Raw genomic sequence first — 113,516 nt, 5'->3', positions numbered from 1 at the left:
TCAGCACGAGGAGGTCGGCCCGGACGAGCTGGTCGGCGATGACCTCGCGCAGCGTGGCGCGGTCGTCGCCGACCGGACCCACCCGCACCGCCGTCGCGCCCGCGTCCTTCGCGGCGGCGGCCAGGGCGTGCGAGTCGGCGTCGTACACGGCACCCGGACGCCACGGGCGCCCCGGCTCGACCAGCTCGTCACCGATCGTCACGACCACGACCCGCGGCGAGGGGTGCACCCGCACGCGCGACCGCCCGACCGCCGCGGCCACCGCCAGGTGCCGCGCCGCGAGGCGACGCCCGGCAGAGAGGACCACCTGCCCCGCGGCCGCGTCCTGACCGGCGGGGCGCAGGTGCTCACCGGCCCGCGCACCTCCCCGGACCACGACACGGGCCCGCCCCCGGTCCGTGCGCTCGATCGGGACCACGGCGTCCGCGCCGTGCGGGACCAGCGCACCGGCGGCGACCAGCACGGTGGTCCCCGGCACGAGCCGGATGCCCGCCTGGGCCCCCACGGCCACGTCGTCGACGACCGGGAGCATGACCTCCGCCGTTCCTGCCGACCACGAGCCGGCGTCACCCACGTCCTGGACCCGCACGGCGTACCCGTCACAGCCCGCGACCAGCGCAGCCGGCACGTCTCGTGGGGCGGTGACGTCCTCGGCCAGGATGCATCCCGCGGCGTCGCCGAGGACGACATCGAGCGGGGTGACCGGGCGGGCCGCTGCCAGCACGGCCGCGAGGTGGTCGTGGACGGATCTCATGGGGTGCTCATCATCGCAGCGGCCGACCGGTGCCGCCCGCCGCCACGCCCGCCCGGCGCCGGGACGACGCACCCAGGAGGTGAACTTCGACCGCCCGCGACGTGGAACCGCGTGGAGGATTTCTTTGCACGGCTATTGCTTGGCACACTGGGGTCATGAGCAGCGCCGTTCAGCCCTACCCGGCAAGCCTCAGCGCGATGGAGATCGTGGACGCGAAGGACGAGCTCCGTCGAGCGATCCGGGCCGAGCGGGAGAAGCGGTCCCCACGGGTGCGCTCGACGGCCGCGGAGGTCCTCGCACGGGTCGTCGGGGACCTCCCCCAGGTGCGCGACGCGCAGGTCGTCGCCGCCTACGTCTCGCGACCCACCGAACCGGGGACGGTGCCCCTGCTCGAACGCCTGGCCGCCCGGGGGACCCGCGTCCTGCTGCCGGTGCTGGGCACCGGGCTCGCCCGCGAGTGGGCCTGGTACACGACCTCGCAGGACCTTCAGGTGCGCGCACCGGGCCGCCCGCCCGAGCCCCCCGGCCCCACTCTCGGGCCTGACGCGCTGTCCCAGGCAGAGGCGATCATCGCCCCGGCACTCGCGGTCGACACCGCCGGAGGCCGTCTGGGTCAGGGTGGCGGCTGGTACGACCGGGTGCTGGCCCACGCCCGTGAGGGCACCTGCGTGATCGCGACCGTGTACGACGAGGAGATCTACGACGCGGCCTCCCGGCCGCTGCCCCGCGAGGAGCACGACCGCACCGTGGACATCGTCGCGACCCCCGGCGGCTGGCAGTGGGTCAGGACCCCGGACGCAGGGTGATCTCGCGGACAGCCGCGTCGGCGACCGCCTCCTGCCCGAACGGCCACGGGAAGGTCTCGCCGTCGGCCCACGCGCCGAACTGGTCGGTGTAGTGCACGCTCCCCGGGTGGCCCGAGGTCCCGGTCAGGGTGACCCAGGTCGAGGCGTCCAGGTCGCCCAGGTCGACGACCATCCTCATCGACGGGGCAGCGGTGACCGCGAACGAGCCGGTCGAGGCGTCCCAGGCGGTGGCGTTGACGATCGAGGACCCTCCCGGGACCGCGAGCGGCCCGGGGTTGACCAGCTGACGCACCGGACCGGGAAGGCCCTCGCCGCCCAGGACGGGATGCTCGGGGGCAGCGGTGTGGACCCGACCCCACTGCCAGTCCGTGGGCTCCTTGCCGAGCCGCTCGGTCAGCTCGAGCCGCGCGGTGGACATCGCGCGACGCAGGATCTCGTCGCGGTTCTCGACCACGTTCACCGTGCGACGGTCGTCCCACCACGGGCTGTCGGGCTGCTCGATGAGCTCGGAGACGACCTCGAGCCACCGGCTGCCGCCGCTCGGCCACTGGTCCTGCGGGAGGTCGTCGTGGAAGGTGATGTCCAGCAGGGTCGACCACACCGCGGCGAAGTAGGCGGCCGCGGAGGAGTCGGTGCCCTGCACGTAGTCCCAGTCACGCAGCAGCGCGACCCCGCCCTCGGTGAAGTCGTCCTCGATCGGCGCTGCGAGCAGCACGGGGACAAGCAGCTCGGCGAACGGGTTCCACGCGTCGTTCTGGAGGGCGTTCGTCATCTCCACGGTCACCGGGGTGCCGTCCTGGATGTGCTGCTCGAGCTGGTCGCGGATGCGCTGCGCCCGGTAGCCGTAGTCCCAGTCGGAGGTCAGGAACGGGCCGACCCCTGAGGGGGTGACGGCCTGGTTGGCCGCGACGATGAATCCCTCGGCGGGGTTCAGGCCGGCCGGCATCTGCTCCGGCTCGACGTAGCCCTGCCAGTCGTAGCGCGAGTCCCACCCCGGTCGGGGCCAGGTGCCGTCGGACGGCACGGGGTCACCCACGATGCGCTGGCGCACCGGGATGAGGCCCGGCGCCTGGTAGCCGATGTCGCCGGCGACGGTCGCGAACACGATGTTCTGCGAGGGCACCGCGAACAGCGCGGCCGCGGCAGCCACGTCTGCAGCGTCCTTCGCGGCGGCGAGCAGGAAGACCGCGTCCGCGGTGCGACCCGGTTCGAGGGCCGTCCAGGCCAACGACACCTCGGTCGAGGGCGCTCGGCGCCCGTCGGCCGTCGGCGCCCCGGCGATACGTCCGATGTCCAGCACCCCCGAGACGATCGGCCCGTGCACGGTCGACCGGATCTCCAGCTCGACCGGCTCGCCACCGTTGACCTCGATGACCTCGGTGCGGATCTCGAGCGGGACCTGCTCGGCGTCACGCAGGTAGGTGTCGCCGTCGGTGCGCTCGAGGAAGAAGTCGGTCACGTCGGCGCCGAGGTTCGTCAGCCCCCACGCGAGGTCGGCGTTGTGCCCGATGATCACCCCGGGGAACCCCGAGAAGGTGAAGCCGGAGACCTCGAACGGGCACTGCGGGCTCACGTCCCGGCAGTACAGGCCCTGCTGCGCCCAGATGCCGGGAGCCGAGATCGACAGGTGCGGGTCGTTGGCGAGCAGTGGCGCTCCCGACGCGGTGTGCTCGCCCGCGACGACCCAGGAGTTCGAGCCGATCCCGTCCCCCTCCCCCACGAGGTGCGGGACGGCCGAGAGCGCGAGGTGGGCCGAGGTGAGCGCCTCCTGGACCCCGGCGCCGGCCAGCACCCCGTCGAGGGTCTCGGCGGGGATCGTCGCCGCGTCGGTCCCCTGGACGCCGAGCGTGCGCGCCACCGGCTCGGCGGGTGTGACCGACTGGAGGATCGGGGCGTTCTCCTCCTGCGGGTAGCGGGGGAAGAGGTCGTTGACCAGGCCGACGTCACGCACCGTCGTGTAGGTCATCGCCCGGGCGAGCTCGTCGTCGTAGTTGCCCTTGAGGTCCCAGGCCATCGCCTTGAGCCACGCGAGGGAGTCGATCGGGTCCCACGGCTCGGGGTCCCGGACCTCGACCTGGAGGCCGAGGATCGTGTACTCGACCCCCAGGGCGTCGGTGCTGCGCCCCTCGAGATAGGCGTTGACGCCGGCGGCGTAGGCCTCGAGGTACTCCTGGGTGGACGGTTCGAGGAGGTCCCACTCCTGCTCGGCGACCAGACGCCAGCCGAAGGTCCGGATGACCCTGTCGGCCGAGAGCGCGTCGGCGTTCTGCCCGACCAGCTCGGAGAGACGACCGGCCGTGACGTGGCGCCGGTAGTCCATCTCGAAGAAGCGGTCCTGGGCGTGGACGAAGCCCTGGGCGTGGAAGAGGTCGGTGGCCGTGTCGGCGTAGATGCTGGGCACGCCCCGTGCGTCGCGCAGGACGGTGACCTCGCCCTCGAGCCCGGCCACCGTCACACCTCCGGCGTGGGACGGGAGCGGACGGCGGATCATCGTCGCGACCAGGGCGACGCCTGCGACGAGAACCAGGACCAGCACGGCGGCGACGCCGATGACGGAGAAGCGCAGGACACGACGACGGGGCACGGAGCGAGACTATCCGCTCACCCGTCGTGGCCGACCGCACGGCCGCTCCTCGGCGGCTGCGCGCGAGGGTCGGGCACACCCCGTACGATTGGCACTCGGATCCAAGGAGTGCCAGGACCCAGCGACGGCGTGCGCGGGTCGGTGGTCCTCGGCGTCGCTCTGAGCCTGGAGGAAGGTATGCCCACCTACGCCTACGTCTGCACCGCGTGCGAGCACCGCTTCGACGCGCAGCAGGCCTTCACCGACGACGCCCTGACCGAGTGCCCGCAGTGCACGGGTCGGCTCCGCAAGCTCTTCTCGAGCGTCGGCGTGGTCTTCAAGGGATCAGGCTTCTACCGCAACGACTCACGTGCCGGTGCGGTGAACGGGAAGGGCTCGGGCACCGCAGCGGGGTCGAAGAGCGAGGGGTCGTCCGGGTCGGGTTCGGGCTCCGACCAGGCGACCTCGAAGGGCTCGGGCACGGGTGACTCCTCGACCGGGACGAGCAAGACCCCCGCGACCGCCGCCCCCGCGACCTCGACCGGTTCCTCGTCGGGCTCGAGCGGCGGCTCTGGCGCGGGCGCCGCGGGCTCGGCCGCCGCTCGCTGACGGCCGCGAGCCGCCGCACCCGCACTCCACAGGTCAGCTCACCCGGGGCGCACCCACACGTCCCGGTGGCCCTGCCCTGGTGACCCGACGCCCCACTCCTACCGTCGGGCGATGACCCCGGCCGCCGCGCACCCTCACCGTTGGCTTCGCTGGCGCGTCCTGGCCTGGCGCACCCGCCCGCTCCAGGTGCTCCTGGGGCTGGCCGTGGCCGGCGCCGTCGTGCTGCACCAGCTCGCTCCGCCCGCGCCCTCCACCACGGCCGTCGTGGTCGCTGCCCGGGACCTCGCGGCGGGGACGGACCTGGCCCGCGCCGACCTGCGCACCGTGCACCTGCCCGACGGCGTGGTGCCCGACGGCGCAGCGCGCCGCACCGAGGACCTGACCGGACGACGCACCGTCGTACCGCTGACCCGCGGCCTCCCGGTCGTCGACTCCTTGCTCGCGGGGTCCCGCTTCGGGCTGGACCAGCCCCCCGGCACGGTGGTGGTCCCGCTGCGGCTGGCCGACGCCGCGGTCGCCGCGCTGCTGCGCCCCGGCGACCGGGTCGACCTCGTGACACCGGTCGCGACCACCGGTGCCGACGGTGACAGCACCGGGGCCGAGGTCGTCGCACACCGGGCCCTGGTGCTCGACGTCAGCAGACCGGCCACCGGACCCGTCTCGATGCTGGGCACCCCCGGGGAGGACGACGCATCGGTCACCGTCGTGGCCGTCGCACCCGAGGAGGGGGCCCGCCTCGCCGCCCTGACCGGGTGGTCCACCGTCAACGCCGTCCTGGTGGGATGATCTCGCGGTCCGGTCGACCCTTCGGTGGAGGAGTACTCGTGCTCAGCGGTTTCAAGACCTTCGTCATGCGCGGCAACGTCGTGGACCTCGCGGTCGCGGTGGTCATCGGCGCGGCGTTCTCCCGCGTGGTCGATGCCCTGGTCCAGGGCCTGATCAACCCGCTCATCGCGGCGCTCTTCGGACAGGCCGACCTGTCCGAGGTCTGGGCCGTGCAGCTGGGCTCCGAGCCCGAGCCGACGCTCCGCTTCGGTCTGCTGCTCGACGCCGCGCTGCAGTTCCTGCTCGTCGCAGCGGCGATCTACTTCCTGATCGTGCTGCCGCTGAACACGCTGGCAGCCCGGCGCAAGGCAGGGGTCGAGCCCGAGCCGGCCGCACCGGCCGAGGACGTCCTGCTGCTCACCGAGATCCGTGACCTGCTGGCTGCCCGCCGCGAGCCCTGAGCCGCGCGCCCACGCGCCGGTCCGCCCCCGGTGCGGGACCCTCACCAGTGCGGCGGCACCTCACGCACGAAGCGCTCGTCGTCGTCCGTCCCCGGGTCCCGGCCCGGTTCACCCCAGCCCTCGTCGGAGTCGTCCGCGCTGCGGGAGGGCACGACCGGGCTGCTCGACCCGGAGTCGCCTGTCCCAGCCGCCCCCTCGGCCGGCCGGGGCGTGCCACCGGTGGCCCGGCGGTGCCGGCGGCGACCCGGCCGGGGGTCGTCACCAGGCACCGTGGTGCCCTGCGTCATGGTGCCCGTCGGACCGCTGCACGCACGGTGGCATCCACCCGGGAACCGCGTCGGGTGATCCCGAGCTCGGCGCGCAGGTCGGCAGCGAGTCGATCGGCGTCGCGACGGACCCCGTCCGACGTGATCCAGGCGATGAGGTCGTCGAGCTGGTCGTCGCTGTAGGCGCCGATCGGCAGCCCGGCCTCGACGGGCGGGCGCGGTCCACGTCCCGGCGGCGTCGGTGGGTCGAAGAGCGCGGGCATCGAGGGCCGACGACGTGCCGACGAGGGACGCGCCACCGACGCTGGTGATCTGCTCGGGGTGCCGGACGCGGTGGGGCGCAGGTCGGCGGGCACCGGCCGGTCCCCGCCGGACAGCGGCTCACGGACCTCCGCGGTCACCTCAGGACCGTCTGTCGAGCGACCAGGTGGGAAGGCCGGGTCGGCGTCATCCGTCACGGACCCGTCGTCGACCCCTGCACGCTCGAGGGTGCTCACGGCCTGGGAGGCGCTGACGTCCTGGGAGGCACTGATGTCGTGGGAGGCGCTGACGTCCTGGGAGGTGCCCACGTGCGGGCCGCCGTCGCGCGGGACGTCCTGCTCAGCCTCGTCGTCGTCCGGACCCTCGTCCGTCACCTCAGGCACGGTCGGCACAGGGCGCGGCGCGGGACGGCTCGCGACCCGGTCCTGCCAGGCCTCGACCGTGACCGCGCAGATCGCCTCGGCCTCGGCCTGCGGCTCGCCGAAGGCCGCGGCCGACCAGACCTGGACCACGGTCCAGCCCAGCCGCTCGAGGCGCTCGGCGACCTGGCGGTCACGCACCCGGATGCTCGGCTCACCGACGTACGTCGCGTCGTCGGTGAGCACCGCGACGAGCATCTCGCCCGGCAGGTCGGGGTGTCCCACGACCAGGGGGATGTGGGCACCGCCAGGGATCCCGTGGTCGACGTCGACGACGAGTCCGAGACGCCACAGCCGCTCGGCCAGGTCCAGGACCAGCCGGTCGGGCTCGGGACCGTCGAGGTCGGGGGCGGACGAACGCACGGTGTCGGGTGCCCCGGTCCGTTCGGCGGCAAGGGCGAGGAGGTCCGCGAGGAGCCGCGCTCCGGGGGCGCGGAGCCGCTCGGGGTCGAGGTCGTCAGCGGTGAAACAGCTCACCACGGTCAACCGGTGCCGGGTCGAGCCCAGCGCCTCGAGCAGCATCCCGTCGCCGCCTGGCTCGCTCAGGGCACCGAAGCGGTGCAGCACGCGACCGTGCGGCGTGCGACCGAAGCCGACCGAGATGATGACGGCCTCACGGGAGAGCCCCGACGTGGCGCCCATCTCGGCGACGACGAACGGCTCAGGCTGATCGGTACGGAAGAACGTCCCGAGCGACGGGTTGTCGCGGACCTCTGCCAGCACGGCGTCACGCACGCGCTCGGCGTGCACAGCCGAAGCGGTGACCACCGCGAGCGACTCCTCGGGCCGCCGCAGGGCGTGCTCGACGACGAGCTCGACGACGTGGGCGACCTCGGCCTGGGTGCCCTCGACCGCACCGTCCGGCGTCGGCATCCCCGACCCGTCCACGACGTGCAGGCCGAGCAGCGGACGGGTCTGGGGCAGCGGGGTGGCCGTGAGCCGTCCGGAGTACCCGTGGTCGGAGAGGAAGGCCGTCAGGTACGGGTCGCGGCGCGAGGTGTCGGCGTGCAGGGCGATCGCGGGAAGCACCTCGGCCAGGCGTTGCAGGGCCGTGCCCGAGGCCGAGCGGGTGTCGCCCACGACGAGGACCTGCCGTCCCCGGGCCAGCGCGCTGACGACCGTCTCGAGCGGCAGGTGACCCGCCGCGTCGAGGATCACCAGGTCCTCGCTGCGCGTCGGTGGCAGCAGCTGCGGGACGAGCATCGGCGCAGCCACCAGGCACGGACGCAGGTGCCGAGCCACCTCGGGGTAGGCCTCGGCGGTCTGCCGCAGGCTGGTGAACCTGTCCTCGACGAGCTCACCGAACAGGAGCTGGGTCTGCTCGTCGGCAGCGCGCAGCCGCGTGCGCAGGGCCTCGCGGGTCGAGTCGCGCACGAGAGCCGCACGGTCGGTGAGGAACCGGCGGTCCAGCGTGCGGAACTCCGCGACCAGTCGGCCCAGCGCGGCGCCGTCGTAGCCGGCCAGGGCGGGGTCGGCGGCAAGCAGCTGCTCGAGCACGGTGCTCCACCAGGTCAGGTCGAGCTCGGCCGCCACCAACCCGGTCGGGACCCGCCGGTCGGCGAGGTCGGCAAGCAGATCGGCCAGCCCGCGGCGCTCGAGGTTGCGCACCAAGGTGGTGCGCTCGGGCAGGGCGTCGAGAGCCGAGCGGTCCTGGCGCAGCCGGTGGAGCCGGTCGACCAGGTCGGCCCACGGCAGGGTCGAGAGCTCGCCGCCTCCGACCGTGCCGACCAGCACGGCCTCCAGGGCCCGCAGGTCGGCGTCGACGTCACCGAAGTCGTGCTCGATGTGGGCGAGACCCTCGGGGATGCGGGGCCAGCCGCCGGCCGGGCAGTGCGCCCGCCACACCTCGCGCTGGGCCTGGACGTCGACGAGGGCGCCGTGGAGGTCGGCGACCGGTCGGCCGGGGCGCAGGAGGTCCTTGGCCTGGCGACGCAGACGCTGCCGGAGCACCCTGCTCATCGTGATCCCGCGCTCGGCCCGCCACTGGCGGCTCGCGGTCGCGGCGATGAGGTCGGCCGCCGACCGCTCGAAGATGATCGGCTGGAACACGTCCAGGGCACCACGCACACCCGCCAGCATCCGGAGCTGCTCGGACCACTGCGCCGGGGTCGCCGCGGGGGTCAGGCCGGTGGTGCCCGCCACGGCCGCCACCTGCTCCTGCAGGGTCGGCAGCGACGTGTCCAGGAGTCGGTCGATCCGCTGCAGCGCAGCGTCGGCCAGGTCCTGCGTGAGCAGGACGGCCCCGAACCAGCCACTGGCCCGGACAGCGGGCGCGAAGGCACCCAGGCCCGCGGCCCGCACCAGGTCGGCCGCGGCCCGCGACCGGTTCTCGCTGTCCAGGGCCTCGGCGACCGGTGCGGTCAGCCGCACCCTGGTCTGGGGTGAGGGACGGGTCGAGGTGAGCCGGGCGAGCGCCTGGAGCGCGTCGTAGGGCGAGACCCCCCACGGCTCACGACGGGTGTGGAGCCCCTCGATGTAGGAGTGCAGGCGCCCGCGCCGGTCCAGCAGCTCACGACGGACGACATCGACCTTCGAGGCGTCCACGGGTGCTGCCTCGATGGTCATCGCGCCGAGCAGCCGTCGGGCTGCCGCCGATCGCCATCCCGAGTCGGGCGCGACGTCCAGGACGAGGTCACCCAGTCCCAGTGCGGTCAGCCGGTCCACCACCGCGGTGGCCGAGCGACGGTGCCCCGCCACGTAGAGCACGGTGCGACCGCTCGCCGCGGCGTCGGCCACGACAGCGGCCAGGGTGCCGGCGACGTCGCTGCCGGCCGGCGCGTCGACCAGCAGGTGGTGCCCCGCGGCCACCGCGTCCAGCACGTGCGCCTGGGCGGTGTCGAGGTCGCCGACCCCGCGCTCGTCGTCCGGGTCGCGGTCCCCGCGCACCGGCAGCGGCAACGGGTAGGACAGCGCGTCGATCGACCGCTGGTCACCGGCGAGGGCCGTGACGACCTCGTGGCGCGCCAGGTCTGCGGACTGGGCGTCCAGGTCGTCGACGAGCACCTGCTCGGGGTGCACGAAGGTCCCGACCAGGAGCCTGTCCTCGAGGTGGAACTCGTCCAGGACGGCGGCGCCGAGGGCTCGCAGGCGCTCGAGCGCGGGCCGCGGGTCGAAGCCTCCTGCGGTGAAGGCGCCTCGGGCCAGTGCGGCGGGGTCGAGCAGGGCGCCGCGCGCGCGCAGCGCCCCGGCGAGCAGCGGGTTGATCTCGAGCGAGGGGTCCAGCGCGAGGTCGTAGTCGCTCTCGCCACGCCCCCGTGGGTGCACCGCGACGGGTCGCAGGAGTACCGGTGCGTGCAGCGTGCGACGGCGCGGACCCTCGCCGTCGCGGTCGGTGTCGTCGGTGGTCGAGGAGGGACGCAACGCATGGGCCAGGGCGCCGACGTCGTCGCGACCCGTGCCGGGTGCACCGCCGTCGACCACCTCTTCGGTCCAGGTGGCGATCCCGATCGCGAGGAACGCGGACGCCAGCCCGTACCGCTGCGCGTGGTCGTCGGCACGCAGGCCGACGGCTCGGGCGCGACGCTTCGCCACGGACAGGGCGCCGCCCTCGCGGACCAGGTTGGACAGGTGCGTCGGCCGGCCGGCGAACAGCTGTGCGATACCGGAGGGGTGGGCGGCCGACAGGTCCAGCACGGCGTCGCCGAGACGCTGGACGTCAGCCAGGGCGGACTCCCCGGCGCGCTCGACCAGCGACTCGCGCCAGGTGTGCACGGCAGCGCTCACCCGCTCGGCGGCGGTGGGCTGGACGATCCCGACAGGGCGATCGGCGGTGGCAGGGCGGTCGGGACGGTCAGGACCGTCCGGCGTGCGGTCGTCCCTGCCGTCAGGTCCCGGCCCGGAGATGCGAGCGGGAGCAGTCACCCTGGCACGCTAACCGGGTCGCGCGGGTTCATCCCGCACGCCGCGCCGAGCCGGGCCCAAGTGCACCCGGGGACGGGGCTCTCTGGCCCGGGAACGACCTCGGGAGGCCACCGCCGAAGCGGCGACCTCCCGAGGTCGAAGTCAGAACAGTGCGCACCGCGCAGGGGGCAGGCGATGCGCACTGTCAGGGTCAAGTGTGCCCCCGGGACCGGCATCTGGTCAAACACTGAACGACGCCTGGGCGACCACTGGGAGGACACCGGACGGCCGCCGACCGAACAACGGGCCCGAACGAGATCCGTTGACCTGCGCATCTACTGCCGCGCAGGTCGCGCGAGGTGATCGCTCACACGACGGAAACCGCGGGAGATCATCGCCCGAACGGGTGAACGCCTCGCCGGCGTCCGCGCGCCGCCCGGCGCCGGGCGTCCGGCCGGCGGTCAGGCCCTGGGTCGGGCGGGGAGCCCACCGAGGTCGGAGCGCGGCGCACCACGGATGGGCAGCCCGGCCACGACGCGCTGCTCGTTCTCGCGGAACCGCGGCTCGAAGTGCGCGAAGAACACCGTCCCCACCAGGTCCCGCCGGGACCTGACACCCGTCTTGTCGAAGATGCTCTTGAGGTGCTGCTGCACGGTGTGCGGCGAGCAGAAGAGCTCGCGCGCGATGGCCGAGGTGGAGTCGCCGCGCAGGACCAGTCGGGTGACCTCCTTCTCGCGAGGGGTCAGGTGGTAGGCGGCCATCAGCAGCGGTGAGATCCGGTCGGGTGCGGCAGGCTCGACGATGACCGCGACCCGGCGGCTGCCGTCCTCGACCAGGCACGCCCCGTGCAGCACCACCCAGGCACCGTTCCTCGCGCGGACCCGGGACAGGACCGCGCCGCTCGGCCGCGTCGGGTCCTGCGCGGCCGCTCGCGCCTGCGCGGCGACCGCCAGGACCGCCGAGGGCAGACGGCCCGCGTCCATGTCGCCGTCCGGCAGCTCACGGAGCCAGCCGTCGACCCCGGGGGTGGTGGACCTCACCTGCCACGTCTCGTCCAGGATCACCAGGCCCGGGGCCTGGGGATGGTCCGGCTCGGCCGCCTCGCCGATGAGCAGGGCACGCCGCGCGCCCTCGGCCAGGTGCGGACCGGCAGCCCTCAGGAACCGCTTGTCCTCCTCGTCGAAGGCCGGCGCACCCGGCTCGCGGTACACACCGACCAGGCCCCAGTCCTCGCCGGTCGAGGTGCGCAGCCTCGCGAGCATCTCCTGGTCGCCACCCAGGGTCATGTTCAGGTGCCAGCGCCGGGTGGTGGACGGCACACCCCCGGTGACCTCGTGCAGGGTGGAGACCCCCGACGGGGACCCGATCACGTCGACGATGCGGTGCACCTCCTCGCCGTAGTACTCGTTGACCAGCCACTCGTCGGGCATCCGGTCCATCCCCTCGTGGACGTGACTCGTCACGAGCAGCGAGGCGGGATCGACGGTGAACCAGCACGGCGTCCAGTAGTGGGGCAGCACGTCGCCGAGCACCTCGGTGCAGCCCCGCCAGAGCTCAGCCAGGTGGGTCGGCTCGCCCACCATCCGGGCGAGCTTGTCGAGCGCCCTCTCGCGGGCATCCGTGGCCACCTCCCCCACGGTACGAGGCACGGACCGCGCAGGAAATACCAGGAATGTGGGATGCCCCGGACGGTGCGGGCTCCGTAGCGTCGTCGACGTCAGGAGGGGTACCGGCGCGATCGAGGAGGAGACCATGGAGCTCGCGGTGTTCGGTGCGACCGGGACGGTGGGCAGGGCTGTCGTGGCCCGGGCGCTCCTCGAGGGTCACCACGTCAAGGCCCTGGTGCGGCCCCGACCACGACCACGGCAGCACCTCCTGGACCCGTCGGTCGAGGTGGTGCCCGGCGACGCCAAGGACCCGGCCGCCGTGCTCACGACCCTCGAGGGGGCGGACGCCGTCCTGTCGAGCCTCGGCGGGTTCGACGACCCCGCCAGCATGGGTGCGGGGACGGTCAACGTCCTCGCGGGGATGAGCGCCCTCGGCATCCGCCGGCTGGTGGTCATGCAGGGGTTCCACCTGGACTTCCCCGGCGACCCCGACAACCTCGGCCGCCGGGTCATCCTTCCCCTGCTGTGGTTGGGCAACCGGCGCCTGCTCCCCGAGTCCCGTGCCATGGCCGACGCCGTACGGAGCAGCGACGTCGACTGGACGGTCGTGCGCGCGCCCCGGGTGGTCGAGGGACCCGTGACGTCGCAGCCACGCACCGGGCACCTGCGCCTCGGCCCGTGGAGCAGCGTGACCCGCGGCGACGTCGCCCGGCTCATGCTCACCTGCCTGACCGACCCCACGACGATCCGGACCGCGCCGATGATCGCGACCACCCGGCGCAGCAGGCAGCTCCAGAACACCGAGGTGTCCGCCCCCGCGAGCCGGAGGCGGCCATGACCACGCGCACCGCAGAGTCGCCCTCCTCCCGCGGGGCGACCCTGCGGCGCCTGGGACCCGCCGGTCTGCACCTGCCCGGCGACCCCGGATACGCAGCGCTCAGCACACCCTGGAACACCACGGTCGAGCAACGGCCCGCCGCGGTCGTCGACGCCACGTGCACCCACGACGTGGTCGCCGCCGTGCGGGCGGCCACCGCTGCCGGGCTGCGTGTCGCGCCCCAGGCCACAGGCCACAACGCAGGTCCCCTGGGATCGCTGGCCGACGTGCTGCTGCTGCGGACGGCGGGCATGACCGGTGTCAGCCTCTCCGAGGACGGCAGGTCGGCGACCGTGGGGGCCGGGACGCTGTGGCTCGACGTCGTGGACGCGGCATCCGGCGCACGGGTCTCGGTCCGCCACGGCTCGTCTCCCGACGTCGGCGTGGTGGGCTACTCCGTGGGCGGAGGTATCGGCTGGTACGCGCGACGGCACGGCCTGCAGTCGAGCCACCTCACGGCCGCCGAGATGGTCCTGGCCGACGGCTCGGTGGCGAGGGTGGACAGCAGGGAGCCTGAGCTGCTGTGGGCCCTGCGCGGGGGCGGGGGCAACCTGGGCGTGATCACCGAGCTGACCTTCGACACCCTTCCCTTCACGACGTGCGTCGCCGGGATGCTCGCCTGGGACGTCACCCATGCCGCCACGGTGATCCCCGCCTGGCTCGAGTGGACCCAGGACGCGCCCGAGCTCGCGAGCACCTCGCTCCAGCTGCTGCAGCTCCCCCCGTTCCCCGAGGTACCCGCTCCGCTGCGTGGCCGTCGCCTCGTCGCGGTGATCGGGGCCCTGCTGACCGACGACGACGCCGCCGCGGGCCTGCTCGCAGCGCTGCGCGCCCACTCCCCCGAGCTCGACACGTTCACGCGCACACCGACCCCGGCGCTGGTGCGCCTCAGCATGGACCCCGAGGGACCGACCCCCGTGGTGACCGGGAGCTCGCTGGTCACCACACCGACGCAGGAGGGCATCGACCGGTTGCTGGCCGTGGCCGGGCCCGACGCCGACTGCTCGCTCCCGGCCGTCGAGCTGGTCCACCTGGGCGGGGCGTTGGCCCGACCGGCCGACGGTGCCCTGAGCACCGTCCCGGGGGAGCTCGCCGTGCTGGCCGTCGGCATCGCGGCCGACGCGGAGACGGCTGCGCGGTGCCATCAGGACGTGGACCGCGTGACCGGGGCCCTCGCGCCCTGGGCGACGGGTGGGCAGTACCTCAACTTCGTCGGCGGTCACGTGGACGTGTCCAGCGCCTACACCCCCGAGGCGTGGGACCGGCTCCGCAGGATCCGCACGGCCCTGGACCCGACGGGGGTCCTCCGGGCCAACCACGAGGTGCCGACCCTGACCTGAGGGCTCGCCGCGACGGTCGGCGCGGCGAGCCCTCACGCGCTGACCGCCGCACCGCCTCCACCGGCGTGCGTCGCACCGCCGGGCGCCAGATGCAGGTCGTGCAGCCCGTAGCTCACGTAGGCCAGACCCAGCGGGTTGCCCAGGCCGAGCATCTCGACCCGGCCCGCTCGCATCGACTCGGCCAGAGGAGACCCCGCGGCGAACCGGCGCAGGAAGGCCTCACCGAAGCGTGCGGCGAGGTCGACGAACACGGTGACCTCGGTGCCCACCGCTGCGCTCGCCCCGTGGGCCAGGAACCGGTCGACGAGCCCGAGCACCCGTTCGGGGCTGACCCCGGCGGACTCGCACGCGTTGAGGAAGACCAGTGGGCGGGCCCGCAGCCGCAGCCCGGAGTCCTGCAGGACCCCCGCGTCGATCCCCCCGACGGTCCCCACCCGGAGGTAGGGGTGCTGGTCGACGTGCACGAGATGAGTCAGGAAGTAGGCGATGGTCGGCTGCTCCTCCCCCATCGCCGTGAGCACCTCCGCGGCGTTCGTGCCGAGCGGCCGGGCGATGTCGACCCACTGGCGCAGCGCCACCTCGTGCGGACCCCACGACGCCACGACGGCGGGATCGGTCGCCACGGCGGCCACCGTGCGCGGCGGCCGAGCGCTCGGGACCGTCGCGAGGTCGCTCGTCGAGCCCGAGGGGTTCGACAGGCCAAGGCTCACCTGGTGCCGGTACCCCCAGAAGCCCGCAGCGCATACGACGAGAGGCGCGTCCTCCTGGGGGCACTCTCCGTCGGCGCACGGGAGGGTCGCGGTGGGCTGCTCGAGCCAGGACCGGCTCGCCTCGCACAGGGTGAGGTCGTCGCGCCGGGTGGTGTCCAGCCGCCGGTCGTACAGCATCTGAAGGGGTACCACGTGGCTCGGGTTCTCCTTGACCGCGAGCTGGACGCTGCCCGGTCGTCGCATGCCCTCACGCAGCTGGTCGACGAAGTCCGGGTCGCGGTCCAGCGCCTGGGCGAAGGCCGACCACAGCAGCCGACCCGCGTAGGCCAGGTCGACGAGCTGGCGCGCCGCCACCTCGGGCGACGCGAACCGGCTGCCGCTCCACGCGTTGGCGTTGGGCGACCCCGGGGCGTACGGCCCGGGGCTGCCCCAGCTGACCTGGCCGAGGGCCCGCCGGGCCAGACCGGTCAGGGTGATGACGTCCTGCGCGTCGAGGCTCGCCTGGGCGGTCCGCAACGGCTCGGTGGCCCCGGCCAGGAGGAAGGAGAAGTCGTGGGTGCCCGGACCGTTGTTCGCGTAGACGGACAGGGTCGGCGCGCGCAGGGTCCGGTAGGCGGCGCTCGCACCCAGGTCCGTGACCACGCGGTAGGTCGTGCGTGCCCGGTTGCTGCGACGCGAGGGCCCGACGACCACCGTGAGCTGCTCGACGTGCAGCAGCACCCCGTGCGCCATCAGCGCGCACCGGATCCGCCACGTGCCGCGGTCAGGGGGCGTACGCAGCATGAAGTACAGCCGAGGCGGGTGGTCGCCCGCCCCCGGCGGAGGCTCCTCGGCCGGGCGGTCCACCTCGAACGGGCCGCCCGGCACCACCCGCAGCCGACCGGAGTGCGACTCCCCCAGGCCGAGGCCGGCGTCGGGCAGCAGCACCACGTCGATCGGCTCGCCGTCGGCGAGTGACGACGGGCGGACGGGCTCTCGTTCCCCGCCCAGCGCACCAGGGTCCTGTGGACCGACGCCGACCCACACCCAGTAGGTCGTGTCGCGCTCGAGCCGGTCGAGGGTGGGGGCCAGGGGCCCTTCGACCGGCGAGAAGCCGGCGTTGACGTAGGCCCGGGAGGGGCGTCGTCGCGCCGTCCTGGGTGCGCGGCGCGGTGTCCAGAGCAGCCCGTCCGCGCCGCCGATGCGTCGGTACGTCCTGCGGTCGGCCGGGAGGAGACCCACCGAGTCCAGGACGGACCCGTCGATGACCCCGATGCGCTCACCGACCGTGTCGGACCATCGCGGGGCGCGTACGGGGGGTGCGGCCGGGGGGCGCTCGTCGACGAACCGCAGCAGAGCGGTACGGGTCGTCGCGCTCAGGTCAGCCGGGTCGAGCCCGGCCGCGCGCCCCACCTCGAGCAGGTCGCGGGTCATCGCGCGATAGCGCTGCGCCCCCGCAGGCGTGCCCACGGGCGCGGTCGCCGCGGCCACGACGTCCAACCCGCGCCGCCACACCACGCGACGGACCGTGGGGTCGTAGTCGTCCAGGCGGACCAGCCGACGAGCAAGGCCGGGGAATCCGCGGCGGGGCGCCGCCGAACCGCTCGAGGACACGACTGCTGCCACCCGCCGGGCGAAGCGGACGGCGTCGGACGGCGCCTGCGTCCCGCCGCCGTCAGGCACCTCCACCTCGTCCAGACCGAGCCCCGACCACGCGGGTCCGAGCCGTTCGCGCACCGTCGCGAGCTCGGCCTCCCAGGCAAGGACCGTCGGCCCGACGCTGCGGCGGGCCCGGTCCAGGGCACGCACGGCAGCAGAGGCGAGGAGGCCGACGGCACGGTTCGAGATGTCCATTTCGTCCTGTTCCTCCCGCTCCCCTCCCGGTACGGTACCGGGAGGAGTGGTGCGAGGGACCAGGGCGACGGAGCCGAGGATGAACCTGACCGTGACGTACCGCCTGCCGGTGAGCCGGATCGTCGTCCGAGGACGGATCAGACGCAGCACGGACACGCTCTACCCGACCACGGACTCGAGGCACGGTGTCGCCGAGCTCACGGGCACGACCGTCTCGGTGGTGACCGAGGCCGATGACCGGGCACTGACGGTCACGCCCCCCACGAAGGGGTGGCTGAGCGCGTACCAGAGCTCCTTCACCACGACGAGCGACGGACGGCTCACGAGCGCGGCGTCGGAGTCCACGGGTGCGCTGGGCAGGGTCATCACGTCGGTGGTGACGGTCGCCGGCAGCCTCGTCGGCTGGGCTGCGCTGGGTTCGGACCAGGCCGACCTCGAGGACGCCACCCGGGCGCTGGGCGCCGCGACCCCGTTCGAGGCGACCAAGTTCGCCGAGGTCAAGAAGGAAGAGTACGACCGTGCGATCGATCTGCTTCGCAGGCGCCGCAGGATCCGCGAGCAGACGGACCAGGTGATCGACCAGGCGATCGGGCAGCCGGGGGCCTCGCGCGGCCGGCTCGCCGAGCTGACCGCGATGTCCAGGGACGTGACCGAGGAGCTCGGTCGGCTCCAGGCCGTCTACGCCGCCTGGCGCGCCTCGACACGGACGGTCACCGAGGAGCCCTTCGAGCTCCGGATCACCCCCTCGGCACTGCCCGCGACCAGCCACGCGTCCGGCACCTTCAGCCCCGGCCCTGCCGAGACGCCCGCGCCCACGACGCTCGGAGCCCTCGCCCGGGACTTCGGCATCGGGGTCCATGGCACGTGGGTGCGACCGGCGAGCGGCCGCACGACGACGACCGAGCCACCCTCGCCCAGGTCTGACCAGATCCTGGTCCGACGACCGGACGTGCTCGAGGTCACGGTCACGCAGCACAAGGACTCGCGGGTGCTGCTCCTGGCCCGGTCGCGGCACCTGGTGGTCGACGAGCACAGCACCCACGAGGCGTTCACCCTGACCCGGTCCCGGTGGGGACGACGCAGCCTCAGCCTGGCCTTCGACGGCGACGGCCTGCTGACCACCATCGGCACCGAGGGTGACGCCGTGCTGGCGACCGCAGCCGAGGCGCTCGCCGGCGTCCCCGCCGCCTTCGCCGGTGGCATCGAGGGCGCGACCTCGGTCGACGCGGCACTGCGGGCTGCCCGCTCGGCGGCCGCGGAGGCCGACCTGGCCACGCTCACCCGCGAGATCGACCTGCGCGAGAAGCGTCTGCTCTCGGCGGGGCTCGACGCGACCGAGGGTGACGCCGTCGGGCTCCAGCGTCTGCAGCAGCTCCAGCAGCTGCTCCAGGCCCAGAAGGAGATCCGGGCGATCGACCCGACCCTCGTCGAGGCGCTGCGGCCGAGCGCCGGCGGCGACCTCGACTGGTACACCCGCCCACCGGCCGGCGGACCGCCCGACCCCCAGGTCGTGCGACTGATCGTGGAGCAGGCAGGACCCTCGACGAACGGGACCCCTGCGGGACCGACCCCACCGGTGGCCCTCAACCAGCCCTGACCTCGGTGACGCGCGCCCTTGTCAGGGTCGAGCCGTGCGCGTAACGTACAATCACATGGTTGTAGATTGGATCGGCCAGGACGAGGCGGACCAGATCTTCGCGGCACTGGCCGACGCGACCCGCCGAGACATCCTCACGCGGGTGCTGCGGCAGGAGGCCTCGGTCTCGAGGCTCGCGGAGCGCTACCCGATGAGCTTCGCCGCGGTGCAGAAGCACGTGGCGGTGCTCGAGCGCGCCACCCTGGTCACCAAGGAGCGTCGCGGTCGCGAGCAGATCGTCCGCGGCGACGTCGGCACCATCCAGGCGGCCGCACGGCTGCTCGACGAGTACGAGGAGATCTGGCGCGGACGCATCGGCCGCATCGAGGACCTCCTCGCCGAACCCCTCCCAGGAGATGTGTCATGAGTGTTGTCAGCACCCACCAGGACGTCGAGGCCCTCACCTTCAGCATCGTGTCCGAGCTCGCCGCGCCACCCGCCCGCGTCTGGCAGGTCTGGGCAGACGTACGCCAGCTCGAACGCTGGTGGGGCCCGCCGACCTGGCCGGCCACCTTCGTCACGCACGACCTGACGGTCGGCTCACGCACGCACTACTTCATGACCGGCCCCGACGGCGAGCGGGCGCACGGCTGGTGGCACATCCTCTCGGTCGAGGAACCCGTCGCGGTGGAGTTCGAGGACGGCTTCGCCGACGAGACCGGCGCGCCCGACGAGTCGATGCCGACCACCCGGGCCCGGGTGGAGCTCACGGCCATCCCCCAGGGCACCCGGATGTCACTGACCACCCGGTTCGCCGACGCGCAGCAGATGGCCCAGCTGGTCGAGATGGGCATGGTCGAGGGCATCACCGGCGCCATGTCCCAGATCGACGCCCTCGTCACCCAGGACGCACACACCCCCGCCTGAACCCACTCGCCGCTCGCTCGCTCGCGCACAGCCTCGAGATCGGGCTTTCCGTCGCTATCCGCGGCGGGAAAGCAGCGGAAAGCCCGATCTCGAGGGGAGGGGCTGGGGCTGGGGCTGGGGCTGGGGCTGGGGCTGGGGCTGGGGCTGGGGCTGGGGCTGTCAATGAGGGTTGACGAGTGGGGCGGGGAGTCAATTAGGGTTGACGGATGGATGTCGATCAGCTGAGCCTCCTGGCGGCACGGGCCGCGGTGCCGGACCCATTGCTGGCCCTGGATGCGGTGGGCCGGCTCCGTGCCGAGGTCGAACGGACCGAGGCCGTGCTCGTGCGTCGGGCGCGCACCAGCGGGGCGACCTGGCTGCAGATCGCCACCGCCCTGGGGGTCTCCAAGCAGGCCGTCCACAAGAAGCACGGCGGCCGTCGCCTGTTCGGCACGCAGCCGTGAGCCCGACCACGCACGGCGACCAGCAGCTCGCCACCAGGCTCGGCGAGCTGCTGGGACCGCGTCGTCCCGTCGCCGCCGCCGCCGTCGTGACGTCCCGGGGCGTGAGGGTCGCGGGTCGCGGCGCCGGGCTCGACGCGGACCTGGAGATCGGCTCGATCTCCAAGGGTTTCACCGGCCTGCTCTACGCCGATGCGATCGCCCGCGGCGAGGTGGACCCCGGCTCGACGTTGGGCGAGCTGCTCCCGCTGGGCGACGTCCCCGCGGCGGCCGTACGGCTCGACGCTCTCAGCACCCACCGCTCGGGCCTGCCCCGGCTGCCCCGCTCCGCGCAACCCCTGCGCCGCAGCATCGCCCTGTGGTGGCAAGGGACCAACCCCTACGGAGAGGACCTGCCAGGGCTGCTCGACCAGGTGCGAGACGTCAGGCTGGGCAGGCCGACGGCGGTCTACTCCAACCTCGGGTTCGAGCTGCTCGGCCACGCCCTCGCCAGCGCGGCTCACCTGCCCTACGCCGACATGGTGCGCGAGCGCATCACCACCCCGCTGGGCATGGACCACACGTACGTGCCGACCAGGCCGGAGGAGCTACAGGAGGGTGCGCTGGCCGGGACGAGCAGGTCGGGTCGGCCCCGCGAGCCGTGGACCGGTGAGGCCATCGGACCCGCGGGCGGGATCCGCTCCTCGATCACCGACATGGCCCGTCTCACCGCGGCGCTGCTCGACGGATCATGCCCCGGCACGGCGGCGCTCGAGCCGGTCGCACCGCTGGGCAGGGGTGCCCGGATCGGCGCCGCCTGGATCACCATCGAGGTCAAGGGTCGGTCGGTCGTCTGGCACAACGGGGGCACCGGGGGCTTCCGGTCCTGGATCGGCCTGGACCGGGAGGCGAGCACCGGGGTGGTCATCCTGTCCGCGACCTCCGCCTCGGTCGACCGGCACGGTTTCGCCCTGCTCGCCGAGCACGCCGTCAACCACGACGCCTGACCCGCACGCACCCAGACCCGACGAGGTCGGGATTTCCGTCGCTTTCCGCTGTCGGAAAGCAACGGAAAGGCCCATCTCGGGTGTGCGGGGCTCGGCTGTGCGGGCGGGGTGCGGGGCTCGGCTGTGCGGGCCTGGTGCGGGGCTGGGCTGTGCGGGCGGGGCTGTGCGGGCGGGGGTGGGGTGGTGCGCGGGCTCGGTGGGGGGGGTCAGCCGGTGATGTAGGCGGTGAGCTGGTCGCGCTCGGTCTGGACCTCGGCCAGGCGGTGCTTGACCACGTCACCGATGCTCACGAGCCCCGCGAGCCGGCCGTCCACGAGGACGGGGACGTGCCGCACCCGGTGCTCGGTCATGACCTCCATGAGGTGGTCGACGGTGTCCTGAGGACCGCAGGTCTGCACATCAGCGGTCATGATCTGCCCGACCGTCGCGTCCAGGGCCCGGTCGCCGTCCTCGTGCAGCCGCCGGACGACGTCCCGCTCGCTGACCATGCCGTCGACGTGCTGGCCGTCGTCCGACACCACGAGCGCACCGATGCGGTGCTCCGCGAGCAGGCTGAGCAGCTCTCTCACCCCCACCTGCGGCGAGATGGTGACGACCTCGTCGCCCTTGCGTCTCAGCACCTCGGTGATCCTCATGATCGGTGGCCTCCGTCGCACGCCCGGGTCGGTGCCGCGTCGTCGCGGCCCCACCGATGACGCTACGTGATGCGGCAGGCCGGGGGTAGGCCCGGGTCACGCCGTCGGCATCCAGAGTCGAGCACCTGCTCTCGTGCGGCAGAGGACGGATCGCGGCACCACGCCTCTTCGCGTTGATCGCGGAGACCCCTCGGTCGGGGTCGAGCAGCTCGCCGGCCGGGTGGTCACCCGTGCCTCGACCGGATCCCTCGACTGGCCCACGCGCCGCTGACCGCGGACGAGCGGGGAGCGACCCACGGTCTCCCGTGGCGCTCCCCGCTCGTCCACGGCGATGCCCTAGCTGCCCGCGTTGAACTCCTCGATGCCCAGCAGCGGCCGGATGACGCGCTTGACGTCACCACGGACCACGTAGGACTTCACGCGGTCGTTCTTGAGCTCGTTCCCCAGCGCGGCCATGATCATCCCCTGGTCGAGGGAGAGGTACCGCTCGGCGACCGTCCCGCTGCCGACCGCGACCGCGTCGTAGAAGCCACCGGGGCCGTACGCGTCGAAGTCGTCACGGATGTTCGCGAGGTTGGTCAGCGCCGCGCCCTTGTCGTACGGCAGCGCGAGGAAGGACGCGTGCGGCGTCACCACGCCGTCGCCGTACCCCTCGGGCTCGCTGGCCTCGCGGAAGCACTCCGGGTCGTCCCAGCCGGACTCCACGACGGTGCGCTCCTGGTCGGAGGAGTACCCGTTGGGCTCCATGCCGATCGGGTCGACACCGTACTCGCGGTAGCCACCGGCCGGGTCGCTCGACGGCGAGAAGCCCCAGTACCCGTAGCCGGCCTCGTCCATGCCGTGCTCGATGTGGGCCCGGACGGTCAGCGGGTGGTTGACACCCCAGCTGCGCGGACCCCAGTCGGACTCGGGGATGAACAGGTCGACCATGAGCGCCTCGAACATCGAGCCGCCCCAGGTCGGCACGATCTGCATGTCGCGGTAGCGGTAGGCCCCCTGGAAGACGTCGACACCCAGGTGCTGCTCCCACTCGCCGACCGGCTTCTGCTCGGGCCAGCTCCAGTCGCAGGTGTCGGGGAAGGTGCGGAACATGTGGAAGTAGTGCTCGGGCGGGATCTGGCCCCACGCGATGCCCAGGTAGCTCGCGATGCGCGGCTCGGTGTTGAGCGTGCCGTAGTGGTGGCCGGTGTACCAGACGTCGGGACCCCGGTCACGGTAGTTGTCGAGCACCGCGGCGGGGTCGGCCGGCGGCTCGTCCCAGAACCCGCCGCGGATCTGACCGACCGGCGGGTCGTAGTAGAAGCCGAAGTCCATGGTCGAGCGGATCGCCTCGGCCTGCGCCGCGAGGCGCGGCTCGGCGTTCTTGACCAGGACGAGCGCGGTGGCCAGCCACCCGTTGTCGACGCTCGACAGGAAGGGGTACACCTGGTTGCCGTCGTCCGGCCAGACGTAGAGCTTCTCCCCGGTGGCCTCGTCGTACCAGTTGTAGAACATGCCCGAGTCCTCGTGGCGCTCGAGCTCGGCGACGCTCGCGAGGGTCTGGGCCATCCGCTGCTTGGCCTCGCCCCGCTTGATGATCCCCAGGTCACGGGCGACCACGGTGCTCCAGAGGTAGGCGCCGATGTTGGTCGGCGACGTGTAGCCGCTCCGCGAGCCCGGGTCGAGGTCGCCGTCGATGTTGTCGGCCGGCAGGCCCGTGTCCGGGTGGGCCATCGCCTCGAACGAGGCCCAGGTGTCCTCGGCGTACTCGGTCAGGACGGCGCGGTCGCCGCGCTTGCCCCCGTCATGGGGCCCTCGGTCCTGGTGCTTGCCGCCGCGGTCCTGGTGCGGTCCGGAGACCGCGGGGGCCGCCGTGGTCACCAGACCTGTTGTGGCCAGTGCTGCGACCGCGATCGCGGCCGTGCGTCTGCGCATCCCACTCATCTGTCTCGAGTCCTTTCGTCGAACGTCATCGGTCGATGGGGTCGAGCCGGGCGCCACCTCCCTCCCCGGTGGTGCCGGTGCGTGCAGGCGAGGAGACGACGTCGAGCCGTGCCGTCACCCCGGCCCCCGCGTACGGGGCGATCCGGAGGGTGAACGGGCCCGGCTCACGACGTTCTCGGCCGAGGGCGTCCCGATGGGAGAGCACGTGCTGGTCGATCTCGAACCCGACCTCCTGCTGCTCGCCCGGGGCGAGCACCACCCGGCGCACCCCGACCAGCTCGCTGACCGGCCGGGAGATGGTCGAGACGTGCGCCCGCGCGTAGAGCTGGACGGTCTCCACGACGGGGCGGGTCCCCACGTTGGTCACCCGCACGCTGGCCCGGACCACCTCACCCGGACCGAGCACGGTCGCCGAGAGCACGAGGTCGGTGTACGTCACCGGCGAGTAGCCCAGACCGAAGCCGAACGGGTACTGCGCGGTGTCGCGGTGGTCGCGATAGCGGCCCTCGGGACCGTCGGGGTGCAGCGGCCTGCCGGTCGGCAGGTGGTCGTGGTGCAGCGGGACCTGACCGGTGGTCCAGGGCAGCGAGGAGGGCAGTCGACCGCTCGCCGGGGCGTCACCGCTGAGCACGTCGACCACACCGTGGCCACCCTCGACGCCGGGGTGGAAGACCAGCACGAGCGCCGAGCCGAGGTGCGCGAGCCGCTCGAGGGCGAGCGGTCGCCCGGTCAGCACCACCACAACCAGCCGGCGGCTCACCCGGGCCAGGGCCTCGAGGTGCTCGACCTGCCCGGGCGGGAGGTCGAGGGAGGCCACCGAGTTGGCCTCGCCGCTGCGCAGGGGGTGCTCCCCCACGCAGGCGATCACCACGTCGGCCTCCCGCGCCCGCAGGTGGGACTCGTCGGGGAACCGGCCGTCGTCGACCGTCACGCGGGTGGGCCTGTCCTGGTGCGCCGTCCCCTCGAAGCGCTCGGAGACGGCGGCAGCGATGCTCACGACGTCCTCGGCGCGACCGTCGAGGGTCCAGGTCCCGAAGAGCTCGCCGGTGGCGGTCGCGAACGGCCCGGTGACGTGCACGTGGCGGGGCGGTGCCTCGAGAGGCAGGACGCCGTCGTTGCGCAGCACCACGACCGCCGAGGCCGCCGCGCGCCGGGCCAGCCCGCGGTGCTCGGGGGTGAGGTGGACGGCGGCTGCCCGGGACGGGTCGGTGTACGGGTCCTCGAAGAGGCCGAGCCGCAGCTTGAGGGTCAGCACGCGCAGCACCGCCTCGTCCACGAGGGCCTCGTCGACCACGCCGTCGCCGACCAGCCTCGCCAGGTGCCCGCTGTAGGCACCGGTGACCATGTCGATGTCGACTCCCGCACGCAGGGCGAGCACGGCCGCACCTCCGTCGTCAGCAGCCATCCCGTGGTGCCGCAGCTCTCCCACGGCCCCCCAGTCGCTGACGACCGGTCCGGTGAAGCCGAGGTCGTCGCGCAGGTGCTCGCGCAGCAGCGCGACGTGCGCCGTGACCGGTACCGCGTCCAGGGTGTGGAAGGCGCTCATGACCGTGGCCACCCCCGCGTCGATGACCGCCCGGAACGGGCGCAGGTGCCGGTTGTGCAGGGTGATCGGGCCGATGTCGACCTCGGCGTAGTCGCGCCCGCCCTGGACCAGGCCGTAGCCCACGTAGTGCTTGGCGCACGCGGCCATCGCCTCGGGGGCGGCGAGGTCGCCGCCGTCCGGGCCGCCCTGGAACCCCTCGACCGCGGCCACGCCCAGGTGCGAGGCGAGCCAGACGTCCTCGCCCCACCCCTCGGCGACCCGTCCCCACCGAGGGTCCTGCGCGACGTCGAGCATGGGGGCGAAGGTCCACCGCACCCCGTCGGCCGTGGCCTCACGCGCGGCGACCCGTGCGCAGTCACGCACCAGCTCGGCGTCGAAGGACGCCGCCTGCCCGAGCGGCACGGGGAACACGGTGCGGTGCCCGTGGATGACGTCCCGGGCGATGATCAGCGGGATGCCCAGCCGCGAGGTCTGGACCGCCGCACGCTGCAGGTCGTTGACCGCCGTGGCCTGGGTCCCGGTGTCGCGGACGTTCCCGGCGTGCTGCCCGCTCGCGACGATGCAGGTGCCGAAGGTCCCCGCCGCGAGCGCCGCGGCGTCCCGCTCCGGGTCGGGGTTGGCGACCTGGTGGAGCTGGCCGACCTTCTCCTGGAGGGTCATCGCCGCGAGCAGCGCAGCGGCCCGCCGGGCGACCGGGAGGTCGGGGTCGGACCACGGACGTACCCGCGATGTCACGTCGTGGGCCGTCACGGCAGGTGCACCTCGAGCTCGGGCGCGTCCCCGCGCAGCGTGGCCGCGAGATCGGCCAGGTCCAGGACCGTCCCGCCCGCGCGGTACGGGTTGGCCGTGCGCGGACCGGTGAGCACCCGGTCGCCGAGCCGCAGCGAGGTCACCCCGCTGCCACCAGGACCCACCCGGTAGCGCAGCCGCAGGTGACCGCCGGCCAACGGGACGCTCGCCGTCAGCCCGTCCAGGGCGCGGGGCAGCACCGGGTCGATCTCGACCTGACCTCCACGCCGGCGCACGCCGAGCAGGGACTGGGTGAGGATCCGCACGAGCACCCCAGGGCCCGAGGAGTAGACCCGCCACCCACCCTCGAGACCGGTCGCCCCGGTCAGGACCTCGGCGTACCGCGCGCTGAAGTCGTCCCGGTCGAGCACCGCGGCGTCCGAGCTCGAGGCGTAGGTGTTCGCCTGCCGGCGCCTCGCGCCGGGCACCACGTCGAGCACCCCGGGGGCGAGGACCTGCCGGACGCCGAGCCACAGCGCCTCGGGGTCGCCCCAGCGGGCCATCGCCTCGCACCACCGCAGGTGGGCGTGCACGTACATCAGCCCGATCTCGCGCCCGACGAAGGTCGCGGTCTCGGCCCGCTGGAAGTGGCGGGTCTCCCCGCCGTGGTAGCCGGGAGGCCGGTCGAAGAGCCGTACGCCATCCACGCCCATGAGGTGCTCGCGCACCAGGGCCACGTGGTGACGGGCCTGCTCGGGGCTGAGCAGGTCGTCGCCCAGCGCGTGCACGATCTGCAGCGCACCGTGCCGCAGTCCGGTCGCCGAGTCACGGGGGTGCACGAGGTGCCGGAGCACGGGCACGTGCGCGCCCTCGGGCTCCCCGAGCTGGACGTAGCCCGCGAGCTCGCCGTCGACCAGGAGGTGGCGGTGCAGGTCCCCGGCGATCGCCTCGGCCTCGGTACGCAACGCCTCGACGTGCAGAGTGGCCGGTGCGCCGGCCGGGCGTCCCGCGGCGGTCAGACCCTCGGCGAGGGTGCGCAGGGACTGGTGGTGGAGGGTGACGGTCCACGCGCTGGCCATGGTCCGCGCCATGGCGGGGTCGGCGGGCTGCAGGGAGTCGTTCCAGTCACCGTGCCCGTAGGCGACCAGGTGCGTCCCGGGGAGCATCCCCGCCCGGGCGCAGGCCAGCGCACGGTCGACGTGGTCGGCGAGCGTGGTCGCGCCACCGGCGGTCGGCTCGCCGCTGGCGGCGGGCGTGTACCAGGGCACCTGCTCGTCCAGGACCGTGCCGTCGGCCGAGGCGAGCAGGTAGCGCCCGAGGGCCAGGACGGGCCAGTGCACGACGTCGCCGTGCGGCGGCTCGTGGCGGAAGTGCTCGTCGCCGGGCAGGAAGCCGAAGGCCTGGGGCCACGAGCCGTCGAGGTTCTGCGCCGCGAAGACCGAGAGCAGCAGCCGTCGGGCGTCCTCGAGCCGGTCGAGGGCGAGCAGCAGCTCGAGCGGCCCCTGGGTGACGTCTCGGGTGCCCCACGCGCCGCCGGTGTACTGCTCGAGGCCGCGCGGCGCGAGGTGGTGGACGAAGGCGTCGCGGACCAGCCACGGAAGGCTCACCGCGAGCGTGTCGACCCCTTCGCCGTCGCCCGCGACCCGGATCGAGGTGACCTCGCGCCACCACTGCGAGTCCATGTCGCCGTCAGGCGCTGCGCCCAGGCTCAGGCGGAGGCCGAGGGCCTGGACCGGTGGGGTCAGGAGGGTGACCACCGCGTCGGTCCGGTGCACGCCGTCGTCGAAGAGCGGGCTGTCGTCACCGACCTCGACGGGGGCCGTGGCCCGCACCTCCAGGGCCTGCTCGAGGTCGCCCGGGCCACGCACGTGCACCACGACCCCCTCGGTGGTCGGCGAGGTGCGCACCGCGTCCGCCGCCGCGGGGAGCGGGTCCTGCTCAGTGGCCAGGTGGAGGGCCACCAGCACCCTGCGAGGCGGCCCGACGACGTCCACCTGCAGCTCGGCGTGGTGCCCACCCGCCGGCAGCACCGTCCTCATCTCGACGGTGCCTCCCACGTCACCACCGCTCGGGGCGACCACGTGGACCCAGCGGGCGGAGTCCGGGGTCATCGCGAAGGCCGAGGGCAGGTCGAGCAGCCGCCAGCGCCCGTCGACCTCGACCAGGACCCGCAGCCCGTAGGCGCGGTGCATCCCGAGGTAGCCACGCACCGTGGTCAGCACCCGACCGGTGGTGGCGTGACCGCGGGTCAGGTACGACAACGGTGACCCGGCCATCCATGCGGTGACCGTCAGGCTGTGGGCGTCGGGCGCAGCGCGGTCCCCCGTGCGCAGCAGGGTGCCGTGCGGCCGGAGCACGTCGAGCTCCTTGGCCTGGGTCACCACGTGCTCGTCCCCGGCGAAGAAGGACAGCAGCTCGCCGCCCTCGTCGCGCTCGACCACCTGCCACGGCTCGGGCCAGCGGTCGCGCAGCTCGTCCGGGCCGAGCGGACCGGATCGCAGCTCACGGCCCTGGTCGTACGGGCCGCTGGGGGCGGGGGCCGCGGAGCGCGCCGCAGGGTCGCCCCCGTCACGGCTCGCGGAGCGCGTCTCACGGGCGAGGGCGAGGGCCCGCTCGACCAGCGCGACGTCGTCGGGCGAGGTCGCACCGGGGTGGTCCTCGAGGAGCAGCCCGGCGAACGTGACGTCCAGCAGGTCGCCCCGCGCGAGCGTCGCGGTGCGGGTCTGGAGGGTGGCCAGGGTGTGCTCGTGCTGCCACCGGCGACCGGGCAGGTCACCGACCGGACCGGTCCCACGGCCTGAACGGCCGGTCCGGCCGTGCACGTCGAGCGCGTCGGTGGCCCACGAGGTCACCGCGGGGTCGGCCGCCAGCACGCACCAGGGGTGCGTGCCGGCCTGCGGGAGGTTCTGCCGCACGGCGAGCGCCGTCCCCGTGGGACCGTCCAGCGGGGACACGTCGAGGTACTGGCTGATGTAGAGCTCGTTGGCGTGCAGGGCACCGGGTGCTGCCAGGGCGACGTCGTGCGCGTGCACCACGTCGATCTCGCGGGGGCCCGGGCCGTCGTTCGACACCTCGACGTGCCAGGCCCACGCGAGCTGCTCGGGGTGCAGCGCGAGGGTCGCCCGCCAGCGCAGGCCGCCGCCATCGACCCCCTGCTCCCCGCCGGTGACGGTGAGCTCGCCGTCTCCCGCCGTGGCCAGGGAGCCCGACCCCGCACCGAGCAGCGGGTGGCACGTCCCGGCGGCTCGGTCGCGGACCCACAGCTGGAGCAGCCCCGGCTCGAGGGCCGACGCGGCGTGCTGCACCAGCTCGATCGACCCGGTCCCGAGCGAGGCCAGCCCGCCGCCGTCGACCACGACCGCGCGCAGCCCCGAGCCCGAGCCGACCTGCTGCGCCGTCACTTGATGCCCGTCATCGCGACGCCCTGCACGAAGTACCGCTGGAGGATCAGGAAGACGACCAGCACGGGCACGACGACCACCACGGCGCCGGCGAGCAGCAGCCCGTAGTCGGTCTGGTTCTGGCCGGTGGAGTACAGGGCCAGGGCCACCGGGAGGGTGTACTTGTCCTCGGTGGTCGCCACGACCAGCGGCCACAGGAAGTTGTTCCACGACCCCAGGAAGGTCAGGATCGCGAGCGTCGCGAGGGCAGGCTTGGCCAGCGGCATGACGATCTGCAGGAAGATCCGCAGCTCGCTCGCCCCGTCCACGCGCGCCGCGTCGATCAGCTCGTCGGGGATGCCGAGGAAGAACTGCCGCATGAGGAACACGCCGAACGGTGCAGCCAGGAACGGCAGGATCAGCCCCATGTAGGTGTTGACCAGGCCCATGTTCGCGACCATCACGAACAGCGGGACCAGGGTGACCATCCCGGGGATCATCAGCGTGCCGAGCACGAGCCGGAACAGCAGCTTCTTGCCGGCGAACTCCGACTTGGCCAGGACGTAGCCGAGCATCGAGCAGAACACCAGGTTCCCCAGGGTCACCGCGGTGGCCACGATGGTCGAGTTGGCGAAGAACTGCGGGAAGTCCAGCCGCTCGAACAGCGCGGTGAAGTTGTCCAGGGTCGGCGCCTCCGGCCACCAGGTCGGCGGGACCTGGCGGATCTCTCCGGCGCTCTTGACCGAGCTGAGCGCCATCCACGCGAACGGGCTCATCACCACGATCAGGCCCACGCCGAGGATCAGGTAGGCGAAGGGGTTGGGCCGGGCCTCGCCGATCGGCCGCTCCTTGGTGCGGTGCTGCACGGGGGCGTCGGTCGTCGGCTCGGTGGGTGGCGGCTGGGTGCGTCCGGTCGTGGTGCTCATCGTCCGATCTCCTGCCTGGCGACGGCGGTCGGTGCGGGGCGACGACGCCACAGGCGTCGGCGTCGCGGGGTGTCGCGCTCCCCGAGGAACCGGAACTGGATGACGGTCAGGATGACGACCGCGAGGAACAGCACGTAGCTCATCGCGGCGGCGTAGCCGTAGTTCCCGAACCCGAACTGGTTGTACGTCTGGTAGGCGACGGACAGGGTGCTGTTGAGGGGACCGCCCTGGGTCATGACGAAGGGCTCCTCGAAGAACTGCACGTAGCCGATCCCGGTGATCACCGCGCCGAACAGCAGCGTCGGGCGCATCGTGGGCAGGGTGATGTTCCGGAACCGCTGCCAGGCGTTGGCGCCGTCGAGGGCTGCGGCCTCGTGCAGCGAGGTGGGCACCCCCTGCAGGCCGGCCAGGAAGATGATGATGAGGGTCCCGATCGACCGCCAGGTGGCCATCGCGATCATCGAGGGCATGGCCCAGGTGGTGCTCGCGAGCCAGTGCGGCCCGTCGATGCCGACCCAGCCGAGCACCTCGTTGATCAGCCCGGCGTCGGGGTGGAGCAGGAACCGCCACACCACGGCCACCGCGACGATGCTGGTGACCACGGGCATGTAGTAGCCCACCCGGAACAGGGTCTTGAACCGGGTGATGCCCGCGTTGAGGATCACCGCGATGCCCAGCGAGAGCCCCAGGGTCAACGGCACGCCGACCAGGACGAAGTAGGCGGTGTTGCCGGCGGCCTTGAGGAACAGCGGGTCCTGCAGCACGGTCACGAAGTTGTCCAGGCCGACGAACTCGACCGCGAAGGGGTTGCGCAGGTCCCGGCTCCTGATGTCGGTGACGGCCATCCCCAGCGACATCAGCACCGGCCCGGCGGTGAACGTGACGAAGAGCAGCACGAACGGGAGCGCGAAGCCCCAGGCCGCACGGGTGCGGCGGCGGTAGAGCGGGGGGTGCTTGCGCAGCGTCTGGGAGCCGGTCCGGCCCGACGCCTGCGCGCCGGACCGGACCACGGTCGGGGTGGACATGTCAGAGTCCGGTCCCGATGGAGGCCGCCTGCTGCTGGATGGCGGTCGCGACCTCCTGCGGGTCGGCACCGGTCTTGGTGAGCCGCTCGAGCTCGTTGTCGATCACGCTCGCGACCTCTTCCCAGGTCGGGATCGAGGGCGGGGCGACGGCAGTCTCGAGCTGCTGTCCGAAGACGGCGAGGTTCTCGTCGTCGGTGATCGCGGGGTCGTCCCAGGCGGAGGCCACCGAGGGCAGGTCGTTGACGGTCTCGAACCAGTCGACCTGGACCTCGGGCCGGCTCAGCCACTCGACGAACTTCCAGGCGGCGTCACGGTTGTCCGTGTCCTCGAAGACGGCGAGGTTGGCGCCGCCGATGAACGAGGCCTGCTGGGCACCCGCGGGGAGCGGTGCCAGGGCGACGTTCTCCATTCCTGCGGCGTCCAGGTCGTTCAGGATGCCGACGTGCCAGGGGCCCGAGACGAAGGCGCCGATGCGACCGGCCATGAAGTCGGGCTCGAGCGAGCCCTGCGGCAGCTCGGTGGGGGCCAGGTCGTCGGTGAAGACCGACTGGTAGTAGGCCAGCGCCTCGACGAACTCCGGGGAGTCGATCGTGAACTCGGTGGCGTCCTCGGTGAGGATCTCCGCACCGGCCTGCCAGGCGAACGGCATGAAGGTCTGCCAGGCACCTGTCTGCCCGGCCTGCAGGGTGATACCCCAGTCGGCGCCTGCCTCCTGCGCCTGCACGGCCATGGCGGTCAGTCCGTCCCAGTCGCCGGGAGGCTCGGTCACCAGGTCGCTGCGGTAGTACAGGACCCGGGTCTCGACGTACCACGGCACGCCGTAGTGGGTGCCGCCGACGTCGGTGCTGCCCCAGGCGCCCTCGAAGAAGATCGACGGGTCGATGAGCTCGGGGGTGGGGTCCAGGGCGCCGGTCGCGGCGAACTCACCCATCCAGGTGGTGCCGATCATGGAGACGTCGGGGGTCTGCCCGCCGGCGATCGCTGTCGCGATCTTGTCGTGCGCGGCGTCCCACGGGATCGCCGTGACGTTGACCTGGACCTCGGGGTTCTCGGCGACGAAGGCCTCGGCGAACGCTCCGAGCGCCTCACCCTCGGTTCCCATGGCCCAGACCTCGATCGACCCGCTGGCCTCACCCTCGGCGACCTCCTGGGCGGGCTCGGGTGCCGCGCCGCCGTCGGTGTCCGCGTCACCGCGCCCGCAGCCCGCGAGTCCGAGAGCGGCGATCGCGAGCGCCGCAGCGCCTACCCGCACAGTTCTGTTCATGGCATGTCCTCCTCGTTGAGTCCCCTGCTCGGGAGCAGTCGCATCTATGCGCTTAACGTGCACCCACGGTCGACTCTAAGCGCTTAGAACGTGATGCGCAACACATCCCAGGACCCTGCTGGGTCGATCGGCGCGAGACACAGCGCGTCTCCCCAGGTCAGCAGCCTCCTGAGGCAGGAGCGGCCCACGGGCCGCAGATCGCGTCAACGCCTCGCAGGACACCCGCAGGACTCGCGGAACAGCGGACGGACAGGGAGCGTGCGGTCCACCGGCGGCGCGTCCGGGTCGGCGATCGAGTCCATCAGGATGTCCACCGCGAGCCTGCCCATCGCCTCCATCGGCTGCCGGGCGGTGGTCAAGGACGGAGCGAACAGGCGCCCCGCGGCGACACCGTCGAAGCCCGTGACGGCGACGTCGCCCGGCACGTCGCACCCCCGGTCGCGCAGCAGGGCCATCAGGTCGAGCGCGTGCTGGTCGCTCGCGCAGACCAGACCGCGCGGGACCTCTCCCCGGTCGAGCAGGTCACGGATCACCGGGAACGGGGACTCGGCGGCGATCGGCGTCGGGTCGAGCACCTCCCGGGGCACCGGCAGCCCGAGGTCGCGCAGCGCGGCGCGCATCCCCTCGAACCGCTCGGCGTAGTCGCTCATCTCGGGCGACCCGACGAACTCGATCCGGGTGATGCCGTGCTCGCGCACCAGGTGCTCGGTCAGGATCCGCACCCCGCCCGCGTTGTCGACCCGCACGTGGTGCAACGCACCCGCCCCGTAGGGCATCGCGAACGCCACCACCGGCAGGCGGTGGGCGAGCTGGTCGAGCACGTCCTCGGACCGGGCCCAGGGGAACACCGCGAGCCCGTCCACCCGGCTGGCGATGTCGATCACCCCGGCACCGTCGCCGCTGGGGCCGCGACCGATCATCAGCGCCCTGCCGCGCCGGGCGCACTCGAGCTCGAAGCCGCGCTGGACCTCGTCCACGTACAGCGGGAAGACGCGGAAGTCCTCGTCGTCCGCGTCGTCGGAGAAGGCCCGCTCGGTGACGTCACCCGCGAAGAAGGCCCCCGGGTCCTCGCGCACCGGCCGGGTCGCCCCGGTCTCTCCCGACTCGAGCAGCATGTCGAACGAGTACAGCCCGAGCGCCCCCGTGCGGCTCTCGGCCAGGCCACGGGCGCTTGCGCTCGGCACGTAGTTGAGGGTCCGGGCAGCCTCGAGGACCGCTTCGCGCGTGCTGGCACGCACCCGTTCGGGCTGCCGGAAGGTGAAGGAGACCGTCGCGATCGAGACGCCGGCCGCGTGGGCGACGTCGTACACGGTGGGCCGCTTGGCCATCGGTCCTCCCCTCTGACGGCACTCACCCTAAGCGCTTCACAGCAGACCCGCCCGGATCGCCACCCGTGCCCGTGCCCGCGCACGGGGCCGACCCTGGCACTCGAACAGGTGTTCGACTAACGTGGCGTCATGCCCACCCCAGGCGCAGCCATCCTGCACGCGGACCTGGACGCGTTCTACGCGTCGGTCGAGCAGCTGCTGGACCCGAGCCTGCGCGGCCGGCCGATCGCCGTCGGCGGTGGGCCCCGAGGAGGCGTGGTGCTCGCCGCGTCGTACGAGGCCAAACGGTTCGGCGTGCAGGGAGGCATGCCAGGGTGGCGCGCGGCGAACCTGTGCCCCGCACTGACCTTCGTCCGCGGGCACCTCGAGGAGTACCCACGCCTCGCCGATGCGGTGATGACCGTGCTGCGCGGCCTGACGCCCGTGGTCGAGCGCATCTCGATCGACGAGGCGTTCCTGGACGTCTCAGGATCGATCCACCTGTTCGGTCCGCCGGCCACGATCGGCGCGCTGATCCGCCACCGGGTCCGGGACGAGGTCGGGCTGCCCATCTCGGTGGGCGCCGCCCGGACCAAGCACCTCGCCAAGATCGCGTCCCAGGTCGCCAAGCCCGACGGGCTGGTGGTCGTGGAGCCTGGACGCGAGCGTGAGTTCCTCGACCCGCTGCCGGTCGGTCTGGTCTGGGGTGTCGGACCGGTCAACGAGCAGCGGCTCGCGGGGCTGGGCATCCGCACGATCGGCGAGCTCGCGCGCACCCCCTCGGGGGCCGTGGAGCGCATCCTCGGCCGTGGTGTCGGGCACCGGCTCACCGCCATGGCGCACGACGACGACCCCCGCCGGGTCAGCACGGCGCACCACGCCCGGTCCGTGGGTGCGCAGTCCGCGATGGGTCGACGCCACCCCGACCCCGACGAGGTCCGCGCGGTTCTGTCCCACCTCGCTGACCGGGTGTCGCGACGGCTCCGAGCCCGCGGTCAGGCCGGGCGGACGGTCGTGGTCCGGGTGCGCTTCACCGGGCAGCGGTCGGTGACCCGCTCCCGCACGCTGCCCGAGCCGGTCGCGGCGACACTGACGGTGACCGAGGTCGCCGAGCGCCTCGTCTGGTCGGCGATCGACGACGAGCCCCCGCCGCGGGAGATCACCCTGCTGGCGATCTCGATGTCGGGACTGGTCGAGCAGCGCTGCGTCCAGCTCGAGCTCGAGCTGCCGCCGCCCGACCCGTGGCGACCCGGATCGGCACCCGGAGCGGCCCGGCGGGCCGTCGACGGCTCGGTCGACGCGATCCGCACGCGCTTCGGCAACGACACCGTCGGCTACCTGCCCGCGGTGATGCGTCGGGGGTCAGCGGTACCCGATGCGTTCCGGGAGCTCGCCGAGCACGACGGATGAGCCGGCGCGGGTGGCACGCGGGGGTCCCGTGGTGCTCGGCGCGTGGCCGTCCGGCTCAGAGCACGTCGTCGACCCACTGCCGCACCTGATCGACCCCCGAGGTGTCCCCCGAGGACATGACCGAGACGACGACCAGGGCGAGGACGGCCAGGACCACCAGGGTCAGGACGAGGCGGAACAGGCCCGAGAGGAACCCGCCGCGGCGGGCCGAGCGGTGCGGCTGGGCGTAGCGGTCTGCCATGGCGCCATGCTTACGCGAGGAGTGCCCCTGCCTGGCCTGGTCCGCCAGCTGCTGGGACTGCTGCGCGGCCTGCTGGGCCTGGGCCGCCGCGCGTGCGTGCGCCGCCTGGGCCGCCTGGTGGTGGGACTGGTGCGAGAAGCCCGGCTGCGACATGTCGACTCCCTCCCCGACGCTGATGCCCGAACCGGGCGTCCTTCCCAGTGTTCACGTCCGTGCGTCCCGCGAACCGGGTAGGGGCCTACTCGACCGGCGACCCACGTGCCGACCGGGAACCACGTAGGTGCGCAGCGGGGGGCGCGGCGCGGAGCTTGAGGCCGGCGCGGTAGCGATGACCCTCCACGGTGCGCACGGACAGCCCGAGCCGACCGGCGATCTCCCGGCTGCTCAGCCCGGCCGCGGCCAGCGCGGTCACGTCACGCTCCCTCGGGCTCAGACCCTTCACCGCACGCACCGCCCGCACCGCCGGTGTCGCGATGCCGTACCGCTCGGCGATCTCGACGGCACGGTCGCGGGCCACGGCCGCCGTGCCCGTCAGGCCGAGGCGGTGCGCCCGGTCGGCGGCGAGCGCCATGACGTCCGCGGCCGAGGCCGCGTCACCCAGCTCGGTGTAGGTGACCGAGGCGGCCTCGAGCCCCGCCACGTCGCGGCCGGCGAGCGCGGCAGCGGCCTGCGCAGCGGCTCGCGCCCTGGGCACGTCCACCTCGAGGGCGATCCGGCGCAGGGGCGCGTCCGCGGTCGGGTCACCCCACCGCATCACGCACTCCCACGCGAGGAGCGCTTGCGCCGGGGCATGGTGCGAGATCGCGACCGCGGCGGCGTGCCGTGCCGTCCGCAGCGCCGCCGCGGTGTCCCCCAGCGCGGCCGAGCGCCAGGCGTGGGTCAGCAGACGGTCCGGCTCACGCAGGACGAGACCCGGGTGACGCCGGCGTTCGGCATCACCCAGGGCCGCGTCCGCAGCCTCGACCTCGCCCCGCTGGGAGTAGCACCGGCTGAGCGCCAACGACGTCGTGTACGCCCAGCCCGAGCGGTCCTTCGCGCGCAGAGCGGCGGACGCGGACGCGAGGAGCTCGACGGCCTGGGAGAGGTGACCGCGGGCGAGGAGGGCGACACCGTGCAGCGCCCGCCCTCGGTGGTCGAAGAACCTGGCCCCACCGGTGTCCAGGGGCAGGAGCGCGAGCACCGCGTCGATCTCGTGCAGCGCCCCGGCCTGCTGCAGGCCGACGACCTCGGCCTCCGCGACCGCGTACCGCAGCAGCATCCCGACTATCGAACCTGCTCCACCGGCACCGAGGGAACCGTCGGCACCACGTGAACCACCGGAACGGTCGGCGTCGCCCAGCATCGCGATGGTCAGCGGGTGGACCTCCGCCCGACCGCCGGCCCCCGTCGTGACCACCAGGCAGATGGCCGCGGCGCGGGCTCCGAACGACCCGGTGACCGCCTCGGCGAGGGCCCGCTCCGCGTCGGCGACCGCGCCCGCACGGGTGACCAGGGCCCGTAGCCACGCCCGCACGCCTAGGGCCTCGGCGCGGGCGGTGGGCGAACGAGAGGACTCCACGGCACGGTCGAGCACGGCCAACGCGTCATCCGGGCGGGCCAGGACGAAGAAGAGGTTCGCCGCGCGCAGCTGAGCGACCCGCACCCGGGCCAGGTCGTCGGGGGCGAGGTCGACCAGCGAGCGGGCGGTCAGCTCCGCCTCCGCACCCTGTGACGCCCACGACTGCGCACCGGCCAGCACGAGCCCGGCGTCGAACCGCGGACCGTCGGCCATCGCCTCACCTGCCAGCAGGATCGCCCGGTCGAGGTCGAACCGCCGCACGGCGACCTCGGCAGCCCTGACGAAGAGGTCGGCCGAAGGACTCTGCCCCGAGCCGAGCTCGTGCTCGCTGAGCCGCAGCGGGTCGACGTCCCGCCGGCCTCGAAGCTGCGCGGCGACCTCCGTATGGATCCGTCGGGTCCGGAGCACTCCGGCCCGCGCCCGCAGCAGCTCACCGATGAGTGGGTGCCCGCAGCGCACCCACAGGTCGCGCGACTCGCCACCGACGGCCACGAGACCCGCACGCTCGAGATCGTCGAGCTCCTCGAGGCGGCACCCGACGGCGAGCAGCACGTCGACCTCGACCGGCTCGGCGATCGCCACGACGTCGGCCACGAACCGGGCCGTCGTCGTGGCGCCCGCGAGTATCCGTCGCAGGTGGTCCTCGAGCACCAGCTCGAGGGACGGGGTGAGCACCGTCGCCGAGCTCAGCACCCACGGCCGGTCCCGCTGCTGCCGCCCATGCCGGTCGAGGCTCCCCTGCACCAGCAGGCGTAGGTAGAGAGGGTTCCCCTCGGTGAGCCGCCACAGGTGCTGCTGGACCTCACGGTCCACGGGGGCGCCGAGGGCGGCGTGGACAAGGTCGGCCGCGTCCTGCTTGGACAGGGGCGGCACGACGCGATGCTGCAGCGCACCCTCGGTGAGGAGGCCCGCGACCTCGGACGGCAGCGGCTCGCCATGGCGGGCCGTGAGGACCACACCGACGTCCCCACCGCGGACCAGGCGGTCGACGAGGGCCGCAGAGGCGGGGTCGAGCCGGTGCACGTCGTCCACGGTGACCACGGTCCGGGGACCCAGCGCGACGATCGACGACGCGACCTCCACCACCGACACGAACGGGTCTGGGGCGACGCGCCCGACGAGCTCCGCGAAAGGACCGAGCGGCCGGTCCTGGCCTGCATGGAGGCCAGTGAACCATCGCAGCTTCCACCCCCGTGGGCCGAGCACCTGGGTGACCGCCCGGGCGAGGGTGGTCTTGCCGACCCCTGCCGGGCCGGTGAGCAGGGCGCACCGGGGGGCGCCGTCCGGGAGCACGTCCCGAGCCACGGCGCGCACCAGGTCCTCACGACCGATGAAGGGCCACTGCGCCATGGCCCATGGTGAACCGTGAACGGTCGAACGGGAACCTTCAGCCCGTCGAGGGAGTCCGACTCAGTCCACCGGCAGGTACTCGAGCCGGTGCACCTGGACGACCGTGGACGTCGGACGTCCGTTGCTCGTGCCATAGACGCCGACCCACAGCCCCAGGAAGCCACCTGTGGCGACGCTGTCGAGCGTGCGGCCGTCTGCGTGCGCGACGGTCACGAGCTCCTCACCCGCGGTGCCCGCGAGCAGTGCGTACTCCTGTCCCCTCGCGCGAACGGCCACCGTCACCGGCGCCTGAGCGTCCGCCGGGATCAGCACCGTGCCGAGCACGGTCTCGACACCCTTGCTGCGGTGCACGGCCGTCGCCCGCAGCCCGGTGCCGCCCTCGGCGCCCGTGACCGCCATCCGCACGTGGTCGTCCTCCGACTGTCGCACGGCCAGGCCGATCTCCTCCCCGAGGAGCAGCTCGGCCTGGAGGGTCGCCCGCACCTCGAGGTCCTGGTGCTGCTGGCGGACACCGAGGAAGGCAGGAGTGACCGGCTCGGACAGTGTTCCGGGTGTCATCCGCAGGTCCCAGCCCTCGCCCCGCGGGGTCGCGAACGCCGAGGCCGGTCCGCGCAACGACGTCCAGCGCAGGTCGTCGGGCCGGACGACGCCGGACGTGCGGCCCTGTGCGAGACCCGGTCGCTGCGGTCCGGCGAACGGGACCTCGACCTCGGGGGAGAGTCTCCCGACACCGGGGGCGAGGACCGGCCACCCGTCCTCCCACCCGACGGGCACGAGGAAGGTCTCGCGTCCCAGGTTGTAGTGGTAGCCGCCGTACGGGCGCATCCCCAGCAGGACGGCCCACCAGCTGCCGTCCGGGGCCTGGACGAGGTCGGCGTGACCGACGCCGACGATCTCGCTGCCACGGCCGAGGTGGCGGTGGGTGAGCACGGGGTTGCCCCTGCTGCCCACGTACGGTCCGGTGACCGAGTCCGCCCGGGCGACCGAGACCGCGTGGTGGAACTCGGTGCCGCCCTCGGCCGCGAGGAGGTAGTAGGTGCCGTCGACCTTGTACAGGTGCGGCGCCTCGGCCCACACCACGTCACGCAGCGCGCCGTTCCACACGACGTGCTCGGGTCCCACGAGCCTCATCGCCTGCGGGTCGAGCTCGCGCACCCACACCTCGGTCTGGTGGTACCACTCGGGCTCCTCGACCAGTCGGGTGCCGTGCAGCCACACGCGCCCGTCGTCGTCGAAGAAGATCGACGGGTCGATGCCGTCCACGCCGAGCCAGACGGGGTCCGACCACGGCCCGGACGGGTCCGTCGCGGTCATCACGAAGTTGCCGCTGCGCGTGCCCTCACGATGGTCGACGAGGGTGCAGACCAGCCAGAACACCCCCTCGTGGTGCCGCAGGGTCGGCGCGTAGAGACCACCTGAGGACGCGACGCCGTCGAGCTCGAGCTGGCCGGGCCGATCGACCACGTGACCGATCTGCTCCCAGCTCACCAGGTCGCTGCTGCGGAACACGGGCAGGCCCGGGAAGTACTCGAAGGTCGACGTCACGAGGTAGTAGTGCTCACCGACCCGGCAGATCGAGGGGTCGGGGTAGCAACCCGGGAGCAAGGGGTTGCCCACCGTGCTCACGCGTCCACCACCTTGACCTCCACGACGCGGGCGTCAGCCCCGGTGACCTCGTGCACGTCGCCCGTGACGGCCACGACCGCACGCTCGGTCGCCGAGCCGGGCACACCTCGCCGCTCACCGGACGCACCGGCAGGGATCGCCCCTCCGGTGATCGCCGCGGGAGCGGCACCCTCGCCCGAGGCGGCGGCGTGCGAGCCGACCCAGACCTCGACCGGTCCGGGCTCGACGATCCGCACCATCCGGCGGTCGGAGAACGCGAGGCGTGCGGCCGGGACCGAGAACACGACCCTGCGGGACTCCCCCGGGGCGAGCTCGACCCGCCCGTAGCCCAGCAGCTGCACCACCGGGCGCGGGATGCTGCCCAGCACGTCACGCCCGTAGAGCTGGACGACGTCGACCCCGGCCAGCGGGCCCGTGTTGGTCACCGTGACCGCGGCCGTGAAGGTGCCGAACGAGGCCACCTCCGGGTCGACCACGAGGTCGCTGTAGGCGAACGACGTGTAGGACAGGCCGAAGCCGAAGGGGCGCGGGGGGGTCGAGTCGGTCGAGGTGACGTCCGAGGGCCCACCCAGCACGGGGTGCAGGTAGGAGTAGGGCTGGGCACCGGCCGAGCGCGGGATCGACACCGGGAGCCTGCCGGACGGGTTGACCCGGCCGGTGAGGACGTCGGCGATCGCCGTGCCCCCGCACTCGCCCGGGAAGAACGCCTGGAGCACGGCGCCCGGCACCGGACCCTGCTCGGCCTCGAGCGCCCAGCCGATCGCGTAGGGACGACCCGTCACGAGAACCAGGACCACGGGGGTCCCGGTCGCCAGCATCGTCTCGACGAACCGACGCTGGACACCCGGGAGCTCGAGCGACTCGGAGTCGTTGCCCTCACCCACCGTGCCCCGACCGAACAGCCCGGCCTGGTCGCCCACCACGACGACGGCCACGTCGGCGCTCTCGACCGCGGCCCGCGCCTCGGCGAAGCCGTCGGTGCTCTCGTCCTGGACCGTGCAGCCCTCGGCGAAGACGATCTCCGGCCGCGGAGCCGCTCCCGCGTCGAAGGCCGTGCCGAGGGCCTCGAGGATCGTCGGCACCTCGATCCCCATCGCGTGGTCGGGGTGATGGGCGAGCACGTGGTTGACGAACGAGTAGCAGCCCATGAGCGCCTCGGCGCGGTCGGCGTTGGGTCCGACCACAGCCACCCGCGCCGGCGCGGACACCCCGCCGGACAGCGGCAGCACACCGTCGTTGGACAGCAGCACCACCGACTCCTCGGCGAGCCGACGGGCCAGGTCACGGTGCCGCGGGGAGTCGAGGTCGATCACCGTCGGGGGTTCGTCCTCGAAGGCCCCGGGCTCGAGCAGGCCCAGCTCCTCCTTCTGCGCCAGCGCGCGCAGCACCGCGCGGTCCACGAACGCCTCGTCGAGATCGCCCGCGCGCACCCGGTCGATCAACGGCTGCAGGTAGGCGTCGCCCGTGGGCAGCTCGACGTCGATCCCGGCCTCGAGCGCGAGGGCGGCCGCGTGACCGCGGTCGGCCGCGACGCCGTGCATGACCTCGAGGAAGGCGACCGCGAAGTAGTCGGCGACCACCACGCCGTCGAACCCCCACTGCTCACGGAGCAGGTCGGTCAGGTGCTCGACGCTCGACGCGATCGGGAGGCCGTCGACGTCGGCGTAGCTGTTCATCACCGACCGCGCGCCGCCGTCGCGTACCGCCATCTCGAACGGCGGAAGGTAGACGTCGGCGAGCTCGCGCGGCCCGGCACCCACCGGCGCGTGGTTGCGACCCGCGCGGGAGCCCGAGTACCCCACGAAGTGCTTGAGGGTGGCGTGGACGCCGCCCTCCTGCAGGCCGCGCACGTAGGCGGTGCCGACGGTCCCGACGAGGTACGGGTCCTCCCCGATGCACTCGTCCACCCGGCCCCAGCGGGCGTCGCGCACGACGTCGAGCACGGGCGCCAGCCCCTGGTGGATGCCCAGGCTCCTCATCGAGTCGCCGATCGCGAGCCCGACCTCGTGCACGAGCTCGGGGTCGAAGGACGCACCCCACGCGAGCGGCGTGGGGAAGGTCGCTGCCTTCCACGCGGCGAGCCCGGTGAGGCACTCGTCGTGGACCAGGGCCGGGATGCCCAGCCTCGTCTCGCGCTTGAGCCGGCGCTGCTCGTCCCACAGCCAGGCAGCGCGCTCGGCCGGCTCGACCGGGCGGGTGCCGTAGACCCTGGTGTAGTGCCCGATGCCGTTCCGGGTGACCTCGGCGAGCGCGCCCGAGGGCTTCTGGCCGGCGGCCATCTCGGACTGCATCGGCGCGACCGTGCCGTTCTGGTCGAGCCAGTAGCCCACGATCTGCGCCACCTTCTCCTCGAGCGTCATCCGGGCGTGCAGGGCACGCACACGATCGGACACGACGGGCGAGGCCTTCAGGGCGTGCTGAGTACGTACGACGTCGGACACAGGGTCCTTCTCCTCAGGGTTGTGAACAGGGTTCCGTCCGGTGGTGGGGCACTCAGCCCTTGACGGCGCCGGTGAGTCCGCCGACGATCCGCCGCTCGAACAGCGAGAAGAAGATCAGTGCCGGGATCATCGACAGCGAGGTGAAGGCGAGCACCCGCGCCGTGTCCACCGAGTACTGCGCGGCGAACGCCTGGACACCGAGCGGCAGCGTGTACGACATCTCGTTGTTGAGGATGAAGAGCGGGAGCATGTAGCTGTTCCAGCTCGCGATGAACGCGAGGATCCCCACGGTGATGACACCGGGCAGGGACAGCGGGACGACCATCCGGAAGAAGAACCCGAGCCGGCCCGCGCCGTCGATCGCGGCGGCCTCCTCGAGCTCCTTGGGGATCGCCCGAAGGAACGGCACGAGGATGATGATCGTCACCGGCAGCGCGAAGGCGATCTGCGGAAGGATGATGCCGGCGAGGCTGTTCATCAGCCCGAGCTCCCGGATGAGGATGTACAGCGGCGTGATGGCGACCGTCATGGGGAACATGAGCCCTGCCGCGAACAGCGAGTACAGGGCCGTCCGCCCCCGGAAGTCGTACCGGGCGAGCACGTAGCTCGCCATGACGCCGAGGACGACGACGCCGAGGGTCGTGAAGACCGCGCTGATCGCCGAGTTCGACATCTGCCGCCAGAAGATCTCGCTCTGCAGCACGCTGCTGTAGTTCCCGATGTTCCACGGGTCGGGGAGCCCGGCGGGGCTCCTGATGATCTGCGAGTTGTCCCGGAATCCGCCCAGGATGATGTAGCCGACCGGGCCGATGCAGAGTCCGACGAAGAAGAACGCGATGACGTACGTCATCGGCCCGCTGCGGCCGAGCCGGGCACCGTCACGCTTCCTGCGCGACGGGCGGTCCGCCGGGAGCGGCGGTGCGGCGACTGCGCTCGCGCTCATCGCTTCTTCCCTTCCGTGATGGCGCCCTCGGTGTCACGACGGAGGACGTAGCGCTGGTAGATGAGGGCGATGACCAGGGAGATGAGGAACAGGACGACGGCGACGGCGTTGCCGAAGCCGTAGTTCCCGGCGAGCCGCCCGTTGAGGACCATGTAGGTCGCCATCGTCGACGTACCCGCGGTCGCGGAGACGTACTGACCCCAGATGATGTAGACGAGGTCGAAGAGCTGGAGCGAGCCGATGATCGACAGGAATGCCCAGATCCTGATGGTCGGACCAAGCAGCGGCAGGGTGATCCGGCGTTGCATCTGCCAGTAGGAGGCACCGTCGATGGCCGCGGCCTCGAACAGCTCCGAAGGGATGCTCTGGAGGCCGGCAAGGATCAGGATGACCGCGAACCCGATGTACTTCCAGGTGATGATCATCATGAGGGTCCAGATGGCGAAGTCCGGATCGGCGAGCCAGTCCACCGACAGGCCGCCGAGACCGATCCGTTCGAGGATGGCGTCGAACGCGCCCCCCGAGCGGAGCATCAGGGACCAACCGGTCCCGACGATGACCTCCGACACGACGTACGGCACGAAGATGAGCACCCGGACGAGGGAGCGGCCGCGCATCCTCTGGTTGAGCAGGAGCGCGATCGCGATGGCCGCGGGCCCCTGCAGGACGAGCGACATGACAAGGATGAAGCCGTTGTGCATGAGCGCGTCGTGGAACGTGGTGTCCCTGAAGATCGCGAGGTAGTTGTCCAGGCCGACGAAGTCGGTCGGCGGACCGAAGCCCTTCCACCGGAAGAACCCGTAGTACGCCGCCATGACCACCGGGAAGATGACGAAGGTGACGAAGATGATGACGGCGGGGCCCGTGAGCAGGGCGATCTCGCCACGCTTGACCCAGTCCGGGCCGCGGCGGCGAGTCCGGCGGACCGGGGACGATGCCGTGGTGGCACCGTCCCCGGTCCTCGAGGGACCCTCGGGCGACGTCGTCGTGAGCGTGTTCTCGCCCAGGGAGTCACTCATGGGTCCGACTACTCCTTGGCGGCTGCGTCGTTGACTGCCTTGATGACACCCTCAGGGGTGCCGTTGCCCGCGAGCATCTCGACGACACCGGCGTTCAGGGCGTTGCCCACGTTCTGGCCGAACAGCGTGTCGAGCCAGACCTGCACATACGCGGCCCCGTTGTAGGCCGCGAGGACGTCGAGCAGGGCCGGGTCGGTGACGACGCCCTGAGCTTCCTGGCTCGCGGGCAGCGTGACGAACGCCTCGGCGTACGCCTCCTGACGCTCCTGCGACATGAAGAAGTTGAGGAAGTCCGCGCACTCGACCGGAGAGTCGACGTGGCATGCGTACCCGTCGACGCCACCCATCATCGCGGTGGGGTCACCGGCACCGCCGTCGACGGCCGGGAAGGCAAACCAGCCGAGGTCAGCCTTCGGCTGCTTGTCCGGCGTGAGGTCGGCGATGACGCCCGGGTTCCAGGCACCCATGAGCTCCATGGCGGCCTGGTCGTTGGCGATCATGCCGGCCGACGAGGCGGCGCTGCCCTGAGCCTCGGTGGTGAGGTAGCCCGAGTTGAACGGCTCGGTCTCGGCGAAGTCGGCGAGCTCCTGGGCCGCATCGGTCCAGCACGCGTCGTCGAACGACATCGAGGCCGCAGCCTCGGTCATGACGTCCTGCGAGCAGTGACGCAGTGCGAGGAAGTAGTACCAGTGGGCCGCCGGCCAGGCCGCCTTGCCACCGAGCGCGATCGGCTCGACGCCGATGCCCTTGAGCTTCTCGACGGCCTCGTCGAGCTCGGCCATGGTCTCGGGGGTGCCCTCGATGCCGGCCTCCTCGAACATGGTCTTGTTGTAGTAGATGCCGCCGGGGAGCACGGAGGTCGGCATGCCGTAGACCTTGCCGTCGATGCTGAACGCGTTGAGCGTGCCCTCGATCGCCGGGCGCACGTCGTCGGCGATCAGGTCGGTGATGTCCATCACCTGACCCGCCTCGACGATGTCGGCGAGCTTGCCGCCACCACGCGCCATGAAGACGTCCGGCGCGTCACCCGAGTTGAGCGCGGTCTGGAGCTTGCCATCCATGTCCTCGTTCTGGATGGTCTGGATGGTCACCGTGACGTTCTCGTTGGCCTCCATAAACTGGGCGGCCGTCTCGTCCCAGAACGCCTTGCCGGGGCCGGTGGTGGAGTTGTGCCACATCATCAGCTCGACCGAGGCGTTCCCGGAGCCTGCGCCGTCGGTGCCGCCGCTGCTGCCGCCGTTGTCGTCGCCACCGCAGGCGGTGAGCCCAACGGCGCCCATCAGCACGACGGTCGAGACCGCCAGGAGCTTCCTTGTCTTCATGTGATCTGTCCTCTTCGTTGAGCTACATGGAGGGGAACGGTCGCCCGGTGAGGGGCGGTCAGGACCGGAACCGGAGTCAGGCGCAGCGCATCCCGTGGCACGGGACCTTGCTGCCGGGCGGTCCATCGGTGGTGCTCCCGCCCCGTCGGTGGGGCGGGCAGTTCGTCATGAGGCACTCCTCGTCATCATTGACCGGGGGTCGTAGGAGTGACTCTGGCAGGGAGGAAGCGGTCAGGTCAAACGATATCGATAACGTTTTACTTACGATGCCGAGCTCCCCCACCTCAAGCGCGGGACGACGTCCCGGCACCACCCCTTGAGCCAGCGCTGAACGCGTGTATAGAATGCTGACCATGCGTTCAACCCGATCGCGCGGCGCCGAGCCCGAGGACCTCACCACGCGCGCCCGGATCCGTGACGCCGCCGTCCTGCGCTTCGGGCGTGAGGGGTTCGGGACGTCCCTGCGCGTCATCGCGGCCGACGCCGGGGTCAGCGCCGGGCTCGTCATCCACCACTTCGGGACCAAGGAGAAGCTTCGTCAGGCGTGCGACACGCACATCCTCGAGGAGATCAAGCACGCCAAGTACGAGAACCTCGTCGAGTCCACGGGTGGCCGGTTCCTGGAGTACTTCGCCACGGCCGAGCAGTTCGCGCCGATCTTCGCCTACGTGCTCCGCTCGCTCCAGCACGGTGGCCCCCTGGCCCGGTCTTTCGTGGACCACATGGTCGACGACGCGGTCGAGTACATGGCCGACGGCGTCGCGGCCGGGGTGATCGTGCCCAGCCGCGACGAGCGTGCGCGGGCCCGCTACCTCGTGCTGTCCTCGCTCGGGTCGGGACTGCTCTCGATCACGCTCGACCCGCCCGAGGACCCCTCGGACCTCGCCGCCCTGATGCGCCGTCACTTCGACGCGATCACCCTTCCGGCCCTCGAGATGTACACCGAGGGCGTGCTCACCACCCGCCGGATGCTCGACGAGTACCTCAGCTATGTCGGCGACCCCCCGGCGGCCCGCGAGGAGAGAACCGCCGGCTAGACCTCGCCCCGGGACCTCCCGGGCACCCGAACCAGACTCCGTCCCGAACGAGGGAAGTCATGACCACGAGCACCTCGGGCGCGCCCGCGCCCGCCATCGAGATCCACGACCTGCACAAGGCCTTCGGCAGCGTCAACGCCCTGGACGGCCTCGACCTGACGGTCGCCCCCGGAGAGGTCGCCGGGTTCCTCGGCCCCAACGGCGCAGGGAAGTCCACCACCATCCGTGTGCTGCTCGGCCTGCTGCGCGCGGACGCCGGCAGCGCGCGCCTGCTCGGCGGTGACCCCTGGGCCGACGCCGTCGCCCTGCACCGCCGGCTCGCCTACGTACCCGGCGACGTGAGCCTGTGGCCCAACCTCACGGGCGGCGAGGCGATCGACCTGCTGACCCGCCTGCGCGGGCCCGTCGACCCGAGGCGCAAGGCCGAGCTGCTCGAGCGCTTCGAGCTCGACCCCACGAAGAAGTCGCGCACCTACTCCAAGGGCAACCGGCAGAAGGTCGCGCTGGTCGCGGCCCTCGCCTCCGACGTCGAGCTCCTCGTCCTGGACGAGCCGACCTCGGGCCTGGACCCCCTGATGGAGGCGGTCTTCACCGAGTACCTGCGGGAGGTCAAGGCGCAGGGCCGCTCGGTGCTGCTGAGCAGCCACATCCTGCACGAGGTCGAGAAGGTCTGCGACACCGTGACGATCATCCGGGCGGGCCGTGCGGTCGAGTCCGGCACGCTCGAGGAGCTGCGCCACCTCACCCGCTCGACCGTCAACGCCGTCGTGGCCGGCGACCCGAGCCCGATCGCCGGTCTCCCCGGAGTGCACGACGTCGTCGCCGAGCGCAACGGTCAGGGGACGCGGGTCCGGTTCGACGTCGACAACGCCAGCATGTCCGCCGTCCTGCGGGAGCTTGGCTCCCTGGGTGTGCACAGCTTCACGGCCATGCCGCCCTCCCTCGAGGAGCTCTTCATGCGCCACTACGGCGAGGCACCGACGACGCGAGCCGACAACCCCGCAGCGGCAGGTGCGCGATGAGCACCACGACGCTCCCGCGTCCACGCACCGCACCGTCGGGACCCGGTTCCCGACGCGACGCGACGGTGGACCTGACCGGTACCGGTCACCTGCTGCGCTTCGTGCTGCGCCGTGATCGGGTCCGGCTCTCGGTGTGGACCGGGTCGGTCGTGCTGCTCCACGTCTACTTCGTGGGCGCCCTCACGGCCCTGTACACGACCTTCGAGGAGCGGCAGTCGCGCGCAGCCGTCATGGACACGCCCGTCAGCACGATGATGGCGGGGCCCGGCTACGGCCTGGAGGACTACACGGTCGGCGCGATGCTCTCCAACGAGCTCATCGGGTGGGTCGCGATCACCCTCGCGATCTTCAACGTGATGCAGATCGTCCGGAACACCCGCGCCGAGGAGGAGTCAGGCCGCGCCGAGCTGGTGCGCGCCGGGGTCGTCGGCCGGCACGCCCAGGGCGCGGCAGCCTTCCTCGCCGTGCTGATCGCCGACGTCGTGATCGGGCTGCTCAGCGCGCTGGTCATGATCGGCGGAGGGCTGGCGGTCGCTGACTCCCTCGCTGTCGGAGCCGCCATCACTCTGCTGGGCGTGGTGTTCGCCGCGATCGGCATCGTCGTCGCGCAGGTCACCGAGCACGCCCGTGGCGCGACCGGCCTGGGCATCGCGGTGCTCGGCGTCGTGTACATGGCCCGTGCGTTCGGTGACATGCAGCAGACCCACGGCTCGTGGCTGTCCTGGACCTCACCCATCGGCTGGGCGCAGCAGATGCGCGCCTTCGTGGACCTGCGGTGGTGGCCGCTGCTGCTGCACGTGGTGCTCGTCGTGCTGCTGCTCGCGGTCGGCGTGGTCCTGGCCTCGCGTCGCGACCTCGGGGCCGGGCTGGTCGCGGCCCGCGCGGGGCGGGCTGACGCCGCTCCCGGGCTGCGCTCCCCCTTCGCGCTCGCCTGGCGCCAGCAGCGGGTCGCCCTGATGTGGTGGACCGCGGGGCTGGGACTGATGTGGACCGCGACCGGCACCTACATCGAGGGCCTCGAGGACATGTTCGAGGAGCTGTCGGCGACCAGTCCCGAGGTGCTCGAGATGTTCGGCGGGCGGGGCCAGCTGCTGGGTGGCTTCATCTCCGTCATGGTGGTCTTCGGCATGCTCCTCGCGGCGGGCTACGGCATCGCGGCGGTGCTGCGGGCACGCGGTGAGGAGTCCGCCGGCCGGCTCGAGCCGATGCTCGGCCTGCCGGTCTCGCGGACCCGCTGGTTCGCGGCCCAGCTGGGGGTCGCGGCGCTCGGGACGCTGGTGCTCGCTGCCACGACCGGGGTGACGCTCTGGCTCGGTGCAGTGCTCGTCGGCATCACCGACCCCGACCTCGGCACGTACCTGCAGGCCGCGGCCGCGTACCTGCCGGCGCTCGGCGTGTACCTCGGCCTGACCGCGGCGCTGTACGCCTGGCTCCCGCGGGTCGCCGCACCCCTGCCGTGGGCGCTGCTCGCGTTCGGGTTCGTCGTCGGCGTGTTCGGCCCGCTGCTCGACCTGCCCGCGGCGGTCACGGCGCTCGACCCGTTCGACGCCGTGCCGCGCGTCCCCGTCGAGGCCGTGACCGCGGGCCCGTTGCTCGCGCTGACGGCGCTCGCCGCGGTGCTGTGGCTGCTGGCCTTCGTGGGCTTCCGACGCCGGGACCTGCCGGTGGTGTGAGGACCCGCGGGTCCGGTCATCCGCCTCGGCGGGACGGGTCGCGCCTCGGCCAGGGGCGCGACCCGTCCGCCCGTGCCAGGACGGTCAACCCTGTCCCGAAGAGCACCAGCTCGCCCACGGGCAGCCCGGCGACCGGGGGGAGCACCCCTTCGGTGCCGGTGACGCCGAGGCCCGCGAGCGCGGCGACGCACGCGACGACCCCGGCGCCGACCGCCACGGGGTGCGCAGTCCCCTCGCGCCGTCGGCCGGTCGAGGTCTCGAACCGGGCGAGCACCGCGACGAGCAGGGTCAGCAGCACGGCGAGCACGAGCAGCCACGGGACCCGCAGGGCGAACCACTCCCCCGAGCCCACCTCGGGCTGCGGGAACAGGCCGCTGCCCATGAGGGTCACGCCGGCGATCACCACGGGCACCATGTGCCACAGGAAGATGGTCAGGATGACGGCGTTGAGGGCCACCACCACCATCCACACCCGAAGCCGCTCGAGCCAGGGCGTGATGACGGGGCTCAGCAGCAGCACGACCCCGGTCTGGGACGCGGCGAGGGCGAGCAGCGCGAGCGTGGGCGGGTCGGCGTTGCCCAGGTCGGGTGGCGGGGCCGCCCCGACCATCGTGACGCCGTAGGGACCCCACGCGACGAGGACCGCGGCCGTGCCCAGGCCCCCGCCGGCGAGCACGGAGGCCGGCCGGCGTGTGCGGGTGAGCACCCCGTCACGCCACGCGACGCCGAGCTGGTGCACCGCCAGCCACCCCACCACGTAGCTCCCGGTGGCAGGCACGTCGGACCCGGTCACCACCCGCGCGACGTCCCCGGCTGCGACCAGGGCCACCAGGGTGAGGATCGCACCCGCGCCCCACCTCCGCTGCCAGTCGATGCACGTAGGCGCGAGGGCGACGACCGCCAGGTACACCACGAGGAACCACAGCGCGATCCCGGCCAGCCACACGGAGGTCCGGGCGACCCGGGCGTCGGCCCCCAGCGCGAGCGCCGCCGCGTAGCCGACGACGAGCACGACGACGAAGACCGCCGTCGGGCGGAGCAGCCGCAGGGCCCGGGACTGCACCCAGGCGGTCGCGGTACCACCCGAGCGACGGTGCTCGTCGAGCGAGGCGGTGTTGGCGTACCCGCCGACCAGGAAGAACACGGGCATCACCTGGAACAGCCAGGTCGCCCACTGCGCCCACGGCACCACGTAGAGGGCGTTCACACCGCCGAGCCGACCGTCGGTGACCGTGACCGCGCTGGTCACCCAGTGGCCCACGACGACGGTGAGGATCGCGACCGCGCGCAGGAGGTCGACGTAGCGGTCGCGGTGCGCGGGTGTGTCCTCGGCGAGCTGTCGCAGCCGACCCAGGGGCGACCCGAGGCCCTCGGGTCGGTCGCGGCGTCCTGCGTCCGGCACCCGCCCTCCTCGGCCCCTGCACCGAGCAGGAACGGTTGATGCCTCGACGCTAACCCGGTACCTCTGCGCGTGCAGGCGGTGCACTTCCTCAGGTGACGGTCCACCACCACGGAGTCTTCCGTCTGGCCTGCACCGCGGAGCTCCCCGACGAGGCGATCATCACGATCGGCACGCCTTCTCCGACGACTCCTCGACGGCCCCTGTCACGCTCCTCGGCGCTCCTGCACAACCGCGGGTCGCATCGGCCAGACCGTCGTGCGCTTCAGCTGCGCCCCACCCTCGACGGCCACCGCCCCGAGGTCGCGCTCCTGAGGACCGGCCCACGCACGGGTCGTCACACTACGACGGCCCTGCACGAACGCCTCGACCATCGAGTGGTCGACGAGCACCTGGAGCCGCACGTCCTGCGCGGGAGGAAGGATCACCTCTCCCGAACGCAGCACCCGGTGAGGCTCGGTCGCCCCCTGACGCACCACGGTGATCCGGCCGACTCCCTCACCCGTCCGCTCGACCACGAGCCGGACGGCCGCAGCACCCTGCTCGTCGACGCGCAGGTCCACCTGGATCACCCCGCCCACCGGCACGTCCGCCACCACCTCGAGATCGAGCATGGGCCCGGCGTCCACCGCGACGGTGCGGACCTGGCTGAGGTCGTCGGCGCCCCGTCGCACCGCCGCGGGCTCCCGCAGGGCCGTGAGCTCGCGGACCGGAGCGACCCGAAGGTCACCGTCCACGTAGCGGATCTCCATCGGTACACCCGCGTTCTGTGCCCACCCACGCCGGATGTGCTCGTCCTCCGACAGGAGGTCCTGGGTGACGGTCCACAGGAGCGTCCGTCCGTCCGGGGTGACCGAGCCGGTCACCCCGGTGAAGAAGCCGCCGAGGTCCAGCAGGCGCGGCTCCTCGTGGTCCGGGCTCCACGTCGCCGTCGAAGCATCCCACTCCCCCACCCAGTACCACTCGTAGAGGAGGGAGTGCTCGCACGGCGTCGGCCACCACGGCGTCACGAAGAGCGCGTGCTTGCGACGCCCGTCGCCGTCGCAGCCGACCGGGAGCAGCACCGGCAGCTCCCAGGCCACACCGGTCTCCGGTCGCGCCGCGTGGTCACCGACCATCAGCGGCCCGCAGAACTCCCACGCACCGTCGGTCGGCGAGGAGGTGCGGAACAGGTAGGCGGTGCCTCCACGCCCCTCGATGCCCCCGCCGACGACCTGGAACCAGCTGTCACCGTCCTGCCAGATGAAAGGGTCCCGGAACTCGCCGGGGAGTGGCTCGAGACCCGCTGCCCGCAGACGCGGCAGCGCGTCGTGCAGGGTGGTCACCGGACCTGGTCCGGGTACCCAGTCCCGCAGGTCCGGGTCCGTCGGGTCAGCTGGGCGGGCCCACCCGGTGCGCTGGTTGGGATCGTCACGGTCGTCACCGGCGGTGAAGAAGAGGAGGGGCACGCCGTCGCCGTCGGTCGTCGAGCACCCCGACCACACACCCTCCGGAGCCCATGGGACGTCCGCCGGCACCAGGCACGACCCCAGGTCCGTCCAGTGCACGAGGTCGTCGCTGACCGCGTGCCCCCAGGTGAGCGCTCCCCAGAACGGGCCGAGCTCGTTGCGCTGGTAGTAGAGGTGGTGACTCCCTCCGTGGTGCAGGATGCCGTGCGGCTCGTTCATCCACTGGGCCGGGGGGGCGAAGTGGAACCGTGGCCGGTCGCGATCCGCGGCGAACACCTCCTGGTCCGTCCGCCACTCCTCCGCCGGGTCAGCAGCAGGTGCCGTCGGCCGCGTCCCACGCGTCGCAGGCGCGCTGGTGGTGCCACCTCGGACCTCGACCTCGGCGAGCAGACCGGTGAAGAAGCCGAAACGGATGGACCGTTCCACCCAGGCGTCGGCGATGCTGCCGATGTGCACGGTCGTCGCGCCGCCCGTACCGTCGCTCTCAGGCAGCGTCGCCCGGCCCACGGTCGAACCATCGACCAGCAGCTCCATGTCGGCAGGGCCGACGCGGGCCTCCAGGTGCGTCCAGCCGAGCCTTGGGACCGGGCTCGGGGCGACGACGTCGAGGGTGCGGTCGGTGCGGTCGCCCGGCCGAGCACCGTCGAGGTGGGCGTCACCGCACGGCTCCCACCGCAGGACCGGATGTCCGCCGCGGTCCAGCCCCAGGGTCCAGGTGCCGCGGCCACCAGGCACCGGGGCCTCGGTCGGCACCCCGGCGAGCACCCCCTGCAACCGCCCGGGACCACCAGCACCGTGAGCGGCCGGCGCGACCCATGCCGTGGCCACCACCCGGTCGGGCAGGTCCAGGACGACAGGGTCCGGCACGGTGCCGCCGCCCAGCCGCAGCACGCCTGTCGGCAGCACTGGCGACTCGGACGCAGACGTCGTGCACCGGTGCCTCGAGGGGACCACGTCGGGGCTTGCGCTCACCGGGATCCTCCCGAGCCCGCGACCGTGACGAGCCGGGACGGCTCACGCTCGAGCACGAGGCGACCGTCCGGCTCGACCCGCACCGGCATGGGGTCCGAGAGGCCGCCGAGGAACGTCTCGCCACCGGAGGCCTGCAGGAAGGCGAGGAAGACCAGGGCACCGTCGGGGTCCCGCTCGAACCGGCCGGCATAGAGCTCGCCGACCGGGTCGCCGCAGAAGAACGAGTCCCCGGGCGAGACGTAGGGACCCGCCTCGGCATCCGCCACGAAGTAGTGCGTGCCGGTCTCGGCCGGCGTCATCTCGCGGCGAGAAGCGCTGTGCGCGTGTGCGTAGACCGAGTAGGAGAGGTACCAGCGACCCTCCGCCTCGAACAGCTGCGGCACCTCGAGGTGGGCGAACTCGCGCGGGGCGACCGCGGGTTCCAGGGCCTGCCAGATGAGCAGGTCCTGCGACCGGGCCTGCCCGATCACCCCACGCTCGTCGACCGCACCGCCCGGCGCGCGGGCCGTGAAGAGCATGCGGTACTCGCCGTGTGCGGTCGACCAGTAGACCCACGGGTCGCGCCAGTCCACGAAGGGCCACCCCTCGACGCCACCCTCGTAGTGCGTGACGTCCAGGACGAGGACCGGCTGCTCCTCCTTCGTCCAGGTGCTCAGGTCGTCGCTCACGGCCAGACCGATGCGCTGGTGCGCGCCCCGCTCCCGCGCGTTGATGCCGGTGTAGAACATCCACCAGCGGCCGTCGGCCCGCAGCACGGAACCCGTCCAGGTCGCGAGGTCGTCCCACGCGCCAGCCGGTCCAGGGCCCAGCGCGTCGGGCAGGACCTCCCACGAGCGCAGGTCCGTGCTCACCGCGTGACCGACTCGGGCGTTCTCATGCCGTCGCTCGGGGTCGCCGAGGCTCTTGGGGGCCTTGAGGAAGAAGAGGTGGTACTGGTCGCCGTCCTGGGCGGTCCAGAAGTCCCACGTCCAGTGGGAGTCGAGAGTGAGCATGGCGTGTCCTTGTCGAGGTGTGCGGTCGTTGGCCGGGGGTCGCCGCACCATGCGGTGCGGCGACCCCCGTCGGGCCCGATCGGCCCCGGTCGTCAGAGGTTCTCGAGGTACCGGTCGTAGGCCTGCTGGTAGAGCTCGACCATGCGGTCCAGCCCGAGCTGCTCGAGCTGGGCGACGTACGCGTCCCAGTCGTCCTCGACGCCACCGCCGGCGATCCAGTTCGCCCGGCGGGTGTCGACGAAGGTCTTGATCTCCGTCTCGATCGAGTTGATCTCCTGGATCTCCTCGTCAGAGAAGGGGACGTTGGGGTACCACTCGGGCTCGGCCCAGGGCAGGTACTTCTCCTCGAGGTCCGCCACCCGCTGCGCGGCGCGCGGCTCCGGGGCGACGACGGTCTCGAAGTCCTCACGCAGCGTCACGTGCACGCCGCCCGGTGCGACCTTCTGCCGCAGCTCACCGGCGGACACTCCCTCGGGGAGCTCCATCTGGACCAGGACGCCGTTCGCGTCCTCCTCCTGAGTGACCCCGATCGGGCCCCAGGCGACCTGGGCCGACATCACGGGATCGTAGAGGCGGTCGACCCATCGCATCGCCACCTCGGGGTACTGGTTGGCGCGGGTGATCGCGAAGGCCCCGGCGCCGAAGTCGCTGCCGTTGGCGTGCCCGACGAGACGCCCGTTCACCCCCGAGAGGGCGGGGACGAGCACGTAGTCGTCAGCGCGGTCGGGACCGACGACCTCCTCGCTCTCCCACCAGATGTAGGAGCCCAGGACGGGGTCAGGGGCCTTGCCCTTGGCGAGGTAGGTCTTGTCGTCCTGGGTCAGCGCCTCCTGGTCGATCAGACCGCGGTCGTACCAGTCGTGCAGCCGGCTCACCGCGTCGCGGTACTCCGGCTGGGCAGCGGTGTAGATGACCTGGCCGTCGCGCACGATCCGGTGGTCCAGGTTGTCCGGCATCCCGCCCAACGCCGCCATCAGGTCTCCGGCGTCGGCGCACCACCAGGCGTTGATGAAGCTCAGCGGGATCTCGTCGTTGCGCCCGTTCCCGTTCATGTCCTGCGAGGCGAAGGCCTCGAGCGCCGCCTCGTACTCCTCGATCGTCTCCGGGACGCCCAGGCCGAGCTGGTCGAGCCACGTCTTGTTGATCGACAGGAAGAACGGCACGGCCCCGATGCCGAGCTCCTCGGCGGCGGGCAGGGTGTAGATGTGGCCGTCGGACGAGGTCACTGCCGCGCGGATCTCGGGCCGCTTCTCGAAGACCGCCTGCAGGTTGGGTGCGTACTGCTCGATGAGCCCCTCGAGCGGGATCAGCGTGCCGTTGCTCCCGTACGTGGAGATGTCGGCGGGGCTGAAACCGGTGTTGTAGAACGCGTCCGGCAGGTCACCGCTGGCAAGGATGAGGTTCTTGCGCTCCTGGTAGACGCTGTCCGGCAGGTTCTCCCAGTTGATGGTGACGTTGGTGTCCTCCTGCCACTGCTGCACGAGCTCCATGGAGGAGAACTCGGGCGCGAGAGAGGACTTCTGGCCGGAGAAGGTCATCGTCACGCCGTCGGTGACGATCGGGAGCCCTTCCTCCTGGAAGCCGACCTCGCTCGAGCGGCTCTCGCCGCTGCCGTCCGAGGCTCCGCCGGAGCAGGCGCTCAGGACGAGTCCTGCCACGACGGCACCCGCGAGCGCGGTGCCTTGGTGTCGGAGAGTCATGTCTGTGCCTTTCTAGGTACGCGTCACGTCGGTGTGCGCGCGTCGATGGGTGTGCGTCAGGGGAGAGCCGGGGAAAAGGGAGCTCAGTTCTTCACGGCGCCGAGCATCGCCCCCTTCGTGAAGTGCTTCTGCAGGAAGGGGACGGCGGCGAGGATGGGGAAGGTCGAGAAGACGATCATCCCGTACTTGACCAGCTCGGCGACGCGTGCAGTCTCCGCATAGGAGGCGAGATCCCCGGACATCGCCCCGGTGGAAGAGATGTCGGACTGGATGAGGATGTTCCGCAGCACGAGCTGCAGCGGGTACTTGCTCGCGTCGTTCAGGTAGATCAGCGCGTCGAAGAACGCATTCCAGTTGGCGACCATGTGGATCATCGTCATGAGGACGATGAGCGACTTGGCGAGCGGCACGGCGACGGTGAAGAAGAACCGGAAGTCGCTCGCCCCGTCCAGCTGCGCGGCCTCCCTCAGCTCGTCCGGCATGGTCACCTGGAAGAAGGACTTGGCGATGATGAGGTTCCAGACGCCGACCGCTCCGGGCAGCACCACCGCCCACATCGTGTTCAGGAGGCCGAGCTCCTGGACCACGAGGTAGCGGGGGATCATCCCACCGTCGAAGAAGAGGGTGATGACCAGCAGGAACGTGATCGTCCGTCGGGCCGGCAGGTCCTTCCGCGAGAGCGCGTAGCCGCCGGCGACGATGATCGCCACGCTGATCGCGGTGCCCACCGCCGTGTAGAGCACCGAGTTGCCGAAGCCCTGCCAGATCGCCGGGTCGCTCATGATGCGGGCGTAGCCGTCGAAGGTCAGCCCCTCTGGGCGGAGCCAGACCCGCCCACCTGCCACGGCAGCAGGGTCGCTGACCGATGCGATCAGGATGAAGTACAGCGGATAGATGATCGCCAGGCAGGCCGCCGAGAGGAGAACCACCGACGAGAGGCTGAAGGTGGAGTCGGGGATGCGGTTGGAGAGCGGCCGCCGCCCTGCGGAAGGCGCACTGCGAGGACTCTCCGTAGATGTTCTGGACATGGGAAGCACCTCAGATCAGGGTTGCTTGCTTGAAGCGCTTGGCCACCCAGTTGAACGTCAGCAGCAGCGCGAGGTTCAAGACCGAGTTGAAAAGGCCGATCGCCGTGGAATAGCTGAACTGCGCCTCCTGCAGACCGGCCTGATAGACGTAGGTCTGAATGATCTGCGACTCCGACGCATTGAGCGGGGTCTGCAGGAGGAGCGCTTTCTCGAAACCGATGTTCAACAGGTTCCCGACCGCCAGGATGAAGAGGATCGAGATCACCGGCGCGATCCCGGGGAGATCGATGTGCCGGATGCGCTGCAGAGCACTGGCTCCGTCGATCCTGGCGGCCTCGTGCAGCGCCGGGTCGATGCCCGCCAGAGCGGCCAGGTAGATGATCATCGAGAACCCGGCCTCCTGCCACACGCTGGAGCCCACGTAGATCGGGCGGAACCACTCGGGCTCGGCCATGAAGAAGATCGGGGCACCGCCGCCGAGGGTGATGAGGTGGTTGACCAGGCCGGAGCGCGGCGAGAGCAGCACGTAGATCATCCCCACGACGATCACCGTCGAGATGAAGGCCGGCGCGTAGAGCACGGTCTGCGCGAACTGCCGGAAGCGACCGTAGGTGAGCTGGTTGACCAGCAGCGCCAGGATGATCGGCACGGGGAACATCACCGCGAGGTTGACCACCGCCAGCTGCAGGGTGTTCTGGATGAGCATCTCGAACTGGAACGAGCTGAAGAACCGCTCGAGGTGTGCGGTGCCGACCCACGGGCTTCCCAGGAAGCCGTCAACCGGGTTGAAGTTCCGGAAGGCGATCTGCACGCCGTACATCGGCCAGAACTTGAAGATCGCGAAGTGCAGCAGCGCGGGGAGCAGTAGTACGTATAACTGCCAGGCTCGCAGAACCCTTCGCAAGCGCTGGCGCGGCCGGGGCCCGGGTCGCGGTCGCGAGACGACCGGGTCGCCCTGCCCTCCGCCCGGGAGAGCCACCGCGGCGGGGGGCACCCGCCGGTCCAGGTCGATCGGGCCGGCCATCAGGCACCGCCCCTCGGGGGGGCGACCGAGTCCCGAGAGACCAGGTCGCAATGAAGGCGCATCATCGTCGATCCTCCGTTTCGCGCACCTCCCGTGAGGAGGAGGTCGGCAGCCGCCCACCCCATCTCTCGGAACGGCAGGTTCATGGTCGTCAGAGCCGGACGCAGCCACGGCGCCAGGGTCTCCTGGTTGTCGAACCCGGCGATCGAGATGTCGTCGGGGATCCTCAGCCCGCGTTCCTGGAGGGCCTGGTAGGCACCCCAGGCCGTACGGTCGTTGGCGCAGAAGATCGCCGTCGGCGGCTCGGGGCCGTCCAGCAGCGAGAGGGCGTGGATGTAGCCGTGCTCCGGCCCGCCGCCGCCGAAGCGCACCTGCGAGGGGTCCACGCGCAGGCCGACCGCCTCGATCGCCTCCACGTACCCCTGATACCGGCCGACGGCGGCAGGGAGCCCCGACTCGAGGGTCTCGATGTCGATCATCCCGATCCGACGGTGACCCGCGGCGAGCAGGTGCTCCGTCGCCTCCCGCCCGCCGGTCGCCTCGTCAGGGGAGACGGACCACGTCGAGCCGGAGGGGTCGATGGCGTTGATGATGACGACCTCGTACCCGCGCAGACCCTCGGGGATCGTGACAGGGCGGTTGTACATCGAGGCATAGACGAAACGGCGCACCTGGTGCGAGAGCATCTGCTCGACCGCGCTCGACTCGATCTCCGCCCGACCGTTGGTGTTGACGACCACCATGAGCTGACCGTCCTGCCAAGCACGCTCCTGCGCGCCCTCGACCATCTCTCCGGCGAACGGAGCCGAGGCGACCTCGTCACCGATGAAGCCGATGAGCTCGGCCACCCGCTCGCGGAGCGCCTTGGCCGTCGCGTTGGTCCGATACCCGAGCTCCCGGACGGCCTCTCGGACGCGTTGCTGCGTAGCCGCCGAGACCCGGGGAGTGCCTGCTCCGTTCAAGACGAGGGACACCGTCGCCTGTGAGACGCCAGCCACACGGGCGACGTCCCACATGGTGGGTGTCCTCCTGGCAGTCATCCTCGACTCCGATCGCGTCATACGTATAACGTGTCTCGGGACACAGTAGGCACACGGACCGGCGTCGTCAAGCGTCGGCGTCGCCCTCAGCCCCCGTGGGCGGCGATCCACCTCGTCAGGAGCTCCTCGAGCTGCTGCTGCTCGTGGGCGGTCAGGGGTGCGAGAAGACGGTGCTCGTTGGCCATGTGGGCCGTCATGGCCCGGTCGATCAGCTCCAGGCCCTGGGGGGTCAGGGCCACCACCCGCCCGCGGCCGTCGACGTCGCTGCGTCGCCGGGTGACCAGGCCGGCCTCGACCAGACGGTCGACGCGCTTGGTCATCGCGCCGGTCGTCACCATGGTGTGCTCGGCGAGCTCACCGGGCGCCCGCTCGAAGGGTGCACCGGCGCGGCGCAGGGTCGCCAGGACGTCGAACTCGCCCTCCCCGAGGCCGTGCTCGGCGTACACCGCGACCAGCTCCTCGCGCAGGACGGCCGCCAGGCGGTGCAGGCGGCCGAAGATGCCCTGCGGGCTGACGTCGAGGTCGGGCCGCTCTCGCTGCCAGGCCTGCTGGATGCGGGCCACGTGGTCGTCGGTCGTCACCCCTTGACCATACCTTCCGCGGAAGTTAGTTTGTCTTCCATGGAAGGCAATATTCGCTGGGCGCTGATCACCGCCATCGCACCGATCACCTGGGGTGCGAGCTACCTCGTGACCCGCCAGCTCCTCCCGGCCGACAGTGCACTGTGGGGGGCCGCGATCCGCGCCCTGCCCGCCGGGCTCGTCCTCCTCCTGATCACCCGGACACTGCCCCGCGGCGCCTGGTGGTGGCGGGCACCCCTGCTCGGGACGCTCAACATCGGGGCCTTCTTCGTGCTGGTCTACCTCGCAGCCCAGCTGCTGCCCTCGAGCATCGCCTCGATGCTGATGGCCTTCGCCCCTGCGGTGATGATGCTCCTGGCCTGGCCGTTGCTCTCCGAACGACCGCGCGGCCTGGCGGTGGCCGGCGCCGCGCTCGGCTTCCTCGGGGTCTGCGCGATGCTGCTCACCGGCGTCGACGGCATCTCACCGGGCGGGGTGGTCGCATCGCTGGCGGCGATGACCATGTCCTCGGTGGGCTTCGTCCTGTCCAAGCGCTGGGCCGGCGAGGTCAGCCCCCTCCCCCTGGCCTCGTGGCAGCTCATCGCCGGCGGACTCCTGGTCCTGCCCGTCGCGATCGCCGTCGAGGGCGCACCACCCGCCCTCGACCTCGTCCAGGTCGGCGGCTTCGCCTTCCTGACCCTCGTCGCGACCGCCCTCGCCTACTGGGCGTGGTTCACCGGCCTCGCCCACCTCGACGCCGGCACCGTGGGCCTCATCGGGCTGCTGAACCCCGTCACGGGCGTCCTGCTCGGCACGCTCCTGGCCGCCGAGAGGCTCAGCCTGCTGCAGGGGGCCGGGATGGCGGTCGTCCTCGTCGGGATCACGCTCGGCCAGCCGCACGCGGCGCGCCGGGTCGCTGCCGTGAGGGCCGCGCTCGCGTCGCGGCAGGACGGTGACGACGGCCCGGAGGAGCGGGGCGTGGTGGTGGCCTGAGGCCGCTGCGGTCAGGACACCTGACCCGCCCGGACGTTCTGCTCGAGCGAGCGGATCAGCGGGGCGTAGTGCTCGGCGACGGCGACGCGGAAGCCCGCGGCGTCGCCGCGCTCGGCCGCGCGCAGCATGTCCTCGTGGGCGCAGGCCGTCTGCTGGAGGTCGGTGGGCAGCGAGACGCCCAGACGCGGCATCACCGCGGTGTGCACGTCCCAGAACGCCCCGACGAGCGGGCCGACGATCGAGTTGTCGATCCGGCCCAGGAGCGCGGTGTGGAAGACCCTGTCCTGCTGGGCGAAGGTCCGCCCGTCCCCGCTGAGCCGCGTCATCTCCTGGACCAGGCGCCACAGGTCCGGGTTGGCGGTGCCGACCACGGCGGCCGCGATGCGGTCGGCCATCGCGAGGTCCAGGGCCTGGCGGATCTCGATGATCTCGCGGAGCGCACGCAGGTCGTCGCCCGGCTGGAGCGCCCCACGGAAGACGAGCACCTCGACCAGGGAGTCGAGCGACATCGCCCCCACGTAGGTGCCGTGCCCGTGGCGGACCTCCACGATGCCCAGGGTGGCCAGCGTCCGCACCGCCTCGCGCAGGCTCGATCGTGAGACCTCCAGGAGCCGGCACAGCTCGGTCTCGGTCGGCAGCAGGTCGCCCGGTCGCATCCCGTTGGTGAGGATGAGCTCCTTGATCGCTGCCCTCGTCGAGGAGATGCTGGCCTGCGCGAGCCGCGGCGAGACCTTCGAGCACCAGGACCGCGAGTTCCACACCGAGCTCCTCGCCGGGATCGACAACTCGCTCGTCGGCCAGCTCGTCGGGGCGTTCTGGGACGTGCACTCGGCCGTGCTGCCCACCCTCGGGCTCTCGGCGCCCTCGGACATCGAGGAGACCGCCCAGGCGCACGCTGCCCTGCTGCGGGCCGCCGAGGCCGGCGACGCAAAGGCCTTCCGCGACGCGGTCACGGCTCACTACGCCCCGCTCGAGCGCATGCTCGACGAGGCGACCCGTCCGCGCGAGGGCAGCGGTCCGTCCCCGGTGTAGACGGGAACGTGGCCAGCGGCACCTCGCGCGCGCCGACCCGCGGCTAGCGTGACGGGATGGCCTCGACGCTCGACCTCAGGACCAGCCACGGGACCGCGCGGGCCCACCTGCACCGGCCCACCGGTGCAGCGCGCCTCGCGGTGGTCCTGGGTCACGGGGCCGGCGGCGGGGTCGACGCACCCGACCTCGTCGCGGTGACGCAGGAGGCGACTGCACTGGGCGCCGTCGTCGTGCTCGTGGAGCAGCCGTACCGGGTGGCCGGCAAGCGCGTCGGACCGCGAGCGCCGGTGCTCGACGAGGCCTGGGTCGAGCTGGTCGCCCAGCTCGCAGCAGGACCCCTCGACGGGTTGCCCCTGGTGGCCGGTGGCCGCTCGGCCGGCGCACGCGTGGCCTGCCGCACAGCGGTCACCACAGGCGCCGCTGCCGTGCTGTGCCTGGCCTTCCCGACGCGCCCACCGGGACGGGCCGACGCCCCGTCACGCCAGCCCGAGCTCGACGGCGCCGGGGTGCCGGTGCTCGTCATCCAGGGCGCGACCGACCCCTTCGGGATGCCCGAGGCCGGCCCGGACCGCCAGGTCGTCGTCGTGCCCGGGGACCACTCGCTGCGCAAGGGCCTGGACCTCCTGCGCCCCGCGGTCCGCGCGTGGCTCAGCCCGCACGCCGGTGCGCCCGACGGGCGCCGTCTGGAGCCGTGATGACCGAACCCTCACGGGTGAGCCGTGATCAGGTGCTCGCGTTCCGTCGCCGTGTCGGTGCGCTCGACGCACGCCTGCCGCCGGGTGAGGCGTCGGTGCGCCGCGCGGCGTGGGCAGGGCTGACGGACAGCGTGCCGCGCGCCGCGCTGCTGCAGCTGCACGCGAGGGTCGCGGACACATCGAGCACGGCCCTGGACGACCCCGCACTGGTGCAGGTCTGGGGTCCGCGGTTCAGCACGTACGTCGTCCCCGCGCAGGACCGTCCCGTCTTCACGCTCGGCAGGGCGCTCGCGGACGACTCCCGCCGGCGGTTCGCGGCCGACCTCGCCGAGCGCCTGGACGTCCTGCTCGACGGACGGGAGCTGCCGATCGGCGAGGCGGGTCGGGCGCTCGGCGAGCACCCGAACCAGCTCCGCTACGCGGCGACCACCGGACGCGTGCTGATCCGGTGGGACGGGGCACGCCAACCGACCGTGCGCACCGTCCCGGCACCCGACGTCGATGCGGTCGGGGCACGGCTGGAGCTCGCCCGCAGGTACCTGCGCGTGCTCGGACCGGGGACGGCCGAGGGGTTCGGAGCATGGGCGGGACTGCGCCCCCGGTCGGCCGGTCCGGCCTTCGAGGCGCTGCTGCCCGAGCTGGTCGCGGTGCGCACGGACGTGGGCGATGCGTGGGTCCTCGCCGACGACGGCGCGGACCTGCACCAACCGCCCCGTCCGACGTCGTCCATCCGACTGCTCCCCAGCGGGGACACCTTCACCCTGTTCCACGGCACCGACCGTGGGCTGGTGGTCCCGGATGCCGCCCGGCGCGCCGAGCTGTGGACGACGCGGGTCTGGCCAGGCGCCGTCCTCGTCGGCGGTGAGGTCGTCGGCACCTGGCGCCGCGCCGACGAGAAGGTGACGGTGCGGCTCTGGCGACCCCTGCCCTCTGCGGAGAGGGAGGCGGTCGAGCGCGAGGCGACGTCGATGCCCCTGCCCGGGCTGAGAGCGCCCGTCTCGGTCCGGTGGGAGGGCTGAGCCCATGAGGGGGTCGGGTGCGGATCACCAGGCATAGGCTTCCGGTGCCTGACCTCCTGGCCCCGGCCAGACGCGGTCCAGCGCGGCGAGGACGTCAGAGCTGAGGACGAGATCGATCGCGGGGAGCAGTCCGCAGAGCTGCTCGACCGTGCGGGGACCGACGACGGGCGCGACAACAGCTGGGCGGGTCAGGAGCCACGCGAGGGCGAGCTGCGCGGTGGTCGTGCCGAGATCACCGGCGATGTCCGCCGTGGCGTCGATCTGCCCGCGGTGCTGATCCCGCCTGACCGTCTCGCCCGGATCCGTCCGGCGTCCCTGGTGACCGGTCGGCGTCCCGGCGAGCAGTCCGCCGGCCAACGGGCTCCAGGCCACCACACCGATCCCGAGATGCTCGGCGGCGGGCAGGACCTCGAGCTCCACGGTGCGTTGCGCGAGGTTGTACACGGACTGCTCCGAGACCAGTCCGAGGTTCCCGCGGTCTCGAGCAGCACCCTGGGCGACCGCAAGGTTCCAGCCGGCGAAGTTCGACGACCCCGCGTAGATGATCTTGCCCTGTCGGCGCAGGACGTCGAAGGCCTCCCAGATCTCATCCCATCGCGCTGCTCGATCGATGTGGTGCATCTGCAGCACATCGATGTGATCGGTCTGGAGGCGCAACAAGGAGGCGTCGCATGCGCGGCGGATGTTCAAGGCCGAGAGGCCGCCGTGGTTGGGCCAGTCCGCGGTCGGTTCGAAGAGCTTGGTGGCCAGGACCGTGCGCTCGCGACGATCACCCCCTCGGGCGAACCAGTCGCCGATGATGCTCTCGGCGATGCCCGGCCGCCCCGGGCTCCCGTAGGTGTTCGCGGTGTCCACGTAGTTGATGCCTGCCTCGAGGGCTGTGTCGAGGATGGCGTGGGACTCCTCGGGGGTGGCCCGGCTCCCGAGGTTCATCGTCCCAAGGCACAACCGGGAGACCTCGACCCGGGCCGCTCCCAGAGCCGCGTACTGCACGTCAGCGAACCTGCTCGTCGCTACGGATGCCCTCGCCGAGCTCGGCCATCGCCGTGGCGACGGCGTCGAGGGCCGTACTGTCCAGTGCGGTGCTGCGCCATCTGCTGACCGGGAGCATCGGGACGGCGGACCGGCGCGCGACGAGGTACTTGGCCGAGTTCGGATAGGTGTCTGCCATCTGACGCTCGGCCCCGTCCAGGGCGTCCTGGAGCACGCGCGCCTGCGGGCCGTGGAGCCCGCCCGCCAGGGAGCACAGGGAGGCGACGAGGTCCGGGTACACGTTGACCACCCAGCCCGACAGTCCTGCGACCCCGACGGCGAGGGACTCGACGAGGTTCTCGATCCCCGCGTTGAACACCTTCATCGGGGTGCCTGAGCTCGCCTGAACCCTCTCGGCCATGACGGCGACGTCGTGACTCGTCTCCTTGAAGAACAGGAACCTGCCGCTCTGTGCGATCCAGGCGACGGTGTCCGTCGTCAAGATGCGGTGGTAGGGAAGGGGGCACTCGTAGATGCCGAACATGACGCCGGGGTTCGCCTCGAGGATGTGCTCGATCGAGGTGTGCAGGGCTCCTTCGCCGGCGTCTTCTGCCAGCAGCAGGGAGGCGATGAGGACGACGGCGTCGACGCCGGTGTCGGCGAGCCGCGACGCTGCCCGGGCGTGAGAGTCCGGCGGGCCCTCCGCGACGATCGATGCGACCACAGGGACACGGCCGTCGACCTGGTCGACGACCCGTCGGACGATCGCCAGTCGCTCGTCCTCGGTCAGGTCGAACATCTCTCCCGAGAGCGCGACGGCGAACAGCCCGGCTGAACCGAGCTCCACGAGCCAGTCGGTGTACGCGTCCAGAGCTTCCCAGTCGACCGAGAGATCCTCGTGGAAGGGAGTCAGCATGACCGGCCAGGCGCCGTCGGGCAGGAGTTTCACGTTGTGCTTTCCGTCGAAGGAGCGGGTGGTGGGTCAACGACGCGCGTCGAGCGCGTCACGGGGAAGGCCGAGGTCGCGGATGTACTCCGCCAGCTGCTGCAACGGGAGGCCTTCGTGTGCGCCGATCACCTCGGGCTTCCACCGGCTGATCGGTCGGAAGGTCAGCCGTGACCCGACATCGAGGAGGTACTTCGCCGATGACGGGTAGCGGAGGTTCACGGCGTGCTCCGTGACGGTGAGCAGGCGCTGGAGAGCGACGACGGTTGCGGCGTCGCCGGACGCCGCGTGCCGGCACAACCACGAGACAAGGTCGGGATAGACATTGGCGGCGTAGCCGGACAGGCCTGATGCCCCCAGCTGGAGGGAAGGCAGGAGACTCCCGATCGCAGCGTTGTACAGCTTGAGCCGGCTACCGCGCATGACGCTCAGCCGCTCGCCCATGAGCTCGAGGGTGTGGCTGGTGTCCTTGTAGAAGGTGAACCGCCCACTCGCCGCCATCCAGCGGACGGCATCGAGGGACGGTAGGCGCTTGTAGGGGACCGGGCACTCGTAGATCCCCAGGTCCACCCCAGGACTGAGGTCGACGATCGTCCGGACGTTGGCGAGCCAGGTCTCCTCGGTCTCGTCGAGCCCCGCGACGAGCGAGGAGATCAGCACCACCGCCGACACGCCGGTCGCCGCCATCTGCCCGACGCCGACCGCCTGGTCCTCGACCAGGCCACTGTGTACCGACGACGCGACCACGGGGACGCGGCCAGCTGCCCGGTCCACCACCCGAGCCGCGAGCGCGACCCGCTCCTCGTGGGTCAGCTCATACATCTCGCTGGACAGTGCGACCGCGAAGATGCCGGCCGACCCCAGCTCGATGAGCCAGTCGGTGTACGCATCGACACCGTCCCAGTCGATCGAACGATCCTCACAGAAGGGGGTGAGCATGACGGGCCACGCGCCATCGGGGAGCACTGATGATCCGGTCATCGCTCAGCCCTTCAGCGATCCGCTGACGAGGTCCAGCCGCCAGTAGCGCTGCAGGAAGAGGAACAAGAGGATCAGCGGGATGATCGCCAGCAGACAGCCGATGATGACGAGGTTGTAGACGTTCGGCTGGTCGGTTCCTTGGTTCATCATCGAGAAGAAGCCGACGGTGAGCGGGTAGGTCTCCGTGCGGCTGAGCATGATGTACGGGAGCAGGAAGTTGTTCCAGATCCCGACGAACTGCAGGAGGAAGACAGTGATGAGCCCGGGGACCATCGGGAAGATCGCGATGGACCTGAAGATTCGCCACTCGTTCGCCCCGTCCAGCCGTCCAGCCTCCAGCAGCTCCTTGGGCACGACAGCCGAGGCATAGATCCGTGCGAGGTAGATCGAGAACGGGCTGATCATGCACGGGAGCAGGACCGACCAGTAGGTACCGGCGATGCCGATCCTCGACAGGAGCAGGTACTGCGGGATGGCCAGGATCACCCCGGGGATGAGGACGCCGATGAGCAGGAAGTTGAACACCAGCGTCTTGCCGCGGAAGCGGTACTTGGCGAGCCCGTAGCCCGCGCCCGCGGCGACCAGCGTCCCCAGGAGCGCACCTCCTCCCGAGAAGATGACGCTGTTCAGGCTCCAGCGCAGGAAGGCGCCGTCGTTGAACGCCATGAGACCGGTGAAGTTCTCCGCGAGCCCGCCGGTGAAGCTGGGGGCGAGGGTGAACGTCGTGTACAGCTCGCCGGCGCTCTTGGTCGAGGCCGCGACCAGCCAGTAGACCGGTATCAGGCAGTAGACCGCGCCCACCAGCAGGACGAGCGTGGGCCAGACGGGGGCACGTCGCCTGCGGGCCTCAACGGTGCTCATGAGTCCTCACCGAAGGCTCGCTTCTGCAGGATCTTCAGCATCCCGAGTGACGCGACCAGTGTGATCAGGGTGATGACGACGGCGGTCGCAGAGGCCCCGTACAGGTCGTTCGTCACGAATGCGTCGCGATACACGAGCATCATCGGGACCCAGTCCGACCCGATCGAGTTCGTCAAGGTCATGATGGTGTTGGGCTCGCTGAACACCTGCAGGGCTCCGATGATCGCGAAGAGACCGGTGAGAATGATGCCGGGCACGATCAGCGGCAGCTTGATCCTGAGGGCGAGCTGCCGCTCGTTGCAGCCGTCGATGCGTGCCGCCTCGAAGAGCTCCGCCGGGAGACCACGAAGGGAGGTGTAGAGAATCACCATGTTGAACCCGACCGTCCCCCAGATGGTGATGTTCGCGATCGCGAAGAAGATCGAGCCCTGACCCATCAGGTCAGGAGGTGACATCCCGAGGGCGATGAAGGCGGCGCGGATCGGGCTGACGCCTGGTAGGTACATGAATCCCCACATCAGTGCGGCGATCACCCCGGGGACTGCGTAAGGCACGAAGATCGAGATCCGGGAGAATCGCCCGAAGCGCGTGGACGCGTGGTCGAGCAGCAGGGCGAACAGCAGTGCGAGGAGCATCGTCACGGGCACCGCGATGAGGGCGTACACGAGCATCCGACCGATCCCACCCAGCAGAGCTCCGCTGGCGAGGGTGCGGGCATAGTTCTCCACCCCGACGAAGACCTGCGACGAGACGCCGAGTCCTGAGCCCGTCACGCGACGCCCCTGGAAGCTGAGCCACAGCGTGTACAGCAGGGGCGCCGCCAGGAGGCCGGCCGCCAGGAGCAGTGCCGGCGCGACGAAGAGCCAGGGCGCGAGTCTCGGCTCGAGCGAGGTGCGGCGACCGTGCGATGTGCGGCTTCGGGTGAGCGTCGACGACGGGGACGTGTCGGTCGTGTGTGGTTCGGTGATCTGTGAGGCCATCTCGTCATCTCCCTGTGGGCCCCCGCCACGCGGCGGGGGCCCCGTCGGTCTAGTCGAGGGTGTAGCCCTGCCGGGACATGTCGGCGGCCACGACCTCCTGGACTCGCGCCAGCGCGTCGGTGAAGCTCCCACCCGAGGTGATGGCTTCGCTGAAGGCGTCGTTGAACTCGCTGTACGCGTTGGCGACGTTCGGCCCCCACGTCACCACGACCGTCTCCTCGTCGATCTCGGCAGCGAGGTCGTAGTAGCCGTCCTGGTCACCCAGGACGGCGGGCGCGGCTCCCTTGAGCCCGGGCAGCTCACGACCGGCAAGGTTCGCGGGCCAGATGCTTGCGTTCTCGATGTAGGCGGTGAGCGCATCCTCGGAGTTGTTGAGCCAGATGGCGAACTCACGCGCCTCGTCCGGGTAGCGCGTCCCGGTGGTGACCACCGTCGCCGAGCCCCCGAGGACGCCTGAGACCGGTGCCCCCTCGGTCCACTGCGGGATGCGCACGGCCGCCCAGTCCCCTTCGGTACCCGGTGCGTTCTGCGCGATCAGCGGCGGCGCCCACACGGCGCTCAGCCAGCTGGCGAGGGTGCCGTCGGCGATCGCGGCCTGCCATTCGGGGGTCCACGTCTTGAAGGTGGCCACGACTCCTTCGTCGACCAGGCCTTGCCAGTACTCGGCCACCTGCGTGCTCTGCGGACCGTCGATGTCCAGCGTCCAGCCGCCATCGGACTGCGACCACCACTGCGCACCCGCCTGCTGGCTCAGGGCCGCGAAGAGCTGACCGTCGTTCGCAGGGAACGTCGCCAGGTACTTGGACGGATCGGCTGCGTTGATCACCCGAGCCGCATCGGCGTACTGGTCCCACGTCGTGGGTGCCTCGAGGCCGTGCTCGGCGAAGATGTCGGTCCGGTAGAAGAGGAACTGCGGGCTCGTTCCTTGCGGGACCGCGTAGTTCGCCCCGTCGAACGTCGTGAGGTTCCATGCTGCCGGCGCGATCTGCTCCTCATAGCTCTCGAACGCCTCGGTGATGTCCGCCGCGATGTCGTTCACGATCAGGTTCGGAAGGTTCTCGTACGTGGTGTTGGACACGTCGGGAAGGGTTCCCGCCTCCTTGGCTGCCGAGAGCTTGGCAACGATGTCCGCGGCACCCGTGGAGGTGTTGACCTCCACCTGGATGTCGGGGTTCGCCTCGTTCCACACGTCGACGATCGCGCCGATGTTCGGCGCCCAGGACCAGTACCTCAGGACGACCGGGGCTCCTGACTCGGCCTCGGCATCCTGGGGGCTGGCACACGCGGCGAGCATCGACGCGGTGACGGCTCCTGCAACCAAGAGGGCCGCCGTGCGTGGCAGGTGGATTCGCATCTGCATCACTTCCTTGTCATGGCAGGGCTGTGGTGACTCGGGATCTCGTGCGCCGCACTCTCCCGGCGAGGGCTGGCGTGGTGGGCCCTGGGTAGAGTTCCGGAACAACAGTGTTACCGGTAACAATCGGTTTGTTACCGGTAACTTAGCCGCCGCGTCCTGCCATGGCAAGGCCCCGCGTCGCTTTGTCCGGGACCGCCGCTCGAGCTAGGGGTGCACGACGAGGGCGGGTGGGGCCGTCGACTGCCGCTCGACGAGCCGGCTCTCGGGGTAAAGGGGTGGCGGCTCGTCGGGGCGCTCGATCAGACTGATCAAGCTCCGCGCGGCGACCTCCCCTCCGGCAGCGAAGTCGATGTGGACCGTCGTGAGGGGAGGGCAGAAGAACGCCGCCTCCGGGATGTCGTCGACCCCCACGACGCTGACCTCCTCGGGCACCCGTACGCCACGCTCCGCCAGGGCTCTGATCACACCGAGCGCCATCCGGTCGTTCGCCACGAAGACCGCCGTGATCCCGGCGTCGCCGGGCAGCAACCGTGCTGCACGGTGACCGGAGGCCGCCGACCAGTCACCCCGCACGACCTCCGACGACTCGAGACCGTGCTCCTCCAGAAGGGTGCGATACACCGCCTCACGGTTCGCCGCGCTGTCCCAGCCGGTAGGACCCGCGACATGGGCGATGCGTGTGTGACCGAGCTCGAGCAGGTGACGCATCGCGATCTGCGCCGCCCGACTGGTCCCCCGGTACGGACCCGGTCGCAGGTCGACCTCACCGTTCACGTCGAGGAAGACCGGCATTCGGAAGACACTTCTCTCCAGAGCCTCCCGCACGCGCGAGGTCGGCGACGTCGCCAGCAGCCCCGCGACGTCACTGCTGTTGATGGCGCTCAGCCGGCGGACGATCTCGTCGACATCTCCGAGCGGGTCGACGGTCACGATGTCGAGCACGTACCCAGCCTCGGTGGCCACACGGTTCACGCCCTTGAGGACCTTGCTCGTGCTCGACTCGAAGGTCTCGTACCCGACGACCCCGATCCTCCGCGGCCGTGGCCACGCCAGCTCACGCGCCGCAGCGTTCGGTCGGTAGTGGAGAGCTTCCAGTGCGGCCAGGACACGCTCGCGAGTCTCGGGACGCGTGCTGCCGACGCCGCGGAGCACCCGTGACACCGTCTGGTGCGACACGCCCGCGAACCGCGCGACGTCGTAGATCGTCGCTGGCTTGCCGGTGTCCGCCTTCGCAGCCATGGTCCCCTCTCCGCGAGCAACATAGCGGCTGGGTTGGAGGTCAGCGGCAGCCGGCGAGCTGGGCACCGGTCCCGACGGCAGGTGCAGACGGCAGCTGCCGGCACGAGACCAGGGCGAAGCACGGCACCAGCTCGGTGCTGGCCGCGGTCTGCACCGCCACGTCGAGGTGCGCGATCCTGCGGGCGGCGGAGATGGAGGTCAGCCCGATCCGCGTGCCGGCGACCTCGATCTCGACGTGCTCGGCCGGGCCCTCCTGCGGTGCGGCGAACACCGGCGGGAGGCCCAGCGCGGCGTAGAACCGTGCTGCGCCGGCAACGTCCTCGCAGAAGAGGTTGACCTGGACCACGGTCGGCCCGATGGTCGGTTCGTGTCCCACGGGGCCATCGTCCCCCGGTGCACCCCGCCGGTGCCAGCACCCCGGCCGTCCCGGCCACCGACCTCGAGGGCCGCCGGGGCCGCGCTAGCGTTCCGACATGGACGCGGAGATCGCGAGGTGGCGGCTGCACAGCCAGGGCCTGTCCGGTCCCCGAGCCGACTCGGCGGCGCAGGCGGTGGGGAGACTCCTGTGCGTCCAGGCGGAGAACCCCAGCCAGTCGGCGTGGGCGGTCGCCAGCCGCACCGCGGTGCCCGACGCCGACGACCTTGCCACACTCCTGACCTCCGGCGCGGTGGTGCGCACCCACGTCCTGCGCCCCACCTGGCACTACGTGCTCCGGGAGGACGCGGACTGGCTTCTCGCTCTCACCGGCCCTCGGGTGCGCGGCCTGGTCGAGCGGCAGCTGGTGAGCGACGTCGGCCTGCGCACCGGCGAGCTCGAGGCGCTGGGAGGCGCAGTGCTCGAGGCGCTGGCCGCCACCCCCGACCTCACTCGCCCCGAGGTGGCTGAGGCAGTCCGCGAACGACTGCCCGCCCTCGGGAGCCGTCTCACCGGTCAGGTCCTCATGCTCCTCATGGCGTACCTCGAGCTGGACCGGCTCGTGTGCAGCGGGCGGCCCGTGGACGGCGAGCACACGTACGCCACGTGGGCGGACCGGGTCGTCGACCGCACCGAGCTCGCCGACGGTGACCGCGAGGAGCACCTGGGCCGGCTCGCGCTGCGCTACCTGACCGGCCACGGGCCGGCGACGGTCAAGGACCTGGCCTACTGGGCGACCCTCACCCTCGGTGACGCGCGACTCGGCGTCGAGGCCGCACGTCACCGGCTCGAGTCGTTCGAGCACGACGGGCGCCTCTACTGGCACGCAGCAGGCACGCCGCGCCCGGTCGGAACGGTCGATCCCGCCGGTCACCTCCTGCAGGTCCTCGACGAGATCTACCGCGGGTACCAGGACTCGCGATGGATGATCGACGCCGAAGGGATCGTGCCGCGCACCCGTGAGGCGGCCATCGGCATGGCGCTGGTCGACGGCCAGCTCGTCGCCGGGATGAGGCGGACGCTGCACCGGACCCGGGTCCAGCTCGACATCCGCCCCTACCGGCGCCTCACGTCGGGCGAGCGGGCCGCCATCGACGCCGCCGCCGAACGGTACGGGCACTACCTCGGGCTGGAACCCGACGTCGTCGTCCCACCGAGCCCCTGACGCGATGCGTCAAGGGCGTCAGGAACCCTCGGTGACCTGGTAGATCTCGTCGGCGACGAGGCCGTGCGCCTCGCGGTGCACCGTCGCCGCCGCGCCGGCGTCGGGGGCGTCGACCAGGCAGAAGATCTTGCCCTCGGCCTCGTCGACCCAGTAGCGCAGATAGCTGACCTCATGGGGCACCTGAGCCCGCAGGTCGGCCTGGTGCGCGGTGGCGACGTCGGCCGCGCCGACCCCGCCGTCGATCGTGTGAACATCCATGAACAGGGGCATCGTCGTTCCCTTCTCCCGGTCCGCCAGACCTCCGACACGGTGTGTCAGGATGAGTCTCGTGGGCGAGGTGATCGCCGGGAATGACCGCAGCGCTGCCGCACATGACCAAGGCGCCACGCAGTACCCCGACCTGCTCGCCGAGCCCCTCGGCCCGGTCCGCCTCGAGGGCGCCGTCTTCCTGCGAGCCGAGTACCACGAGGGCTGGGCGTACTCCTCGATGCCCGGCCGCGCGACCGCGAGCCTGCTCCACCCGGGCTCGCAGCGCGTGCTGCTCTTCCACCTGGTCGCCTCGGGCGCGTGCTGGGTGGCGCTGTCCGACGGCGAACGGCACTGGGCAGGGGCCGGAGACGTCATCGTGCTGCCCTACGGGGACGAGCACACGATGGGTGGGATCCAGGATGCCGAGGTCGTGCCGATCGCCAGCTTCATCCCACCGACCCCGTGGACCGAGATGCCCGTGCTCCGCCGCGGAGTGGGTGAGGGCGAACATCGCCTACGCGCTCGCGCACACCGCGCCGACCCCCGCCCCGCTCGCCGCCAGGCTCTCCGAGCTGCTCCTGATCGAGGTGCTGCGCCTGCACCTGGCGTCCGCCCCGGCTGCCCGGACCGGTTGGGCGACGGCACTGCGTGACCCGGTGCTGGCACCCGCGCTGGCGGCGATCCATCACGACCCGGGCCATCACTGGACGGTCGCCGAGCTCGCACGGACCGGCTCGGTCTCCCGGTCCGCACTCGGCGAACGGTTCCGGCTGGTGCTGGGCCGGTCGCCGATGCGCTACGTCGCGCAGTGGCGCGTCCACCGGGCGCGGGACCTGCTCGCGACCACCGACCTCGGCGTCGCCGCGGTGGGTCGCCGGGTGGGCTACGAGGCCGAGGAGGCGTTCAGCCGCGCGTTCAAGCGCAGCACCGGCACCTCACCCCGCGACTGGCGGGCCGAGCACCGGGTGGACGTCACCGCGGTGCGGTCCGCACCCCGATGAGATCCGGGTGGCCCGCGGGTCTGCCCAGGTGACCAGGGCGACGCACCGCGCCGCCGTCGACAGGCACCATGGAGGCACTCATGACGACCACACCGATCACGACCGGCACCCCACGGCCCGGCCTCCCGCCCGTCGCCGACCTCGCCACCTGGCAGGCCGCCCGCGACGACCTCCTGGTCCAGGAGAAGGCGCACACCCGGGCGGGCGACGCCCTCGCGGCGGCGCGTCGCAGGCTGCCGATGGTCGAGCTGGACGCGACCACCGAGGTCGTGGGACCTGACGGCACGGTCCCGTTCCTGAGCCTGTTCCAGGGTCGCGACGAGCTCCTGGTCTACAAGCACATGTGGCACGACGGCGCGCCGCACCAGGGGCAGTGCGAGGGCTGCACCTACACCGCCTGGCACCTCAAGGACGCCGCCTACCTCAACGCCCGCGGCGTCTCGTTCGCCATCCTCACCACGGGTCCGTGGGACGAGGTGGCGCCCTTCGTGGAGTTCATGGGGTACACCCAGCCCTGGTACTCGGTGCGCGGGGTGGAGCCGCCGGTCGGCGACGACATGGGCTCCTTCGCGTGCTACCTGCGCGACGGCGACCGCGCGTTCCTCACGTACGCCACGACCGGGCGGGGCGTCGAGGCGGCCGTCGCGTCGTTCGGCCTGCTCGACATGACTCCCCGGGGTCGCGGCGAGGCGTGGGAGGAGACTCCCGACGGCTGGCCCGAGGGCCGCGACGCCTGCTGGTACTGGCGGTCGGACGCCGACGGGAACGCCCTGTGGGCCGAGACGACCCGTCCCGTGCCCCAGTGGACCCGCCCGGGCGCGACCCCCGTGGACACCCTCGGCCGGCACGGCGCCCACCACTGACCGGAAGGAGACCACATGGCTGCCACACCCGACATCCGGCCGGTCGGCGACCTGCCGGACGAGCCACCCCTACAGCGGGCGGGCGTGCTCGGACGCGACGGGTCGGACCGCCCCGACACCCAGGGCGCGGGTCGAGTCGCGCACGACCAGCCGTGTGGCGAGCGGGGTGTCGGTCGTCTCGTCCTGGCCCTCCTCGAGGGTCACGAGCAGCTTCTGCACCATGAGCTCACCCAGGGCCGAGAAGTTCTGCCGCACGGTCGTCAACGGCGGGTACAGGAACGCGGCCTCGGGGATGTCGTCGAAGCCGACCAGGCTGATGTCACCGGGCACGTTCAGCGAACGCTCGCGCAGCGCGGACATCACTCCCAGGGCCATGAGGTCGCTCGAGGCGAAGACCGCCATCCCGGGCTCGAGGTCCATCTCCTTGCCGAGCCGGTAGCCGGCCTCGGCCGTCCAGTCACCGTAGGCCAGGTCGACGACGGGCAGCCCGCGCTCGGCGAGCTCGTCGCGCCAGCCGCGCACCCGCTCGACGGCGTCGGCGGCACGGGCGGGTCCAGCGATGTGGGCGATCCGCGTGTGACCGAGCTCGGCGAGGTGCCGCACCGCTGCCCGCGCACCCCGGTACTGGTCGATCTGGACCAGCAGGGGGCTGCGGCGCGCCGAGGACGCCGCGGCGACCACGGGGATCGCCAGGTCGAGCTCGCGCACCATCTCGAGCACCCCGATGTCCATGACGATCAGCGCGATGCCGTCGACCCGCTGGCGCAGCAGACCCTCGATCGCGGCCCGCACCCCGCCCGGGTCGTCGTCGACGGTCGTGACCGTGTCGACGCTGTAGCGGACGGCGCGCGCAGCCATCGAGAAGTGCATCCCGATGCGCGTGGGACCGTAGTCGGAGACCGCTGGGGCGATGAGTCCGAGCGTGCGGGTGCGCCGCGAGACCAGGGAGCGGGCCGCCGGTGACGGGCTGTACCGCAGCTGGGCGATCGCGTGCTCGACCCGTTCACGCGTCGCGGGGCGGACGTTCGGCAGCCCGTTGATCACCCGGGAGACGGTCTGGTGCGACACCCCGGCGAGACGGGCGACGTCGAAGATGTTCGCGGCGCGGGCGGGCTTGTCGTCGGTCATGGTCAGCCCTCCTGCTCGTCAGGGCTCGCGACGAGCGCCAGCAGGGAGTTGACGGTCATGTCCGTCGAGTCGAGGGTCTCGACGACCCGCCCCTCACGCAGGATCGCGACCCGGTCACCGACGCGCAGCACCTCCTCGAGCTCGGCCGAGATGAACAGCACCGACAACCCGTTGTCCGCGAGCTCGCCGACGAGGTTCTGGATCTCGACCTTCGCCCCGACGTCGATGCCCCGGGTCGGCTCGTCGAGCACGAGCACACGCGGGGAGAGGGCGAGGAGCCGGGCGAGCAGCACCTTCTGCTGGTTCCCGCCCGAGAGCGTCCCCGCGGGGCGGTCGAGGTCGGCGGGCCGGACGCCGAGCGCCTCGACCCAGCTCTGGGCGAGCTCGCGCTGGCGCGCGGGCCGGATGCGCCGGAAGATGCCGCGCTGCGCCTGGACCGCGAGCGTGATGTTGTCCAGCACGGACAGCTCACCCAGGATGCCCTCGGCGAGGCGGTTCTCCGAGGAGTACACGACGCCCAGCGAGATGGCTCGCTGGGGCGAGTCGAGGCTCACGGGCTGACCCTCGATCCGGATGATGCCCGCGTCGACCCGTGAGATGCCGGTCAGCGCCCGGGCGAGCGCCGTCCGACCGGAGCCGAGCAGACCGGCGACGCCCACGACCTCACCCTCACCCAGGTCGACGTCCGCCCCGGTGATCCCCGGCGCCGAACCGAGCCCGCGCGCGCTGAGGAACACCGGGCCCGTCGGCTCGTCGACCGCGGTGCGCTGACGCGTCTTGAAGTCCGAGGCGTCCCTGCCGAGCATCTTGTGCACGAGGTCGATGCGCAGGAGCTGGCGGGTCAGGTACTCACCGACGAGCTTGCCGTCCCGCAGCACCGTCACGCGGTCGCAGATCTCGTAGACCTGGTCCAGGAAGTGCGAGACGAACAGGATGGCGACCCCGCGGTCCCGCAGCTCGCGGATGATCCGGAACAGCTCGGCGACCTCGTCGAGGTCGAGGCTCGAGGTCGGCTCGTCCAGGACGAGCACCCGGACGTCGGTCGAGATGGCCCGGGCGATCGCGACGAGCTGCTGCACGGCCACCGAGTGGGTGCCCAGCACCGAGGCCGGGTCGATGTCCAGACCGAGGTCGGCGAGGACCTCCCGGGCTCGCGCCCGCATCATCCGCTGGCTCACGACCCCCCGCGAGCGCGGCTCGCGGCCCAGCAGGATGTTCTCGGCGACCGACAGGTTCGGCAGGAGCTCGATCTCCTGGTAGACCGTGCTGAGGCCGGCGCGCTGGGCGTCCTGCGGGGTGGCGAACTCGACCTCCTGACCGTCCAGCACGAGCGTGCCCGCATCGAGTGCGAGCACGCCCGTGATGGCCTTGATCAGCGTGGACTTCCCCGCGCCGTTCTCCCCCATCAAGGAGTGCACCTCGCCGGGGAACATCCGGAAGGAGACGTCGTCGAGGGCCGCGTCGGCACCGAAGCGCACCGTCGCGCCGGTCAGCTCGAGCAACGGCTGCGCCCGCTCGGCCTGGTCCATCGCCCCATTATCGCGAGCCGCACGGTGTACGGCTGACATCGCGCTGTCCGCGGCGGCTATCTTCGGTGCTCCGAGCGGGCGACGATCACTCGCTGGACCACGATGAACAGCAGCAGCAGACCACCGACGATGATCTGCATCCACGACTGCTCGGCCCCCATGAACGAGATGATCGTCTTGATGGTGCCGAAGACGAGCACCCCGATGAGCGAGCCGAGCACGTACCCGCGACCACCGGTCAGCAGCGTGCCGCCGATGACCACCGCGGCGATCGCATCCAGCTCGGTGCCGATGCCGTTGCGCGGGTACCCCGCCCCTGAGTACGCGGTGAGCACCAGACCGGCCAGGCCCCCGCAGAACCCGCTGATGACGTACACCGTCACCTTGGTCCGTGCGACGCCCAGGCCCATCAGCCGCGCGGACTGCTCGCTGCCGCCGATCGCGTAGACCGTCCGCCCGAACCGGGTCAGGTGCAGGACGAACGCCGCCAGGGCGACGATCAGCAGGGCGAGGATCCCTGTGGGCGTGACGTACCAGTCACCGAGCCTGATCCGGTTCTGCTGCAGCCACAGGACCGCGGGCTGCTCGACCCGGATCGAGGACAGGCTCACCACGAAGGCGAGCCCACGCGCCAGGAACAGCCCTGCGAGCGAGGCGATGAACGGCTGGACGTTGAAGTACTGCACGAGCACACCGATGAGCAGCCCGATCGCTGACCCGCCCGCGAGCATCGCCGGGACGGCGACCCACACCGGTACCCCGGCGGCGAGCAGCTGCGAGCCCAGGATCCCGGTGAAGGCCATCACCGAGCCGACCGAGAGGTCGATGCCACCCGTGAGGATCACGAACGTCATGCCGACCGCGAGGATCAACAGGTACGCGTTGTCGAGCAGCAGCGCGGACAGGGTCCGTGCCGTGACGAAGTCGCCCCGCAGGAACGCCTCGGCACCCACGAGCAGCAGCGCGAGGATGACCACGGCCGCGAAGCTCGGGGTCATCGCGGCGTGCCGGCTCATGAACGTCTCGACCCGGGAGACGGGACGCTCCGCGCGCACCGTCCTGGTCGCGGTCGCCGTCGCACTCATGCCGACACCTCCGTCCGTTCCAGGTCGGCGATGTCGCGCGACCGTGCCTTCCTGCTCCTGGCGCCGAGGGCGCTGCGCACCCTCGGTGACTGCACCGTCACCACCGCGACCACGACCAGCGCGAAGACCACCGGGCTCTGTGCCGAGGGGACGCCGAGGAACAGGATCGTGGAGTCGAGCGTCTGGATGATGAGCACGCCGATCACGGTGCCGGCGATCGAGAACTTGCCGCCCGCGAGCGAGGTGCCCCCGAGTACCACCGCGAGGATCGCGTACAGCTCGATGAACAGCCCGGCCGCGTTCGCGTCAGCGGCCTTGATGTTGGAGGCGTAGATGATCCCCGCCACCCCGGCGAAGGCACCGCTGACGATGTAGGCACCCCAGATGATGCCGCGCGAGCGCACACCGGCGAGCCGGCTCGCCTCGGGGTTGATGCCGACGGCCTCGGTGAGCACCCCCAGGGCCGTGCGCCGTTCGACGACGGCGATCACTGCGATGGCGGCCACCGAGATGAAGAACGCGAACGGCAGCACCGTGAGGTAGCCGCTGGCGATGTAGGCGAACGGCGCGGAGTTGACCGTCGTGATGAACCCACCGGTGATCAGCAGCGCGACACCCCGCCCGGCGAGCATGAGCACGAGGGTCGCGATGATCGGCTGGATCTTCAGCACCGCGACCAGGAAGCCGTTCCACGCTCCCAGCACCAGGGCGACCAGGATGGCCACCCCGACGGCGACGAGCACGGTGCCGACGTTGCCCGGGTCGTTCGAGCCGTCGATCACGGTCAGCGCGACGGCGCCGGACACCGCCATGATCGCCCCGACCGACAGGTCGATCCCTCGGGTCGCGATGACGATCGTCATGCCCAGCGCCACGAGCATGAGCGGGGCGCTGTTGCGCAGGATGTTGATGAGCGCCCCGTACAGCTCGGCGTCACGCACCGTGATCATGAGGAACCGCGGCCGCACGATCGAGTTGATGGTGATCAGCGCGACCAGGGCCGCACTGGGCCAGAAGAGCCGGTGCCGCCAGATGCGCGTCATGCCGCACTCCCCTTGCCCTCGTTGGCGATGTACTCGATGAGCCCGTCGAGGTCCACCTCCGAGGAGTCGACCTCGCCGATCTTCCTGCGGTCCCGCAGCACCGCGATCCGCTGCGCCAATCGAAGCACCTCCTCGAGCTCGGAGGAGATGAAGATGACCGCGAGCCCGCGTGCGGAGAGCTCGGAGACCTTGCGCTGGATGTCGGCCTTGGCACCCACGTCGATGCCCCGGGTCGGTTCGTCCAGGACGAGCAGCTCGGGTGCGGTCGCGAGCCACCGGGCGAGCAGCACCTTCTGCTGGTTGCCGCCGGACAGGTTCCCCACGACGGCGTCGGGGTCGGCCGGTCGCACCCCGAGGGCCTGGATGTACTCGGCGACCAGGGCGTCCTGCTCGCTCCTGCGGACCTTGCGGGTCCACCCCTTGCGGGCCTGGATGCCCAGGACGATGTTCTCCGCGACGGTCAGGTCCGCCACGATGCCCTCGCCGCGACGGTCCTCGGAGGAGAACGAGATGCGATGGTCGATCGCGTGCCGCGGGGAGGTCATCCTGGTGGGCGTCCCGTGCACGCTGACCTGGCCGGTGTCGGCCCGGTCCGCCCCGTACAGCAGCCGCACGAGCTCGGTGCGGCCCGAGCCGAGCAGCCCGGCGAGCCCCACGACCTCGCCGGGGTAGACCTCGAGGTCGGCGGGTTCGAGAACACCGCGCCTGCCCAGACCCTCGGCACGCAGGACCGGCTCGGCCGAGCGGTCGATGGCGCGGTGGGCCGTCCGGGACAGCGCGTCGAGGTCTTCGAGCTCCCGACCGATCATCTTGGTCACGAGGGCGTCACGCGGCAGGGTCGCAGCGACGTACTCGCCCACGAGCGCGCCGTTGCGCAGCACGGTGATGCGGTCGGAGATCTCGTAGACCTGGTCCAGGAAGTGGGAGACGAAGAGGATCGCGACCCCGGAGTCGCGCAGGTCGCGGATCACTGCGAACAGCTGCTCGACCTCGTCGCGGTCCAGGCTCGACGTCGGCTCGTCGAGGATGAGCACCTTGGCCTCGAGCACCATCGCGCGGCTGATCGCGACGAGCTGCTGGATCGCGATCGAGTGGGTGGAGAGCAGCGATCGTGGGTCGATCCCCAGGCTCAGGCCCTGAAGGTGGCGGGCGGCCGCGGCGTGGGTGCCCCGCCAGTCGATCGCGCCGCCGCGGCGCTGCTCGTGCCCGAGCATGACGTTCTCACCGACGGTGAGGTTGGGACAGAGGTTGACCTCCTGGTAGACGGTCGAGATGCCCGCGGCCTGGGCCTCGGCCGTGGTCGCGAACGTCCGCTCGGCCCCCGCGACCGTGACCGTCCCGCTGTCCACCGCGTAGACCCCGGTGAGCGCCTTGATGAGGGTGGACTTGCCGGCCCCGTTCTCGCCCATGAGCGAGTGGACCTCGCCGGGGCGCAGCAGGAAGTCAACGTGGTCGAGCGCGAGCACCCCGGGGAACCGGATGGTGATGCCGCGCATCTCGACGATCGGGGTGGCTTCGGTGGTGGGCATGGCGGTCATGCATCTCCCTCGTCGGTGCGGGCGGTGACGACGTCGGGTCCCATCCAGGACCCGGCGTCGTCACCGCCGCGGACTACGTCTCGCGACGTGCGGCTCAGTACGTCCGGTCCGGCAGGGCGGCCTTCGCGGCCTCCTGGTCGAACGCCTGGTCCTCGACGATGGTCCGCTTGTCCACCGTCTCACCGGCGAGCACGGCCTTGACCAGCGCAGCAGCCTTGTCGCCGAGCAGCGGGTTGCACTCGACGATGTAGTTGATCTTGCCGTCGACCAGTGCCTGCATGCCGTCCCGCACCGCGTCGATCGAGACGATCTTGATGTCGACGCCGGGCTCCGCACCGGCGGCCTCGATCGCCTCGATGGCACCGAGGGCCATGTCGTCGTTGTGCGCGTAGACGAGGTCGATGCCGTCGGCGCCGAACTTCTGCAGGAACCCCTCCATAACCGACTTGCCGCCGTCACGGGTGAAGTCGCCCGTCTGGGAGTCGATCTTCTCGATCGGCGTGCCCTCGATGGCCGCGTCGAAGCCGTCCGCCCGGTTGTTCGCCGGGGCCGAGCCCGTCGTCCCCTCCAGGACGACCATCGTGGTGGGCTCGGTGAAGGTCTCCGCCGCCCACTCCCCCGCCATCTGGCCCTCGAGGGTGAAGTCGAGACCGACCCAGCTGGCGTAGAGGTCGTCCGACGCCGTGACCGTGCGGTCCTCGAGGATCACCGGGATGTCCGCGTCCTTGGCCTCCTGCAGGACGTCGTCCCACCCGTCCTCGACGATCGGCGCGATGACGATCGCGTCGACGCCCTGGTTGATGAACGAGCGCACCGCAGCGATCTGGGCCGCGGGGTCGTTGTCCGCTGCGTTGAACACCAGGTCGAACCCGTTCTCAGCGGAGAACGCCGTCTTCATGGACTCGGTGTTCGCGCTGCGCCAGCCGCTCTCCGAGCCCGTCTGGGCGAAGCCCACCGTGATGGCGTCGCCGCCACCACCACCTTCGCCGGGCGTGGCGCCGTCGCCGTCGCCGTCGCCGGACGAGCATCCGGCTGCGGTGAGGGCGATGACCCCCACCAGTGCCAGCTTGGACAAGATCTGCTTCCGCATCTCCAAGAACCTCCTCGTTCTGGACCGGCGTCATCGCCAGCGTCGGGTGCCTCCCTGCGAGCCCGCACTGCGAGCCATGTGATGAATATTAGCGTTAACATTCGGACCCAGGACAATGTGTCCGAGGTCACAGTTGGGTAACACAATCGGCCTCGACCTGGACAGAACGCGACAGCGAGGCGAGATGTGACGCACCGCCAGTCCTCACATCTGTCCAAACACCTGGCGCGAGCGTTCTGCCGCGCACGGCGCCCTCCCCGACGCCTCGGGCACCCTCCAGGACGGACTCCGGGAGATCCGGATGGTCCGCGCCGTGCAGGTCGGGGAGTCAGACTTCTCGTCATGACCGACACCGCCCCCCTCGACGTCACCGAGACCCTCGCCCTCGCGGGCACCGCACTGGGTGCCTCGCTCAGCGGGGCGGTCATCCTGGGAGGGGCGCAGCGCTCCCTGGTGCTGCGCTGCACGGCTCCCGACGGTGCGACGCTCGTGGTCAAGCGGTTCGAGGCCGACGCGGACGGCCGCGAGCGGTTCGCGCGCGAGCACGTCGGGCTGACGACCCTCACCCGGACCCCGGACCTGCTGGGCGTGGACGCGACGCACGAGGTGCTCGTGATGAGCGACCTGGGTCCGGGACCGACCCTCGCCGACCTGCTGCTCGGGTCGGACCGCGAGGCGGCGTGGGCCGGAGCCCTGGACTGGGCCGAGGCCCTCGGCACGCTCCTGGCAGGTGCCCGCGACCGGGTCCCCGAGGTCGAGTCGCGGCTGGCCGCCGCGGGCATCGAGGTGTGGGACGCCGAGCAGGTGGTGCGGGACGGGCTCGCCCGGCTCGGCGCACTGGTCCCGGGGATCGACGAACGATCGCTCGTCGAGGATCTCGTCCCGCTGAGCGAGGTCCTCGCCGTCCGCGGCAGCGACTCGGCCCGCCGGGCCCTCGCGGTCTCCCCCGGGGACACCTGCCCCGACAACGCGGTGCGGACCTCCGAGGGCTGGCGCTTCCTCGACCTCGAGGGCACCAGCACCCACCACCCCGCCCTGGACGCCGCCTATCTCGCCCTGCCGTTCGCGACCTGCTGGTGCGTCTTCGACCCGCCGGCCGGTCTGACCGACGCGATGCTCGCCCGATTCACCGCCGCGCTGGCCCCCGCCTACCCCGATGTCGTCGCCGAGCCCGGCTGGTCCCGCGCCGTGGACCTCGCCTGCGCGGGCTGGATCCTCGCGGCCACCACCTGGTTGGCCCCGGGCGCTCTCGCCGACCGCCAGAGCACCGGTCCCTCCGACCGGCCGTCACCGACCTTCCGTCAGCTGCTGACGTCCCGCTGGCGCTGGGGGGCGGCGCACCTGGCGGGCACCACACCGAGCCTCGCCGCGGCGTTCGCCCGGGCGGCCGGGTGGGCCGAGGACGAGTGGGGCACGCCCGCCACGACCCCGGCGCCGTACGCGGCGTTCACCGGGCCATGATCTGCGGAAGTCGCCCGGACCACGTACAAAGGTCAGGTGAGCACACCCCTCGAGGACTACGCCCTGCTGTCCGACCTCCACACCGGACCCCTGGTGTCCCGGGAGGGGAGCATCGACTGGCTGTGCCTGCCCCGCTTCGACTCGCCGGCCGTGTTCACCGCTCTGCTCGGCGGGCCCGACGACGGCCGGTGGAAGCTCTCCGCCGTCGACGGCGAGGTGGTCGAACGCCGCTACCTGCCCCACACCTTCGTGGTGGAGACGACGTGGCAGACGCCGACCGGCAAGGCACGGGTGACCGACTTCCTGCCTCCCAGCTCCTCGCGCGCCGACCTGGTCCGGCGCGTCGAGTGCCTCGAGGGGACGGTCCAGGTCGAGCACGACCTGCGCCTGCGGTTCGACTACGCCCGCGCGACCCCGTGGGTGCGGATCATCGAGAACGGCGAGCCTGCGCTGCTGTCGCTGGCCGGCCCGGACGGGCTGAGGGTGAGCGGGCCTCTGCTGAGGTGGTCCGGGACGGACGACGAGGGCAACGGCGCCAGGCACGACACCGCTTCTCTGCCCGGGGGATACCGACCGGCCGGTGACGAGGGGGCCGGCGCGCGTGCCCCCCGTCTGACCGGGAGGTTCGGGCTCGCCGAGGGCGAGGTGCTCGACTGGGACCTGACCTGGTTCCCGTCCTACGAGTCGACCCCGGATCCCGTCGACGCCGATCAGGCCCTCGCCGAGACCGTGCGGTTCTGGGGCGACTGGACCTCGCAGCTGACCCTGCGCACCGAGCACGACCCGATGGTCCTGCGATCCCTCATGGTGCTGCGCGCGCTGACCCACGCCGAGACCGGCGGCATCGTCGCCGCCCCCACGGCGTCCCTGCCGGAGGAGATCGGCGGCAGCCGCAACTGGGACTACCGGTACGTGTGGCTACGTGACGCCGCGCTGACGATCGAGGTCGCGGTCGCGCACGGGCTCACCGAGGGGTCCAAGCTCTGGCGCGACTGGCTGCTGCGTGCGGTGGCGGGCGACGCGCACGAGGTCAAGATCATGTACGGGGTCGGCGGGGAGCGTGAGCTCACCGAGCACGAGCTGGACCACCTGGCCGGGTACGAGGGCTCCCGGCCCGTGAGGATCGGCAACGGTGCCGCGGACCAGTACCAGGCCGACGTCGTGGGCGAGGTGATGATCGCCCTGTGCCAGCTGCGTGACGCGGGGGTCGAGGAGGACCGGTACTCGTGGGGTCTGCAGAAGAGCCTGCTTGAGTACTGCGAGGCCAACCTCGACCGCCCGGACCACGGCATCTGGGAGATGCGCGGCGACACCCACCACTTCACGCACGGCCGGGCGATGATGTGGGCGGCCTTCGACCGTGGCATCCGGGCCGTCGAGGTCCACGGGCTCGACGGCCCGGTCGACCGGTGGCGCGAGCTGCGTGAGCAGCTGCGGCAGGAGATCGACGAGCGCGGCTTCGACACCGAGGTGAACAGCTTCACCCAGACCTACGACAACGCCGAGGCCGACGCCTCGCTGCTCCAGCTCCCGCACACCGGCTTCCTCGCCTACGACGACCCTCGGATGCTCGGCACGGTGGCGCGCATCGAGCAGGAGCTCGCCGACGAGCACGGCCTGGTGCGCCGGTACCGCACCGACTCCGGCATCGACGGGCTCGAGGGTGACGAGCACCCCTTCCTCATCTGCACGTTCTGGCTGGTCGAGCAGTACGCGAGCAGCGGCCGGCTCGAGGACGCGCGCGCGCTCATGGACCGGCTGGTCGGCGTGGCCAACGACGTCGGCCTGCTCAGCGAGGAGTACGACCCCGATGCCGAGCGCCTCATCGGGAACTTCCCCCAGGCCTTCAGCCACATCGGCCTCATCCGCGCGGCGGACGCGATCGCCGCGGCGCAGGAACGGTCGCAGCGCTGAGCGTCAGGCTCGTCGCCGTGCGCCCAGGTGCCACGCAGCCGCGTACACCAGCACCCCCGCTGCCGTCGCCGCACCGCCGGCCGTCACGAGCTCGACCAGCAACGCATCGAGCGGTGCGCCGTCGACCACCCCGCCCCTCACCCCCAGCGCCCCGACCAGCAGCCCGACGGCGACCACACCCGCGATCACGCCTGCCCTGGACCGGGTGACACCGAGGCGACCACCCCTCGCACGCCACGCGGCAAGCCGCCGCCACCCCCAGACCACGAGGATCGCGCCGCCGACCAGCGTGCTCAGGTCCTGCAGGATCCGGGCGGTCGTGACGCCGGCGACCTCGGTCTGCAGGAGGGCCAGGTTCTCGACGGCGTAGCCGTCCCAGTGCGTGAACGAGTCCCATGCGACGTGGGTCAGGACACCGATGGCCAGGGAGACGACGATCCACGCCCCGGCCCGCAACGCGCGCGCGAGCCCTGCCTCGGCGAGCGGCTCGGCCGGTGCGCGGTCCGGCCTGCGGCGGACCACCAGGTCGGCGAGCGGCGAGCGCGCGAACCACCACAGCACCACCAGCACGGCCGCCGTCGGTACCGCGACCGTCAGCATCCCTGGCCAGTGGTGGGTGAGGGTGGCGTTGACGAAGGGCTCGTACCAGGCACCCGCGTGACGCGGGACGGGGACGAAGTACGGGACGTCGGGGGCGAGCGCGCCGGCCACGAGCGCAGCAGGCACCAGCGGACCACGCAGGAACGGGATCACGGCCGCAGGGTGGGCGAGGGTGAAGGGCACGGTCCATGCTCGCCGAGGCGCGGCCACCTCGGCATCCGACCTGGGGTGGTCGCGTCGCCGGCCCGATCGAGCCTCATGACCCAGGCGGTGGTGGACCCGACGGACAGCAGGAGAGGATGACGGACGTGGACCACACGACCTTCGAAGCCGATGCCGTGCCCGCCCGGCTCGTCCGGGGGCGGTCGTGAGCACCCGGCACCTGGGTTGGCGCACCGCCTACGAGGTGCTGGCCCTGCGGGTGACCCGCCCGGAGTGGGCCTTCATGAACTACGGGTACGCACCGTCGGTGGACGACGCCGGCGACCTCGACCTGCCCACCGCCGACGAGCCCGACCGGCTGTGCATCAACCTGTACGAGCGCACGATCGGCGGGGTGAGCCTGCAGGACCGTGACGTGCTCGAGGTCGGTTCCGGGCGCGGGGGCGGAAGCTCGTACGTCGCCCGCCACCATCGGCCGCGCTCGGTCGTCGGGCTCGACTTCTCCGCGGCGGCGGTGCGGCTCTGCCGTCGCCACCGGACAGACCCCGGGGTGCCCGGTCTGCGCTACGAGCACGGCGACGCCCAGGCGATGCCGTTCCCCGACGGGTCGTTCGACGCCGTCCTCAACGTCGAGTCGTCGCACTGCTACCCCTCGGTGCCGGCGTTCCTCGCGGAGGTGCGGCGCGTCCTGCGGCCCGGTGGCGTGCTCCTGCTCGCCGACTTCCGGCCGACCGACGCCGTGCCGCGCCTGATGGCTGAGCTGCAGGGGTCAGGCCTGGTGCTGCAGGACACCGACGACATCACCGCCCACGTGGTCGCCGCACTGCGACGCGACGACACCCGCAAACGAGCGCTCATCGGTGCGTGGCTGCCACGGCTCGCCCATCCGCTCATGAGACGCTTCGCCGCGCTCGAGGGTTCGCGCGGCTTCGCGGCGTTCGACTCCGGACGCACCACGTACCTGACCGCCCGGCTGCTCGCACCGACGGACTGACCCCGGCCGGTCCGCCCCGGCCGGTAGCACCGCCGCCCTAGACCCTGCGCGGAAGGGCGAACGCGTCGAGCTCGTCCTTCGGCGGCAGGTAGGGACCCGACCGACCGGGGGCATCGGGGACGAGCTCGCGGAGCAGACCGAGCAGTGTCGTCAGGTTGTCCTCCTGGGCCCGCAGATCGGCGATCCGACCCTCGAGCTCGGTGATCTTCTGGGCGATCTCACGGCGGTGGGCCGTCGCGGCGTCGACGGCCTGCTGGTAGACGTCGGTCCGTGCCGGTCGCGCCGAGGGCTGCGTCATGGTCGTTCATCCTTCGTGTCCGTGTGCGGGGCGACGACCTCGGCGCCGGGGGCGGCCCGACCCACCCGCGGCACGGGTCGGACGGACGACGACAGCCGTTCTACACCGACGGCACGGGAGGACCCAAGGCCCGTCGATCGGGACGGGCTCACGGGATCCGCCAAGATCACCCGATCGGACCACGTGCCCGTCGTCAGGTGCGCGGTGGCCGCGACGGGGGTGCGGGGTCCTGCGCCGCGAGCTCCTCGAGCAGGGCGCGCAGCCGCAGCGGCATCTCCTCGCGCAGCGCGACGGTCGTGCTGGTGCGCACGACGTCGGGCACGGCCACGAGCAGGCCGGTGATCCGGTGGAGGTCCTCGGGGCTGCGCGCCACGACCTTGAGCAGCAGGTCCGCGTCACCCGTCGTGGCGTGCATCTCCACGACCTCGGGGACGGCCATCAGCGCACCGGTCGCCCGGTGCCCGGTGGTCTGGCTGAGCTCGACGGAGATGAACGCGACCAGGGCACGCCCCAGTGCCGCGGGGTCGAGTCGACGGCTCGGCTCCCGCAACGCCCCCTGGGACCGCAGCCGTTGGAGCCGGGCGTGCAGGGTGTTGCGGGCGATGCCGAGACCACGGGCGAGGGCGAGGCTGGAGGCGTCCGGGTCGTCGTCGACGGCGAGCAGGATCCTGGCATCGAGGGCGTCCACCTGCGCATCATGGCAGCCACAGGGGGCCTACGGGTGCATCCTGCGCAGCGAGAACCTCGCCTGTTGCCCGTCTCCCCTCGTTCGGCGACGCTGACCGCCATGAGCACCTCTGCCGCCACGACACCGTCCGCCGTGGCAGCACCGTCGGCGGTGGCAGCACCGCCCGTCGCACCGCACACGCGCCGGGAGGACGTGTTCGCGCTCCTGACCGGGGCGCTGCTGATCTCCCTGGGCCTGCACCTGCTGGAGTCGGGGGGCGCCGTGACCGGCGGGACGCCTGGGCTCGGGCTCCTCCTCAGCCACGCGACACCCTTGCCCTTCGCGGTGGTCTACCTGGCCGTGAACCTGCCGTTCGTGATCCTGGGACTGGTGCAGCGGGGGTGGGCCTTCACGGTCCGCACCGCCGTCGCGGTCGCCCTGGTCGCCGCACTGACCCTGGTGCACCCGCACGCCCTCGCGATCGCCGACATCCCGCTCGCGTACGCGGCCCTGGTCGGGAACCTGCTGGCCGGCGTCGGGATCATCGTGCTGTTCCGGCACGGGGCCAGCATCGCCGGCTTCGGTGTCCTGGCCCTGGTCTGCCAGGAGCGCTACGGCTGGCGGGCCGGCTACGTGCAGCTCGCGTGCGACGCCGTGGTCCTCGCGCTCTCGGTCGCGGTGGTCCCACCCGCGACCCTGCTGGCCTCGGCGGTCGGGGCGGTCGTGCTCAACCTCGTGCTGGCGCTCAACCATCGACCGGGGCGGTACCTCGGCGCCTGAGGGGCTGAGGTCGACCGGGCCGCGAAGGTCCTCACGCGAGCCAGCGGCCGTCGCGCATGACGTCGCGCCCCGCGATCTCGTTCTCCTCGCGCCACGCCTGGAGACGCCGCGGTCTCACCTGGAGGTAGACATACCTGCCGCCGAGCTCCCGGGGATCGAAGCCGGTGCGTGCGGCGAACGCGTCCCCGGTGCCCGTCGGCAGGTCGGCGAGGTCGACCGGGATCGCGGTGCCGTCGACCATGACGACGTCGCGGGTGCGGCCCAGCGCCAGCCGCACCCGACCGTCGGCCAGGACGTTCCGCGCCGTGGCGGAGGTCCGCGCGGTCGCGAGCAGGAGCGTCGAGCCGTCCCACAGGTAGGACAGCGGCACGAGGTGAGGCCCTGCAGGTCCGGACGTGGCGACCCACAGGTCGACGCCGGACTCGAGCAGGCCACGCGCGTCCCGCACCCGCTCCTCCAGGCCGCGAGGAGGTGCGCCGTCAGGCAGGTCGGTCACGGGCTCGACTCCTGTCCGGATGGGCTCGAGTGGGACATGGTGCGGATCCATCGTGCTCCCGGGACCGGCCGGCCACCAGCCCCGTCGGCCTCGCGGTCACACCCGAGGCGTCCGGGCCGAGGGTGGGCGGCACACGAGCACCTGCAGGTCCTCGCCCTCGGCGGTCACCGGGCCGGCAGCCGCGGGCAGGACGACGGTGTCCCCACGGCGCACGGGGTGCGAGGTCCCTGCGGTGACGATCCGCCCTCGTCCGGCGACGACCACGAGCACCGCGAACCCGCCGCCTCCCGTCCGGGTGCCGGTCCACCGCTCGACCCGGAAGAACGCAGCGGCGTCCGGCAGGAGGTCACCGTGGTCCCCCGCCGTCCCGCCGCGGAGGTGAGCAACCTCCTCGGCGGCCCAGCCGCGACGGTCGACGGCTCCGAGCGCGATGTCGAACCCGAGGCCGAGGTGACCCTCCGTGGCGCCGTCGATCCCGAACCCGGACCACTCGAGAAGGATCGACAGGTCCGTCGGCTCCTGCAGCTCGACGACGAACGAGCCCTCCCCGAGTGCGTGCGGGAGACCGGCCGGGACGAGCACGGCGTCCCCGGCGGCGAGGTCGAGCACGTGCATCGCGTCGAGCATCGCGTCGGTGTCCTGCGTGCGTACCCACCCGGCGAGCTCGTCGAGGCCGACGTCACGTGCGAACCCCAGGTGGACCCTGGACGGCTCGAGCACCACCCATGCCTCGGTCTTGCCGTGGCCGAGACCCAGGTGCTCGACGGCGAAGGGGACGTCAGGGTGGGCGTGCACGGGCAGGCGTTGACCCGCGTCGAGGAGCTTGACCAGCAGCGCAGGGTCGGGGCCGAGAGCAGCGAGGTGCTCGGCCCCGAGCCACGCGACGGGGTCCTCCATGATCGCGTCGCGCAGGAGTCGACCATCGGGCAACACCGTGAGCCCGGTGGGCGAGTGGCCGTGGACCGCGGTCGTCGACGCCACCCAGTCCTCAGGCTCATGGCTCGCCCCTGGCTCATCGCTCGCCAGCCGACCCGCACCGCGGAACTGGGTGATCTGCCGACCGCCGGCGTAGAACCGGTCAGCGGGACTGTTGGCGGGCAGCAGGACCGGCCTCATGCGTCCAGCGCCGCCAGGAAGCCGCCGACGAAGGTGTCGCCCAACCCGATCGTCGTCGGCGTGGGCACGGCGCTCAGGTCGAGCGCCGGCACGACCGTCGCCCCCGCACCGAGCAGGCGCGCCACCTCGGCGCAGACCCGTGCCGCGCGGCCCCCGGGGGGCAGGGCCGCGGTCGACGCGTAGTCGTCAGCGGTGAACCCGTCACCCAAGCGGTAGCGGGTGCTCGCCATGACGATGCCCCCGCGCAGCGCAGGCCCGAGGGTCGCGCCGCGCTCCCCGACCGCCAACGCCCAGTGCTGGGTGTGCACCACGAGCGTGGGTGCGGGCACCAGCGTGCGCAGCTCCCCGACGGCCCGGGCCACCTCGAGCGGGTCGAGCAGGTCGACCCGGTGGCCGAGGTAGGCCTGCATCTCGTCCTCGTTGAGGCTGTAGACGTCGACCACGCCGGCCATCTCGTCGCGCACCCGCACGCTGAGCGCAGGCACGTGGAAGCCTGCGTCCTCGAACATGACCAGGGCGCCGGCCCGCAGCGCGAGCATGGCCTGCCGCACCCGCGCGAGGCGGTCGTCGAGCGTCGCCGGGTCCTGGATCACGTTGAACGAGGACAGCAGGAACACGTCAGCGCGGTGCAGCGCCCCAGGCAGGTCGTCGGCGATCCGCAGCTCACGGTGCGGTGGGTCGTTGGCGTAGATGATCCGGTTGGGCCGGGGGGCGACGAGCTCGACCTCGCCCAGCCGCACCGTGGCGCCGGCCGGGTACTGCACGATCAGGTGCGGGTCGAGCGAGTCCTGCGTGGCGCTCGAGATGTGGTCGACCCTCCTAGGGAGCAGCCGGCGGACGTTCTCGTCGATCGAGACGAGGTGCACCGTGCTGGGCACCCCGAGCACGTCCATCGCGATCGCCGCACGCACGCAGGTACCACCGAGGGTCACCGCCTTGTCGAAGCGGGCTGCCATCTCCTCGACGATGTCGGAGGAGGCGACGAACCGCTCTCCCCCGACACCGTCGCGGACGAAGGCCAGCAGGCTGCGCACGAGGTCGCGCACCGAGCCGACCGGGGTCGTCAGGTCGAGGTCCTCGGGCCCCACCCCGTGCTCGACGGCGAGCCGCTCGAGCACCGACGGGTCCCACCGGATCTCGTAGTCGACCGTCCCTCCCATGCCCAGCACGAACCTCATCGGCGCGCTGCCCCTCTCGTGGATCTCGACGGATCTGACCGCGTCAGTACAGGTCGGCCTTGCCGGCGGCGTCGAAGAGATGGATCTTGTGCGCCGCGACCTCCTGCATCGCCGCGATGGCCGGGGGCTGGATGAGCAGCGGCTCGCGCAGGGTGGTGTCGGCAAGGACCTCCCGCATCTTGTCGTGGTAGGCGACCTTGATGTCGCTCGAGATGTTGATCTTGTTGATCCCGAGCTTGACCGACTGACCGATCTCGTCGTCCGGGTTGCCCGAACCGCCGTGCAGCACCAGGGGGATCGGCAGGAGCGCCTTGATGTCCCGGAGCAGGTCGAGCTTCAGCTCGGGCTTCATGTGCTTGGGGTACAGGCCGTGCGCGGTGCCGATCGCGACGGCGAGGCTGTCGATCCCGGTGCGTGTCACGTACTCGACGGCCTGCTGAGGGTCGGTGAACGCGATCTCCGAGACGGCCACCCCCTCCTCGGCCTGCTCGTCGAGCTTGCCGATGGTCCCGAGCTCGCCCTCGACGGACACCCCCACCGCTCGCCCGGTCTCGGCGACCCGCGCGGTGATCGCCACGTTCTGCTCGAAGGGCAGCATCGACGCGTCGATCATCGCGGAGGTGAAGCCGTACTGGATCGCCTCCAGGACCTGCTCGTAGGTGCCGCCGTGGTCCCAGTGGATCGCGACCGGCACCGAGGAGCGGTGGGCGCGCTGGATGATCGCGGGCAAGACGTCGCGGCCCAGGTGGGCCACCTCGTCCGGGTGGATGGCGATCATGAGGGGCGCACGCAGCTTCTCGCTGATCTCGAAGATGCCCTTGCCCATCGCGTAGTCGCTGATGTTGAACGCGGGGATAGCGAAGTAGTTCTCGTTCGCGACCGCGAGCAGGTCCTTACCGTTCATCAACATGGTCAGGTCTTCCTTCTGTCAGTTCTCAGGAATGGTCTCGGTGTTCTCAGAGCTTCACGGCGCCAGCGGTCATCCCCCCGATGAAATAGCGTTGGAAGAAGAGGAACAGAAGGAGCACGGGAATGCATCCGAGAATGCTCATCGCCATCATCTCGTTCCATTCGTACGAGTGCTGGCCCATGAGCAGCTGGATGCCGATGGGCACCGTGCGCATGTCTTCCGTGCGAGTGAGGGTGAGCGCGAAGAGGAACTCGTTCCACGCGATCATGAACGTGTAGACACCGACCGAGACGAGGCCGGGCACCGAGATGGGGATGAGGATCCGCCATAGCGCGGTCATCGGACCGGCGCCATCCACCTTGACCGCCTCGTCGAGCTCGCGGGGAAGGGTGTTGAAGTAGCCCGTCATCATGATGATCGCGTAAGGCAATGTGAATACCATGTAGGTGAGGATCAGTCCCTGGTAGGTGTTGTAGAGCCGCAGGGTGACCATCAGCCCGAAGTACGGGATCAGCAGCGTGATCGGTGGCACCGCCTGGACGGTGACGACCACGATGTTGATCGTCTTCTTGCCCCAGAACTCGTACCTGCTGAACGCGTACGCGGCAAGCACCGCGACCACCAGCGACAGGACGGTCACCGAGAGCGCCACGACATAGCTGTTGAGGAAGAACCGCAGCTTCACGGGGTCGGTGAGGATCGTCGTGTACGCGTCGAACGAGAACCCGGGCGTGATCAGCCGAGGCGGGAACTCGAAGATCTCCGAGTTGCGCTTGAAGGAGCTCGAGAGCATCCACAGCACGGGCAGGGCCGAGAAGCACGCGCCCAGGACGAGCGCGGCGACCAGCGCGACCTTCTTCCCGGTGTGCTTGGGCGGCGTGCGCTGGGCAGGACGCCCCGAGACGGCGGCAGGCGTAGCCAGAACGGTCATGTCAGTCCCTCGACTTCTGGTGCCGGACGTAGAAGAACGCGAGCACCATCGACATCAGGAGCACCAGTACGGCCGAGGCCGAGGCGAGCGAGAAGTCGTAGCGGGTGAACGCGAGCTTGTAGGTGAAGGTCGACAGCATCTCGGTCGAGGTGATCGGCCCGCCTCCCGTCGTCATCCAGATGAGCGCGAACTGCTGCGTCGTCCAGATGAAGTCCAGGAGCGCCATCGAGATGATGATCGGGCGCAGCTGCGGGATCGTGACGTGGAGGAACTGCGACCAGGCCCCGGCGCCGTCTACGCGCGCCGCCTCGTACAGCTCCCGCGGGATCCCTTGGAGCCCCGCGAGCAGCGAGATCATGAAGAACGGGTAGCCGGACCAGATGTTGATGAACGTCACCGCGGCGAGCGCGGTCGAGGTGCTGGCGAGCCACTCCGTCTGACCGTCGGTGACACCGAAGGCACCGAGAAGGTAGTTGACGACACCGTTGGGGTTGAGCAGGAGCCGCCACAGCACCGCGACGATCGCCACGGTGAACAGCCACGGCAGGATGTACAGCACCCGGAACAGGCCTTTGGTGCGGTTGCCCAGCAGCGGCGAGTTCAACATCAGCGCGAACCCGAGGCCGATCGCGAAGTGCACGACCACCGAGGAGATGGTGAAGACCAGGGTGTTGCGCACCGCGGTGAAGAACACCGGGTTGGTGAGGACCTCGACGTAGTTGTCGAAGCCCACGAACGCCGGGTTCTGGTTGGTGATCACGCCGTCGAGCAGCGAGTAGGTGACCACCATGACGATCGGCGTGATCATCAGGATCACGAGCAGCACGCCGGTGGGGGTGAGGAAGCCGTAGGGCGTCAGCCGGCGCTTGAGCCGCGAGATGCTGCGCGCTCGGGCACCGACATCACGGGCGGGTGCAGGCGGTCGCACCGCGAGTGCGTCCCGCGGCGGACGAGTGGTCTGGGACATTGCTGGCTCTCTCTTCGAGGGCGGGTGGCGCCGGGTTCCGTACCCGGCGCCACCCCAGGGGGTTCAGGGCTAGGGGCCTAGAACTCCCGTTCCCACTTGGCCTGCGCGGCCGCGAGCGCGTCCTGCATCGACTGCTGGCCGTCGAGGGACCGCTGGAACTCCTCGCCGAAGTCGCGCATCAGCTGCTCGGCCACCGGAAGGCCGGTGAACTCGTTGGCCGGGAAGCCGGACTGGTAGATCTCGAAAGCGGTGCCGAACACCTCGTCCTGCTCGACGAAGTCGGGCACCGAGCCGACGTTGCCGGGGAAGGCGTTGGCGATCGACGACAGCTCGCTGTTGACGGACTCGCTCATGAGGAACTCGACGAGCTTGAACGCCTCGGCCTTGTGCTCGGAGTTCTCGGCCACGCCGATGCCCCACGAGGCGTAGGGGATCCCGCGCTCACCGTCGTACCCGTCGTCGGCGGGGATCGCCGAGATGCTGAACTCCAGGTCGGGGTTCGACTCGCGGATGAGGTTCACGTGGGCGAGCGAGTCGATCATCATGCCGACCCGGCCGTTGGTGAACTCCTCGACCTTGTCCTGCTCCTTCATCGTGAACGCCCCGGGGGCGATGACGCCGTCGTCCCAGAGCCCTTGGATGAACTCGGTGGCGCTGCTGACGTCGGCGTTGTCCACGAGAGCGGGCTGGCCGCCGTCCAGCATGGAGCCCCCGGAGGCCCACACCCACGACATGACGTCGTTCTGGATGCCGTTGGGTGCCTCGAGCGAGAGCGGGAGGATCCAGCCGTAGGCGTCGCCCTCGGTGATCGCGGCCGCGGCGTCGGCGAACTCCGACCGCGTGGTCGGCGGGGCCGCGACCCCTGCCGCGTCGAGCAGGGCGTCGTTGGTGAACATCGGGTAGACGAAGTTCACGACCGGGATCATGTACGTCGCTCCGTCGACCTGCACCTGGCTGGCAAGCTCGGAGTCGTCGTAGCCGACGTCCGCCATGACCGCCGTGAGATCCGCGATCGCCCCCTGCTGCGCGAAGTCGCTGACCCAGGCGCCGTCGAGCCCGACGACGTCCGACATGGTGCCGGCTGCGGCGCCCGCTACCACCTGCTCCTTGGTCGAGGCGTACGGACCGGACAGGAGCTCGACCGTGATCCCGGGGTTCTCGGCCTCGAACTGGTCCATCAGTGCGCGGAAGGCACCCGCGGGCAGCTCGGGCTCCCACCACTGCGAGAACTCGAGCGTGACCTCGCCCTCGGTCGTCGTGCCACCGTCCGTCGTGCTGCCCGTCTCCTGCGCACCACCCGCGCAACCCGTGAGTACGAGTGCTGCGGCACCGGCGACGGCGATGAAGCGTCCCATGTAAGCGCCCTTGCTCATGACTCTCCCTCTACTAATTCTGCCGCTTCGTGCGCTCCGATGCGCCCTCTTGCGTGTTTTTGCAACCTAAACCTCGCCTAAGGGGCATGTCAACCAGCAACTCGCTGCCAGCCCGGCAGGAACCGCCGGCAGCGGGATGCGCCAGACCTCACCGACCGCAGGTTCTCGCACAAACCCGCAGGCGTGTGCTTGACTGCCACCATGTCCACCACGACCGACGGCTCCTCGCGACGCCTGCCCGCGGGCCGCAAGGCCGAGCTCGCGGCGTACATCGCCGAGACCGGGCAGGTGACGGTCGCGAACCTGGCCGAGAGGTTCGACGTGTCAGCGGACACCATCCGCCGTGATCTCGACCAGCTCGACGCCGAGGGCGTCCTCATCCGCACCCACGGCGGCGCGATCAGCTCCCAGGCGGTTCCCCGGCCGGACACCGGCATGGACGTCAGGCTCCGCCTGCAGACCAGCGCGAAGGACCAGATCGGTGCGCTCGCCGCGGGGCTCGTGCGCGACGGAGCGACCCTGATGATCAATGCGGGCACCACGACGCTCGCCGCGGCCCGCCATCTCTCCGAGCACCGCGACCTCACGATCGCGACGAACTCCTTGCGCCTGCCGACCGAGCTGCACCCGCTGGCGTTCCGCGACCTGTACGTCTTCGGCGGGCTCGTCCGGGTCAGTGCGCAGGGAACGGTCGGCGCGGTCGCCTTCCCCTCGCAGAGCGGCGCCGATCGCGAGATCCGGTGCGACCTGGCGCTCATCGGTGTCGGCGCCGTGAACACCGACGCCGGCTACTCCACGAGCAACCTCGGCGAGGCGACGATGATCCGCGAGATGATGGACCGGTCCTCGCGCGTGGCCGTGCTCGCGGACTCCACCAAGTTCGGTCGCCGGCTGTTCGCGCAGATCGCCGAGCTAGGGCACGCGGACTACCTCGTGACCGACTCCCCGCCGCCCGATGAGCTCGCCGAGGCGCTGCGCGCCGCAGACGTGGAGATCATCCGTCCCGAGGCGTGAGCGGGGACCGGGACGAACGCAGCCAGTCGCGCGTGAGCTCCATCTGACCGTGGTGCTGGGCGAGCTCCTCGAGCACGTGGAGCAACGCGGCCCCCTGGGTGCGGATCCCGTCCTCCAGGCCGTGACCCGTCGTCGCGCGCAACGGTGCCGCGCCGTCGGCCGCGAGCGCGTCCTGGTGCAGACGGCGACGCACGGTCGCGACGCGCACGAGGAGCGGGGCGACGGGGCCCGCCGCCCGGAACTCCGCCTCCCGGTCACGGTCGAGGGCACGACCCGCCACGCGATGACCCGCCCACGCGTCGATCACGCCCAGGCAGTGGGTGAGGATCGCGTACGGCGTGTTGGCGCCCGGCAGGTCGGGGGCACGGTTGGCGAGGTCGTCGCCCAGCTCCTCGAGGATCCCCGACATCCCGTCGAGCGCCCGGTCGCAGACGTGCAGCAGCTGCAGTGCGGTGATCATGGCGACAGCCTGCCAGGGGTGGGCCGCGGTCGACCGCCGGGGCACGCCGTTGGTCCCAGCCCGCACCCGTTGCCCCTGCCTAGGGTCGAACCGGTCGGCCCCGCGGGGCGCAGCAGCCGCAGGAGGTTCACCGTGTCCGGTCGCACCAGGCTCGGGGTCGGGTCTGGGGTCCTCGCGGTGGTCACGACGGTGTACCTGCGCGTCGTGCGGCCGTGGCAGCTGACCTGGGGCGCCACCCAGGCGGAGGTCGCCGCGGCGATGCCGGGCGACGAGCTGGTCGCCCGGCCCGTGTTCGACGCGACCCGGGCGATCACCATCCAGGCCCCGCCCGCAGCGGTGTGGCCGTGGCTGGTGCAGGTCGGCGTGGGCAGGGCCGGCTGGTACAGCTACGACCTGCTGGACAACCTGGGCCGGCCGAGCGCCGACCGCATCCTGCCCGAGCACCAGGGGCTGACCGTCGGTGACGTCGTCCCGATGAGCCCCGACGGCACCCAGGGCGTCACGGTGCAGTCGATGCACGCCCCGAACTCGATGGTCTGGGGCAGCCCGGGCACCTCGTGGGCCTGGCAGCTCGAACCGCTCGGTCACGGGGCGACCCGCCTGGTCACCCGGATCAGGTCCCGTCCCCAGCCGACCCCCTTCTCGCTGGCGTTCGCCGTCCTGCTCGAGCTGGCCGACATCTGGATGCTGCGTCGGATGCTGCTCACGGTCCGCCGTCGCGCCGCGGACTGAGGTGCCTCCCCGGCACGCGCGACACGTTCGTCGCCGCGACGCCCACGGGTCACCCTGCGGTCCTCCGCCCGTCACACGGGGTGCCTACCGTCGGGGCATGAATGACCGGAGCCACGCTCGGGCCCCCTCGGGGCGGGCGGCACAGTACGTCTTCCTCGACGGCCCCCTGGCCCGCCGGATCCTCGTCTCGACCGACGTCCATCACCGCGGCGAGCGCATCGACGTCGGGGTCATCGACGTGGGTCTGGACGGCGAGGACCTCCCGAGCTTCGGGTACGCGGTCCACGCCCCCGCACGGCCCGGTCGTCGCGGACGACTGCGGTACGTCGGGCCCGCGCCGGACCCGTCCCCGGTACCCGCCTGATCGCCGACGCCGCCCAGGACCACGTGCCCCGACCCGGCGCCGGACCACGCTCATCGGGTCCGGCGGGAGCAGGATGTGACGGTGCGTGAGACGAGCAGGGGGCGGTCGACGGTCGACGTCTGGGTGGCCGCCCTCCGCGACGACGAGACCGGACCGTGGCTCGCGCACCTCGACGCCACCGAGCAGGCCCGGGCCGCCACGCTCCCTGATCAGCAGCGCTCCCGGTTCGTCCAGGCTCGCGCCCTGCTGCGGGGCGTCCTCGGGGAGCGTCTGGGCTGCTCGGCCCGGGCGGTCGAGCTGCACGTCGCCTGCTCGGCGTGCGGCGGCCCGCACGGACCCGTCACGCTCGCAGCGGACATCGACCTGTTCACGAGCATCACGAGGGCCGGAGCACGGATCGGCGTCGCGCTCACCGACGCGGGGGCCGTGGGCGTCGACATCGAGTCGTTCGCCGCCATCTCTGCTGCCCGGCTCGCCGACGTCGCCCTGTCCGGCCGCGCGCTGGCCGCACACGCTCGCCGACGCCCGAGCGCTCGCACGCGGGCCCTCGCCACGTCCTGGGTCAGCGCAGAGGCGGCCCTCAAGGCGACCGGCACCGGGCTGCGGACCAGCCCCGCGGACCTGGAGATCCACTCCCGACGCGGGCGACGTACCGCCCTCGCCCCCGACGGCACCTGGGCGCTCCTCGCGGGCCTCGACCTGGGCCCGGGTCTCGCGGGGGCGGTCGCCCTGGTGCCGGGCGGGCCGTGGTCGGCCGAGCACACCGGCCGCGACCCGGCAGCAGGACCGCACCGGCTCACGGTCCGGCTGCACGACGGCGACGCCGTCCTCACCGACCTCTCAGAGAGCCAGCGCTGAACGGACGCCCTTCCACAGATCGCCGTAGGCGACGGCGGGCACGCTGCGGGGGGCGAAGGTGGCGATCGGTGCCCGCTCGACACCCATCCGCTCGACCAGCGTGGAGGCAGGGACCACCACGTCGATCACGTGCTTGGACTCCTGGGGCAACGTCTCGGCCAGGTCGCGGTGGATCGTCTTGCGCCGGTCGACCATCGACAGGAACCCCACGATCGTGGGGCGACGGCTCTTCAGGTCCGTGACCATGCCGCAGACCTGGTCCAGTGAGCGCATGGCGAGGGGTGAGGGGACCAGAGGGACGACGACGACGTCGGCCGCCCGCAGGATCGCCTCGGAGAGCAGTGACATCCCGGGCGGGCAGTCGAGGATCACCACCTGGTGGCGCTTCCCGAGCGAGGCGAGCATCCGCTCGAGCTGTCGCTCAGGCCTCTTGGTGCCGTCCAGCTCGACGTCGAGCGCCCGGTAGGAGTCATGGGCAGGGATCACGTCGAGCCGCTTGTCGTCGGTCGTCCGCACGACGTCGGCCAGATCGGTCTTCCCGCGGACCAGGGCGTGCACGTCAGCCTTCGCCTTCTGCTTCGGCTTGACGCCCAGCAGGAAGGTCGCACCGCCCTGCGGGTCGAGGTCCCACAGCAGGGTGCGGTGCTTCTGCGACGCGCTCCACGCGAGGTTGACCGCGGCCGAGGTCTTCCCGACCCCGCCCTTCACGCTGTACACGGCAACGACCTTCATGGGTGCCTCCTGGCATCGTGGGGCGCCCCTCGCTCGGCCGACGGGGACATCAGGCCGGCACCGCGGAGAGCCGTGGCAGGCGGACGTCGACCAGCCAGGCGTCCAGGAGCTTCTCGACCGACCGCTCGAGCACCGCTCCCCCGGCATCGGCGGCGTGCTCGCGGGCGTGCGCCCGGAAGTCCTCGGTCGTCACGCTCGTGTCCGCGTGGCGCGCCGTCCAGGCGCGGACCAGCCCGAAGAACACCTCGTCCCCCAGGGCGCCGCGCAACGCGTGGACGGTCAGCGCCCCACGCTTGTACACCCGGTCGTCGAAGATGTTCGGGTAGCCGGGGTCCGACAGGACGAGGTCCTGGGGCAGCGTGGACAGCCGCTCGTGCCACAGCCGCGCCATCGCCTCAGCACTCGCACCACCGGACGCCTCGGACCAGACCCACTCGGCGTAGCACGCGAAGCCCTCGCTCAGCCAGATGTGCTGCCAGGACGCGACCGAGACGGAGTTCCCGAACCACTGGTGCGCCAGCTCGTGCGCCACGAGGCGCTCCTCACCGGTCGCCGAGGAGAGGTGGTTCGCACCGAAGATGGACAGGCCCTGGGCCTCGAGCGGGATCTCGAGGTCGTCACCGGTCACCACGAGCGTGTAGGTCTCGAAGGGGTACGGCCCGAAGCAGGTCGTGAACAGCGACATGAGGTCGCCGTGCTGGTCGAGGTGCTCGCGGGCCGGTGCCCGCAGCTCCCCCGGGACCAGCAGGAGCTGAGGTACGGGGTCCTCGGCGAGCACGTGCTCCTCGTACCGGCCGATCTGCACCGACGCCAGGTAGGTCGACGTGGGGTGACGTTCCTCGTACACCCAGGTGGTCGTGCTCGCGCGACCCTTCCTCGAGACGAGCACCCCGTGCGCGAGCACGCGGTAGGGGTTGTCGACCGTGAGCGAGGTCCGGTACGTGGCCTTGTCCGAGGGCCGGTCGTTGCACGGGAACCAGGTCGGAGCGCCGGTCGGCTGGCTCGCGACCACCACGCCGTCGGTGAGCTCCTCCCACCCGACGGGCCCCCAGGGGCTCGGGGTCGGGGTCGGGGTACCCCCGTAGCTCACGACGACGGTCAGCGCGGTCCGCGCCGGGACGCGCTCGGCGAGCCTGAGCACCAGGCGACCACCACGGTGCGTGAAGCGGGCCAGCCGGGCACCGACCAGGGCGACCTTCTCGACGCTCAGCCCCACCAGGTCGAGCGAGACCTCCTCGACGGCCTCCCGGGTGAGCAGCCTCAGCGTCGCGGTCCCCGCGAGGCGGTTGGTGCGGACGCGATAGGTCAGGTCGAGGTCGTAGTGCTCGACGGCGATCGAGGCGCTGCCGTGCTTCGACGCGTACGGGTCCACCGCACCCGGGTGGTCTCTGGCCGTCACACCGGCACCGGGTCCGGCGCGACCGGCCACGGGGCGATCGGGTTGCCGACCCACCGTGAGCCCGCCGGGACGCGCTCACCGCGCAGGACCAGCGACGCCGGTCCCACGCTGGCACCAGCGCCCAGGCTCGCGGCCGGCAGGATCACGCCGTGCGGCCCGAGGGTCGCACCGTCGTCGAGCGTCACCGTGTCCAGGCTCATCACGCGGTCGTGGAAGAGGTGGGTCTGCACCACGCACCCTGGTCCGACGCTCGCGCCGTCGCCGAGCCGGACCAGGTCCGCCTCGGGGAGCCAGTACGTCTGGCACCACACGCCACGGCCGATCCGCGCACCCATCGCCCGAAGCCACCACACCAGCGCGACAGTACCGCTCACGACGTCGGCGAAGAACCGGGCGGCGACCATCTCGGTGAAGGTGTCAGCCAGCTCACCACGCCACACCGCGGGGCTCCACAGCGGGTGATCTCCCACCCGGAACCGCCCCACGAGCGCCCACTTCGCGGCCACCGTGACCCCGGCCGCGACCACACCTGTGCCCAGGAGCACCACGCCCCCGAAGGCCGCTCCCAGGCCCCACCCGCCGGCGACGACGACGGCCTGCAGCGTGAGCAGCGTCGCGAGCGCGAGCAGACCGACGACGAGTGCCGGGACCACGCGGCACACCTCGACCAGCCCGCGGGCCACGCGCAGCCGCCGCGGCGGGTCGTAGGTGCGGCCCGGGTCATCGAGCACCGCGGCACGGGGCAGCCGGACCGGGGGGCTGCCGATGTAGCTCGAGCCCGCGCTGGTGCGCCGCGGTGTGGCCGAGAGGACGGCGACCAGACCGTTCTTGGGCACCGTGCGGCCCGGAGCGGTCATGCCGGAGTTGCCGACGAAGGCTCGCCGGCCCACCTTGGCCGAGGCCACCCGGACCCAGCCGCCGCCCAGCTCGTAGGGGGCGACCATGGTGTCGTCCGCGAGGAAGGCGCCGTCCTTGAGCCGCATCATGCTCGGCAGGCCGATCACCGTCGAGATCTCCGTGCCGCGGCCCACCTCGGCTCCGAGCAGGCGCAGCCACGACGAGGTCGCCACCGAGGAGTAGACCGGGAACAGGCTCGTGCGTGCGGCGTCCATGAGTCGCTGGACCGACCACGCCTGGAGGCCCGCGCGCGAGCGCACCGGGTGGTAGCCCGGCTCGAGCCCGCGCCCCAGCAGGCGGACGCTGCCGACGACCAGCACGGCGTACAGCGCGTAGGCGCCCAGGGTCGCCGCGGGGGCGACGAGCAGAGCGGCGCCGACCGCCTGGGTGAGCGTCGCCGTCTCCCGCACGGCCGCTCCCACGACCAGCAGCGCGGCGCCCACGGCGACCACCGGCAGGCCGGCGACCACCGTGCCGACCGACGCGTAGCCCACGACCCAGACCGCCGACCTCGCGGAGGTCGACGGACGGTCGGACGGCCACGGGTGACGGGCCTCGTGGGCCTTGGTCGCCGGCGACCCGGTCCAGTACTCCGCCTCTCCCGTCGCGCCGTGCACGGCCGATCCCGCCGCGACGTCTGTGCCTTGGCCCACGTGCGCCCCGGGGTACAGCACGCTCCGGGCACCCACGGTGGCGCGCGCGCCGACGGTGATGTGCCCGAGGTGGACGACGTCCCCGTCCACCCAGTACCCGCACAGCTCGACCTCGGGCTCGACCGCGCACTCGCGGCCCAGCGTGAGCATCCCGGTGACCGGCGGCAGCGAGTGCAGGTCGACACCGGGCCCCATCCGTACGCCCAGCGCACGCGCGTACAGACCGACCCACGGTGCACTGGCCGGGGTGATCGCCCCGAAGCCCGCCGCGAGCTGCTCGGCGGCCCAGAGCCGCAGGTGCGCCCCACCACCACGGGGGTACGAGCCCGGGGTCACCCCCAGCAGCAGCAGCCGCGCACCCAGCGCGGTGACCCCCATCCGCCCCAGGGGGCTCACCGTGACCACCCACCCGGCGAGCGCCCACCACCACGGGACAGGCACCGCCCAGGGCACCCCCCACACGCCGTCGAGCAGGGCGTTGACCGCCGCGAGCGCAGTCAGCCAGCGCAGGCCGACGAGCGTGCGCAACGGGACGAGGGCCAGCAGCTGGGCGACCTGGCTGCCGACAGGCACGGGGCGGACCAGCCGGGCGGGTCCCTCGGGGGCCGGGTCCTGGGTGGCCTGCGGCCAGCGCGCTCCCAGGTGCGCTGCGAGGTCGCCGACGGTCGGGTGGTCGTAGACCTCGGCGACCGTGACCTGGGGGTACCGGACCCGTAGTGCCGAGACCAGCTGCGCCGCGGTCAGCGAGCTCCCACCGCGGGCGAAGAAGTCGTCGGCGGCGTCGGTGGGGTGCACGCCGATGACCGCAGCCCACTGCTCGCCCACCCAGGCCTGCGTGCCGTGCAGGGTCGAGCCCGCGCCCGGGTCCCCGAGCCCGTCGATCGGCCACGGCAGGGCGTCGCGGTCGATCTTCCCCGAGGTGCGGGTCGGGATGCCCTCGACGACCGCGAGCACCGGGACCATGGTCGCCGGGAGCTCGTCGCGCAGGCGGCCCAGCAGGTCGGCCCGGTCGAGGGTGGTCGAGCCGTCGGGAACGACGTAGCCGACCAGGAGTCCCGCCCCGGTCGGTGAGTGCCGCACGGCGGCGGCAGCGGCGGCCACGCCGGGCAGCGACTGCAGTGCCGTCTCGACCTCGCCGAGCTCGATCCGGTGGCCGTTGACCTTGACCTGGTCGTCGGCCCGGCCCAGGAAGACCAGTCCCTCGGGGTGGCTCTCGACCAGGTCGCCGGTGCGGTACGCGCGGTCCCAGCCGAGCGTGGCCGACGGGCCGAACTTCACGGCGTCGAGCGCGGTGTCGAGATAGCGGGCCAGGCCGACTCCCCCGATGATCAGCTCTCCCGACCCGCCCTCGGGGACCTCCTGCCCCTCGGCGTCCACGACCGCCAGGTCCCAGCCGTCCAGGGGCAGCCCGATCCGCACGGGCTCGTCGGGCTCGAGGAGGGCGGCACAGGTCACCACGGTCGCCTCGGTCGGCCCGTAGGTGTTCCAGACCTCCCGTCCCGGCGCGTGCAGCCGGACCGCGAGCTCGGGCGGGACCGCCTCGCCACCGAAGATGAGCAGCCGCACGCCGTCCAGGGCGTCCACGGGCCACATGCCCGCCAGCGTGGGGACGGTCGACACCACGGTGATCTCGCGCTCGACGAGCCAGGGGCCGAGCTCGCTGCCGGCCCGGACCAGCGCACGCGGGGCCGGGACGAGGGCCGCACCGTGCCGCCACGCCAGCCACATCTCCTCGCACGAGGCGTCGAAGGCCACCGACAGCCCCGCGAGCACCCGGTCGCCGGGGCCGATCGGCGAACCCTGCAGGAACAGCCGTGCCTCGGCGTCGACCAGCGCGGCCGCGCTGCGGTGCGTGACAGCGACGCCCTTGGGCGTCCCGGTCGAGCCCGAGGTGAAGATGACCCAGGCGTCGTCGTCCGGACCGGGCCCGCTCGGCCGGGGCGCACCGAGAGAGGGAGCGGTGGCGGGCCGGCCGGAGCCGGGGCGCCCGTCCGGCCCGAGGACCTCGAGCCCGTCGCCCATCACCGCGGCGACGTCGGCCTCGGCGAACACCCGACGGGCCCGCTCGTCGGGGTCGTCCGCGTCGACGGGTACGTAGGCACCACCGACGCGCAGCACCGCCAGGATCGACAGGTACAGCCCTACGGTGCCCGAGGTCGCGCGCACGCCGACCCAGTCCCCGCGTCCCACCCCTGCGGCCGACAGCTGAGCGGCACGCAGCCCGACGGCCTCGGCGAGCGCCGTGTAGGTGAGCACCTCGTCACCGTCGTCGATCGCGACGGCATCGGGGTGGCGCTCCACGGTCGCGGTGAACACGTCCATCAGGGTGCGGGGGGCGGGGGCGCGATGACCGGCGCGCAGGGCCCCCTGCACGGTGACGTCCTGGTTGATCACGGTCGGCGGTGCTCCTGCTTCGGGTGCGCTCCCTCGACTCCGGGCCGTCGGGTGCTTGCGGTCCACCCCTGCCGGGCGGTGGTCGCCGGATGGTCGCACACCCGGGTGAACATCAGGCGACGCCCGACGCCCGGGCGTCCCACCGTGCAGCAGGGACCAAGATCCCGCTCCACGACAGAACTGCGTAATACATTACTTAGATGGATCGCTCCCCCGTCGAGGCCCGGCTGTTCGGTGCGCTGTTCGTGCTCGGGCAGCACCTGAACCGCTACGCCGACGACGCGCTCGAACGCTACGGCGTGACCGCCCGGCAGTGGCTGCTGCTCGCCGTGCTGGTGCGCGGGTTCCCCGGGGAACGGCCCACGCTCTCCGAGACCGCCGCGGCCTACGGCACCTCACGTCAGAACGTCAAGCAGATCGCGCTCCAGCTCGCCGCACGTGGTCTGGTCGAGCTCGAGACGGACCCCCGCGACCGCCGTGCGACCAGGCTCGCCGTCACGCCGCTGGTCTCCGGGACGTTCGACGCGCCCGAGGCCGCCCGTCACCAGCAGGAGGTCGTCGCCGGCGTGTTCGCGACCCTCGAGGACGCCGAGCTCGCGACCTTCGAGCAGCTGATCGACCGCTGTCTCGGAACTCTGAATCGGAGCGCAGCCCGATGAGCGGCTCAGCATCCGTGCCGAGGAGGCCGACGCCCGGGACGAGGGGTCCCGTGCGCCGCACCGTCCGGGTCGTCCTCGGAGCGCTCGTCGTGGCGCACGGAGGTGTGCACCTGCTGGGCGCCGCCGCCGGCCTGGGGTGGACCTCCACGAGCGAGCTCGAGGTCACGACGGTCGGCGGATGGGCCTGGCTCGCCGTCGCTGCCATCACCGTCGCAGCGGGGACGGCCCTGCTGGCCGGCCGGCCCCGCTGGTGGCAGCTCGGTGCCGTGGCGGCGGCAGGCTCACTCGCTCTGGTCGCCACCCACTGGCCCGCCCCGGCACCAGCGCTGCTCCCCGACGCCGCGCTCCTGCTCGCCGTCCTGCACGGGTGGTGGTGCGCGAGCCCACGGTCGCTGCGCGGCCGGTACCGCACCGGGGTCGCGGCGTCCCGCGACGAACCGACCCCGTCCAGCCCGGTCAGCGACGCCGACGTCGACAGGCTGCCCCCGGTGGTCGCCCGGTACGTCCGCCGCACCGGCGCGGTGGGCAGGCCGCGCGTCAGCCGCGTGCGCGTGAGGCTGCGTGGTCGGATCCGCGGCGGACCCGACGAGCCGTGGATGACCTTCACCGGGGAGCAGGTGAACACCTACGGCGAGCGACCCACGCGCCACTTCCTGCTCGACGCGACCCGTGCCGGGCTCCCGATCGACGTGCTGCACGTGCTCACCGACGGCACGGCCACCATGCAGGCGCGTCTGCTCTCGGTGATCCCGGTGGTCCGGGGCGCCGGCGCGGAGATGGACCGCGGCGAGACCGTCACCCTGTTCAACGACCTGTGCCTTCTCGCGCCCGCCGCGCTCGTCGACGCCCCCGTGACGTGGGAGGAGCTCGACGACCGGCGCGTGCGAGGCACCTACCGCACCGGCGGGCAGGAGGTCAGCGCGGTGCTCGTCGTCGATGCCGAGGGCGACCTGCGGGACTTCGTGTCCGACGACCGTCTGCGCGCCTCCCCCGACGGACGGTCCTTCACGCCGATGCGCTGGTCCACGCCGGTGGGCGGGTTCGCGCAGTCCGACGGCCGTCGCCTGGCCGGCTCGGCACGCGCGCTGTGGCACGCCCCGGAGCCCGAGGGAACGTTCGTCTACGCCGAGATGGAGCTCACCGACATCGTCACGGATCGTCCGGAGCCCACCTCGGGCAGGACCACGGCACGTCGCGCGTGACGGACTTCCCTCGACGGGCCCGGCTCCCTCACCCGGGCTCCTGCTGCGCGGGTGACAGCGACGTGCACACGCACGCCTTGTTCCCGTCCTGGTCCGCGATGACCGTGAACGACGGCGCCTGGCTGTCGTCGACGACGGTGCCACCCGCCGCGACCGCGGCGGCGATCCGCTCGGCAGCGACCTCGGGCGCCACCCAGACGTCGATGTGGAAGCGCTGACGCGGGGTCTCGTGCTCGTCGGTTCCCTGGAACCAGAGGTTCGGGACACGGCCGGTCACGTCACGGACCTCGTCGTCGACGGTGCCGTGGCCGCGCGCGTCGAGGCTGCCGGTGAGCAGCACCGCCCACACGGGTGCCAGGACGGCGGCGTGCGCGGTGTCGAGCGCCAGCTCGATCGCGGTGACCGACGTCGGCTCGGCGCGCACCGCCTGCTCCGCGGCGATCGCGGTGATCCTGCGCGCGAGGTCGACGTCCTGCTGGGTGACCCACTCGACCCGGTGCTCGGTGCCGTCCTCCCCCCGGAGGACCGCGTCCTGGCTGAGCAGCTTCAGGTCCACGCAGTCGTCGCCGATCGTCACCCGCGGGTGGTGCCCCAGCGCGTCACCCGCAGCCGCCACGGCCGCGACGAACTGCGCACCGGCGCTGAAGTCCTCCACCCGGTAGCGGGCATGGAGGCCCTGACCGAGCCTGCGCCAGTCGGCGAGGTCGACCGCCGCGATCTGGTCTGCGTCGAGCATGTCCATGAGCACGACGGTACGTCCGGACGGACGACGTGGCACGTGAGCTCACGCCGTGGCTCGTGCTCACGCCGCGACGCTGGTCAGGTCGAGGGTGGTGCCTGCGCGGCGACGCGTCCCTCGACCGTGACCGGGGGGATCTCCGGCAGCTGTTCGGAGCGCGCGAGGCGGGCGTGCCGACCGAGCGGCAGCACGAGCGGTCGGCCGGTGATCGGGTCGGGCATGACGTGGGCCTCGAGCCCGAACACCTCACGCACCGTCTCGACGGTCAGCACCTCATCGGGGGTCCCCACCCTGTGCACCCGCCCGTCGCACACCGTGACCAGCCGGTCGGCGTAGCGGGCTGCGAGGTTGAGGTCGTGCAGCACCATGAGCACCGTGGTGCCGCGGTCGCGGTTGAGGTCGGTCAGCAGGTCGAGCACCTCGACCTGGTGGGCGACGTCGAGGAAGGTGGTCGGCTCGTCGAGCAGCAGGATGTCGGTCTGCTGGGCGAGCACCATGGCCAGCCACACCCGTTGACGCTGCCCGCCGGACAGCTCGTCGACGCTGCGGTCGGCCAGGTCGGCGGTGCCGGTCACGTCGAGCGCGTCGGCCACGGCGGCGGTGTCGGCAGCCGACCACGGGGCGAGGAACCGCTGGTGCGGGTGACGACCGCGACCGACCAGGTCGGCCACGGCGATGCCCTCGGGGGCCACCGGGCTCTGCGGGAGCAGCCCGAGCGTGCGCGCCACCTCACGGGTGGGGAGCCGGTGCAGGTCCTTGCCGTCGAGCAGCACCTGCCCGGACGCGGGCGACAGGAGCCGGGCCAGGGCGCGCAGCACGGTCGACTTGCCCGAGCCGTTCGCCCCGACCACGGCCGTGACCTCGGCGGGCACGACGGCCAGGTCGAGATCACGCACCACGACGCGATCCCCGTAGGCCAGGGTCACGTCCTGGGCCCGCAGGTCGTGCCTGGGCCGCAGGTTCTCGCTCTCGTCGGTCACAGTGCTCCTCCGGTCCGGTACGTGCGCACGAGCAGGTACAGCAGGTACGGCGCGCCGAGCACGCCGGTCACGACACCGACCGGGTAGCGCGTGCCGGTCGCGAGCTGCCCGACCAGGTCGGCGGCCAGCACGAGGATCGCTCCGACCATCCCGGCAGCGAGGACGGGCGAGTCGCCCTGCCCGATCAGCCGGGCCGCGATGGGGCCGGCCATGAAGGCGACGAAGGCGATCGGTCCGGCGGCCGCGGTGGCGACCGAGAGCAGGGTCACCGCGGTGGCGATGAGCACCAGGCGGGTGAGGTCGACCGGCACGCCCACCCCGGCGGCGGCGTCGTCGCCGAGGCGGAGCTGCTGCAGGTTCCTGGCCTGGCCGGCGATCAGCGGCAGACCGACGGCGAGGGCGAGCAGGAGCGGCAGGGTGCGCGACCAGCTCGCCCCGTTGAGGCTCCCGGCCAACCACTGCATCGCCGCCTGCAGGTCCCACTGGGAGGCGCGGCTCAGCACGTAGGTGACGGTCGAGTCGAGCATCGCCGCCATCCCGATGCCGATCAGGATCAGCCGCGTCCCGGCGAACCCCTGCCGGACGGCCAGCAGGTAGATCAACGTGGCGGTGGTGAGCCCTCCGCCCAGGGCGAGCAGCGCCACCGCGGTGTCGCCGAGCGACAGCACGACGATCCCGAACACCGCGGCCGCGCTCGCGCCCGAGCTGATCCCGATGACGTCGGGGGCGGCGAGCGGGTTGCGCAGCATCGTCTGGAACACCGTGCCCGCCACGCCGAAGGCGAGCCCGACCGCGAGCCCGGTCACCGCGCGCGGCAGCCGCAGCTCACGGACGGCGAAGCTCGCCCCGGGGATGTTCTCCCCGGCCAGCGCCCTCAGCACGTCCGCCGGCGGGTGGTAGGTGGTGCCCGCGAGCAGGGACGCGGCCAGCAGGGCGAGCGCCACCACGGCGAGGACCACCAGGACGCGCCGGCGCCGCGCTCCTCGGCGCGCACGACCGGCGACCACCACGGAGGTCGTGGTCAGGACCGCGGTCACAGCTCACGCACCTTGAGCCGGCGGACCAACGCGATGAACACCGGTGCGCCGATCAGGGCGGTGATGATCCCGACCTCGATCTCCGCCGGCCGGGCCACGACCCGGCCCACGACGTCCGCCGCGGTGAGCAGCGCCGCCCCGGCCAGCGCGGAGATCGGCAGCAGCCACCGGTGGTCGGGTCCGACCAGGAGCCGGACGGCGTGCGGGACCACGAGCCCGACGAAGCCGATCGGCCCGGCGATCGCGGTCGCAGCCCCGGTCAGCACGACGGCGCCGACCGAGGCGAGCAGCCGGGTCCGCGCCACGCGCACCCCGAGCCCGACCGCCAGGTCGTCGCCGAGCGCGAGCGAGTTCATCGCGCTGGCCATCCCCACCACCAGGACCGCCCCGGCCAGGAGGAACGGCGCGACCGCCCCGATGCGCTCCCACTGGGCCCCGCCCACCCCGCCGATCTGCCAGAACCTGAAGGTGACCATCACGTCGACCCGCGGCAGCAGGATCGCGCTGACCAGAGAGGTGAAGGCGGCCGACATCGCCGCGCCCGCGAGGGCGAGCTTGAGCGGGCTCGCGCCGCCGCGGCCGAGCGAACCGATCGTGTAGACCAGGACGGCCGCGGCCGCGGCACCGCCCATCGCCATCACGATGTAGCCGACCGGTCCGGTCACGCCGAAGAAGACGATCCCGACGACCACGGCGAGCGCGGCCCCGCCGCTGACCCCGAGGATGCCCGGGTCGGCCAGGGGGTTGCGGGTCACCGCCTGCATCGCGGCGCCCGCCATCGCCAGCGAGGCACCGATGATCATCGCGAGCACGGTGCGCGGGATGCGCTGGCGCACCGCGGCCTCGGCCACGACCGAGCCCTCGCCGAGCCCACCGGTCCCGGTGAGCGCCGAGAACACCTCGGCCAGGCTGACCGGACGGGTGCCGAACGCGACCGAGGCCAGCACCGCGAGCCCGAGCAGCCCGAGCACGAGTGCCAGCACGGCCAGCCGGACGCCCACCGTCCGACCGCGGGGGGTTCCCCGACGCCCGGACGGTGGGCGTGGCAGGCCGGTGACCTCCGGCGCGTGGACCGCGACCATCGTCTAGTCGGCCAGCGGTGCCGCGAGCAGCGCGAGGTAGTCCTGGACACCCCACCCGATCGAGAGCGGCGACGGGTTGGCCGAGGCCGCCAGCGGTGTGGAGTTCTCGAGCACCGCCACCCGGCCCTCGGCGATCGCGGGGATCGTGGACAGCAGCGGGTCGGCCTGGAGCTGGGCCACGATGTCGCTGCTGGCGTCGCCGTAGGTGACGAACAGGTCGACGTCGTCGAACCGGTCGGCCTCCTCGGCCGAGACCGTCACGTAGAAGGCGTCGGTCCCGGCGGTCTCCTCCTCGACCACGGCCGGCATCGGCAGGCCCGCGTCGAGCAGGAAGCCCGGGCGGGTGTCGTGGCTGGTGTAGAAGCCGATCTGGCTGAAGTCCGAGGGGTCGATGTACGAGAACAGCACCTTCGCGCCGTCCAGCGCGGGGTTGGCGGCCAGCGCCTCGGCGACCTGGGCGTCGAGGTCGGCGACCAGGGCCTCGCCCTCCTCGGCCATCCCCAGGGCCGCGGAGCTGATCGTGATCATGTCCTGGTGCGAGGTCCCCCAGGCGACCTCGGGGTAGGCGATCGTCGGCGCGATCGACGAGAGCGTGGCGTAGTCCTCCTCGGTCAGCCCCGAGTAGGTCGCCAGGATCAGGTCGGGCTGGGTGTTGGCGACGCCCTCGAAGTCGATCCCGTCGGTCTCGTCGAACAGCACGGGGAGCTCGGCACCGAGCTCGGCGAGAGCGTCCTCGACCCAGGGCAGCACGCCGTTGTCGTCGTCGTCGCCCCAGGTCGCCGCGGCCATGCCCACCGGGACGATGCCCAGTGCGAGCGGCACCTCGTGGTTGGACCAGGCGACCGTGGCCACGCGCACCGGCTGCGCGTCGACGGTGGTCTCACCGAACGCGTGCGGGATCGTGACCGGGAACACGCCCTCCTGCGCGGCCGAGGTGGGCTCGGCCGTCGCGTCGACGTCGGCCTCCCCGGTCGAGCCGCAGGCGGCGAGGATGCTCAGGGCGGCCACGGCCGTGGCGGTCGTGAAGAGGCGCGATGCGCGCATGGGGGATCCGTTCGTCGTCGGGTGCTCCGCCTCGCCGCCGGGGCATGACCACCCGGGTCGGGCGTTAGGTGAGGCTTGCCTCATGAAGATAGAGGACCGTACGACGCGACGCAATCGCGTGATAATGACGCGCCCTGTCGCGATTCAGACATCCCGCGGTGAGTCGGGCCGGAATGCTCCCGGGGTGAGCCCCGACGCACGCTTGAACGCCGCGCCGAACGCACTCGGCGACCGGTAGCCAACCTCGGCCGCGACGTCGTCGAGCCGTTCGCCCGCGACGATCAGCTCGATCGCGCGCTGCATCCGTACCGAGGCCACCCAGTCGGTGAAACCCAGACCGGTGTGGGCACGCAGAGTGCGGCCCACGGTCCGTCCCGACACCCCGAGGCGGGCGGCCCACTCCTCGAGCGAGTGCCGGTCAGCGGGACGAGCCGTCACCGCCTCGACCATCGGCAAGAGCACAGCGGCGTCGGGCAGGTGCACGGCGACCTCGTGCTCGCTCGGCCTGAGCAGGTCGATGACCATCTGCTCGTTGAGCGACCGCGACTGCGGGCTCAGCCCGGTGTCCGAGAGTCGCACGAGCAGCAGACGGAGGAGCTCGGTGATCTCGACACCGAAGGGTCGGAGCCACTGGGGGGTCTTCGGCGTGGCCCAGACGCTGAACCGCGCGGCCCGGTACCAGGTCCCGGCGGGGAGGCGGACCGAGTGGACCGTGCCCGCAGGAACCCACAGGCCGATCCGGGCCGTGACCGTCCAGACCCGTGGGCCGACGGACGCGGTCGAGGCGCCGCGCTCGTTCCAGAGCAGCTCGTGCGCGGGGTGGCTCAACCCGGTGCGGTTGGTCTCGACCTCGACGCGCTCATCGATCCCGGTGATGACCACCGCGCGGTCCTCGCTCACTGGGCCTCCTGCCTCGCGACGAGCTCGGCACCCATCCGCGCGAGCTCGGCCCGCACGTCCTGGCCGTCCACCACGTCGACCTGAGCGCCCCACCCCGCCAGGTGACGCGCGACGTCGAGGGCCGTCGGGGCACCGACCCTCACGCGTGTCCGTCCGTCCTCGGCCTGGCTCTCAGGCACGCAGTGCCGGCCGAACTGGTCGCGGAGCACGTGGACGTCGCGGGTGTCCACGAGCACCGTCGCCCAGGTGCGCGACCGCCGCTCCTCGACCTCGTCGACCACCTGCTCCCACGCCGCCTCGAGCACGAAGCCCTCGGGTCGTCGAGCCGGCTCGTCGGTCACCTCCGCCGCGACGACGCGGTCCACCCGGAAGGTGCCCCACCGCGCCCGGTCGACGACGACGGCGTGCGCCGCGGTCTCGGCCTCGGTCCGGAAGGTCGGCGGCAGGGCCTGCACCAGCTTGCGCAACGCGGTGCGTACCTCGTCCGAGGCGGCAGCCGTTGGGCCGAGCAGCAGGAACAGCGCCCGCGCCTCGGGAGCGGTCAGCCCGGTCAGGTCGGTCCGCGCCCCACCGACCAGCGACCAGCCTCCGCCGCGACCGGGCTGCGGGTACACCGGGACCCCCGCGGCGGACAGCGCCTCGAGGTCCCGCCGAGCCGTCGGGACAGAGACCTCCGTCGCAGCAGCGACCTCGGCCGCGGTCGCTCGGCCGCGCGACTGCAGCAGGAGGAGCGTGGCGACGAGGCGGTCGGCTCGCACGGAG

The 113,516-nt window shown here is 72.1% G+C and carries 97 protein-coding genes and 1 pseudogene (1 of these 98 only partly in view); 33 read left to right on the top strand and 65 right to left on the bottom strand.

The features are described 5' to 3' along the window. Window positions 1-754, bottom strand: the 5' portion of a protein-coding gene (locus M1R94_RS09575) for a molybdopterin molybdotransferase MoeA (protein WP_249381467.1). The gene continues 608 nt to the left of window position 1, outside the view; only the first 754 of its 1,362 coding nucleotides appear in the window; the start codon lies at window positions 752-754; its stop codon lies off the left edge, out of view. Window positions 755-909: 155 nt separating this feature from the next. Between M1R94_RS09575 and M1R94_RS09570 the strand changes: the two genes are divergently transcribed. Continuing rightward, window positions 910-1,560: a 5-formyltetrahydrofolate cyclo-ligase gene (locus tag M1R94_RS09570; protein WP_249381466.1), complete on the top strand. Its 651-nt coding sequence runs from the start codon at window positions 910-912 to the stop codon at window positions 1,558-1,560. Here M1R94_RS09570 and M1R94_RS09565 read toward each other — a convergent pair. Further along, window positions 1,538-4,144 carry a penicillin acylase family protein gene (locus M1R94_RS09565; RefSeq protein ID WP_249381465.1) on the bottom strand — a complete coding sequence of 869 codons (2,607 nt, stop codon included), beginning with the start codon at window positions 4,142-4,144 and terminating at the stop codon, window positions 1,538-1,540. The two genes, M1R94_RS09570 and M1R94_RS09565, sit on opposite strands and share 23 nt — an antisense overlap. 177 nt (window positions 4,145-4,321) lie before the next feature. On the opposite strand from M1R94_RS09565, the gene M1R94_RS09560 reads away from it, so the two are divergent. The 3 genes from M1R94_RS09560 (at window position 4,322) to mscL (ending at window position 5,958) form a co-directional block, all read left to right on the top strand. Next, window positions 4,322-4,732, top strand: coding sequence for an FmdB family zinc ribbon protein (locus M1R94_RS09560; protein WP_249381464.1), 411 nt, complete (start codon window positions 4,322-4,324; stop codon window positions 4,730-4,732). A gap of 111 nt (window positions 4,733-4,843) precedes the next feature. Next, window positions 4,844-5,518 carry an RcpC/CpaB family pilus assembly protein gene (locus M1R94_RS09555; RefSeq protein ID WP_249381463.1) on the top strand — a complete coding sequence of 225 codons (675 nt, stop codon included), beginning with the start codon at window positions 4,844-4,846 and terminating at the stop codon, window positions 5,516-5,518. 38 nt (window positions 5,519-5,556) lie between these two features. Next, window positions 5,557-5,958, top strand: coding sequence for a large conductance mechanosensitive channel protein MscL (gene mscL, locus M1R94_RS09550; RefSeq protein ID WP_249381462.1), 402 nt, complete (start codon window positions 5,557-5,559; stop codon window positions 5,956-5,958). Window positions 5,959-6,241: 283 nt separating this feature from the next. On the opposite strand, the gene M1R94_RS09545 is transcribed toward mscL, so the two are convergent. Together M1R94_RS09545 and M1R94_RS20720 are read right to left on the bottom strand one after the other, a co-directional pair. Next, a complete protein-coding gene (locus tag M1R94_RS09545) occupies window positions 6,242-10,765 on the bottom strand; it encodes a hypothetical protein (protein ID WP_249381461.1) in 4,524 nt (1,507 codons plus the stop codon). 440 nt (window positions 10,766-11,205) lie between these two features. Further along, window positions 11,206-12,372 (bottom strand): helix-turn-helix transcriptional regulator, encoded by a 1,167-nt coding sequence (locus M1R94_RS20720; protein WP_249381460.1) that lies wholly within the window; start codon window positions 12,370-12,372, stop codon window positions 11,206-11,208. Window positions 12,373-12,496: 124 nt separating this feature from the next. Here M1R94_RS20720 and M1R94_RS09535 point away from each other — a divergent pair, with 124 nt between their 5' ends. Then, window positions 12,497-13,189 carry an NAD(P)-dependent oxidoreductase gene (locus tag M1R94_RS09535; protein WP_249381459.1) on the top strand — a complete coding sequence of 231 codons (693 nt, stop codon included), beginning with the start codon at window positions 12,497-12,499 and terminating at the stop codon, window positions 13,187-13,189. Further along, window positions 13,186-14,568 carry an FAD-binding oxidoreductase gene (locus M1R94_RS09530; protein WP_249381458.1) on the top strand — a complete coding sequence of 461 codons (1,383 nt, stop codon included), beginning with the start codon at window positions 13,186-13,188 and terminating at the stop codon, window positions 14,566-14,568. Before M1R94_RS09535 ends, M1R94_RS09530 begins: the two co-directional genes overlap by 4 nt. 32 nt (window positions 14,569-14,600) lie before the next feature. Here the strand turns inward: M1R94_RS09530 and M1R94_RS09525 are convergent, their stop codons facing one another. Then, window positions 14,601-17,111: a CHAT domain-containing protein gene (locus M1R94_RS09525; protein ID WP_249381457.1), complete on the bottom strand. Its 2,511-nt coding sequence runs from the start codon at window positions 17,109-17,111 to the stop codon at window positions 14,601-14,603. 79 nt (window positions 17,112-17,190) lie between these two features. Here M1R94_RS09525 and M1R94_RS09520 point away from each other — a divergent pair, with 79 nt between their 5' ends. The 5 genes from M1R94_RS09520 (at window position 17,191) to M1R94_RS09500 (ending at window position 21,040) form a co-directional block, all read left to right on the top strand. Next, window positions 17,191-18,708, top strand: coding sequence for a hypothetical protein (locus M1R94_RS09520; protein ID WP_249381456.1), 1,518 nt, complete (start codon window positions 17,191-17,193; stop codon window positions 18,706-18,708). Window positions 18,709-18,763: 55 nt separating this feature from the next. Further along, complete coding sequence (locus M1R94_RS09515; RefSeq protein WP_249381455.1) at window positions 18,764-19,114, top strand: ArsR/SmtB family transcription factor; 351 nt, start codon at window positions 18,764-18,766, stop codon at window positions 19,112-19,114. Continuing rightward, window positions 19,111-19,614, top strand: a complete 504-nt coding sequence (locus M1R94_RS09510; RefSeq protein WP_249381454.1) for an SRPBCC family protein — start codon at window positions 19,111-19,113, stop codon at window positions 19,612-19,614. The genes M1R94_RS09515 and M1R94_RS09510 overlap by 4 nt, the downstream gene beginning before the upstream one ends. A gap of 206 nt (window positions 19,615-19,820) precedes the next feature. Continuing rightward, window positions 19,821-20,057, top strand: a complete 237-nt coding sequence (locus tag M1R94_RS09505) for a hypothetical protein (RefSeq protein WP_249381453.1) — start codon at window positions 19,821-19,823, stop codon at window positions 20,055-20,057. Continuing rightward, complete coding sequence (locus tag M1R94_RS09500; protein WP_249381452.1) at window positions 20,054-21,040, top strand: serine hydrolase domain-containing protein; 987 nt, start codon at window positions 20,054-20,056, stop codon at window positions 21,038-21,040. The genes M1R94_RS09505 and M1R94_RS09500 overlap by 4 nt, the downstream gene beginning before the upstream one ends. Window positions 21,041-21,246: 206 nt before the next feature. On the opposite strand, the gene M1R94_RS09495 is transcribed toward M1R94_RS09500, so the two are convergent. The 8 genes from M1R94_RS09495 to M1R94_RS09460 form a co-directional block, all read right to left on the bottom strand. Continuing rightward, entirely contained in the window at window positions 21,247-21,675 is a 429-nt protein-coding gene (locus tag M1R94_RS09495) for a CBS domain-containing protein (RefSeq protein WP_249381451.1), read from the bottom strand. 336 nt (window positions 21,676-22,011) lie between these two features. Further along, window positions 22,012-23,589, bottom strand: coding sequence for a glucoamylase family protein (locus M1R94_RS09490; protein WP_249381450.1), 1,578 nt, complete (start codon window positions 23,587-23,589; stop codon window positions 22,012-22,014). A gap of 34 nt (window positions 23,590-23,623) precedes the next feature. After that, on the bottom strand, window positions 23,624-25,894 hold the full coding sequence (locus M1R94_RS09485) for a glycoside hydrolase family 3 N-terminal domain-containing protein (protein WP_249381449.1): 2,271 nt from the start codon (window positions 25,892-25,894) through the stop codon (window positions 23,624-23,626). Next, window positions 25,891-29,274: a cellobiose phosphorylase gene (locus tag M1R94_RS09480; RefSeq protein ID WP_249381448.1), complete on the bottom strand. Its 3,384-nt coding sequence runs from the start codon at window positions 29,272-29,274 to the stop codon at window positions 25,891-25,893. Before M1R94_RS09480 ends, M1R94_RS09485 begins: the two co-directional genes overlap by 4 nt. Next, a complete protein-coding gene (locus M1R94_RS09475) occupies window positions 29,271-30,179 on the bottom strand; it encodes a carbohydrate ABC transporter permease (RefSeq protein ID WP_249381447.1) in 909 nt (302 codons plus the stop codon). The genes M1R94_RS09480 and M1R94_RS09475 overlap by 4 nt, the downstream gene beginning before the upstream one ends. Then, a complete protein-coding gene (locus M1R94_RS09470) occupies window positions 30,176-31,204 on the bottom strand; it encodes a carbohydrate ABC transporter permease (protein WP_249381446.1) in 1,029 nt (342 codons plus the stop codon). Before M1R94_RS09470 ends, M1R94_RS09475 begins: the two co-directional genes overlap by 4 nt. Before the next feature lies 1 nt (window position 31,205). Further along, window positions 31,206-32,468 (bottom strand): sugar ABC transporter substrate-binding protein, encoded by a 1,263-nt coding sequence (locus M1R94_RS09465; RefSeq protein WP_249381445.1) that lies wholly within the window; start codon window positions 32,466-32,468, stop codon window positions 31,206-31,208. A gap of 203 nt (window positions 32,469-32,671) precedes the next feature. After that, a complete protein-coding gene (locus M1R94_RS09460; protein ID WP_249381444.1) occupies window positions 32,672-33,796 on the bottom strand; it encodes a LacI family DNA-binding transcriptional regulator in 1,125 nt (374 codons plus the stop codon). 129 nt (window positions 33,797-33,925) lie between these two features. On the opposite strand from M1R94_RS09460, the gene dinB reads away from it, so the two are divergent. Further along, the gene (gene dinB, locus M1R94_RS09455; protein WP_249381443.1) at window positions 33,926-35,185 is read left to right on the top strand and encodes a DNA polymerase IV; all 1,260 of its coding nucleotides are present in this window, start codon (window positions 33,926-33,928) and stop codon (window positions 35,183-35,185) included. A gap of 55 nt (window positions 35,186-35,240) precedes the next feature. Here the strand turns inward: dinB and M1R94_RS09450 are convergent, their stop codons facing one another. The 7 genes from M1R94_RS09450 to M1R94_RS09420 all read right to left on the bottom strand — a co-directional run bounded on the left by M1R94_RS09450 (window position 35,241) and on the right by M1R94_RS09420 (window position 45,685). Continuing rightward, the gene (locus tag M1R94_RS09450; RefSeq protein WP_249381442.1) at window positions 35,241-35,579 is read right to left on the bottom strand and encodes a hypothetical protein; all 339 of its coding nucleotides are present in this window, start codon (window positions 35,577-35,579) and stop codon (window positions 35,241-35,243) included. An 85-nt stretch (window positions 35,580-35,664) separates the two neighbouring features. Next, window positions 35,665-38,334, bottom strand: coding sequence for an AAA family ATPase (locus tag M1R94_RS09445; RefSeq protein ID WP_249381441.1), 2,670 nt, complete (start codon window positions 38,332-38,334; stop codon window positions 35,665-35,667). A gap of 60 nt (window positions 38,335-38,394) precedes the next feature. Beyond that, the gene (locus M1R94_RS09440; RefSeq protein ID WP_249381440.1) at window positions 38,395-39,960 is read right to left on the bottom strand and encodes a glycoside hydrolase family 43 protein; all 1,566 of its coding nucleotides are present in this window, start codon (window positions 39,958-39,960) and stop codon (window positions 38,395-38,397) included. Further along, on the bottom strand, window positions 39,957-42,401 hold the full coding sequence (locus M1R94_RS09435; protein WP_249381439.1) for a beta-xylosidase/alpha-l-arabinosidase: 2,445 nt from the start codon (window positions 42,399-42,401) through the stop codon (window positions 39,957-39,959). The genes M1R94_RS09440 and M1R94_RS09435 overlap by 4 nt, the downstream gene beginning before the upstream one ends. 52 nt (window positions 42,402-42,453) lie before the next feature. Continuing rightward, window positions 42,454-43,344 carry a carbohydrate ABC transporter permease gene (locus tag M1R94_RS09430; RefSeq protein ID WP_249381438.1) on the bottom strand — a complete coding sequence of 297 codons (891 nt, stop codon included), beginning with the start codon at window positions 43,342-43,344 and terminating at the stop codon, window positions 42,454-42,456. Beyond that, window positions 43,341-44,363 carry a carbohydrate ABC transporter permease gene (locus M1R94_RS09425; RefSeq protein WP_249381437.1) on the bottom strand — a complete coding sequence of 341 codons (1,023 nt, stop codon included), beginning with the start codon at window positions 44,361-44,363 and terminating at the stop codon, window positions 43,341-43,343. Before M1R94_RS09425 ends, M1R94_RS09430 begins: the two co-directional genes overlap by 4 nt. A gap of 8 nt (window positions 44,364-44,371) precedes the next feature. Next, the gene (locus M1R94_RS09420; RefSeq protein ID WP_249381436.1) at window positions 44,372-45,685 is read right to left on the bottom strand and encodes an extracellular solute-binding protein; all 1,314 of its coding nucleotides are present in this window, start codon (window positions 45,683-45,685) and stop codon (window positions 44,372-44,374) included. 353 nt (window positions 45,686-46,038) lie between these two features. Here M1R94_RS09420 and M1R94_RS09415 point away from each other — a divergent pair, with 353 nt between their 5' ends. The 3 genes from M1R94_RS09415 to M1R94_RS09405 are packed head-to-tail and all read left to right on the top strand — an operon-like array spanning window position 46,039 to window position 49,417. Further along, on the top strand, window positions 46,039-46,722 hold the full coding sequence (locus M1R94_RS09415; RefSeq protein WP_249381435.1) for a TetR/AcrR family transcriptional regulator: 684 nt from the start codon (window positions 46,039-46,041) through the stop codon (window positions 46,720-46,722). A gap of 59 nt (window positions 46,723-46,781) precedes the next feature. Continuing rightward, window positions 46,782-47,744 (top strand): ABC transporter ATP-binding protein, encoded by a 963-nt coding sequence (locus tag M1R94_RS09410; RefSeq protein WP_249381434.1) that lies wholly within the window; start codon window positions 46,782-46,784, stop codon window positions 47,742-47,744. Further along, on the top strand, window positions 47,741-49,417 hold the full coding sequence (locus M1R94_RS09405) for an ABC transporter permease (protein ID WP_249381433.1): 1,677 nt from the start codon (window positions 47,741-47,743) through the stop codon (window positions 49,415-49,417). The genes M1R94_RS09410 and M1R94_RS09405 overlap by 4 nt, the downstream gene beginning before the upstream one ends. A 16-nt stretch (window positions 49,418-49,433) precedes the next feature. Here M1R94_RS09405 and M1R94_RS09400 read toward each other — a convergent pair whose 3' ends face one another. From M1R94_RS09400 to M1R94_RS09365, 8 genes are all read right to left on the bottom strand, one after another. Next, window positions 49,434-50,819, bottom strand: coding sequence for an acyltransferase family protein (locus M1R94_RS09400; RefSeq protein ID WP_249381432.1), 1,386 nt, complete (start codon window positions 50,817-50,819; stop codon window positions 49,434-49,436). 203 nt (window positions 50,820-51,022) lie between these two features. Further along, a complete protein-coding gene (locus M1R94_RS09395) occupies window positions 51,023-53,236 on the bottom strand; it encodes a glycoside hydrolase family 32 protein (RefSeq protein WP_249381431.1) in 2,214 nt (737 codons plus the stop codon). Beyond that, a complete protein-coding gene (locus M1R94_RS09390) occupies window positions 53,233-54,228 on the bottom strand; it encodes a glycoside hydrolase family protein (protein WP_249381430.1) in 996 nt (331 codons plus the stop codon). Before M1R94_RS09390 ends, M1R94_RS09395 begins: the two co-directional genes overlap by 4 nt. Window positions 54,229-54,320: 92 nt before the next feature. After that, window positions 54,321-55,928: an ABC transporter substrate-binding protein gene (locus tag M1R94_RS09385; protein WP_249381429.1), complete on the bottom strand. Its 1,608-nt coding sequence runs from the start codon at window positions 55,926-55,928 to the stop codon at window positions 54,321-54,323. A gap of 83 nt (window positions 55,929-56,011) precedes the next feature. Next, window positions 56,012-56,857, bottom strand: a complete 846-nt coding sequence (locus tag M1R94_RS09380; RefSeq protein ID WP_249381428.1) for a carbohydrate ABC transporter permease — start codon at window positions 56,855-56,857, stop codon at window positions 56,012-56,014. A gap of 109 nt (window positions 56,858-56,966) precedes the next feature. Then, window positions 56,967-57,980, bottom strand: coding sequence for an ABC transporter permease (locus M1R94_RS09375; protein WP_249381427.1), 1,014 nt, complete (start codon window positions 57,978-57,980; stop codon window positions 56,967-56,969). After that, the gene (locus M1R94_RS09370) at window positions 57,980-59,020 is read right to left on the bottom strand and encodes a LacI family DNA-binding transcriptional regulator (protein ID WP_249381426.1); all 1,041 of its coding nucleotides are present in this window, start codon (window positions 59,018-59,020) and stop codon (window positions 57,980-57,982) included. The genes M1R94_RS09375 and M1R94_RS09370 overlap by 1 nt, the downstream gene beginning before the upstream one ends. Window positions 59,021-59,106: 86 nt before the next feature. Further along, window positions 59,107-59,601 (bottom strand): MarR family winged helix-turn-helix transcriptional regulator, encoded by a 495-nt coding sequence (locus M1R94_RS09365; RefSeq protein ID WP_249381425.1) that lies wholly within the window; start codon window positions 59,599-59,601, stop codon window positions 59,107-59,109. Window positions 59,602-59,640: 39 nt separating this feature from the next. Here M1R94_RS09365 and M1R94_RS09360 point away from each other — a divergent pair, with 39 nt between their 5' ends. Next, on the top strand, window positions 59,641-60,573 hold the full coding sequence (locus M1R94_RS09360) for an EamA family transporter (RefSeq protein WP_249381424.1): 933 nt from the start codon (window positions 59,641-59,643) through the stop codon (window positions 60,571-60,573). Between the two features lie 11 nt (window positions 60,574-60,584). Here the strand turns inward: M1R94_RS09360 and M1R94_RS09355 are convergent, their stop codons facing one another. After that, window positions 60,585-61,229: a FadR/GntR family transcriptional regulator gene (locus tag M1R94_RS09355; RefSeq protein ID WP_249381423.1), complete on the bottom strand. Its 645-nt coding sequence runs from the start codon at window positions 61,227-61,229 to the stop codon at window positions 60,585-60,587. 13 nt (window positions 61,230-61,242) lie between these two features. Here M1R94_RS09355 and M1R94_RS09350 point away from each other — a divergent pair, with 13 nt between their 5' ends. The 3 genes from M1R94_RS09350 to M1R94_RS09340 are packed head-to-tail and all read left to right on the top strand — an operon-like array spanning window position 61,243 to window position 63,319. Next, window positions 61,243-61,605 carry a FadR/GntR family transcriptional regulator gene (locus M1R94_RS09350; RefSeq protein ID WP_249381422.1) on the top strand — a complete coding sequence of 121 codons (363 nt, stop codon included), beginning with the start codon at window positions 61,243-61,245 and terminating at the stop codon, window positions 61,603-61,605. 56 nt (window positions 61,606-61,661) lie between these two features. Continuing rightward, complete coding sequence (locus tag M1R94_RS09345; RefSeq protein ID WP_249381421.1) at window positions 61,662-62,300, top strand: alpha/beta hydrolase family protein; 639 nt, start codon at window positions 61,662-61,664, stop codon at window positions 62,298-62,300. After that, on the top strand, window positions 62,300-63,319 hold the full coding sequence (locus M1R94_RS09340; RefSeq protein WP_249381420.1) for a DNA glycosylase AlkZ-like family protein: 1,020 nt from the start codon (window positions 62,300-62,302) through the stop codon (window positions 63,317-63,319). Before M1R94_RS09345 ends, M1R94_RS09340 begins: the two co-directional genes overlap by 1 nt. A gap of 24 nt (window positions 63,320-63,343) precedes the next feature. On the opposite strand, the gene M1R94_RS09335 is transcribed toward M1R94_RS09340, so the two are convergent. The 8 genes from M1R94_RS09335 to M1R94_RS09300 form a co-directional block, all read right to left on the bottom strand. Continuing rightward, window positions 63,344-64,312, bottom strand: coding sequence for an aldo/keto reductase (locus tag M1R94_RS09335; protein WP_249381419.1), 969 nt, complete (start codon window positions 64,310-64,312; stop codon window positions 63,344-63,346). Between the two features lies 1 nt (window position 64,313). Further along, entirely contained in the window at window positions 64,314-65,240 is a 927-nt protein-coding gene (locus tag M1R94_RS09330; RefSeq protein ID WP_249381418.1) for a dihydrodipicolinate synthase family protein, read from the bottom strand. Window positions 65,241-65,273: 33 nt separating this feature from the next. Continuing rightward, complete coding sequence (locus M1R94_RS09325) at window positions 65,274-66,218, bottom strand: dihydrodipicolinate synthase family protein (RefSeq protein ID WP_249381417.1); 945 nt, start codon at window positions 66,216-66,218, stop codon at window positions 65,274-65,276. 3 nt (window positions 66,219-66,221) lie between these two features. After that, on the bottom strand, window positions 66,222-67,079 hold the full coding sequence (locus M1R94_RS09320) for a carbohydrate ABC transporter permease (protein ID WP_249381416.1): 858 nt from the start codon (window positions 67,077-67,079) through the stop codon (window positions 66,222-66,224). After that, entirely contained in the window at window positions 67,076-68,059 is a 984-nt protein-coding gene (locus M1R94_RS09315) for a carbohydrate ABC transporter permease (protein ID WP_249381415.1), read from the bottom strand. Before M1R94_RS09315 ends, M1R94_RS09320 begins: the two co-directional genes overlap by 4 nt. 49 nt (window positions 68,060-68,108) lie before the next feature. Beyond that, window positions 68,109-69,413 (bottom strand): ABC transporter substrate-binding protein, encoded by a 1,305-nt coding sequence (locus M1R94_RS09310; RefSeq protein ID WP_249381414.1) that lies wholly within the window; start codon window positions 69,411-69,413, stop codon window positions 68,109-68,111. Window positions 69,414-69,620: 207 nt separating this feature from the next. Then, a complete protein-coding gene (locus M1R94_RS09305; RefSeq protein ID WP_249381413.1) occupies window positions 69,621-70,655 on the bottom strand; it encodes a LacI family DNA-binding transcriptional regulator in 1,035 nt (344 codons plus the stop codon). A 40-nt stretch (window positions 70,656-70,695) separates the two neighbouring features. Beyond that, window positions 70,696-71,031 carry a VOC family protein gene (locus M1R94_RS09300; protein ID WP_249381412.1) on the bottom strand — a complete coding sequence of 112 codons (336 nt, stop codon included), beginning with the start codon at window positions 71,029-71,031 and terminating at the stop codon, window positions 70,696-70,698. A gap of 97 nt (window positions 71,032-71,128) precedes the next feature. On the opposite strand from M1R94_RS09300, the gene M1R94_RS09295 reads away from it, so the two are divergent. Beyond that, window positions 71,129-72,235: a winged helix DNA-binding domain-containing protein gene (locus M1R94_RS09295; RefSeq protein ID WP_249381411.1), complete on the top strand. Its 1,107-nt coding sequence runs from the start codon at window positions 71,129-71,131 to the stop codon at window positions 72,233-72,235. A gap of 18 nt (window positions 72,236-72,253) precedes the next feature. Here the strand turns inward: M1R94_RS09295 and M1R94_RS09290 are convergent, their stop codons facing one another. Further along, window positions 72,254-72,493 carry a DUF4242 domain-containing protein gene (locus M1R94_RS09290; RefSeq protein ID WP_249381410.1) on the bottom strand — a complete coding sequence of 80 codons (240 nt, stop codon included), beginning with the start codon at window positions 72,491-72,493 and terminating at the stop codon, window positions 72,254-72,256. 61 nt (window positions 72,494-72,554) lie between these two features. On the opposite strand from M1R94_RS09290, the gene M1R94_RS09285 reads away from it, so the two are divergent. The 3 genes from M1R94_RS09285 (at window position 72,555) to M1R94_RS09275 (ending at window position 74,348) form a co-directional block, all read left to right on the top strand. Beyond that, window positions 72,555-73,136, top strand: a complete 582-nt coding sequence (locus M1R94_RS09285) for a cupin domain-containing protein (RefSeq protein ID WP_249381409.1) — start codon at window positions 72,555-72,557, stop codon at window positions 73,134-73,136. A gap of 4 nt (window positions 73,137-73,140) precedes the next feature. Further along, on the top strand, window positions 73,141-73,485 hold the full coding sequence (locus M1R94_RS09280) for a helix-turn-helix domain-containing protein (RefSeq protein WP_249381408.1): 345 nt from the start codon (window positions 73,141-73,143) through the stop codon (window positions 73,483-73,485). Window positions 73,486-73,565: 80 nt separating this feature from the next. Then, on the top strand, window positions 73,566-74,348 hold the full coding sequence (locus M1R94_RS09275; protein ID WP_249381407.1) for a DUF899 family protein: 783 nt from the start codon (window positions 73,566-73,568) through the stop codon (window positions 74,346-74,348). 69 nt (window positions 74,349-74,417) lie between these two features. On the opposite strand, the gene M1R94_RS09270 is transcribed toward M1R94_RS09275, so the two are convergent. The 6 genes from M1R94_RS09270 to M1R94_RS09245 all read right to left on the bottom strand — a co-directional run bounded on the left by M1R94_RS09270 (window position 74,418) and on the right by M1R94_RS09245 (window position 81,761). After that, entirely contained in the window at window positions 74,418-75,476 is a 1,059-nt protein-coding gene (locus M1R94_RS09270; protein ID WP_249381406.1) for a LacI family DNA-binding transcriptional regulator, read from the bottom strand. Between the two features lie 2 nt (window positions 75,477-75,478). Next, entirely contained in the window at window positions 75,479-77,005 is a 1,527-nt protein-coding gene (locus M1R94_RS09265; RefSeq protein WP_249381405.1) for a sugar ABC transporter ATP-binding protein, read from the bottom strand. A gap of 56 nt (window positions 77,006-77,061) precedes the next feature. Next, entirely contained in the window at window positions 77,062-78,090 is a 1,029-nt protein-coding gene (locus tag M1R94_RS09260) for an ABC transporter permease subunit (protein WP_249381404.1), read from the bottom strand. Further along, window positions 78,087-79,133 carry an ABC transporter permease gene (locus M1R94_RS09255; protein WP_249381403.1) on the bottom strand — a complete coding sequence of 349 codons (1,047 nt, stop codon included), beginning with the start codon at window positions 79,131-79,133 and terminating at the stop codon, window positions 78,087-78,089. Before M1R94_RS09255 ends, M1R94_RS09260 begins: the two co-directional genes overlap by 4 nt. Further along, window positions 79,130-80,671, bottom strand: coding sequence for a sugar ABC transporter ATP-binding protein (locus M1R94_RS09250; RefSeq protein WP_249381402.1), 1,542 nt, complete (start codon window positions 80,669-80,671; stop codon window positions 79,130-79,132). Before M1R94_RS09250 ends, M1R94_RS09255 begins: the two co-directional genes overlap by 4 nt. A gap of 94 nt (window positions 80,672-80,765) precedes the next feature. Beyond that, a complete protein-coding gene (locus M1R94_RS09245; RefSeq protein ID WP_249381401.1) occupies window positions 80,766-81,761 on the bottom strand; it encodes an ABC transporter substrate-binding protein in 996 nt (331 codons plus the stop codon). 342 nt (window positions 81,762-82,103) lie between these two features. Between M1R94_RS09245 and M1R94_RS09240 the strand changes: the two genes are divergently transcribed. Beyond that, entirely contained in the window at window positions 82,104-83,222 is a 1,119-nt protein-coding gene (locus M1R94_RS09240) for a phosphotransferase family protein (protein ID WP_249381400.1), read from the top strand. A 12-nt stretch (window positions 83,223-83,234) separates the two neighbouring features. Continuing rightward, window positions 83,235-85,136, top strand: a pseudogene (locus M1R94_RS09235) (glycoside hydrolase family 15 protein); the annotation flags it as partial. A 3-nt stretch (window positions 85,137-85,139) separates the two neighbouring features. Here M1R94_RS09235 and M1R94_RS09230 read toward each other — a convergent pair. Then, entirely contained in the window at window positions 85,140-85,919 is a 780-nt protein-coding gene (locus tag M1R94_RS09230) for a DUF4184 family protein (protein ID WP_249381398.1), read from the bottom strand. A gap of 184 nt (window positions 85,920-86,103) precedes the next feature. Between M1R94_RS09230 and M1R94_RS09225 the strand changes: the two genes are divergently transcribed. Then, complete coding sequence (locus tag M1R94_RS09225; protein ID WP_249381397.1) at window positions 86,104-86,892, top strand: class I SAM-dependent methyltransferase; 789 nt, start codon at window positions 86,104-86,106, stop codon at window positions 86,890-86,892. Between the two features lie 37 nt (window positions 86,893-86,929). Here M1R94_RS09225 and M1R94_RS09220 read toward each other — a convergent pair whose 3' ends face one another. Further along, complete coding sequence (locus tag M1R94_RS09220; protein WP_249381396.1) at window positions 86,930-87,190, bottom strand: hypothetical protein; 261 nt, start codon at window positions 87,188-87,190, stop codon at window positions 86,930-86,932. Window positions 87,191-87,383: 193 nt separating this feature from the next. Beyond that, on the bottom strand, window positions 87,384-87,878 hold the full coding sequence (locus tag M1R94_RS09215) for an Lrp/AsnC family transcriptional regulator (RefSeq protein WP_249381395.1): 495 nt from the start codon (window positions 87,876-87,878) through the stop codon (window positions 87,384-87,386). 99 nt (window positions 87,879-87,977) lie between these two features. On the opposite strand from M1R94_RS09215, the gene M1R94_RS09210 reads away from it, so the two are divergent. Beyond that, window positions 87,978-88,637, top strand: coding sequence for a YitT family protein (locus M1R94_RS09210; protein ID WP_249381394.1), 660 nt, complete (start codon window positions 87,978-87,980; stop codon window positions 88,635-88,637). A gap of 31 nt (window positions 88,638-88,668) precedes the next feature. Here M1R94_RS09210 and M1R94_RS09205 read toward each other — a convergent pair whose 3' ends face one another. The 7 genes from M1R94_RS09205 to M1R94_RS09175 form a co-directional block, all read right to left on the bottom strand. Beyond that, the gene (locus tag M1R94_RS09205; RefSeq protein WP_249381393.1) at window positions 88,669-89,133 is read right to left on the bottom strand and encodes a pyridoxamine 5'-phosphate oxidase family protein; all 465 of its coding nucleotides are present in this window, start codon (window positions 89,131-89,133) and stop codon (window positions 88,669-88,671) included. A 96-nt stretch (window positions 89,134-89,229) separates the two neighbouring features. Then, window positions 89,230-90,249, bottom strand: coding sequence for a class I mannose-6-phosphate isomerase (locus M1R94_RS09200; RefSeq protein ID WP_249381392.1), 1,020 nt, complete (start codon window positions 90,247-90,249; stop codon window positions 89,230-89,232). After that, window positions 90,246-91,427: an ADP-dependent glucokinase/phosphofructokinase gene (locus M1R94_RS09195; RefSeq protein ID WP_249381391.1), complete on the bottom strand. Its 1,182-nt coding sequence runs from the start codon at window positions 91,425-91,427 to the stop codon at window positions 90,246-90,248. The genes M1R94_RS09200 and M1R94_RS09195 overlap by 4 nt, the downstream gene beginning before the upstream one ends. A gap of 43 nt (window positions 91,428-91,470) precedes the next feature. Beyond that, entirely contained in the window at window positions 91,471-92,331 is an 861-nt protein-coding gene (locus M1R94_RS09190) for a ketose-bisphosphate aldolase (protein ID WP_249381390.1), read from the bottom strand. A gap of 52 nt (window positions 92,332-92,383) precedes the next feature. Beyond that, window positions 92,384-93,268 (bottom strand): carbohydrate ABC transporter permease, encoded by an 885-nt coding sequence (locus M1R94_RS09185; protein WP_249381389.1) that lies wholly within the window; start codon window positions 93,266-93,268, stop codon window positions 92,384-92,386. Window position 93,269: 1 nt separating this feature from the next. Further along, window positions 93,270-94,235 carry a carbohydrate ABC transporter permease gene (locus M1R94_RS09180; protein ID WP_249381388.1) on the bottom strand — a complete coding sequence of 322 codons (966 nt, stop codon included), beginning with the start codon at window positions 94,233-94,235 and terminating at the stop codon, window positions 93,270-93,272. Between the two features lie 77 nt (window positions 94,236-94,312). Next, window positions 94,313-95,608, bottom strand: a complete 1,296-nt coding sequence (locus M1R94_RS09175; RefSeq protein WP_249381387.1) for an ABC transporter substrate-binding protein — start codon at window positions 95,606-95,608, stop codon at window positions 94,313-94,315. Between the two features lie 201 nt (window positions 95,609-95,809). On the opposite strand from M1R94_RS09175, the gene M1R94_RS09170 reads away from it, so the two are divergent. Further along, window positions 95,810-96,622, top strand: a complete 813-nt coding sequence (locus M1R94_RS09170; protein WP_249381386.1) for a DeoR/GlpR family DNA-binding transcription regulator — start codon at window positions 95,810-95,812, stop codon at window positions 96,620-96,622. On the opposite strand, the gene M1R94_RS09165 is transcribed toward M1R94_RS09170, so the two are convergent. After that, a complete protein-coding gene (locus tag M1R94_RS09165; RefSeq protein ID WP_249381385.1) occupies window positions 96,603-97,082 on the bottom strand; it encodes a DinB family protein in 480 nt (159 codons plus the stop codon). The two genes, M1R94_RS09170 and M1R94_RS09165, sit on opposite strands and share 20 nt — an antisense overlap. Window positions 97,083-97,214: 132 nt before the next feature. On the opposite strand from M1R94_RS09165, the gene M1R94_RS09160 reads away from it, so the two are divergent. From M1R94_RS09160 to M1R94_RS20715, 3 genes are all read left to right on the top strand, one after another. After that, entirely contained in the window at window positions 97,215-97,814 is a 600-nt protein-coding gene (locus tag M1R94_RS09160; RefSeq protein ID WP_249381384.1) for a hypothetical protein, read from the top strand. A 97-nt stretch (window positions 97,815-97,911) separates the two neighbouring features. Beyond that, entirely contained in the window at window positions 97,912-98,178 is a 267-nt protein-coding gene (locus M1R94_RS09155) for a hypothetical protein (protein WP_249381383.1), read from the top strand. Between the two features lie 81 nt (window positions 98,179-98,259). Beyond that, a complete protein-coding gene (locus M1R94_RS20715; RefSeq protein WP_249381382.1) occupies window positions 98,260-99,036 on the top strand; it encodes a 4'-phosphopantetheinyl transferase family protein in 777 nt (258 codons plus the stop codon). Here the strand turns inward: M1R94_RS20715 and M1R94_RS09145 are convergent. From M1R94_RS09145 to M1R94_RS09135, 3 genes are read right to left on the bottom strand one after another with little or no spacing between them, the layout of a single operon-like run. Then, a complete protein-coding gene (locus tag M1R94_RS09145) occupies window positions 99,019-99,768 on the bottom strand; it encodes a ParA family protein (RefSeq protein ID WP_249381381.1) in 750 nt (249 codons plus the stop codon). The genes M1R94_RS20715 and M1R94_RS09145 overlap by 18 nt on opposite strands. A gap of 49 nt (window positions 99,769-99,817) precedes the next feature. Beyond that, complete coding sequence (locus tag M1R94_RS20710) at window positions 99,818-101,167, bottom strand: M1 family metallopeptidase (protein WP_249381380.1); 1,350 nt, start codon at window positions 101,165-101,167, stop codon at window positions 99,818-99,820. Then, complete coding sequence (locus tag M1R94_RS09135) at window positions 101,164-105,039, bottom strand: Pls/PosA family non-ribosomal peptide synthetase (RefSeq protein ID WP_283253186.1); 3,876 nt, start codon at window positions 105,037-105,039, stop codon at window positions 101,164-101,166. Before M1R94_RS09135 ends, M1R94_RS20710 begins: the two co-directional genes overlap by 4 nt. Window positions 105,040-105,311: 272 nt before the next feature. Between M1R94_RS09135 and M1R94_RS09130 the strand changes: the two genes are divergently transcribed. Together M1R94_RS09130 and M1R94_RS09125 are read left to right on the top strand one after the other, a co-directional pair. Next, window positions 105,312-105,770, top strand: coding sequence for a MarR family winged helix-turn-helix transcriptional regulator (locus tag M1R94_RS09130; protein ID WP_249381378.1), 459 nt, complete (start codon window positions 105,312-105,314; stop codon window positions 105,768-105,770). A gap of 50 nt (window positions 105,771-105,820) precedes the next feature. Further along, on the top strand, window positions 105,821-106,972 hold the full coding sequence (locus M1R94_RS09125; RefSeq protein WP_249381377.1) for a DUF6544 family protein: 1,152 nt from the start codon (window positions 105,821-105,823) through the stop codon (window positions 106,970-106,972). A 28-nt stretch (window positions 106,973-107,000) separates the two neighbouring features. Here the strand turns inward: M1R94_RS09125 and M1R94_RS09120 are convergent, their stop codons facing one another. The 7 genes from M1R94_RS09120 to M1R94_RS09090 all read right to left on the bottom strand — a co-directional run bounded on the left by M1R94_RS09120 (window position 107,001) and on the right by M1R94_RS09090 (window position 113,512). Beyond that, window positions 107,001-107,714 carry a VOC family protein gene (locus M1R94_RS09120; protein WP_249381376.1) on the bottom strand — a complete coding sequence of 238 codons (714 nt, stop codon included), beginning with the start codon at window positions 107,712-107,714 and terminating at the stop codon, window positions 107,001-107,003. A gap of 77 nt (window positions 107,715-107,791) precedes the next feature. Beyond that, on the bottom strand, window positions 107,792-108,670 hold the full coding sequence (locus M1R94_RS09115) for an ABC transporter ATP-binding protein (RefSeq protein WP_249381537.1): 879 nt from the start codon (window positions 108,668-108,670) through the stop codon (window positions 107,792-107,794). Window positions 108,671-108,687: 17 nt separating this feature from the next. Beyond that, window positions 108,688-109,728: a FecCD family ABC transporter permease gene (locus M1R94_RS09110; RefSeq protein ID WP_249381375.1), complete on the bottom strand. Its 1,041-nt coding sequence runs from the start codon at window positions 109,726-109,728 to the stop codon at window positions 108,688-108,690. Beyond that, window positions 109,725-110,810: a FecCD family ABC transporter permease gene (locus tag M1R94_RS09105; protein WP_249381374.1), complete on the bottom strand. Its 1,086-nt coding sequence runs from the start codon at window positions 110,808-110,810 to the stop codon at window positions 109,725-109,727. The genes M1R94_RS09110 and M1R94_RS09105 overlap by 4 nt, the downstream gene beginning before the upstream one ends. Before the next feature lie 3 nt (window positions 110,811-110,813). Continuing rightward, window positions 110,814-111,854, bottom strand: coding sequence for an iron-siderophore ABC transporter substrate-binding protein (locus M1R94_RS09100; protein ID WP_249381373.1), 1,041 nt, complete (start codon window positions 111,852-111,854; stop codon window positions 110,814-110,816). Window positions 111,855-111,998: 144 nt separating this feature from the next. Continuing rightward, window positions 111,999-112,754, bottom strand: coding sequence for a helix-turn-helix domain-containing protein (locus M1R94_RS20705; protein ID WP_249381372.1), 756 nt, complete (start codon window positions 112,752-112,754; stop codon window positions 111,999-112,001). Next, a complete protein-coding gene (locus M1R94_RS09090) occupies window positions 112,751-113,512 on the bottom strand; it encodes a helix-turn-helix transcriptional regulator (protein ID WP_249381371.1) in 762 nt (253 codons plus the stop codon). The genes M1R94_RS20705 and M1R94_RS09090 overlap by 4 nt, the downstream gene beginning before the upstream one ends. Window positions 113,513-113,516: the final 4 nt, after the last annotated feature.

The sequence above is a fragment of the Actinotalea alkalitolerans genome (genome assembly GCF_023369855.1).
In the GTDB taxonomy this organism is placed as follows: domain Bacteria; phylum Actinomycetota; class Actinomycetes; order Actinomycetales; family Cellulomonadaceae; genus Actinotalea.
The sequence above is the reverse complement of the archived record's forward strand: the minus strand, read 5'-3'. Positions and strand labels throughout refer to the sequence as shown.

What these genes read in the sequence shown, in the direction of transcription:
- M1R94_RS09525 (WP_249381457.1), bottom strand. Translation starts at nt 17,111, where the DNA reads ATGGACATCTCGAACCGTGCCGTCGGCCTCCTCGCCTCTGCTGCCGTG.
- M1R94_RS09130 (WP_249381378.1), top strand. Translation starts at nt 105,312, where the DNA reads ATGGATCGCTCCCCCGTCGAGGCCCGGCTGTTCGGTGCGCTGTTCGTG.
- M1R94_RS09375 (WP_249381427.1), bottom strand. Translation starts at nt 57,980, where the DNA reads ATGGCCGGCCCGATCGACCTGGACCGGCGGGTGCCCCCCGCCGCGGTG.
- M1R94_RS09210 (WP_249381394.1), top strand. Translation starts at nt 87,978, where the DNA reads ATGAGCACCTCTGCCGCCACGACACCGTCCGCCGTGGCAGCACCGTCG.
- M1R94_RS09390 (WP_249381430.1), bottom strand. Translation starts at nt 54,228, where the DNA reads ATGCTCACTCTCGACTCCCACTGGACGTGGGACTTCTGGACCGCCCAG.
- M1R94_RS09105 (WP_249381374.1), bottom strand. Translation starts at nt 110,810, where the DNA reads ATGGTCGCGGTCCACGCGCCGGAGGTCACCGGCCTGCCACGCCCACCG.
- M1R94_RS09530 (WP_249381458.1), top strand. Translation starts at nt 13,186, where the DNA reads ATGACCACGCGCACCGCAGAGTCGCCCTCCTCCCGCGGGGCGACCCTG.
- M1R94_RS09340 (WP_249381420.1), top strand. Translation starts at nt 62,300, where the DNA reads ATGACCGAACCCTCACGGGTGAGCCGTGATCAGGTGCTCGCGTTCCGT.
- M1R94_RS09290 (WP_249381410.1), bottom strand. Translation starts at nt 72,493, where the DNA reads ATGGATGTTCACACGATCGACGGCGGGGTCGGCGCGGCCGACGTCGCC.
- M1R94_RS09265 (WP_249381405.1), bottom strand. Translation starts at nt 77,005, where the DNA reads ATGGACCAGGCCGAGCGGGCGCAGCCGTTGCTCGAGCTGACCGGCGCG.
- M1R94_RS09415 (WP_249381435.1), top strand. Translation starts at nt 46,039, where the DNA reads ATGCGTTCAACCCGATCGCGCGGCGCCGAGCCCGAGGACCTCACCACG.
- M1R94_RS09470 (WP_249381446.1), bottom strand. Translation starts at nt 31,204, where the DNA reads ATGTCCACCCCGACCGTGGTCCGGTCCGGCGCGCAGGCGTCGGGCCGG.
- M1R94_RS09355 (WP_249381423.1), bottom strand. Translation starts at nt 61,229, where the DNA reads ATGCGACCGGGCGACCTGCTGCCGACCGAGACCGAGCTGTGCCGGCTC.
- M1R94_RS09570 (WP_249381466.1), top strand. Translation starts at nt 910, where the DNA reads ATGAGCAGCGCCGTTCAGCCCTACCCGGCAAGCCTCAGCGCGATGGAG.
- M1R94_RS09560 (WP_249381464.1), top strand. Translation starts at nt 4,322, where the DNA reads ATGCCCACCTACGCCTACGTCTGCACCGCGTGCGAGCACCGCTTCGAC.
- M1R94_RS09305 (WP_249381413.1), bottom strand. Translation starts at nt 70,655, where the DNA reads ATGGCTGCGAAGGCGGACACCGGCAAGCCAGCGACGATCTACGACGTC.
- M1R94_RS09510 (WP_249381454.1), top strand. Translation starts at nt 19,111, where the DNA reads ATGAGTGTTGTCAGCACCCACCAGGACGTCGAGGCCCTCACCTTCAGC.
- M1R94_RS09190 (WP_249381390.1), bottom strand. Translation starts at nt 92,331, where the DNA reads ATGAACGGTAAGGACCTGCTCGCGGTCGCGAACGAGAACTACTTCGCT.
- M1R94_RS09385 (WP_249381429.1), bottom strand. Translation starts at nt 55,928, where the DNA reads ATGACTCTCCGACACCAAGGCACCGCGCTCGCGGGTGCCGTCGTGGCA.
- M1R94_RS09260 (WP_249381404.1), bottom strand. Translation starts at nt 78,090, where the DNA reads ATGAGTGCGACGGCGACCGCGACCAGGACGGTGCGCGCGGAGCGTCCC.
- M1R94_RS09295 (WP_249381411.1), top strand. Translation starts at nt 71,129, where the DNA reads ATGGACGCGGAGATCGCGAGGTGGCGGCTGCACAGCCAGGGCCTGTCC.
- M1R94_RS09195 (WP_249381391.1), bottom strand. Translation starts at nt 91,427, where the DNA reads ATGAGGTTCGTGCTGGGCATGGGAGGGACGGTCGACTACGAGATCCGG.
- M1R94_RS09495 (WP_249381451.1), bottom strand. Translation starts at nt 21,675, where the DNA reads ATGAGGATCACCGAGGTGCTGAGACGCAAGGGCGACGAGGTCGTCACC.
- M1R94_RS09270 (WP_249381406.1), bottom strand. Translation starts at nt 75,476, where the DNA reads ATGACCGACGACAAGCCCGCCCGCGCCGCGAACATCTTCGACGTCGCC.
- M1R94_RS09170 (WP_249381386.1), top strand. Translation starts at nt 95,810, where the DNA reads ATGTCCACCACGACCGACGGCTCCTCGCGACGCCTGCCCGCGGGCCGC.
- M1R94_RS09535 (WP_249381459.1), top strand. Translation starts at nt 12,497, where the DNA reads ATGGAGCTCGCGGTGTTCGGTGCGACCGGGACGGTGGGCAGGGCTGTC.
- M1R94_RS09165 (WP_249381385.1), bottom strand. Translation starts at nt 97,082, where the DNA reads ATGATCACCGCACTGCAGCTGCTGCACGTCTGCGACCGGGCGCTCGAC.
- M1R94_RS09420 (WP_249381436.1), bottom strand. Translation starts at nt 45,685, where the DNA reads ATGAAGACAAGGAAGCTCCTGGCGGTCTCGACCGTCGTGCTGATGGGC.
- M1R94_RS09285 (WP_249381409.1), top strand. Translation starts at nt 72,555, where the DNA reads ATGAGTCTCGTGGGCGAGGTGATCGCCGGGAATGACCGCAGCGCTGCC.
- M1R94_RS09250 (WP_249381402.1), bottom strand. Translation starts at nt 80,671, where the DNA reads ATGACCGCCATGCCCACCACCGAAGCCACCCCGATCGTCGAGATGCGC.
- M1R94_RS09460 (WP_249381444.1), bottom strand. Translation starts at nt 33,796, where the DNA reads ATGGCCAAGCGGCCCACCGTGTACGACGTCGCCCACGCGGCCGGCGTC.
- dinB (WP_249381443.1), top strand. Translation starts at nt 33,926, where the DNA reads ATGCCCACCCCAGGCGCAGCCATCCTGCACGCGGACCTGGACGCGTTC.
- M1R94_RS09220 (WP_249381396.1), bottom strand. Translation starts at nt 87,190, where the DNA reads ATGACGCAGCCCTCGGCGCGACCGGCACGGACCGACGTCTACCAGCAG.
- M1R94_RS09100 (WP_249381373.1), bottom strand. Translation starts at nt 111,854, where the DNA reads ATGCGCGCATCGCGCCTCTTCACGACCGCCACGGCCGTGGCCGCCCTG.
- M1R94_RS09185 (WP_249381389.1), bottom strand. Translation starts at nt 93,268, where the DNA reads ATGACCGTTCTGGCTACGCCTGCCGCCGTCTCGGGGCGTCCTGCCCAG.
- M1R94_RS09240 (WP_249381400.1), top strand. Translation starts at nt 82,104, where the DNA reads ATGACCGACACCGCCCCCCTCGACGTCACCGAGACCCTCGCCCTCGCG.
- M1R94_RS09345 (WP_249381421.1), top strand. Translation starts at nt 61,662, where the DNA reads ATGGCCTCGACGCTCGACCTCAGGACCAGCCACGGGACCGCGCGGGCC.
- M1R94_RS09475 (WP_249381447.1), bottom strand. Translation starts at nt 30,179, where the DNA reads ATGAGCACCACGACCGGACGCACCCAGCCGCCACCCACCGAGCCGACG.
- M1R94_RS09315 (WP_249381415.1), bottom strand. Translation starts at nt 68,059, where the DNA reads ATGGCCTCACAGATCACCGAACCACACACGACCGACACGTCCCCGTCG.
- M1R94_RS09360 (WP_249381424.1), top strand. Translation starts at nt 59,641, where the DNA reads ATGGAAGGCAATATTCGCTGGGCGCTGATCACCGCCATCGCACCGATC.
- M1R94_RS09555 (WP_249381463.1), top strand. Translation starts at nt 4,844, where the DNA reads ATGACCCCGGCCGCCGCGCACCCTCACCGTTGGCTTCGCTGGCGCGTC.
- M1R94_RS09310 (WP_249381414.1), bottom strand. Translation starts at nt 69,413, where the DNA reads ATGCGAATCCACCTGCCACGCACGGCGGCCCTCTTGGTTGCAGGAGCC.
- M1R94_RS09520 (WP_249381456.1), top strand. Translation starts at nt 17,191, where the DNA reads ATGAACCTGACCGTGACGTACCGCCTGCCGGTGAGCCGGATCGTCGTC.
- M1R94_RS09175 (WP_249381387.1), bottom strand. Translation starts at nt 95,608, where the DNA reads ATGAGCAAGGGCGCTTACATGGGACGCTTCATCGCCGTCGCCGGTGCC.
- M1R94_RS09515 (WP_249381455.1), top strand. Translation starts at nt 18,764, where the DNA reads ATGGTTGTAGATTGGATCGGCCAGGACGAGGCGGACCAGATCTTCGCG.
- M1R94_RS09325 (WP_249381417.1), bottom strand. Translation starts at nt 66,218, where the DNA reads ATGACCGGATCATCAGTGCTCCCCGATGGCGCGTGGCCCGTCATGCTC.
- M1R94_RS09490 (WP_249381450.1), bottom strand. Translation starts at nt 23,589, where the DNA reads ATGCGCAGACGCACGGCCGCGATCGCGGTCGCAGCACTGGCCACAACA.
- M1R94_RS09180 (WP_249381388.1), bottom strand. Translation starts at nt 94,235, where the DNA reads ATGTCCCAGACCACTCGTCCGCCGCGGGACGCACTCGCGGTGCGACCG.
- M1R94_RS09320 (WP_249381416.1), bottom strand. Translation starts at nt 67,079, where the DNA reads ATGAGCACCGTTGAGGCCCGCAGGCGACGTGCCCCCGTCTGGCCCACG.
- M1R94_RS09200 (WP_249381392.1), bottom strand. Translation starts at nt 90,249, where the DNA reads ATGAGGCCGGTCCTGCTGCCCGCCAACAGTCCCGCTGACCGGTTCTAC.
- M1R94_RS09120 (WP_249381376.1), bottom strand. Translation starts at nt 107,714, where the DNA reads ATGGACATGCTCGACGCAGACCAGATCGCGGCGGTCGACCTCGCCGAC.
- M1R94_RS09430 (WP_249381438.1), bottom strand. Translation starts at nt 43,344, where the DNA reads ATGAGCGCGAGCGCAGTCGCCGCACCGCCGCTCCCGGCGGACCGCCCG.
- M1R94_RS09245 (WP_249381401.1), bottom strand. Translation starts at nt 81,761, where the DNA reads ATGCGGAAGCAGATCTTGTCCAAGCTGGCACTGGTGGGGGTCATCGCC.
- M1R94_RS09145 (WP_249381381.1), bottom strand. Translation starts at nt 99,768, where the DNA reads ATGAAGGTCGTTGCCGTGTACAGCGTGAAGGGCGGGGTCGGGAAGACC.
- M1R94_RS09135 (WP_283253186.1), bottom strand. Translation starts at nt 105,039, where the DNA reads ATGGACGTGTTCACCGCGACCGTGGAGCGCCACCCCGATGCCGTCGCG.
- M1R94_RS09155 (WP_249381383.1), top strand. Translation starts at nt 97,912, where the DNA reads ATGAATGACCGGAGCCACGCTCGGGCCCCCTCGGGGCGGGCGGCACAG.
- M1R94_RS09410 (WP_249381434.1), top strand. Translation starts at nt 46,782, where the DNA reads ATGACCACGAGCACCTCGGGCGCGCCCGCGCCCGCCATCGAGATCCAC.
- M1R94_RS09370 (WP_249381426.1), bottom strand. Translation starts at nt 59,020, where the DNA reads ATGACTGCCAGGAGGACACCCACCATGTGGGACGTCGCCCGTGTGGCT.
- M1R94_RS09405 (WP_249381433.1), top strand. Translation starts at nt 47,741, where the DNA reads ATGAGCACCACGACGCTCCCGCGTCCACGCACCGCACCGTCGGGACCC.
- M1R94_RS09350 (WP_249381422.1), top strand. Translation starts at nt 61,243, where the DNA reads ATGAGCTCCTTGATCGCTGCCCTCGTCGAGGAGATGCTGGCCTGCGCG.
- M1R94_RS09505 (WP_249381453.1), top strand. Translation starts at nt 19,821, where the DNA reads ATGGATGTCGATCAGCTGAGCCTCCTGGCGGCACGGGCCGCGGTGCCG.
- M1R94_RS09450 (WP_249381442.1), bottom strand. Translation starts at nt 35,579, where the DNA reads ATGTCGCAGCCGGGCTTCTCGCACCAGTCCCACCACCAGGCGGCCCAG.
- M1R94_RS09255 (WP_249381403.1), bottom strand. Translation starts at nt 79,133, where the DNA reads ATGACGCGCATCTGGCGGCACCGGCTCTTCTGGCCCAGTGCGGCCCTG.
- M1R94_RS09275 (WP_249381407.1), top strand. Translation starts at nt 73,566, where the DNA reads ATGACGACCACACCGATCACGACCGGCACCCCACGGCCCGGCCTCCCG.
- M1R94_RS09465 (WP_249381445.1), bottom strand. Translation starts at nt 32,468, where the DNA reads ATGAACAGAACTGTGCGGGTAGGCGCTGCGGCGCTCGCGATCGCCGCT.
- M1R94_RS09425 (WP_249381437.1), bottom strand. Translation starts at nt 44,363, where the DNA reads ATGAGTGACTCCCTGGGCGAGAACACGCTCACGACGACGTCGCCCGAG.
- M1R94_RS09445 (WP_249381441.1), bottom strand. Translation starts at nt 38,334, where the DNA reads ATGGCGCAGTGGCCCTTCATCGGTCGTGAGGACCTGGTGCGCGCCGTG.